The following is a 113,763-nucleotide window of genomic DNA, read 5'->3' as shown; positions in this document are numbered from 1 at the left end:
GAGGCGCGGCGTCAGCGCTGCGGTCCTGACGGGACTTGAACCCGCGACCTCCGCCTTGACAGGGCGGCGAGCACTCCAACTGCTCCACAGGACCTAGCTTGTATTGCTCCGGCTTGCGCCGGTCGTGCCTTGCTCCGGCTTGCGCCGGTCGTGCCTTGCTCCGGCTTGCGCCGGTCGTGCCCCCAACGGGATTCGAACCCGTGCTACCGCCTTGAAAGGGCGGCGTCCTGGGCCGCTAGACGATGAGGGCGGCCCCGCCATCATTGCACATTCGCAACTTCAAGCGGACTTGCTCCCATCCGGCCCCGCCGGAGGCTTGGAAAGCATACGTGATGCTCCGCCGGTCGACAAAATCGGTATGGGCAAGGGTTTGGGACGGGTCATAACCGCAGGTCAGAGCGGTTCTAGCGGAGTCGGGTGATGCCGAAGCGCTGCTTCAGGTCGGCGATCAACTTCGGGCATGCGGCGAGTGTCGCGGCCCGATTACCGCCTCCGTCGTGCAGGAGAACGATCGCACCGGGCCGGGTGGCGGCGTGGACGCGCTTGCCGATCGTGGCCGCGGTCGGCTTGTCCCAGTCCTGCGGGTCGACCGACCAGTGCAGCGGACGCATGCCGAGGTCCTTGGCCACTCCGAGCACCTCCGACGTCCACCGGCCGCCCGGCTGCCGGTAGAACGACACCTTCGCGCCGGGAGCGGCCTTCCGGATGGCTTTGTTGGTGCGGTCCAGGTCGGCCCGGATCTCGCCGACAGGTCGACGGGCAAGATCGAGGTCGTGGCGCCAGCTGTGGTTGCAGAGCTGATGTCCTTCCCGGACGATCCGACGGACCAACTCCGGGTGACGCTGCACCTCGCGACCGACGACGCAGAAGGTCGCTGTCACCTTGGCGGCCTTCAGCTGGTCGAGCACCTTGGGTGTCCAGGCCGGGCTGGGCCCGTCGTCGAACGTCAGGGCCACCGGGCGTACGCCGGTGTTGCGCCCCAGGCCGGAGGGGAGCTTGGCCGGCAGCGGCCGCAGTGGCGGCTTGGCCGGCTTGGTGACGCTGGGGTGCGGTGTCGGGGTGGGCGGCGTGGTCGATTCCACCGGCCGTGGAGCGCCGGCAGGTGCGATGGTGCGTTCCGGCTGGGCACAGCCGGAAAGGACCAGCGCCACGGCGAGGACGGACGCCAGGATGGCGCGGGCTTGCATCTGCTCGCTCCCGGAGGGTCGGGGTAGGCGGACCCGCCCGACGGTAGTTCACGCCGCGATCCGGCGACAGTGCGATCAATCACGCCTCGACTGGTCCAGGGAGTCGCGGACGGCGGCGGAGAGCGAGACCGCCTCGGCCAGGTCGACCGGCCGCACCACCCCGGCGGGCAGCGTGTCGGCTCGCCAGCCGGGGCCGGCGGCGAGCACCAGCAACGGGCGTCGGGGGGCGGCGAGCAGCGCGCCGAGTTGGGTCGGGTCGGCGGTGGCCCGGGTGTGCGACCAGAGCACCACGGCGGCCGGTCCGGTCCGGTTGACAGCCTCGACGAGAGCGGCCACCGGCACCCGGGCGCCGAGCATCCGGTAGCTGACACCGGCCTCCGCGAGAGCTGCCGCCAACGCCTCCAGCGGCAGGGTGTGCTGTTCCTCGTCGGCGCAGGAGAGCAGGATCCGGGCCGGCCCGGTGGGGACGTTGGCCCGACTGGCGGCCGCGAGCGCCTCCGAGACGCAGCGGGACATAAGGTGTTCCACCTCGATCAGGCCGGCGGTGGCGGCGTGGCGTTCGCCGATGCCGGCGAGCACCGGGCGTAGCAGGCCCTCCCAGGTGGCGACGACCCCGCCGGCGGCCAGGGCGTGCGCGATCGTCTCGCTGATCGCCGCCGCGTCCAGTCGCATGGCGGCCCGGGCCAGCCCGCGGGCCGCCGGGCCGGCGCGGCCGACCGGGATGGAGCCGCCGCCGTCACGGCCGGTCGGGTGGATCCGGGCGGGGGCGACGGTGCCGTTGGGCGTCGGGTCCGGTGACTGGCGGGCCCACCGTGCCGCCTCGGCGGGGCTCACCCCCTCGGCGGTGAGTCGTCGCATGATCTCGAGGCGGGCCAGGTCGGTGGGTGTGTACCGGCGGTGGTGACCGGGGATGTGTTCGCTGGGCCCGAGCCCGTAGCGCTGGTGCCAGGTGCGGAGGGTGGTCACCGCGACCCCCAACCGACGTGCGACAGCGCCCGCGCTCAGCGCCTCATCGACCACCCGACCGCTCCGCCGTGTCATCCGCCGACGATCCTGGCGGCGTCATGGCCGGGCTGGTTGCGCCTGACCGGGATTCCGAGGGGCGTAGCAGCTGGTTCACCACCCCGCCCAGCCAGGGCGCGTACGACCGGGGGTCGATCTTCAACTCGGCCTCCAGCGCGGTGGGGTCGGCCCACCGCAGTTCGGCCACCTCGTCCGGGTCGGGCAGTAGCGGAGCGCTGGGCAGGAACTCGCCTCGCAGTACGTGGTCGTACTCGAACTCGACCCGACCGGTCGCCGGGTCCTCGGCGTAGTAGACGTAGACGCCGACCTCGGTCAACTCAACCGGGCCCGCGCCCAACTCCTCGCCCAACCGTCGGTTGGCCGCCTCGGCGAGCGACTCCCCAGGCTGGGGGTGACCGCAGCACGAGTTGGCCCAGCGCAGCGGGAACCGGGTCTTCACGGCGGCTCGGCGCTGGAGCAGCACCTGACCGTCCGGGTTCACCAGCAACACCGAGAAGGCCCGGTGCAGCTGCCCCGGTGGTTGGTGCGCGGCCGCCACTGTCGTCTCGCCGTGGGCCGTGCCGGTCTCGTCGACCAGTTCGACGAGGTGCTTCTCACGGCTGGTCATCGACCTTCTCCGGTGATCCGGCCGGCGGCGAGCTTGCCGGAGATGAGCACCATCGGCACGCCGACGCCGGGTTGGGTCCCGGAGCCGACGAAGACCACGTTCGACAGGTCGCGGTGCAGGTTGGACGGGCGGAACGGGCCGGTCTGGAAGAGCGTGTGCGCGGCGGCGAACGGGGTGCCGGCGGCCATCCCCTGCTCCTCCCACTCGGCGGGGGTGATCGCCCGGATCACCTCCACCCCGGCGCCGAAGCCGACGTAGCCGCGCTCCTCCAGGGTGCCGATCAGCTGGTCGGTGTAGCGCTGGGTCAGGTCGCCGCGCCACTCGAACGGCGCCCGGTGCAGGTTGGGCACCGGAGCGAGCACGTAGTAGGTGTGTCGGTCCGGCGGGGCCACCGCGGAGTCGGTCCGGCTCGGGTTGGTCACCAGCAGCGACGGATCGGTCATCAGCTCACCCCGTCGGATGACCTCATCGAAGGTGCCCTTCCACGCGCGTCCGAAATGGATGTTGTGATGGGCGATCTTCGCATAGGCCTGTCGGGAGCCGACGTGCAGAACGACGCAGGAGGGCGAGTAGGTGAGCCGGCGCTGCGGCGCGGCGGGGAGCAGGTCCCGGTAGGCGACCGGCAGGTCGGGGTTGAGCACCACCACGTCCGCCGGCACCAGGTCGCCGTCGGCGGTGAGCACGCCGGTGGCGCGGCCGTTAACGGTCTCCACCCGGGTCACTGTGGTGTCGTACCGGATCTGCACTCCGTGCTTCTCGGCAGCGCCGGCCATCGCCCTGGAGACCGCGTGGATGCCACCGCGCGGGAAGTAGACCCCGGCCACCGAGTCGAGGTACGCGATGACCGCGTAGATGGCCAGCGCGTCGTGCGGCGCGAGGCCGGCGTACATCGCCTGGAAGGAGAAGATGCGCTGGGTACGCGGGTCCCGGAAGAACTGGTTGATCTTCGTCTGGAGGCGCCGGAAGGCCCCGCCGCTGAGCAGCTTGAGCAGGTTGCCGGTGATCAGGTCGGTCGGCGCGTCCAGGTTGCGCTCGATGAAGTCGGTGCGCTCCAGCCGCCACAGCTCCCGCGCGTACTCGACGAACCGCAGGTAGCCGTCGGCCTCCCGGGGCCCGCAGACCCGGGAGATCTCGGCCGCCATCCGGGTGGTGTCGGTGAGCACGTCGAGGGTCGAGCCGTCCGGGTAGTACGCCCGGTAGGCGGGATCGAGCGGGGTCAGGTCCAGCCAGTCGTGCAGCTCCTCGCCGACCGCGCCGAGCGCCTCGGCGATCAGGTCGGGCATGGTGAGCACTGTCGGGCCGGTGTCGAACTCGTAGCCGTCCACGCCGAGGCGTCCGGCCCGCCCGCCGGGCACCGGCTCGCGCTCCAGCACTGTCACCTGTCGACCGCTGCCGGCCAGGTGCAGCGCGCAGGCGAGCCCGCCCAGCCCGGCCCCGACGACCACCACCCGGTCCGTCCGTCCTGTCACCGTCCGCACGTGACCACCTCCTCGCTCAAGTCGCTCATCAGGCCCGCCGGTTGGCAGCGGCGGTGGCCAGCCCGGTCAGCGCGGTCCGCGCCGTCTGGTCCACGGGTGCGGCGTCGAGCGCGGCCAGCGCGTCGCTGACCCGCTCGGCGATCATCTGTTCCACTCGGGTCACCGCACCGGTCTCGGCGACCAGCGCGGCGAGCGTGTCGACCGATCCGTCGGCGGCTCGCTCCAACGCCGTGAGCTGGGCCGGTGTGGCCAGCTCACGGGCCAGCATGAGCAGCGTGGTCGGCTTGCCGGTGCGGAGGTCGTCCCCGGCCGGCTTGCCGGTGGCCGCCGGGTCGCCGTAGACGCCGAGCAGGTCGTCGCGGAGCTGGAACGCTTCGCCGACAGCCAGGCCATAGCGGGTGTACGCGGTGACCAGCGGGTCGTCGGCAGGCACCCCGGCCAGGCAGGCACCGAAGAGCAGTGGTCGCTGGACGGTGTAGCTGGCGGTCTTGTAGCGGGCCACCCGTAGTGCCCGGTCGACCGACCAACTGCCCGGGTCGTTCTCGCCGAGCACGTCGAGATATTGCCCGGCGACCGTCTCGACCCGCATCTGGTCGTAGCAGCGACGCACCTCGAAGAGTCGCGTCGACGGCACCGAGGCGTGGGCCAGCAACTGGTCGGCCCAGACCATGCAGAGGTCGCCGATGAGCACGGCGACGGCCTCACCGAACCGGCCGGGATCACCTCGGTGGCCGGCGGCGATGTGCTGTTCGGCGAGCGCGACGTGCGCGGTGGGCCGGCCGCGACGGGTGGTGGACGCATCCATCACGTCGTCGTGCACCAGCGCGAAGGTGTGCAGCAGCTCCAGCGCGGCCAGCGCGGGCAGCACGGGTGGCAGCGCCGCGGTGCCACCGACGGCCCCGCGCCATCCCCAGTAGGCGAACGTGGAGCGGATCCGCTTGCCGCCGGTCAGGACGGCCTCCCGCGCGGTGGCGGCGAAGCTGCCCATCGACGCGTCGATGTCCCTGAGGGTGTCGACCTCGGCGGTGAGGAAGGTGTCCAGGGTCTCGTCGACTGCAGTGACCAGATCGTGGGTATAAGCGGCCAGAACGGCGCGGACTGGATCGTCCCCGTCCCCCGGCCCTGTCGGCGCCACGCGGGTCACGTTGCCCGCAACTGCGTCGTTGGCCATGCGGCTGAGCGTACCCTAGGCTACGAGTTGCGTCGATTGGTGCGTCGATAATGGAGGAGGGCCGGTGGAAACTGATCTCACCGCTGCCTATGACCGGTGCCGTGAGCTGCACAAACGCCACGGCCGCACCTACTATCTCGCCACCCGCCTGCTCCCCGCTTGGAAACGACGACATGTGCACGCCCTCTACGGGTTCACCCGGTACGCGGACGAGATCGTCGATCGCACCGAGGACCTGCCGCCGGCCGAGCGGGCCGCCCTGCTGGACCACTGGGCCAGCCAGTTCGTGGCAGGTCTGCACGGTGCGCCGGTCGACGACCCGCTGTTGCCGGCAGTGCTGCACACGATCGCCGTCTTCGATCTCGACCGGGACGACTTTGCGTCGTTTCTGAAGAGCATGGCGATGGATCTGACCGTCACCGCGTACCCGACCTACGACCACCTGCTCGACTACATGGAGGGCTCGGCGGCGGTCATCGGCACCATGATGCTGCCGATCCTGGGCAGCTCCGACCCGGTGACGGCCCGGGAGCCGGCCCGTCAGCTCGGCTTCGCCTTCCAGCTCACCAACTTCATCCGGGACGTCGCCGAGGACCTCGACCGGGGCCGCACCTACCTGCCGGACGAGGACATGGCGAAGTTCGGGGTCACCCGCGAGGAGTTGGCCGAGGCCCGCGCCCGGGGCCGCGTCACCCCCCGGATCCGCGAGCTGATCGAGTACGAGGTGACCCGCGCCCAGGCGCACTACGCCGCCGCCGCACCGGGCATCACCATGCTGGCGCCCGCCTCGCAGGCCTGCATGCGCACCGCGTACGCGCTCTACGGCGGCATCCTCGACGAGGTGGCCGCGCAGGACTACGACGTCTTCGTTCGGCGGGCCCTGGTGCCGCAGCGGCGACGGATGGCGGTGGCCGCACGGGCCCTGCTCAGCTCGACCGGTACCCCGGTCGTCATCCCCGGGCCGACGATCCATCCGGAGAGCCGGTGACAGCGAGCACGGCGATCGTGCTGTTCACCCGCGACCTGCGGGTGCACGACCACCCGGCGCTGGCCACCACCTGTGCGGCCTTCGACCAGGTGGTGCCGCTGTACGTGCTCGACCCGGCGCTGACCGACCTCTCCGCCAACCGCACCCGCTTCCTGCACCAGGCCCTCGCCGACCTGCGCGACCAACTGCGCGAGCGTGACAGCGACCTGGTGGTCAGGCACGGCGACCCGGTGGCCGAGACGATCCGGCTGGCCGACGAGGTCGGGGCCACCGCCGTCGCGCTCTCGGCCGATGTCAGCCACTACGCCGTCCGCCGGGAGCGGCGACTACGCGCCGAGTGCGAGCGGCACCGGCTGCACCTGCGACTGTTTCCCGGGCTGACGGTGGTCGAGCCGGGCGCGTTGCGGCCCGGTGGCGGCGGTGACCACTACCGGGTGTTCAGCCCGTACCACAGGGCCTGGGCGGCCAACCGGTGGCGCGAGGAGTTGGCCGCGCCGCGGCGGACCGCGCTGCCCGACCGGGTACGCGTGGGCCGGCTGCCGGCGCTGCCGGCCGGCGACTCGCCCGACGCGGCCAGCGGCGGTGAGCGGATCGCCCGGCAGCGGCTCACCGACTGGCTGCCCGACCTGCCGAGCTACGGCGATCAGCACGACGACATGGCCGGCGACGACACCTCCCGGCTCAGCCCGTACCTGCGCTTCGGCTGCGTGTCGCCGCTGGCGGTGGCGAACCGCGCCGGGGACCGGTCCGGCCCGTTCGTCCGGCAGCTGTGCTGGCGGGACTTCTACTACCAGGTCACCGCCGCCTTTCCGGAGATCTCGACAGCGGCTTACCGGCGGGGTGCCACCGAGCAGTGGCGCTACGACGACGATGCGTTGGCGGCCTGGGCCGAGGGACGCACCGGGATGCCGATCGTCGACGCCGGGATGCGGCAGCTGCGGGCCCTCGGCTGGATGCACAACCGGGCCCGGCTGATCACCGCCGGCTACCTGACCAAGCACCTCGGGCAGGACTGGCGTTCCGGGGTGGCGGTCTTCTTCCGCTGGCTGCTCGACGGGGACGTGGCGAACAACTCCGGCAACTGGCAGTGGGTGGCCGGCACCGGCAACGACACGAAGCCCTACCGGGGGTTCAACCCGGTCCGGCAGGCCGAACGGTACGACCCGGACGGCGACTACGTGCGCCGGTGGGTGCCGGAGCTGGCCGGGGTGCAGGGCAAGGCCATCCACCAACCGTGGAAGCTGCCGGAGGCCCTGCGCCAGACGCTCGACTACCCACCGCCCCTCTCGGTACCGGGCACCGACCCCGTCTGGCTGCGCTGATCAGAGCACCGAGTGCAACGCCTCGACCAGCTCGTCCACCCGGTCGTGCTCGGCGAGGTGCGCCGTGGCGTACGCGAAGGTGTAGCCGCGCTCGGGGTCGGCCCACGCGCTGCTGCCACCGATGCCGCCCATGCCCCAGCTGCCGTCCGGCTCCCACTGCATGCCCAGGGTCCAGTGGGCGTCGCGGTCCAACACCAGGTCCGGCCCGTCGTACTGGACCCTGGTCGTTTCCGCCACCAGCTCCGGGCTGAACAGCCGAACCCCGTCCAGGACACCACCGGCCAGCAGACCGGCGTAGAGCCGGGCCAGGCTGGGCGCTGTGGCGTGCAGGTTGACGGCGGGCATCTCGGCGCCCCGCCACAGCTGGCTGTTCAGCACGGCCAGGTCCAGCCCGCCCGCCGGGTTGCCCATCGCCCGCGCCCGCAGCGAGCCCGCCTCACCGAGCGCCCGGGTCGGCCACCCCGGGTCGCCGTACCGCAGGTCCGCGCAGCGCAGCTGGTCCGCCTCACTCAGCCCGAAGCCGAGGTCGAGCTGCCACCGGTCGGCGATCTCCTCGGCCAGGAACCTGCCCACCGACCGTCCGTCGACGCGGCGGACCAGCTCGCCCACCAGATGCCCGTACGTCCAGGCGTGTTCCCCGGCGACCGAGCCCGGCGACCACTCGGGGTCGGCGGCGGCCAGGTCGCCGGTGAGCAGCGCCCAGTCGGCGACCGCGGTGGCCGGTCGGGGCACCGGAAAGGCCGGCAACCCGGCGGTGTGCGACAACACCTGACGCACCGTGGCGGGTGTGCGGAACTCCGGCCAGTACCGGTTAACTGGTGCGTCGAGATCGACGGTGCCCCGGTCGACGAGCAGCAGCAGGCAGAGTGCGGCCACCGGCTTGCCGACCGAGTAGACGTTCACCAGGGTGTCCGGCAGCCACGGCTCGCCGCCCGGCCCGTGGCCGCTGCGGGAGCCGCCGACCAGGTCCACGACAGGTCGCCCGTCGTACCAGATGGTCAGGGCCGCGCCGGTTTCCCGGCCCGAGGCGAACAGGTCGTGGAAGCAGTCCCGGACCGGAGCGAAGCGTGCGTGCATCCGGCCACGGTAGGCGTCCGGGCCGGTGCGCGTGCCGACTTTTCCGCCGACCCCGGTGGTTGGGGTGGTGTCGCTGGGGGATGCTGTTCGGTGTGGCGGAGCCGGAGCTGGTGGATGTGGTCGTGGTCGGGCTCGGGGTCGGCGGCGAGGAGGTGGCCGAGCGACTTGCCGAGGCCGGCCTGAACGTCGTCGGCGTCGAACGGGATCTCGTCGGCGGGGAGTGCCCGTACTGGGGCTGCATCCCGAGCAAGATGATGATCAGAGCCGCCAACGCGCTCGCCGAGGCTCGCCGGGTCGACGGGCTCGCCGGGACGGCGCAGGTCCAGCCGGACTGGGCGCCGGTGGCGAAGCGGATCCGCGAGGAAGCCACCGACACCTGGGACGACACTGTCGCGGCGGAACGGTTCGTCGGCAAGGGCGGCCGGCTCGTGCGAGGCAGCGGCCGGCTCGACGGTCCGCGCCGGGTTCGCGTCGGTGACCAGGTGTTCGAGGCCCGGCACGGGGTGGTGCTGGGCACCGGTACCCGTCCGTCGGTGCCGCCCATCGACGGCCTGGCCGACACGCCGTACTGGACCAACCACCAGGCGATCGAGGTCGAGGAGCTGCCGGAGTCGCTGCTCGTGCTCGGCGGCGGCGCGATCGGCCTGGAGTTGGCGCAGGTCTTCGCCCGCTTCGGGGTCCGGGTCACCGTGGTCGAGGCGCTCGACCGGGTGCTGGCCATCGAGGAACCCGAGGCGTCCGAGGTCGCCGCAGCGGCGCTGCGCGCCGACGGCGTCGAGATCCACACGGGGGTACGCGCCGAACGGGTCGAGCACGACGGGACCAGGTTCACACTGCGCGGCGGCGGCGGAGCGGAGTTCACCGCCGACCGGCTGCTGGTGGTGACCGGGCGCAAGGCCCACCTCGCCGAACTGGGCCTGGACACCATCGGCCTGGACGCCAACCAGCGTTACCTCCCGGTCGACGACCGTCTGCACGTCACCGACCACGTCTGGGCGGTCGGCGACATCACCGGTGAGGGTGCCTTCACCCACATCGCCATGTACCAGGCGGGGATCGTGATCGCCGACATCCTGGCCCGCGCCCGGCAGGCGAAGGCGGGGGCGGACGCCAGCGGCACCTCCAGCGTGGTCGGCGGAGCGATGGGCGCGTCCAGTTCGCTGGCCGCCAGCGGATCGAGCGGGTCGGCCGGCACCGTCCCGCGTGCCGACTATCGCGCGCTGCCCCGGGTGACCTTCACCGATCCCGAGATCGGCGCGGTCGGGCTCACCGAGCAGCAGGCCCGCGAGCGCGGCATCAACGTGCAGGTCGGTTTCACCAAACTCGGCAGCTCGACCCGAGGCTGGATCCACCAGGTCGGCGACGACGGTTTCATCAAGCTCGTGGCGGACGCCGACCAGGGCGTGCTGATCGGCGCGACCTCGGCTGGCCCCGCCGGAGGCGAGGTGCTGTCCGCGCTGGTGGTGGCGGTGCACGCGGCGGTGCCGCTGAGTCAGCTCCGGCACATGATCTACGCGTACCCGACCTTCCACCGGGCCATCGAAACCGCCCTCCGCGACCTGTCCTGACCCCCGGTCCTGCCCGAGACCACAGCGCCCCCGCGAGGCACCGCAATATCAAGGATTCCGAGTCGATCAAGACCACCTGGGGCGGGGTCGGAATGGTCGGTGTGGGAAGAATGCGACAGGCGGCCAGCAAACGACGGGCAGATTGCTGTTCATTTCTTTCATCCAGGTGACGTACGATTGCGACCGTGACCAAGCGGTTGACTGAAGTTGCCAAGAAGGCGGGCGTCAGCGAGGCCACCGTCAGCCGAGTGCTCAACGGCCGCGACGGGGTCTCCGAGGCGACCCGCACCGCAGTGCTGACGGCGCTGGACGTGCTCGGTTACGAGCGGCCGACCAAGCTGCGCGGCGAACGTGCCCGGCTGGTCGGGCTGGTGCTGCCCGAGTTGCAGAACCCGATCTTCCCGGCGTTGGCCGAGGTGGTCACCGGCACTCTCGCCCAGCGCGGCTACACCCCGGCGCTCTGTGCCCGGACCATCGGCGGCGTTTCCGAGATGGACTACGTGGAGATGCTCCTCGACCACCAGGTCTCCGGGGTGATCTTCGCCGGTGGCTCGTACGCGCTCGCCGACGCCAAACACGACCACTACCGGCGGCTGACCGACCGGGGGCTTCCGGTCGTGCTGGTCAACGCTGGTGTGGACGAGCTGGGTTTCCCACGGGTCTCCACTGACGACGCGGTGGCGGTGGAGCAGGCGTACGGGCACCTGCGCTCGCTCGGGCACGAACGGATCGGCATGGTGCTCGGCCCGGAGGGGCATGTGCCGTCGCGGCGCAAGCTCGACGCGATGATGAAGGCCGCGGGCTGGGACGAGGGCGACGCCGAGTGCGTCGAGCGCTCCAGCTTCTCGATGGAGGGTGCGCGGGTCGCCGCGACGAAGTTGGTCGAGCGGGGCGTGACCGGCATCATCTGCGCCAGCGACGTGCTCGCGCTGGGCACGATCCGGGCGGCCCGGCGGCTGGGCCGTTCGGTGCCGGCCGACGTGTCGGTGGTGGGTTTCGACGACTCCGCGTTCATGACGTGCACCGACCCGCCGTTGACCACTGTGCGGCAGCCGATCGAGACGATGGGGCAGGCCGCCGTGGATCTGCTGGTCACCCAGATCGAGGGTGCCGGCGTCCTTCAGGACGAGCTGCTGTTCGAGCCGGAGTTGGTGGTGCGGGGTTCCACCGCTCCCGCCCCCGGCCGCTAGGCACCACACCGAACGACGCTTCGGCCGTCGACCGCCTCTCGCGGTCGGCGGCCGTTTTCGTCGTTGCCCGCCACGGTCGCCATCGACCAAGCCGAATGATCGGCCATAAGGCATCAATAGTCCGCAAACCGGTCTGCTTTCAGAGGCTTGCCAACATCTGTCGTGATCGCGTCGTGTCCTTTCGGAACAGGGTCGATACCTTGCCGAAATGAGTCGGCCTCGCTACAGTGACTCCACTCACACCTGGCTCCGACGCAGCTACTGGGCGTCAGGTCGTATCACCGCAGATCAGCGAAGGTCATTGGAGACACCCGTTCCCGAAGGGATGGACAGATGTCCGTACCGCAATACCGAAAGGCTGCGGCGGTTGCGCTCGTGGCCGGCCTGGGGCTCAGCCTCACGGCATGCTCCACGAAGAGCGACGACAAGGGCTCGACCGCCGGCGGCAAGGTCACCATCACTGTCGACTGCCAGCCGGTCGGCGCCCAGAAAGAGCTGTTGAAGAACTGGAACGACGACGTCGCCGAGTTCCAGAAGCAGAACCCGGACATCACCATCAAGAGCGTCAGCGTCGGCGAGCAGTGCAACAACCCGCCGGACTTCACCGCCCGCCTCGCCGGCGGCACCGTGACCGACGTCTTCTACGGCTACATGACCGATCTCCAGCAGGTGCTCGACTCCGGTCAGGCGATGGACATCAGTCAGCAGGTCAACAAGGACGCGATCGCGACCTGGGACAGCGTCGACCCGGCGCTCAAGGAGGTCTTCACCGACGGCGGCAAGCTCTACGCCGTCCCGGTGAAGAACTACTCGATGGGCCTGGTCTACAACAAGGCCCTGTTCCAGCAGGCTGGGCTGGACGTGAACAACCCGCCCAAGACCTGGGCCGAGGTCCGGGCCGCCGCCAAGAAGATCTCCGCTCTCGGCAACGGCATCGCCGGCTACTCGGAGTACAGCGCCGGCAACACCGGTGGCTGGCACTTCACCTCCCTGCTCTACTCGCAGGGCGGCAAGGTGCTGACCGAGGACGGCAAGAAGGCCGACTTCAACAACGCCCAGGGTAAGCAGGTCCTGCAGAACCTCAAGGACATGCGGTACGGCGACAACAGCATGGGCGCCCGTCAGCTGCTCCAGTGGGGCGACCTGCTGACGAACGCCGGCGCGGGCAAGGTCGGCATGTTCATCGGCGCGCCGGACGCCACCCAGGCGATCGTCAGCCAGTTCCAGGGCAAGTTCCAGGACTGGGCGATGGCTCCGCTGCCCGGCCAGGACGGCGCGGCCAAGGGGACGCTCGGTGGTGGCGAGGGCTACTTCTTCAAGAAGGACCTCACTCCCGAGCAGGTCAAGGCCGGTCTGAAGTGGATCGCGTACCAGAAGCTCACCCCGGGCAAGGGCCAGTTCGACTACGCCCGGGCCAAGCCGCAGAACTACCCGGTGGGTCTGCCCCAGCCGCTGCTCTTCGCCAACGGCAGTGACGCGCAGAAGCAGGAACTGGAGCTGCGTAAGGCGAACGCGAACGTCGACACGGCGAACTTCGCGCTCTTCGAGGCGACCCCGGTTCCGATCAAGGGTGAGCCGCGCAACGCCCAGGCCGTCTACGCGGTGCTCGACGCCGCGATGTCGGGTGTGCTGACCAACCCGAACTCGAACATCGACGCACTGCTCAAGACCGCCGAGGAGAAGGTCAACCAGCTCCTCGCCGCCGAGAGCTGACCGATCGTGTGGGGGTCGGGACGCCGACCCGACCCCCACGCCAATCGCATCACATCTCGACGTGACCGACTCACCCAGGAGTTGCCTTGGCGATCACCACCGTCCCGGAGACCCCCAGGAAACCGGGCCGCCCGCCGTCGCCGTACTCGGCGAGGCCGCAGCGCACGAGTCTCGGCCGCAAGGTACGGGACAACCTCAGCGGTCACGCGTTCCTGATCGGGGCGGTGCTCTGCTTCGTCGTCTTCTCCTGGTACCCGATGGTCCGCGGCATCATCATGAGCTTCCAGCGGACCCGGCGCGGCGAGACCACCTGGGTGGGCTGGGACAACTACTCCCGCATCATCGCCGACCCCAGCTTCTGGACGGCCTGGCAGAACACGTTCTACTTCACGGTCCTGGCGCTGGCCCTCGGGTACGTGGTGCCGTTCTTCGTGGCGATCCTGCTCAACGAGTTCCGCCACGCCAAGGGGTACCTGCGGATCCTGGTCTACCTGCCGGTGATGCTGCCGCCGGCCTCGGCGTTGTTCCTCTTCAAGTTCTACGCGTACGACCCCAGCGAGGCCGGGCTCTTCAACGCGATCCTCAAGGCACTGCACCTGCCCACCTCGCAGTGGATGCAGTCGCCCGAGATGACGATGCCGGCGATGGTGCTCGCGTCGACCTGGATGAACATGGGCGGCGCGGTACTGATCTACCTGGCGTCGTTGCAGAACATCCCCGGTGAGCTCTACGAGGCGGCGGAGCTCGACGGCGCCGGGATCTGGCGCCGGATCGTCCACGTGACGATCCCGCAGACCCGGTTGATCCTCGCGCTCCTGGCGATGTTGCAGATCGTCGCCACCATGCAGCTCTTCATCGAGCCACTGATCCTCGCCAACGGTGCGGGCGCGGAAGACTCGGCGACCTCGGTGGCGTACCTCATCTACCAGCACGGGTTCTTCCAGAACGACCTCAATGGCGCCGCCGCCCTGGGCGTGATCATGCTCGTGGTGCTGGCCGGCTTCTCCGCCGTGTACGTGCGGCTGACTGCGAAACAGGACTAGGACGGCGAGGAATGGCACAGGATTCCGGAACCCGGACCCTCATCTCCCAATCCCAGCTCAGCCGGGGGCGCGGCCGGGTCATCTACTGGACGCTGCTGGTAGTGGTCGTGACAGGGTTCACGCTCGTCTTCCTCGGGCCGCTCTACTGGATGGTCACCGGCGCGCTCAAGTCCGGCCAGGAGATCGCGCAGACCCCGCCGTCGCTGTGGCCGAAGGATCCGCAGCCGCAGAACTACATCGACGCGTGGAACAACCTGGCCCTCGCCAAGCTGCTGTTCAACACCTTCTACTACGCGATCGGTGCGGTGCTGTTCCAGCTGGTCTTCGACACCGCCGCCGCGTACTCGCTGTCCAAGCTTCGACCGATCTTCGGCAACGTGATCCTCGCCCTGATGCTGGGGACGCTGATGATCCCGGCGATGGTCCTCATCGTTCCGCAGTACGTGACGGTGATCGACCTGCCGATCGTGCACATCAACCTGCTGGACTCACCGTTCGCGATCTGGCTGCCCCTGGTCGCGAACGCGTTCAACATCTTCCTGTTGAAGCGGTTCTTCGACTCGATCCCCGAGGAACTGATGGCGGCGGCACTGATGGACGGGGCGACCTCGCTGCGCACGCTCTGGTCGATCATCCTGCCGTTGTCGCGACCCATCCTCGGCGTCGTCTCGATCTTCGCCGTGACGGCGGTCTGGAAGGACTTCCTCTGGCCGAAGCTGGTCATGCCGTCGCCCGAGACCCGGACGGTCAGCGTCGGCATCTACGCCTTCGCGGGCGGCACACCGATGAACGTGGTGATCGCCGCGTCGGTCATCGCCGCGATCCCGACTGTCATCATCTTCCTGATCTTCCAGCGAAACATCATGTCCGGTCTGACCACGGGCAGCATCAAGGGATAGCGACCACCGGTCCTCCCGCGCGGCGAACAACGACCGTTCGCCCGACACATAACCAGGTCCGGCGAACCCGCCGACGTACTGACGCAGAAAGCAGGTGCTCGTGTCCACAGCTGACAGAAGTCCGTGGTGGCGTGGAGCCGTGATCTACCAGGTGTATCCCCGCAGCTTCGCCGACGGTAACGGCGACGGCATCGGTGACATCGCCGGCATCCGGTCCCGGCTGAACCACCTGTCCGCGCTCGGCGTCGACGCGATCTGGTTCAGCCCCTGGTACCCGTCCCCGATGGCCGACGCAGGCTACGACGTCTCCGACTACCGCGACATCGACCCGGTCTTCGGCACCCTGACCGAGGTCGAGGCGCTGATTGCTGAGGCGCACGCGCTGGGCATCCGGACCATCGTCGACGTGGTGCCCAACCACTGCTCCGACGCGCACCCCTGGTTCCAGGCCGCGCTCGCCGGCGGCCCCGGCGCGCCCGAACGGGACCTGTTCTGGTTCCGACCCGGCCGGGGGCCCAACGGCGACGAACGACCCACCGACTGGATCGGCGAGTTCGGCGGCGAGACCTGGACCCGCACCACCAACCCGGACGGCACCCCCGGCGACTGGTACCTGCACCTGTTCGCCCCCCAGCAGCCGGACTTCAACTGGGACCACCCCCGGGTGCGGGAGGAGTTCGAGGACGTCCTGCGGTTCTGGTTCGACAGGGGCGTGGACGGCATCCGGATCGACTCGGCCGGGCTCCTGGTCAAGGACGGGACGCTGCCCGAGGTCCGCGAGGACGAGCCGCACCCGTTCCACGACCTCGACGGGGTGCACGACATCTACCGGGGCTGGCGTCGGGTCGCCGACGAGTACGTCGACCGGGCGCTGATCGGTGAGGTGTGGCTGCCGGACCGGCAGCGGTTCGCCAACTACCTGCGCCCGGACGAGCTGCACGCCGCGTTCAACTTCGACTTCCTCGGCTGCGCCTGGGACGCCGCGGCGCTGCGGGAGAGCATCGACGGGACGCTGAGCGCGCACGCGCCGGTCAACGCGCCGGCCACCTGGGTGCTCTCGAACCACGACGTCACCCGGCACGTCACCCGCTACGGTCGCGCGGACACCCGGTTCAGCTTCGCCGCCAAACGCGAGGGCACCCCGACCGATCTGGAGCTGGGCACCCGCCGGGCCCGCGCCGCAGCGCTGCTCTCGCTGTCGCTGCCCGGTGCCGCCTACGTCTACCAGGGCGAGGAGCTGGGCCTCTACGAGGTCGAGGACATTCCGTACGCGATGCGGCAGGACCCGATGTGGGAGCGGTCCGGCCGGATCGACCCCGGTCGGGACGGCTGCCGCGTACCGCTGCCGTGGGCCGGGGACGAGCCGCCGTTCGCGTTCAGCCCCGCTGGTGCCGCGGCGCCGTGGCTGCCGCAGCCGGCCGACTGGAAGGACCGGACGGCCAGCGCGCAGACCGGCGACTCGGCTTCGATGCTGGAGCTGTACCGGGCGGCGATCCAGGCTCGGAAGGCCGACCCGGCGCTCGGTGACGGCGAGCTGACCTGGTTGCCCGCCCCGGACGGGGTGCTGGCGTTCCACCGTGGCGGAGGCTTCACCTGCCTGGTCAACCTCTCCACCGCGCCGGTGCCGATGCCAGCTCAGGGGGAGTTGCTGCTGGCCAGCGGGCCGCTCGACGACGGGTTGCTGCCGACCGACACGGCTGTCTGGCTGCGTACCGCCGAATCCACCGACGGGCCGCGCGGGGCGGACGGCCCGGCCTGACCTGACTCTGCTCGCCGTGGTGCCGGCGGCCCGTCCCGGCCGCCGGCACCACACCACCAGGAAGGGAGAACCGAGGGGGAACGCGCGACACCGCACCGACACGGGGGGATCTGGCCTGCCTGACGAAAGGGAGAGCGCAGCTCATGGCCAACCACACCACCGGCACCCCGCACCACCTCCGACACCCGACCCGGGCACTGTTGGCCGCCATCGGCGCCACCCTGCTCGCCGCCACATCAGTCACCGTCCTCGCGGTGACCGGCACCGCGACCCCGGCCTCGGCGGCGGGGTTGTCCCCCTTCGACATCCCCAACCGGGGCGCCACGGTTCCGTTCGTCGAGCAGGAGGCGGAGGAGACCGCCCACAACGGCACGAAGATCGGCCCGGACCGGCGTTACGGCACGCTGCCGTCCGAGGCGTCCGGCCGGGAGGCGGTCACCCTCGACGCCGTCGGCGAATACGTCGAATTCACCCTCACCGCCCCGGCCAACGCTGTCACCTTCCGCTACAGCCTGCCGGACAGCCCGGCCGGCACCGGCCGCGACGCCGCCATCGACCTACGGGCCAACGGGTCGCTGCTGAAGTCGGTCCCGGTGACGTCGAAGTACGGCTGGTACTACGGCGGATACCCGTTCAACAACAACCCGGGCGACACCAACCCGCACCACTTCTACGACGAGACCCGGGCGCTGTTCGGCAGCACCCAGCCGGCCGGCACGAAGATCCGGCTACAGGTCTCCTCGACCGCGCAGTCGCCCACGTTCACCATCGACCTTGCCGACTTCGAGCTGGTCGCCCCGGCGATCACGAAGCCCTCCGGTGTGCTCGACGTGGTCACCGACTTCGGTGCCGACCCGAGCGGCGCGACCGACTCGACAGCGAAGTTCCAGGCGGCGGTCGACGCCGGCAAGGCCCAGGGCCGGGCGGTCTGGATCCCGACCGGCACCTTCACCCTCTGGGACCACGTGGTGGTCGACGGGGTGACACTGCGCGGCGCCGGCCCTTGGTACTCGGTGCTCGGCGGCCGGCACCCCACCGAGCGGAACAGGTCCGTCGGCATCTACGGCAAGTACGTTCCCGGTGGCGGCTACACCGGCCCGGTTCGCGCACACGAGGCGAACGGGCCCAGCCGCAACGTCACGCTGCGGGACTTCGCCATCATCGGCGACATCCGCGAGCGGGTGGACGATGACCAGGTCAACGCCCTGGGCGGGGCGATGACCAACTCGGTGGTCGACAACCTCTGGCTGGAGAACACCAAGGTCGGGGCGTGGATGGACGGCCCGATGGACAACTTCACCATCCGCAACAGCCGGATCCTGGACCAGACCGCGGACGGGGTGAACTTCCACACCGGGGTGACCAACTCGACGGTGACGAACACGTTCGTCCGCAACACCGGCGACGACGCGTTGGCGATGTGGGCGCAGAGCGTGCCGAACGTCAACAACTCCTTCACCCGCAACACCATCGGGGTGACCCTGCTGGCCAACCACCTGGTCAGCTACGGCGGTCGGGACATCAAGATCACCGACAACGTGACGGCCGACTCGCTGACCAACGGCGGCGGCATCCACATCGCCAACCGCTACCCCGGCGTGCAGGGCGCCACCGGAGTCCAGGGCACCTGGACGATCGCCCGGAACACGCTGATCCGTAACGGCAACTCGGACTACAACTGGAACTTCGGTGTCGGCGCGATCTGGTTCTCCGCGCTCAACGAGGCGTTCCAGAACCCCACCATCAACATCACCGACACCGACATCCTGGACAGCTCGTACGCGGCGCTGCACTGGATCGAGGGCCAGACCAACGGGATCAACCTCAACAACGTGCGAATCGACGGCGCCGGCACGTACGCGCTGCAGGTGCAGGCGAACAGTCAGGTGTCGTTCACCAACGTGCGGGCCACCAACATCGCGCAGAGCAACCCGATGCACAACTGCGTGGGCGCCGGCTTCCAGATCACCCAAGGCTCCGGCAACTCCGGCTGGTACACCCCGACCCCGTACTGCGGCCCGTGGCCGAACCCCCAGTGGGGCGGCGGGCCCACCTCGCCGCCGCCGACCACCCCGCCGCCCACCACTCCGCCTCCGACCACCCCGCCGCCGACCAGCGGAAACCTGGCGCTGGGCCGGTCCACGACAGCTACCAGCACCAACCAGAGCTACACGGCGGCCAACGTGGTCGACGGCAACGCGTCGACGTACTGGGAGAGCGCCAACAACGCCTTCCCCCAGTCGGTCACCATCGACCTGGGCGCGTCCCGATCGGTCGACCGGGTGGCGCTCAAGCTGCCCAGCGGTTGGGAGCAACGCACCCAGACCCTGTCGGTGCTCGGCTCCACCGACGGCTCGTCGTACACCACACTGGCGTCGTCCGCCGGTCGGGTCTTCGCCCCCGGCGCGGGCAACACCGTGTCGATCGGGCTGCCCTCCGGTGACCGCCGCTACATCCGGGTCACCGTCACCGGCAACACCGGCTGGCCGGCCGCGCAACTCTCCGAGGTCGAGGTGTACGGCGGCACCCAGACCACCCCACCGCCGACCACCCCACCGCCGACCACGCCGCCGCCCACCACCCCGCCCCCGACCACGCCGCCGCCCAGCGGCAACCTGGCGGCCGGGCGGTCGATCACCGAGACCAGCCACTCCGACGTGTACGCCGCCCCCAACGCGGTGGACGGCAACGCGAACACCTACTGGGAGAGCGCCAACAGCGCGTTCCCGCAGTCGTTGACCGTGGACCTGGGGGCCAACCGGTCGGTGTCCCGGGTCGTGCTGAAGCTCCCACCGTCATCGGCCTGGCAGACGCGTACGCAGACGCTGGCGGTGCTCGGCTCCACGAACGGCTCGACGTTCAGCACGCTGAAGGCGTCCGCCGGCTACAGCTTCAACCCGGCCAGCGGCAACACGGTCACAGTGACCTTCACGGCGACCACCCAGCGGTACCTGCGGCTGACCGTCACCGGCAACAGCGGCTGGCCAGCCGGCCAGCTCAGCGAGTTCGAGGTCTACTCCAGCTAGGTCGGTTGCCCCCGCCCGGAGCGGGCGGGGGCAACCGGTCCGGGCGCCCCGGCGCAACGCCGCGCCGGCCGCCCGACCCCGTCCCCAACCCGCTCCTTCCCCCACCTGTCGCGGTACGACGGGCGTACCCCTGCACCCGTCGCCGGGCAACGCACCCACACCCACCCCCGAAAGAGGTGTAGCGACCCCATGTCCAGGACTGGCACGAGACGAGGCACGCCGCCAACCGGCGCGCCCACCACCGTCCCCCGTACCGCCCGCACGGGCCGCCGTCGGATGCTCGCCGGCGCGCTCGCCGGGATGCTCCTCGCCACCGCCCCGGTCGTCACCCCCATGGCGAGCGCGGCACCGGCGGCCGACCCGTCCGCGGCCTCCGCCCGTGTGGCCATGCTCGCCGGGCTCTCCGCGACAATGACCGCCAGCAGCTACAACCAGAACTACGTGGCGGGCAACGCCAACGACGGCAACGCGTCGACCTACTGGGAGAGCGCCAACAACGCGTTCCCGCAGTGGATCCAGGCGGACCTGGGCGCCACTGTCAGCGTGGACCGGGTGGTGCTCAAGCTGCCGCCCGCCTCGGACTGGCAGACCCGCACCCAGACGCTGTCGGTGCTCGGCTCGACCAACGGCTCGTCCTTCACCACCCTGAAGGCGTCCGCCGGCTACACGTTCAACCCGAGCAGCGGCAACACCGCGACGGTCAGCTTCACCGCCGCCAGCACCCGCTACGTACGCGTGCAGGTCACCGGCAACACCGGCTGGGCGGCCGCCCAGCTGTCCGAGGTCGAGGTCTACGGCGCCACCGGCAGCACCGACACCCAGGCGCCCAGCGTCCCGGGCAACCTGGCCTACACCCAGCCGGCCAGCGGGCAGATCCGGCTCGCCTGGTCGGCGTCGACCGACAACGTCGGAGTGACCGGGTACGACGTCTACGCCAACGGCGCGCTGCGCGGCAGCGTCAGCGGCTCGACGCTCACCTACACCGACAGCCAGCCGACCAGTGCCACTGTCTCGTACTACGTGCGGGCCAAGGACGCGGCCGGCAACCAGTCGGCCAACAGCAACACGGTGACCCGGACCGGCACCGGCAACCCGCCAACCGGTTCGAACCTGGCGATCGGCAAGCCGATCACCGCCTCCGGGTTCGTGCACACGTTCGTGGCCACCAACGCCAACGACAACAACGTGGCCACCTACTGGGAGGGCAACGGCAACCCGAGCACACTGACGGTGCAGCTCGGCGCCAACGCGAGCCTCAGCCAGGTCGTCGTGAAGCTCAACCCGGACTCGGCGTGGGGCGCGCGTACCCAGAACATCACGGTGCTCGGCCGGGACCAGGGCTCGTCGTCCTTCACCACGCTGGTGGGCGCGGCGAACTACTCCTTCAACCCGGGTAGCGGCAACACGGTGACCATCCCGGTCTCCGGCGCCGCGGCCGACGTACGGCTCTCGATCGCCTCGAACACCGGCGCTCCGGCCGGTCAGGTGGCCGAGTTCCAGGTCTTCGGCACCCCGGCGCCGAACCCGGACCTGACCGTGACCGGCATGTCGTTCACCCCGTCCGCACCGGTGGAGACCAGCACCATCACGCTCTCCGCGACGGTGCGTAACGCGGGCTCGGCGGCCTCCGGCGCGACAAACGTCAACTTCTACCTGGGCTCCACCCGGGTGGGCACGGCATCGGTCGGCGGTCTCGCGGCCGGCGCCTCGACAACTGTCAGCGCCAGCATCGGCACCCGGGACTCGGGCAGCTACCCGCTCAGCGCCAAGGTCGACGAGTCGAACACAGTCGTCGAGCAGGACGACACCAACAACAGCTACACCAACCCCACCCCGTTGGTCGTCGCCGCGGTCGCCAGCTCCGACCTGGTCGCCTCGGCGGTCGCCTGGTCGCCGGGCAACCCGTCGGCGGGCAACACGGTGACCTTCTCCGTGTCCATCCGCAACGCCGGCAACCAGGCCTCCGCGTCCGGTGCGCACGGCATCACCCTGACCGTGCTCAACGAGTCCGGCTCCGTGATCCGTACCCTGACCGGCTCGTACTCCGGCGTGATCAACGCTGGCGCGACGGTCGGCCCGATCAGCCTGGGCACCTGGACCGCCGCGAACGGCAAGTACACAGTCCGGGTGGTGCTCGCCGTCGACGGCAACGAGCTGCCGGTGAAGCAGGCCAACAACACCAGTGACCGTCCGCTCTTCGTCGGTCGCGGCGCCAACATGCCGTACGACATGTACGAGGCCGAGGACGGTGCGATCGGCGGCGGCGCCGCCGTCGTCGGACCGAACCGGGAGATCGGTGACCTGGCCGGCGAGGCGTCCGGTCGGCGGGCGGTGACCCTCAACTCGACCGGCAGCTACGTCGAGTTCACCACCCGGGGCAGCACCAACACGCTGGTCACGCGCTTCTCCATCCCGGACGCACCGGGCGGCGGCGGGATCAACTCGACGCTGAACGTCTACGTCAACGGCACGTTCCACAAGGCCATCGACCTGACGTCCCGGTACGCCTGGCTCTACGGCAGCGAGGCCAGCCCGGGCAACTCGCCGAGCGCGGGCGGACCGCGGCACATCTACGACGAAGCCAACGTCATGCTCAACTCCACAGTCCCGGCCGGCAGCAAGATCCGCCTCCAGAAGGACCCGGCCAACACCACCACGTACGCGATCGACTTCATCAACACCGAGCAGGTGGCGCCGATCGCCAACCCGGACCCGACCCGCTACACCACGCCGACCGGCTTCACCCACCAGGACGTGCAGAACGCCCTGGACCGGGTGCGGATGGACACCACCGGCAACCTGGTCGGGGTGTACCTGCCGACCGGTAACTACTCCACCTCGTCGAAGTTCCAGGTGTACGGCAAGGCGGTCCAGGTGACCGGCGCCGGCCCCTGGTACACCCGGTTCAACGCGCCGTCCGGCCAGGACAACACCGACATCGGCTTCCGGGCCGAGAACTCGGCGGCCAACTCGTCGTTCAAGAACTTCGCCTACTTCGGCAACTACACCTCGCGGATCGACGGTCCGGGCAAGGTGTTCGACTTCGCCAACGTGTCGAACATCGTGATCGACAACATCTGGAACGAGCACATGGTGTGCCTCTACTGGGGCGCGAACACCGACTACATGACGATCAAGAACTCCCGGATCCGGAACATGTTCGCCGACGGCATCAACATGACCAACGGCAGCACCAACAACCTGGTCAGCAACAACGACGCCCGGGCCACCGGCGACGACAGCTTCGCGCTGTTCTCGGCGATCGATGCGGGCGGCGCCGACATGAAGGACAACATCTACGAGAACCTGACCTCGACCCTGACCTGGCGGGCCGCCGGTGTCGCCGTGTACGGCGGCTACGGCAACACGTTCCGCAACATCTACATCGCGGACACCCTGGTCTACTCGGGCATCACCATCAGTTCGCTCGACTTCGGCTACCCGATGAACGGCTTCGGTGCCAACCCGCCGACCCGCTTCGAGAACATCTCGATCGTGCGGGCCGGTGGGCACTTCTGGGGTGGGCAGACGTTCCCGGCGATCTGGGTCTTCTCCGCCTCGAAGGTGTTCCAGGGCATCCGGGTCAGCGATGTCGACATCATCGATCCGACCTACAGCGGCATCATGTTCCAGACCAACTACGTCGGTGGGCAGCCGCAGAACCCGATCACCGACACGGTCTTCACGAACGTCTCCATCAGCGGTGCCCGGAAGAGCGGGGACGCCTACGACGCGAAGTCCGGCTTCGCCATCTGGGCGAACCCGATGCCGGAGGCCGGGCAGGGGCCGGCCGTCGGCTCGGTCACCTTCAACAACCTCCGCTTGAGCAACAACGCGGTGGACATCCAGAACCCCACGACAACCTTCACCATCAACCGCAACTGAGCTAACCGGTAGCCGACGCCGCCGGGGGGTGTACCCCTCCCGGCGGCATCGCGCCGTGTCGGCCCTCGCCAGCGGTGAACCGGGCCGCGCCGGCCGCCGCGTCCGTGGCCAGCGAGTCCATCCCGTACGCCAACTCGGTCGCCAGCGCCTCCGGCTCTCGTCGCCCCGCGCCGGCCAGCAGCGCCGCCCGGTCGTTGCGCAGGCAGGTCTGCGGATGCCGGGCGATCGCCGCCGCCAACTCCTCGGCCGCAGCCCGCGCCTGGCCGGGTGGCACCAACCGATTGACCAACCCCATCGTGTACGCCTCGTCGGCCGGCACCGGGCGGCCGGTGAGGATCAGGTCCATGGCCCGACTCTCGCCGATCAGCCGGGGCAGCCGAACGGTGCCGCCGTCGATCAGCGGCACTCCCCAGCGGCGGCAGAACACGCCGAGTGTCGCGTCGGACTCGGCGACCCGCAGGTCACACCAGAGCGCCAGCTCGAGCCCGCCCGCCACCGCGTACCCGGAGATCGCCGCGATCACCGGTTTGCTGAGCGTCATCCGGGTCGGACCCATCGGGCCGTCCCCCTCCGGCTCGACCCGGTTACCGCTCGGTGTGCCGATCGCCTTGAGGTCGGCACCGGCGCAGAACGTGCCACCGGCACCCCAGAGCACGGCCACCGCCGCGTCGGGGTCGGCGTCGAAGGCCCGAAACGCGTCGGCCAGCGCCCGAGCCGTAGGACCGTCCACGGCGTTCCGAGCTGCCGGTCGATCCAGCACAACTGTGCTGACCGCCCCGACCCGCTCCACCCACACACCCATCCCGCCAGCATGCCCGGCTCGCCCGACCCCCACAATCCCCGTCGATCTTGCACTTCCGGTTGCCGGTTCGCGGCTTGTGCCCCGATTCATCGGAGCAGAAACTGCAAGATCGGCGGTGTGGGGCGTGGGGTCAGGTTTGTCGTTGCCGACCGGTTTGCGACGGCGATCGCCGGGAAGTCGGTACTCGTGCGAGCACTTTTGACGAAAGTTGAGCAGGACTCCCGGCTGGACCGCGCGGGTGACCGGTTGCAGAAGGTCGTCCTGGGGACACTGCGTCCACGCCGGCTGCGCGACCTGCTGCACGGGGTGACCCTCGGGCACCCGCTGCACCCGGCGATGGTGCAGGTGCCGGTCGGCGCGTGGATCAGCGCCGCGGTGCTGGACCTCATGCCCGGGCAGCGCCGGCCAGCCACCGTGCTGGTCGGTCTGGGCACCGTCAGCGCGCTGCCAGCGGCGGTCGCCGGTCTGAACGACTGGGCGGCACTCGCCCGGGACCAGCGCCGGGTCGGCCTGGTGCACGCCGCCGCCAACACCGTCGGCATGACGCTCTACGCCGGCTCGTTGGCCGCCCGACTGTCCGGCCGTCACGGCATGGGTCGCGCCCTCGGCTTCCTCGGGCTCTCCACAGTGAGCCTCGGCGCCTACATCGGGGGTCACCTGGCGTACAAGCAGGGGGCGCAGGTCAACCAGAGCGTCTCCGAGCTGCACCGGATGACCGATGGCTGGCACTCGTTGGCCGACATGGCGACGTTGCCGCAACGCACCCTGATCACCCGGGAGGTGGACGACGACATCTCGGTCATCCTCTACCGGCACGGTGACGAGGTGACGGTGATGTTGGAGCGCTGCCCGCACCAGAGCGGGCCGCTCGGCGAGGGTGAAGTGCAGGAGATCGACGGCCACGCCTGCGTGGTCTGCCCGTGGCACGGCAGCGCCTTCCGGCTCAACGGCGGTGAGGTCGTGCAGGGGCCGTCCGGCAACGACCAGCAGATCCTGCCCACCCGGATCCAGGACGGCGTGCTCCAGACCCGCCTGCCCTGACCCGTTCGCGCTGGCCCGCCCGCGCCGTGGCGCTGGTCCGCGCGCCTCCGGCGTCGGGATGCCTTACCTCACGCAGATGCTCCGCGCCCCAAGGCAGGAACTCCTTCGACGCTGACGTCTGTGAGTCATCTTGATGACCCAGAGGCATATCGCTCTCCGAGACGTCGCCCCGGCCGCCCCCGCCAGGGCGGCGTGACGTGCGGGCCGCTCAGATGCGTCGGTGTCGGCCCACCGGCGGACCGTCCGGCACGGAGTCCAGGCCGTGCCCGCCGTCGAACAGCCCGCCCTCGCCGCCAGCACCGGCCCAGCCCTCGTCACCATCCCAGCCATCAGGGCCGGCGGCCGTCATTCCGCCGCCGTAGGGTGCCGTGCCGCCGGAGAGAGCCATCCCGCTGCCCGGAAACGCCGTGCTGCCGGGGAAAGCCATTCCGCTGCCGGCGGGTGCCACCTCGCTGCCGGCGGGCATCACCCCACTTCCGGTAGGTGCGACAGCACTGCCGGCAGGCTTCTCTCCGCCACCGCGAGGTGCGACCCCGCTCCCGCTCGGTGCCGCGCCGCCGTGCGGTGCCGCCGGGCCTTCGATGGCCGCCGCCGCCCGGCTGGCAGCCCACGCGGCACCGCTCCCGGCCGCCCCACCACCGCCACGCCGGCCTGCACCACTGCCGCTCTGGCCCGCGCCACCGCTTCGTCGGCCTGCGCCGCTTCGGGAGGTGCGGGAGGACGCGGCCAGTCGGGGAGCTGCCCCGGCGGTGGCTGGACGGCGACGCAGCCCCAGGACTGCGCCGATCTGGGCGCCGACGATGCTCGCCACCGCCAGTACGGCGGAGACCGCCAGCGGACGGTTCACCCGATCGGCGGCACCGGCTCGGGCCGCACCGACAGTCATCGCTGGTGGTTGGCCCGCTGACTCCGTACCGCTGGGCGGTGCCGGGGCCACCCGCGGCGGTGCGGCCCGCTCGGGCGCCGGCCGGGGCGCGGGCGGTTTCGGCGCCGCGGGCCGGTCGACGAGCCGGCCGGTGGCGTGCTGCCGGGCCCCCTGGTCGGCGGCCTCAGTGGGCAGCCGGAGCAGTTGGCCGGGGCGGATCCGGTCCGGGTCGTCGAGCTTGTTCAGCTTGGCGAGCTGTCGGTAGTCACCGAACTCGTCCAGGTACCGCTCGGCCACCTCACCGAGGTAGTCGCCCCGCGCCACCCGGTACACCGGCGCGGCCTCGTCGTTCGCCGTCGACGCGGCGCGAGTCGGCGCGGCCACTGTGGTGACGGCCGGCGCACTCGGACTGGCGTACACCGGAGTTCCGTAGATTGCCGCGGCGCTCGCGGCGGCCGGGCTGGCGACCAGGATCAGCGCGACCGAGCCGACCAGCGCGGCGGCGGCCTTCTGCTGGCGGCCCATCCCGGGCAGCTTCGGCGCCGGCCGGCGCAGGGTCTGCGCGCCCAGCTCGACGAGGACGGAGAAGGCGAACGTGGCCCAGCCGAACCAACCGGCCACTGCGAGAGCCCGCAGGAAGAGCTGACCGTCGTCCCGGCTGGTCAGCGCGGTGCCCACCTCGCTGATCGTGGGAAGGTGATCGGGCAGCGGGTTACCGGCGAAGGCGAGCAGCGCGATCGGCGCGCCGACCAGTAGCACCAGGAGCACGGCCAGCGCGCCGATGCCGGTGAGGATCCGTCCGGTCCGCCGTACGACGGACCCACCCGATACGGGCATGACTGCCTTCCTTCCTACTGTGTTGCGGTGATGGCACGCGCGGTCGCCTCGCCGGTGACGGTGACCGTCTTCTCTTGAATGAACGGTCCGATCATCGAGCGGTGGTAGGTGATGGAGACGGTCACCCGGATCAGGGTTTCCCCATCGGCCTGGGGAAAGTTCACGGAGTGGCCAGAGGTTTTCACCGCCGCCAGGTAGTTGGCGACCGCATCGCGCGCCTCCGGCTCGTTGATCCGCGTCGGCCCGCCCTCGATGGCGGTGGCCCGGTCGATGGCCTGACCGCCGGCCCGGGCCGCCTCGGCGGCCAGGTTCTGGGCGCGTTGCAGGGTGCGGAGCTGTCCGGCGCCGTCGAAGGAGAGGCCGATGATGGCCAGTACACCGACCATCGTCACCGCGAGGAAGATGCTCACCCGGCCGTGCTCACCGGCCCGCGAGGGCCTGGCAGCCGATGTCGTGGCCGTCATTGCCGACTCCGGTAACGGTCGAGGGGGGAGGTGAACTCCGCGGAGATCAGCCGTTCACTCTCCATCCCGGGCAGGATGTCGAGGGTGATGTCCTTGAAGGACACGCGGCAGCTGATCTTCACCGTCACCGTGGCGTTCGTACCGACCGTGCTGCTGAAGGCCTTGTCGAAGCTGGACCCGTTGCCGGGCGACTTGCCGCTGAATTCCGGGTCCAGGCCGTTGGCGCAGGCCAGGCCGTGCCAGTCCAGCTGTTTCTGGGCAGCCTCCCGCGCCTCTTCCTTGGCGACGTCGGAGTTCCGGGAGATCGACGCCGCCCGGGCGGCGTCGTGCGCGGCCGCTTCGAGCGCCTCCGCGGCCACCGCGCTGCGCCCGACCACACCGGCCAGCACCATCAGCGCGATGAACGCGGGCGCGAGCACCGCCACCTCGATGGAGACCGAGCCCCGCTCGGCGGTACGGGTCATGGCGGGGTCACCCTCTCCACCGTTCCGTGGGCGGTCTGCCGAATCGCGAAGTCCACGCCCGGCACCACCGACAGGGACCGGCCACTCACCGTGCAGGTCACCTCGGTCGGGGTGGTCACGCAGGTCGGGCCGGACCTGTCCCAGCCCACCAGCCAACCGCCGGCGGCCCGCAGGAAGCGGGAGGCGCTGTCCACCCCGGCGCCGCTGCGCGCCTGGTACGTCCGCTGCGCGTTGACACCGCTCTGCGCGGCGTTCAAGGCTGTGGAGCGGGCGAGGAAGACGGCCGCGACCTGGATCGAGGCGAAGAGCAGCACCAGGATCAGCGGCATCATCACGGCGAGTTCCACCGGGTTGGCACCCCGCTCGCGGTCGCCGGCCGCGAGGCGGCGCCGGGCGGCGGTGACCGCCCGGCTCCATCTCGGGTACGCAGCTGCACGCACGCCAGCTACTACGGCTTCGTGTAATTCGGGATACCGGTCATCCAGCTGTTGGCCTTGGTCAGGGCCAGGGCGGTGACGGCCATGGCGACGGCGACCAGGCCGGCGATGATCACCGCGGTGGGCACCGGGCTGTCGCCGCGCTCACTGTCACGGCGTAGCTCGGCCAGGCGCGTCGTCACCACGACGTGCAGATAGCTGAGGATGGACATGGCGTTCTCCTTCAAGGGGGAGGGGTCAGACACGGGCGATGAACGGATAGAGGACGAACCCGAGCAGCACGAAGACGAGCAGCGCGCCCGGGATGTCGAGCTTGCTGGTGATCCCCTCGGCACGAGCCAGGTTGTCGGTGCGGATCTGGTCGCGCAGCGAGTCGGCCCGGCTGCGCAGGGTCTCGTGCACCTGCGCGCCCTCGCTGCCGGAGGAGCGCATGATCGCGCCGACGTCGCCCAACTCGGGAATGCCGATCTTGTCGGCGAGGTCGCGCAACTCGTCCCAGGGCGCGTGCATCTGCATCTGGGCGATCCGCAGCGACTCCTGGAGTCGGTCGAACACCCAACCGTCGCAGACCGCCGCCGCCCGCTCCAGCGACTGCACCGGCCCGTGCGCGGCCGAGAGCTGCAACGCCACCAGGTCGAGGTAGGTGCAGACCGCCTGGCGGAACTCTTCGCGGGCGGCGTTGGCCTTGGTCAGCACGGAGCGGTGTGCCAGCAGACCGGCCAGCAGCGCCAAACCGAGGCTGCCCAGCACCGGCACCACCAGTGGGAACGGGATGCCGAGCAGCCACATCACCACCCCGAGCACAGTCGGTGTGGCCAACCCGATCAGCGCGGAGAGCAACACCGACAGCGCGTACTGCTCGGAGGTCTGACCGATCAGGGCGAGCTGCATCTGCGGCGGCCGCAACCAGCGCGACATCCCGGTCAGCCAGTCGAGTCGCCGGGACGCGGGCGTGGCCACCCGACCGGTGCCCGGCGGCTGATGCAGTCGGCGCAGCGCAGGCCCGAGCGCCGGAGTCGCCGGCACCAACTCCCGGACCACCAGGAACACACCCAGACCGATCCCGGCGCCACCGCAGACCGCGAGAACAAACTGCCAGTTCACGATCATGCGAGCCGCCTTGTGTTCGCGACTGCGGGGCTCCGCTGCGCTGCACTCCTCGCGCTCACCGGGGCTGGCCTTTCGTTCGCGACTGCGGGGCTCCGCTGCGCTGCACTCCTCGCGCTCACGCGATCACCTCGGCCGGGTTGGGCGCCGGCAGGAACCGCGCCGGCCGTTGCGGCTGGCTCATCGACCGCACCCAGGCCAGCAGGCCGATGAAGGCGGCGCCGAGGGCGGCCATCACCAGCTGACCCACAGGTGTGCCGTACGGCTTGATGTACTCGGTGTTGATCAGCCCGTACGCCAAGGTTGCCAGCGTCATCCCGGTGAGGAAGCGGACCGCGAACCGGGGCTGGGTGCGTTTGGCCTCGATCTCCCGACGGGTTGCCACCTCCGCGGACGCCGCGCCGGCGATCGAACCGAGCACGTCACCAAGCCGCTCACCCCGGTCCGACAGGTGCAGGATCAGCGCAGCGACCACCTGGTCGCAGACCGGGTCGGCGATCTCGTCGGCGAACGCCAGCAGCGCGGAGCGGGCCATCCAGCCGGCCTGGAGACGGGCGGCGAGCAGCCGTACCTCGTCCTCGACGCCGGGCGGCACGCTGCCGATCGTGCCGATGATCGACTGTTGGAGGCCCTGCCCGGTGCCGGAGACGTCCTTGAGTCGGCGGGTCCACTCGCCGACGGCCTCGATGCGGGCGATCGCCCGCTGCTCGGCCTTGCCCACTCCGAACAGCCACGGCGTGCCGGGCACCGCGACCGCCACCAGCAGGCCCACCACCGGCAGCCCGGTCAGCAGGAACGCCAACGCGCCGGCGACCAGCGCGGCGACCAGCAGCGCCTGATAGGCCCGCCGCTCGGCCGGAGTGCTGCCCGGCCCGCGCCACAGTCGGCTCAGCCCCGGCCCACTGCCCGGCCGCGGCCCGGGGGGTCGACGGGTGCCGACCAGGGCGACCACTGCCAGCAGCAGCCCGGCCACACAGGCGGCGCCGGAGACCACCGCGATCAACTCCAGGCTGTCGACCATCAGGACCGCCGGGCCAGTCGGGTCTGCCGAGGCCGCCGCCAGGCACCGGCACCGGCCTCGACCCACCGGGTCAGCAGCCGCGCGTCGTAACCCACCCGCAGCAACTGGTCGCGGACCCGCTCCGGCAGGTGCCGGGGAACCGCACGACCGTCCGGGCCCGGCCCGAAGACAGTTGTGGTGGTGATCCGACCGGCTTCGCCGGCCCCGATCACCTCCTCCACATGCGAGACGAACCGGTGCTTCCGCCCGCCGATCGCGGTCTCGTCCTCGATGGTGACGTAGACGATCAGGTCGAGCGCGTTGCCGGCCATCCGGCGGGCCTGGTCGACTGTCATCTCGCGGCCGTGTGCCAGGGCCAGCTCGACGATCCGTTCACCCACACCGGAGGCGGTACGGGCGTGGATGGTGCACATCGACCCCCGGCTGGTGGTCATCGCCTGGAGCATCGGCACGATCTCCCGGGACCGCACCTCGCCCACGATGATCCGCAGGACCCCCATCCGCAGCGACAGCGGGATCAGGTCGGCGATGGTCACCTCACCGGCTGGGCGGCCGTCGAAGCCGCGCTCGCCGTGCCCCTCCCGGGCCTCGAAGCTCATCACCGCCCGGTGCCGCTCCCGGCGGCGGGCCGGAAGCAGCTCCCGACTCTCCTCCAGCAGCACGTACGGCTCGTCCTGCGGGATCTCGTTCATCAGCGCCCGGATGACAGTGGTCTTCCCGGCACCGGCCAACCCGGCGACCATGATGTTCAGACCGGCACGCATCGCCGCGCGGAGGAAGTCGCGCAGCAGCGGATCGATCATCTCGTCCAGGTCACCTCGGGCGCCCGCGAGGTCGTCGAGGCTCACGTCCAGGGTGTTGTGCTTGCGGATCACCGCGTACGGGCGGTGGCTGACCAGGAACACCGCGGCCAACCGGCTGCCGTCGGGCAGCTGCAGGTCGAGGGTGGGCTTCACAGTGGAGAGGGACCGCTCGGTCGCGCCCGCCCGACGGGCCGCCGCCTGGAGGATCTCCACCAGCTCGGCGTCGCTGTCGGCGATCGGCTCCGCCCAGTCCACCCCACCGCCGTGCCGGGTGATGCGCACCTGGTCGCAGCCGAGGATGTGCACCTCCTCGATGGTGTCGTCGACAAGCAGCGTCTGTAGCCGGCCGAGCCCGACCAGCTCGGCGGTCACCTGGTCGAGCAGCAGGCGTTCATCGCCGGCGGCCATCGGCGTGCCGGCCCGGCGTACCGAGTCCGCGTACGCGGAGACCACGGCGACGGCGAGTCGGGCCCGCTCGGTGTCCTCCTCGTCGACTGTGAACTCCCGGCCGCGCTGCCAGAGGGTGAGCCGTTCGGTGAGTTCCCGGCGCAGCTCCCGGACCACCTGGAAATCCATCCGGGCCCGGGGCGGTGCCTCCGCCGGCGGGGTGGCCGCCGGCGCCGGCTGCGGCTGCGGCTGCGGCCCGGACTGGTGGTGCCGGCCGTTCGGCACGGCCAGGGGCGGCGCGGTGGAGGTCACTGCCGGTGGCTGTTGGCGCGGATCGGTGGAGACCGGCTCAAACCGCATCCGGCACCCCCTGCTGCACGGGCCACGCCAACCGGGCCCGTCGCCGTTCCAGGAGCGCCCCGATCGGGACCTCCAGCGCGGCCGCCGCGCGCATCAGCGGCCGACCGGCCCGCACTGTCCCGCCCAGGGCGAGCACCCCGGCGGTACGCGGATCGTGCGGCAGCCGCGCGATGACCGGCAGTTTCAGGGCGCGGCTGATCTCGGCCCGCCCGTGCCCGTCGCCGACCAGCAGCAGCCGCAGGGTGCCCGGGGGTACCCGGTGCTCGGCGAAGTCCCGTTCCATCGCGGTGACCACCGCGCGGGTGCCGGAGAGGTCCGGCAGGTGTGCCCGGGTCACCAACAGCACCACCGAGGCGGCCCGCAGCACCGGCCACGGTGGCCCGGTCACGTGCAGCCGGCCGCAGTCGACCAGGACGTCGTAGCCGGGGGTGCCGCGGTCGAGGGCGTCGAAGTAGTCGGCGAAGCGCTGCCAGAGCGGGGTGACGCTGCCGCTCTGGGTCGGGTCGACGAGGCCGGGTAGCAGCAGCCGTTCCCGGCGGGGTGCGTCCAGGTCGACCAGTTGGGACCAGAACGCGGTCTCCAGGTTGCCGTCGCGCAACTCCCCGACGGCCAGCTCTCCGATGCCGCGCGGGCCGTCCAGTTGGCCGCCGAGGTATCCGGCGAGGATCGAGCCGCCGGCCGGGTCACATTCGGCGATCACCAGCCGCCGGTGCCAGGCCAGCGCGCAGGCCAGCGCCGAGGTGGTGACGCCCGGCGAACCCTTCGCGGACACCAGCGCGATGATCGCCATGCTCAGGCCGCCTCGGTCAGCACTACCGCGAGCCGTTCCTGTGCGGCGAGCGCCACCACCGCGGGCACGTCACGGGTGAGCAACGCCAGGTACACGACCCTGTCGTCGTTGGCCGGGCTGACCATGTCGATGACGGTGGCCGCGAAGCGGGTGCCAGCGGCGGCCGTGTCCCCGTCGGCATCGTTGTCCGGAGTGCTGACCAGCAGGACCTTGTCTCCGGGGTGCAGTTCGCGGGCCGGCACCTGGGCGGTCTTCAGGCCGAGCGCGATCTGCTGCTGGCCGGGGCCGAGCAGCGGGTCGTCGGTGACCTGTCCCAGGGTGAGCAGCGTGCCCGGAAGCAGCGCGACGGCGGCCCGTTTTCCGACCACCTCGTCGAGCCGTGCGGCAGGCACCGGGCGCAACCCCTGACCGCCGGCGACCTGCACGGTGACCAGGTCGGCTGCGCTGATCTCCCGACCCACCTCCACCGGTCGGGCCACCGCCAGATAGCTGCCGGTGGCCCGTACCGAGGTGACCGCGAAGGCCGCGCCCAGCCCGCCCAGGGCGATCAGGAGGACGGCGAGACCGAGCAGCCCGGGACGGACCCGTCGCTGGCGGACCACTGTGGGCGGGTTGACGGGTGCGTCCACCGACGGGGTTCCGTTGCGCGTCGCGAGGCTCATCTGGTGACCACCTGGAGTTCGTTGATCCTGATCTGCACGATGCCGCTTCTCCGGGTCTGCGGGATCACCCGCCTCGTGGCGTCGCTGTTGGTCCACCAGTTCACCGTCCAGTGCGTGGTGGCGGTGACCTTGTAGGTGGCGGGTTTCGAGTAGCCGTCGTCGTAGCCGCAGTCCGGGGAGGTGGCACCCGCCCGCGCGCCATCGGCCTTGTACTCGGTGCCGGCGCCGTAGCAGGTGACTTTCTTGCCGTCGCCCATCTCCCAGACGATCCGGTCGACCTTCGCCTCGATGTAGACGGTCAGACCCCGGTCGGACTCGTCGGCGTACAGCGGGCCGAAGTAGTTCTTCCCCGCGGTTGCCCACATCCACACGGGCAGGCCGACCAGGCCCGGACCGATGTCCTTACGGGGGGCGACCTTCAGCCGCGCCGGCAGCAGCTTGATCGACGCCAGTGCGCGACGGGCCAACTCCTCGGGGTCCGGCGGCGCGCCGAAACCGGCCGGCGGATCGGCCAGCGACACCACCTCCTGGGCACCCAGGGAGCCGCCGTTGCAGGTTTGCAGGTACCACTGGTGACCCTCGGGCGCCTCGACCGGCCCCTCGGTCAGCTTGTAGTAGCACCCGTTGCCGTTGTTGAACCAGCCCAGGTCCTCGTCGTAGCAGGGGATGGTCCGCCCGTTCCACTGGCAGACGCCGCCACCGCCACCGCCACCGTCGTCCCCGCCCCCACCGTTGTCCCCGCCGCCCCCGGGATCACCGGGATTGCCTGGCTCGTCGTCCCAGACGCTGCAGTCGGGTTGGTCGGGCGGGCAGCCCGCTCCCGGGTCGGCCCGTAGGGCGGCGACGGCCGGCGGTGTCGCACCGATCACCAGCAGGAGCGTGAGGCCGATTCCGGTGAGCGCCCGTCGGGTTGTCGCGGCCCCGCTCAGCACGGCTGGTCCCGGTGCGTCGTGCCGTAGTTGATCAGCCAGCGGCCGTCGGGATAGCGGGTCGCGGTAGCGGTGGAGAGGTGTCTGCCGCCACCGCTGCCCGGGACCGAGCGCTTGTCCTTGGCGTAGACCAGCCGGTAGCCGGTCGTGTCCAGGCAGTCCTGGATCTCCACTGTGGCCGGCTTCGCGTCCAGGCTGACGGCGGTCACGGTCGGGTCGGACTTGAACGTCCCGGTACGCATCGCGCCGTGCTCCTTAGCCTCGCGAATGGAAACCCGGACCCGGGTCAAAAGTGGATCACCGAGGAACCGGGACAGTTCCGGCAAACGTGGATCACTGCGCAGGCCCGCAGTGCGCGAGGCCGCGAGATACCCGGAGTACGCGTCAAGTGCCGCCTTTTCGGCGGCGCGTCGTTCGACGTCGGAATCGGTCCGGGGCCCGTTGTCGCGAACTTCCGTCGGCCGTTCGACCGTTTCCCGTCCGCTGGCGCAGGCGGTGATCGGCATCGCCGCCACGCCCACCAGCAGGCAGATTGCCGCTCTTCTGAGCTGCCTTCCGCGCACCGTCGAGCCTCCTCGTGGTCGCCCGGGTCGGTGACGGTTCACCGCCGCCGGGCATACGGAAGCGCGCCCGGATCAGCACATCCGGAGCCGTTCATTGCGCTTCTGCATTCACCGTTACGGATCTTTTACAAATTCGGGGTCCTGTGTCGTCCGATGGTGAAGGTGAGGCTTGCGTCACACCCAAGGGGCGAGCATAGGCTGACGCTCGCCGATGCAACAGAGGCAATTCAAGCGAACACTCAGCGTGATGACAGGTGGTGGTGGCGGGTGTCCACACTGCGCCCCGGGCGGTGGGCGAGCGAACTGCCGTTATTGATGCGGCGTCGCCGGGCCGGATGGGTTCACCGGAGTTGCGTCACCGGTCGCGGGAGTGGGACATCGTGGTCTCATCCCGGCATTCGACCGACGTCGGCACCCTGTCGGCGGGCCGCCTCGTCCATCGCCACGCCTGACCCGGAAGCTGTCGAAAGCACCCGTGCGGGCCCCGGTCGGCAGGTCGCTTTCTGCGCCATCCGCTACACCGCAGCGATTGTTCAATCACGATCCGTGTTCGCCATCGCGGGCGAGCGTCTGGCCGCAATGGAGGCGACATGGCGCTGACCGGCCCCCCGGCCGCCATCCCCGGTCGGGAAGACCCACCCGATCGGCGCCCGGCACCCCCGCCGTCCGGTGATGCGACGGAACCGCAGGCAACGCCCTCTCCGCTGCGTGAACGACCGGCGGGCCACGTGCCGGCGGTGGGACGCACCCGATTCCCGGCAGTGTTCGCGATCCTCGCGATCAGCCCGCTGATGCGGTTGGCAGCGCTGCGCTACGCCGTACCCCCGGGTCTGCCCAGCCGGGCCGGCTGCGACGCCTGCGACGCGCCGGTCGGCCTGACCCGCCCCTGGCCGGCGCTGGGCCCGGCAGCCCGGTGTGGTCGGTGCCGCGCCCGGGTCGGCCCACCGCCGGCCACCGTCGAGCTGGCGGTGCTCGCGGCGGCGGTGCTGCTGACGTTCGCCGGTCCGCCGGGCGGGGCACTGCCGGCGCTGATCTGGTGGCTGGGCTGGACCATCCCGGCGATCCTCGTCGACCTGGCCGTGCACCGGTTGCCGGATCGGCTCACACTGCCCGCGGCGGCCGGCACCTGGCTGCTGCTCGGCGTGGCCGCGCTCGACGCCGACCCGGGGCACTGGCTGCGGGCCGTCCTCGGCGGCACCGGCCTGGCGCTGTTCTTCGCCAGCACCGCGGTGCTGCTCGGCCGCCGCGGCTTCGGGCTGGGCGACGCCAAGCTGGCGCTCAGCGTCGGTGCGCTGCTCGGCTGGTACGGCTGGCCGGTGCTGCTGTTCGGGCTGGTGCTCACGTTCGGGCTCTCCGCCCTGGTGAGTCTGGGCCTGCTGGCCACCCGCCGCGCCAACTGGAACACCCACCTGCCGTTCGGCCCGTTCCTGCTGCTCGGCACCACGGCCGCCCTCCTACTGGCGACCTGACCAGCCGCCTCGCCGCCTCGCCGGCCCCCGCCCGCCGCCCGCCAACCCCTTCGCCCCCGCCGGCCCGCCGCCGCCACCAAGATCGCGCTCGATCCAGGATCTAGTGGTGTCGGTCGCCATGGAGGCCACTACAACCAGGATCGAGCGCGATCTTGTCGGCGGGGCGAGCGACAGCCAGCAGCTGTGGGCGGGCGCCGCGGCGGGCGGCGAGGGGCGAGGGGGCGGCGGTGGTCAGGGGCGGGAGCGGCTGGCCAGTTTCGGGACCGGGCTGTCGGGGCGGTTGGCCCGGCGGCGGAGCACCTCGCCGGTCGGGCGGGCCAGCAACGGGGTGACCACCACGGCGACCAGGGCGCCGAACAGCACACCCGCGATCACGTCGTGCGGGTAGTGCACGCCCACGAAGACCCGGGAGAAGGCACCGAGCGCGGCCAGGGGCAGCGCGACCAGGCCGAGCCGGCGGGAGAGCAGCAACGTGGTGACCGCCAGCGCGCCAGCGATGGTGGCGTGGTTGCTGGGGAACGACCAGTCGCCCGGGGGTGGGCAGGCGCCCGCGATGATTTCCCGACCGATCGTGCGGCAGGGGCGATCCTGGTCCACCACGGTCTTGAGGAACTCGCTGCCCACGTACGCCAGGAGGGCCGGCACCGGCGCGATCAGGGCGAGTGCCCGGTCGTGCGGGCCGCCGGACCGGCGGCTCAGCGCGGCCATCACCAGCAGCGCGCCGAGTAGCAGAATCACCCCCTCGGTGGCGTGTCCGACGAACCACTGCACCGGCTCTGGGCTGCCGGCGGCGGCGTCGACGACGTCGCTGTACCACTCGGCGCTGATCTCCGGAACGTCAATGCTGCCGTTGTCGACCATGCATCACCTCACTTCACGTTCATACCCTGTTCACCTGGGGGACACCCTAGGAACGCGGCAGAGGGCACCGCTGCCGTCGAAGGTCGGGCGGCCCACCCGACCTTCGTCCAGGAACCGCACAGCCGGCTCTGGTTGGCTCTTGCAGAACGTCGACATCGACAGGAGGCTTCGTGCAGACCGGTTCGGCCACCGATCAACAGCAGTCCACCGCCGCTACGGCGGACGACGAAACCTGGCGGATGCGGCGCACGACGGCGGACCTGGACCGGCTCGGCGAGACCGAGTCGATCTTCGCGTTGAGCAACGGGTGGATCGGCTGGCGCGGGGTGCTCGACGAGGGTGCCCCGTGCGGGATGCCGGGCAGTTACGTCAGTGGCTTCCACGAGCGGCGCGAGCTGAGCTATCCCGAGGAGGGGTACGCGTTTCCGCCGGCCAGCGACACCGTCATCAGCGCACCGAACGCCGCGCTGATCCGGCTCTGGGTCGACGACGAGCCGTTGGATCTCCGGACCGGGACGCTGCGCAGCCACGAACGGGTGCTCGACCTGCGTACCGGCGTGCTGCGCCGGGAGACCGAGTGGATTTCACCGGCCGGGCGGGGCGTACGCATCCGCAGCACCCGGTTGGTGTCCCTGCCGCGTCGCCCGGTGGCCGCCGTCCGGTACGAGGTCGAGCCGTTGGACGCCGCCGTCGAGCTACGGGTCTGCTCGGATCTGCTGGCCAACGAGAAGGTGCCGGAGCGTTCGGACGACCCTCGGGCCGCCTCGGTTCCCACCGACCCGCTGACCGCCGAGACGTACCGTGCGACCGGCCTCGACGGCGTGCTGGTGCACCAAACCGAGCGCAGCGGCCAGCGTGTCGCGGTCGCGGTCAGTCACCTGGTGGAGGGGCCGGGCACGGTGACCACCACCGGTGACTGCACCCCGGACCGGGTGCGGCTGACCGCGACGGGTCGCCTGCGCCGGGGGGAGCAGTTGCGGCTGACGAAGTTCGCCGCCTACGAGTGGGCGGCGATCGACGCGACGCCCGCCGACGAGTTGGCCACCCTGGTCGCCGCCGAGGCGGACGCGGCGCGCGCGGACGGGTTCGACGCCCTGCTCACCGACCAGCGCGCCGCCCTGGACGCGGCCTGGCAGGTCGCCGACGTGCAGCTCGACGGCGACCCGGAGCTTCAGCAGGCCGTTCGGTTCGCGATGTTCCACCTGATCCAGGCCGGTCGCCCGGACTCCGACCGGACCATCTCGGCCAAGGGGTTGACCGGCAACGGCTACGACGGGCACGTCCTCTGGGACACCGAGAGTTACGTCCTGCCGGTGCTCACCTACCTGGCCCCGGCGGTGGCGCGCTCGGCGTTGAGGTGGCGGCACGCCCACCTGCCCGAGGCGCGGGAGCGGGCCGCCGAGCTGCGGTTGACCGGCGCGACCTTCCCGTGGCGCACCATCGGTGGCCGGGAAAGCTCCGGCTACTGGCCGGCGGGCACCGCCGCGCTGCACGTCAACGCCGACATCGCCGACGCGGTGCTGCGCTACCTGGCTGCTACCGACGACCAGGGGTTCCTGGCCGAGGCGGGGCTGGAACTGCTGGTGGAGACCGCCCGGCTCTGGCACGGCTTCGGCCACTGGTCGGGCGAGGGCGACTTCCACCTGCACGGGGTGACCGGCCCGGACGAGTACGCGGCGCTGGTCGACGACAACGTCTTCACCAACCTGATGGCGAAGCGCAACCTGCGCGGCGCCGCGGACGCCGCCGAGGGGCATCCCGAGTTGGCGGACCGGCTCGGCGTGGACCGCGACGAGGTGGCCGGCTGGCGGGCCGCCGCCGACGCGATGGCCGTCCCGTACGACAGCGAGCGTGGGGTGCACCAGCAGGCCGCCGGGTTCACCGAACAGCCCGAGTGGGACTTCGAGAACACCGGCGACGACGACTACCCCCTGCTGCTGCACTTCCCGTACCTGGAGCTGTACCGCAAGCAGGTGGTGAAGCAGGCCGATCTGGTGCTGGCCATGCAGCTCTGCCCCGGTGAGTTCACCGCCGACGAGAAGGCTCGCAACCTGGCCTACTACCAGGCCCGCACGGTCCGCGACTCGTCACTGTCGGCGGCCCCGCAGGCCGTGCTGGCCGCCGAGGTCGGGTACCTGGATCTGGCGTACGACCTGTTCGCCGAGTCGGTCCTCCAGGACCTGGCCGACCTGGGCGACAAGACCGCCGACGGGCTGCACCTGGCCTCGCTGGCCGGCGCGTGGCTGGCGCTGGTGCAGGGCTTCGGTGGGCTGCGCGACGACCGGCGGGTGCTCTCCTTCGACCCCCGGCTGCCACGCCGGATCGACCGGCTGGCGTTCAGCCTGCGCTGGCGCGGCCACCGGCTGCGGGTCACATTGACCCCGGCCGAGGCCCGCTACGAACTGCCCGACGCCGCCGCAGATGCCGAGGTCGAGCTGTGGCACCACGGCGAGTCGCTGCGGGTCACCGGCGCCGAACCGGCCGCCCGGCCGATGCCGCCGGTGCCCGATCCCGGTCCGGAACCGCCCTCCCCGCCCGGCCGCCGTCCCACCCGCCGCTCAGCCGACTGAGCCCGCTGCCGCCTCAGGTCGGTGCAAGACCGCCGGCCATCCGCTCGCGGATCGCCTCCAGTTCCTCGAAGGCGTACGCCCAGTTGTGGCACTTGAAGCTGCGCAGACCGTCGATCGCTGTGTGACAGTCGGAGCAGCGCACCCCGGCGATGGCATCCGGGATCTCGGTGTTGACGTACTTGCGCTCGCCCAGGATGACCGTGGCGATCATGGCCTTGTCGTGCAGGCCGGAGAGCGCCGACGAGACGATGTCGTACCAGGTGACCCGCCGGCGGCACTTCGGGCAGTCGGGTTCGTCGCCGCTGACCCAGAGCGGGGCGCCGATGCTGCGCGCCGGCATGCCCAACAGTTTCTCCAGCCGCCGGACGTCCGACTCGGGGGTGGTCCAGCGGTGCCGGCCGGGCAGTGATGCGGGCGAGTCGTACACGGCGCGGAACAGGTCATGATCGACCTGCACGGTCTCGCGCTGAGCGGTCATCGGCGTCCCTCCTCGTTGAGTCGGTGCCCCCACCGTGGTCAGCGGTGACCATGGGCGCAGCCGGATCAACGACACGAGGGGTCAGCGGGTCGTCGCCGCGGGTGCTAGACATCGAGTTTCGCTCCCGCCGCTGACCCCGCTTTCGCCTCCGGTGGCCGGCCTCGGGTGGTACGACGGACGCAGGGCGTGCGCCGGCGGGAGGAGCGCCGATGGCGAGCAGACCCGAACGGCTGCTGCGGGGCGACGACTCGCCGCTGAGCGCCTCGTTCCTGGAGCTGTTCTTCGACCTGGCGTTCGTGCTCGCCCTCAGTCAGCTGGCCGCCCACCTGCTGCACGACCTCAGTCTGGGCGGCGCGCTGCACACCGCTCTGCTGTTGACCGGGGTCTGGTGGATCTGGGTGACCACCACCTGGTTCGCCGACTGGTACGACCCGGAGAGCCCGGCGGTGCGCTGGCTGCTGGTCGGTTCCGCGCTCGGCAGCCTGCTGGCCGGGGTGGCGATCCCGCGGGCGTTGGACGGGCGGGGCCTGCTCTTCGCCGGCGCGTACGCCTCGGTGCACATCGCCCGGGGCGTGGTCACCGCCCTGGCGCTACGCGGCCACCCGCGGCAGAGCCGGGCGCTGCGCATCCTCTGCTGGTTCAGCGTCTCGGCGGTACCGTGGTTGGCCGGTGGGTTCCTGCCGGAGTGGCGGGTGCCGCTCTGGCTGCTCGCCCTCGCCATCGATCTCACCGGCCCACGACTCGGCTGGCCCACTCCACTGATGGGTCGGACCGGGCCGCAGGAGCTGCATCTTGCCGGTGAGCACTTCGCCGAGCGGTACCAACAAATCATGATCATTGCGCTCGGCGAACTCGTCCTGGTGGCCGGCCTCTCGTACGCCGAAAGCGACCTCGCCCTCCCGCAGACCGCCGCGTTCCTGCTGGTCTTCGCCGCCGCGGTGCTGATCGGTCTGCTCTACGTCACGCCCGCCGGCCAGCGGCTCGGCCCGGCCATCGAGCACGCCGACCCGTCCCGACTCGGGGTCATCACCGGATACCTGCACCTGGTGATGATCGCCGGGTTGGTGGTCACCGCCGTCGGCGCCGAACTGAGCATCGCCCACCCGCTGCAGACTGGTGACCGCACTGCGGTCCTGGTCATCCTGAGCGGCCCGTTGCTGTTCCTCGTCGGGCGGATCCTCTTCTCGGCGGCGATCCACCGACGACTCTCCTGGCCCCGGGTCGCCGCCCTGGTGGTGCTGATCGGTGCGGCGGTGGTCGTGCGGCTGCCGCTGTTGGCGGTCAGCGCGGTCGCCACGGGGGTGGTGCTCGCGGTGGTCGTCCTGGACCACGCCGGCATCCGGTCCTACCGCCACCGATCTGGCGCATAGTCAAGAAGCCTGACTAAAGTCAGGTATATGGAATCGGCTCTCATCGCCGCTGTGCGGCGGTTCAACCGGACGGTCACCCAACGGGTGGGCGCGCTCGACGACGAGTACATGGCCCAGGGGCGCCCGCTGGGGCAGGCGCGGCTGCTCTGGGAGATCGGCCCCGCCGGTGCCGAGGTCGCCGCGCTACGGGCCCGGCTCGGCCTGGACTCCGGACACCTCAGCCGACTCCTGCGCACCCTGGAGAACGACGGCCTCATCGCCGTCGGGCCAGCCGACCAGACCGGCGCCGACGGCCGGGTACGCGTCGCCACGCTCACCGACGCCGGCCGGGCCCAGTGGGCCGACCTCGACCAGCGGTCGGACGATCTCGCCGCCTCGATCCTCGAACCGCTGACCGATCACCGCCGCGAACGACTCGTCGCCGCCATGGCCGAGGTCGAACGGCTGCTCATGGGCTCGATGGTCGTCATCGAGCCGTGCCCGCCGAGCGACCCGCGAGCCCGCGCGTGCCTGCGGGCCTACGTCCGCGACATCGCACGACGGTTCGACGGCGGGTTCGACCCCGCACTGAGCAAACCGCTCCCCGACGAAGCCCTCGTCCCGCCCAACGGGGTGCTTCTGCTCGCCACCCTCAACAGCGAACCGATCGGCTGCGGCGCCGTCAAACTCCACAGCGACGCGCCCGCCGAGATCAAACGCGTGTGGGTGGCCGACACCGTACGCGGGCTCGGCGTCGGGCGGCGGCTGCTGGGCGAGCTGGAACGGTACGCCGCCGAGCGCGGTGCGACAGCGGTCCGGCTGGACACCAACCGCAACCTCACCGAGGCGATCGCCCTGTACCGGGCGACCGGTTACCGGGAGATCGAGGCATACAACACCGAGCACTACGCCCACCACTGGTTCGAGAAACAGCTGCGACGGTGACGAAATCTGGTCCGACGTGGTCCTGTCCGGCTATCCAGGCGGCGACGGTGGCTCAGGTGGGCGGCCCCGCGTGCGGGCGGCGTCCGAGATGGCGACCCCGGCCAGGACCGCGGCGGCGGCGAGGGCGGCCACGATCGGCGGCACGAGGAGCATCAACGGCGTCAAGGCGGCCAGGGCGAGCAGCCCGATCGGCCGGTCCCGGGAGACCCGGCTGAAGACCACGTACTCGAAGCGGGAGCGCCCGGCCAGGAACAGCGCCGGCCCGCCGAGGATGATCGCGATCCAGGCCGGTTCAGGATGTCCGGACGGATGGGCGATGACGAGTTCGGCGCCGACCGCCGCGACGACGACACCGGCCACCATGACCAGATGGGCGTAGAACGCCGACAGTCCGAGGCGGGCCGGATCGCGGGAGTTGGCGATGGCTGACGCCGACAACTCCCCGGCACGGTAGATGTAGATGCGCCAGAGCAGCACAGTGGCGGCGATCGACACCAGAAACGCCGTGGTCCGGTCGGGTGCGAAGCCGCTGCCGCCAAGGGTCGACGCGGAGACCAGGATCATCTCGCCCAGCGCGATGATGAAGAACTGTCGGTGACGCTCGGCCAGGTGTTCGGCGGCGCTCGGCAACTCTGAGGGCGGTGAGCGGCCCAGGCCGGGTGTCAGGTAGCGGAGTTTTCCCGCCAGATAGTCGATGGCCACCGCCAGCACCCACAGCGCCTCCCGGGCGGTGCCGTGCGCCAGTGCCCCCGCGATCCACGGCACAGCGGACGCGCAGAACCAGACGACCACCCGCAGGGCGCCGCGCTGCAATTCGTGGCCCCGCAGGGCGATGAGAAGGCCGATGCTGCGGCCGACCTGGACGACGACGTACGCGCCCGCGAAGACCAGGCCCTGCACTCCGAATGCCTCCGGTAGCGCGACGGCCATCAGCAGACTGCCTACCAGAGTCGCGATCACCAGCAGTTGGATCGTCGGCCGCTGCGGGTCGAAGCGGTCCGGGACCGTCGCCGTGCTGCACCAGACCCACCACACCGCCAGGAGCAGCACCAGCGTGTGGAAGGTGCCACGCCAGGTGAGGTCCTGGCTGAGCACCCGCCCGAGTTGGGTGAGCACGTAGACGAACGCCAGGTCGAAGAAGAGCTCCAGGAAGGTGGCCCGTTGCGGATCCCCGGGCTTCCGCAGCAGCTTGCCCGCACCACTCGTCGTCATCGGCTCGCCCGTCCTGTGGGTTATGCGCGCTCTGCGGCATTCGTACCACGTGGCAGGGGTGAGTCAGCCGGGCTACTCGATGGAGCTGAGGTGGTGAGCGGCGCTGGCGAACGACCGGATGAGTTCCGTCTCGCTGCCGGTCCGCCAGATCAGCCCCCACCGGCCCGGCGGGGCGTCGTGGATGGGCACGTAGGCGATGTCCGGCCGCGCGTAGTAGCGGGCCGCCTGGGCGTGCACCGGCGAGACGGCTTCGCCAGTGACGAGGATCGGGATCATCTCCTGGAAGTTGGAGACCGACGGGCCGATCGGGATCAACCGTCCGCTGGGCGTGCGTACGGGCACCAGGATCTCCCGCCAGTAGTCCGGCCGGGCCCCGCCCATGACCGTCTCGTCCGCCAGGTCCTCGTAGGAGACCGACTCCCGGCCGGCCAGCCGGTGGGTCGCCCCGACGGCCAGCACGATGGGTTCGGTGTAGATCACCGGGCCGACGGTGAGGTCCGGCTCCTTGACGGGCAGCCACACGATCTGCACGTCGATGTCGCCGGCGCGCAGTTGACCGAAGGGGTCGCCGAAGTCGACATGCCGCAGCTGCACCTCGCACTCGGGGTGATCCTTCGCGAACCCGTCGAACAACTCGCGGAAGTCGTGGAGGTTGACGGCGATCGACCCGACCCGCAGCACCCCGGTCTTGCCGCGGGCGGCGAGCCTGGCCCGGTCCATTCCCTCGTGCAGACCGCGGTACATGGGCTGAATGTCGTCGAAGAGCCGTTGGCCGATCGGTGTGAGTGCCACCTGCCTGTTGTTCCGCTCGAACAGCGCGGCGCCGATCCGACGTTCCTGCTTCTTGATCGCCTGGCTGACCCGGGCCTGGGTCACGTGCAGCCGCTCGGCGGTGCGGGTGAAGTGCAGTTCCTCCGCCAGGGTCAGAAAGATCTCGATGTCGCGGAGTTCCATGTGCTGTTCCCGATCCACGCATTAGCGAAGGGTTATGGCACGTTACCAGTTGTGATCTTGTAGCCCGGTGCCGCGCCCGGCAGGCTGACGGACGTCGCCGCTGAACAGCATCCGGCACCCTGAACGAGGAGATCGTCGTGCGCAAGCTCGTGTATTACATCGCCGCCACCCTGGACGGCTTCATCGCCGGTCCCGACGGCGCCGACCCCACCGGCCCCGACGGCTTCTGGCCCATCCCGGACGACTACCTGCACCACCTCGTCAGCGAATATCCGGAGACCCTCCCCGGTCCGGCCCGGCAGGCGTTCGGCATCACCGACCAGGGCAGCCGGTTCGACACCGTGCTGGAAGGGCGCCACTCCTACGAGGTGGGCCTGAAGGCCGGCGTGACCGACGCCTACCCGCACCTGCGCCACCTGGTGTTCTCCCGCACGCTGGGCAGCAGCCCGGACCCGGCCGTCGAGGTCATCGGCCAAGACCCCATTGCCACGGTACGAGAGCTGAAGCGCCACGACGGCAGGGACGTCTGGGTGATCGGCGGCGGCGCGCTGGCCGGTGCCCTCTATCCCGAGATCGACCAGCTGATCATCAAGCTCGCCCCGTTGACCATTGGTGCCGGCATCCCCCTCTTCGGCCGCGACGCCGTCTTCGCACCACGCACCTGGCGCCTGACCGACCACACCGTCCTGGACAGTGGCGCTCTCTTCCTCACCTACACCCGCCCACAGGCCGGAAACGAGTCCGCATGAGCACGTCCCAGAACGACGTCACGATCCGTCCCATCACCGGGCCGGACGAGATCGCCCTGTTCAACCGCCTGCCGTACACCATCAACCACGAGCTCGACGACGACCTTGCCGACAAGCGCCGCCGACCGGAGTGGATGTGGGTGGCAGTGCGCGGCGACCGCCTGCTGGCCAGGGTCGCCTGGTGGGGCCGTGGCGACGACGCCGCTCCGCTGCTGCTGGACATCCTCGACGTCGACGACACCGCCGAGGACCTGACCGAGATGGCGCAGGCGTTGTACGAGACCGCCGCGAAGCAGGTCCTGGCACCCGGCGCGGTCCCTCCCGAATACGGCCGCTTCATCCCGGCGGACTGGCGCGACAACCCGGACACGTACCGGGCGGTGCGTACCAGGATGGGCGTCCTCGAGAGCACCGGCGCCCGCCTGACTGTCGAACGCCTACGCCTGGAGTGGCGCCCCGCGGCCGGCCTGCCCATGCCGGACCAGCGACTGGCCTTCCGCCCGGCCCTGGACACCGACGAGTTGGTCGCGCTGATGACCCGCGCACTGGACGGGACCCTGGACGCGCACAGCCGTACCGACCTGGCGCAGATGTCGCCCCACGAGGCCGCGCTCAAGCACTACGAGCAGGAACTCGCCACCTACTCCAGCCCTCGCGAGTGGTGGCGCATCGGCACACTGGGCGAGAACGGCGAGCCCGTCGGGTTCGTCGTCCCGGCCCGTAACTCCTACCACCCGGTGATCGCCTACCTCGGCGTCGTCCCCGAACACCGGGGCCACGGGTACGTCGACGGCCTCCTCGCCGAAGGCACCCGAACCCTGGCCGCCGAGGACGTCCCACGCATCCGCGCGGCCACCGACCTGGGCAACGTACCCATGGCAAAGGCCTTCGCCCGCGCCGGTTACGTCAACTTCGAGCGGGCCATCAACATGGCCTGGCGCTGAGGGGCGGCGTGCCGTAGGGGAGCGTTTCGTGCGGGGCCGCTGGTGCCCGATCGGCACCAGCGGCCCGTCCGGTTCACCTCACGAACTCAGCCCTTGACCGCGCCCGCTGTGAGCCCTTCGGTCAGGAAGCGCTGCCCGAGGGCGTACATGATCACCACAGGGATGCTCACGAGCAGCGATGCCGCGGCGAGCTGCCCTTGCGGCACGACGTCTCCGGCGATCATCGATTGCATCCCCACCGGGAGCGTCTTGTACTCGTCCTTCGTGATGAATACGAAGGCGAAGAGGAACTCGTTCCAGGCGTTCGTCAGGGTGAAGAGCGCGACCGCCAGCAGACCTGGCTTGGCGAGGGGCAGCACCACCCGGCCGAACGCCTGGATGCGGCTGCAACCGTCGACCAGCGCGGCCTCCTCCAACTCGATGGGGATCGACGAGAAGTACCCCACCAACAGCCAGGTGGCGAACGGCAGCGTGAAGGTCGGGTACGTCACCACCAGGGACCACAACGAGTCGGTGAGCCGGGCGCCGATGAGCATCTGGTACAGCGGGATGAACAGCAGCGCACCCGGCATCACGTAGGTGAGCAGCACCGTGACGGTGAAGCCCTGCGCCCCGCGGAACCGCAGCCGGGCCAGCGCGTACCCCGCCAGGGCGGCGCAGACCAGTGCCACAGCTGTCGACGCCGCGGACACCAGCAGGGTGTTGAGGTACCAGCGGCCGAACGGCTGGTTGTCGAACAGGGCGCCGAACTGCTCAAGCGTCCACGGCGTCGGCCACAGGTCGTCGGTACGCATGACGACCTGGCCCTCGGACTTGAAGGCCGTGACGGCGATCCAGTACAACGGGCCCAGCACGAAGAACAGCAAGCCGGCCAGCGCGGCCCAGGAACCCAGGCCCGACACTACCGACGACGAACGGCGACCCCCTCGGGACTGAAGCGTCGAGACCACCCGGCCGACCCCCGCCGCGATCAGCAGGATCACACCGAGGACCACCGCCGCCTTCCAGAAGATCTGCGGTGATGCCCAGGCCAGCAGACCGGTGACCAGCGCGGCGACGACCCACGGCAGGGCCTTCCGCGCCGTTCCGGCCCACCGTTGTGTCCCGATCCACCGCGCTCTCCGGCGTGGCCGGGGCAGTTTGATGTTGGTGTCCTGGCGCAACAACCGGACCAGGACGAACACCAGCCCGCCGATGATCGGCAGCATGACGAGCGTGACCGCCGCGCCCGCGCCGTACTGGAGTTGCAGGATCGCCTTCGAGTAGGCGATGAGCACGTACGGCGCTGTCACGTCGCCCGGGCCGCCCTGCGTCAGCAACCAGACGAGGTCGAAGTTGTTGAACGTCCAGATCGACGACAGGGTCACCGTCACGGTGATCACGTGGCGCAGTCCGGGCAGCGTCACGTTCCTGAACCGCTGCCACGCCGAGGCGCCGTCGATGGTCGCCGCCTCGTAGAGGTCCGCCGGGATGGCCTTCAGTCCCGCCAGGAAACAGACGGTGAAGAACGGCACCCCCTTCCAGACGTTGACGAGGATCACCGACGGCATGGCCAGCGACGGGTCGGACAGCCAGCCCGCCGGCCAGCTGTCGACCAGGTGCGCGCTGGCCAGCAGCGGCCCGATCCCGGTAGCGGTGAGCAGCGTGTTGACACTGCCGAAGATCGGGTCGAGCAGCGCGCGCCAGCTGAACGCCGTCACCACCGTCGGCACCACCCACGGCACCAGGAGCAGCCCGGCGAGCACGGCCCGCCCGCGGCGTCGATGGTGCAGCAGCAGGGCCGCGGCCAACCCCAGCACGACCTTGAAGATCTCGGCGTACGCGGTGAAGACGAACGAGTTCACCACGCCCGTGTGGAACTGATCGTCGCTGACGAGCGCGAGATAGTTGTCCAGGCCGACGAACACGCTGTCCTGCCCGTGCCGTTCCGTGGTGCTGGTGATGATCGAACGGGCGATCGGCACGAGAACGAGCCCGCCGACCAGCACTGCCATCGGTGCCAGGAACAGTGCCGCCAGCCGCCAGTCACGACCCAGCCGCCGCTGGACCGCCGTGAGGGAGCCGGGTCCCGACGGCGGGGATTTCCTCGCCGCCGGGACCCGCGCAGGACGGACCGACCTCACTGTGGCAGCCCCTGCTGGTTGAAGATCTGCACCATCTTCGCGTGGGCTGCCGTCACGGCCTGCGCCGGCGCCGCTCCCTGCACGACCTGCTGCATCATGTCGGTCAGGACGTAGGCCGATCCCACCGCCTGCTGGCCCGCGCTGGCCTTCTGCGGGAAGGCCAGGCCGTTCTTCGTGTTCAGCGGCAGCTTCAGTTCAGTGATTCTGCGCAGCATGGGGAACGCCGCGTCACCGCTGGTGAAGAACGGGTCGGCGTCCCAGACCTTCTCCCAGGCGGGCATCACCAGACCGGGCGCCTCCTTCGCCACCCCGAGCAGCGCGGGCGCGCTGACCAGGTACTGCGCCAGGAGCTTGGCGAGCGCCGGGTTCTTGGCCCCCTTGAAGATGACGAAGCCCTGCGACTGGCCGAGCAGCAGCGGGTTGTCGGTCGCCGGCCCGATGCAGTCGGAGAACACGTGGGTGTTCGCGTGCACCGGGTTCTTCTTGGTCCGCGAGTCGGCGTAGACGCTGAACTGGTTGCGGGTGTAGCCGAGGATTCCGGCGAGCCAGTTCTCGTTGTTGCTGGTGTCGGTCCAGCTCGCGATCCCCGGCGGCAACATCGGCTTGTACTTGGAGTTGGTGTAGATGTCGCCGAGGAAGGCCACCGCCTGCACCGTCTCCGGGGAGTTGAACGTGACCTTCCGGCCATCGTTGGAGGCGATCGACCCGCCGTAGGCGTTGATCAGCGCCTCGATCATTCCGTTGCCGTCACCGGACCGGTTAACAGTCATGCCCCAGCCGAACCGGCGCTTGGCCGGATCGGAGATCTCCAGGCACAGGTCCCGCAGCTCCTCCCAGCTGTAGATGTCCTTGGGGGAGATGCCCTTGTCCTGCATCCAGTCCTTGCGCAGGAACGACCCGATCCCGATGAAGTGGTACGGGATGGCGAACCACTTGCCGTCGAAGACGCAGAAGTTCTTGGCCTCGGCGCAGGGTTCGCCGTACTTGGCGGTCAGCGCCTGGACGACGTCGGTCACGTCCTCCAGGTCGCCCAACGCCTGGAACTGCGCGACGAACCGCGAGTCGGTCATGAACGCCAGGTCACGGGCCACCCCGCCCTTGACCTCGGCGTCGATCTTGGCCACCACGTCACCGGCGTCGGCCTGGACCAGACTGTTCTCGATCTTCGTCCCGGTGCTGTCGGCGAACTTCTTGATCGAGCCGTCCAGGGCCTCGTTCGCCGCCGTCGAGTAGAGCTTCTGCGACAGCATGCCCATTGAGGAGCCCTTCATCGCCGCCGCGGCGTCGATCAGCTCCTGCGGAACCTCCGGCTGCACTTTGCTGGGCGATTCGGAGCTGTCCCCGCACGCGGCCAGACCGGCCGCGCCGAGCACCCCCACTCCCGCTCCCAGAAAGCCGCGCCGTGACCACACCGACTTGTCCTCCATGGACACCCGCCTCCTTCTTGTCCCGCGCACGGCTGCACGCCGAAGGTCCAGCTGGCGAACACCGCGATGGTTGTGTTGCAGTTGGTTTCTGCCGGCGACCACCGAGGGACGCCCGTCGAGATCAGTTCGTTCGTGGCTTCCTACGGTGGTGAGCGGGCCCGCCCGTCACCGTGGGACGTCCGCTCACGCGCGCTTCGTCGGAGCCACCCGAGGCATGTCGGGTGGCGCTTCCCGGGTGGCGCGACGAGGTTGAGGCGATCGGCGACCGGGCCGAGGTGGTAGCGCTGACGTTCCAGTTCGGTCGGGTCACCTGACCACCGCCGTTCGAGATTTCGAACTAGGTTCGATATACCGTATCGAGTGGTCGCGACGCTAGGGCAGCGCGATGAGCAATGTCAATGTTTCGATGTTGTTTCGAACCGAAAGCGGGAGGTTGCCTACCGAGGTTGCGCTCGGTAGCCCATGCGAGCCGACAACACGGCCGCGCCCTCGCGAACCAGCCCGGTCCACTCCACCTGCACCTGAGGCGTCCAGCGGATGATCGGCGCGGACAGACTCATTCCAGCGATGATGGCGCCGGTATGGTCCCGGATCCCCGCGGCGACACAGCGCATCGCGGTGTCCGACTCCCCGATGTCGACAGCGACACCCTCCGCCCGGACACGGTTCAGATGATCACGAAGAAGGTCCGGGTCGGTGATGCTGTCCGGCGTCATGCCCGGCAGGGGGTCCTTGAGCAGGACGACGTCCAGGTCCGCCTGATCGAGAGCCGACAGCAGTACCTTGCCGACTGCCGTGCAGTGCGCGGGCAGCCGCAGCCCGACCCCGGAAACCATCCGAACAGGGTGGGTGCTGTCGAACTTGACGAGATAGATGACATCGGCACCGTCGAGCACCGCCACATGAACCGCCTCGTCACACGCGGCGGCCACATCCCGCGCGACGCCCTGCGCCTCGCGTACCAGATCAAGCCGGCCCGCGAACGCCGCGCCCAGCTGGAACAGCGGCATGCCGAGCCGATACTGCACCGGCTGCCCCGGTACGGAGATCAGGTACGCGCGAGCCTCAAGCGTCACGAGCAACTCGTGGACAGTCGTGCGGGGCAGATCGAGTCGCTCCATCACCTGGCGGGCCGACAGCTGGGGGCAGTCCAGAAACAGTTCGAGGACGTCGAGTGCGCGGATGACCGCCGGTACCACACGGGGCATGTCGAGAGTCCCTTCGCAGCGCCGGACCCATGTCAACGATCTCCACACGGGCCAGCACCTGAAGAGGATATCTACGTCAGCTTCCGGCGCCAGGGTTCGGACTCGTCGTCGACTGGAGCCATCTCGACGCGGTCAGATCGTGCCGCGTCCATCGGCACGTTGGACAGCATCAGACCGACCAGGCGCTGACGATGTCGTCCGGTCCCCAGATGAGATCCGCAGCCCCGGCCGGGAGGTCGGCTCCGGATCGGCTGACGACGACCAGGCCGCTGGTCCCGGGCTGAAAACCCGGGATCGTCGGGGCGTGGCGCCGCAATTCGTCGAGATGGTGCCTGTCGAACGGGCCGTCCTGCCACTTGATCGAGCCGGCGAACGCGATGTGGGAGGCGATCGGGGCGCGGTCGGCTCCGACAAGATCGATCTCTGGGTTGGATTGTCGGTTCCACCAGCCGCCGACCTCCCACGTGTCGGTCCAGGGCAAGCCTCCAGCGCCGGCGGCGATAGCGAGCGCATCGCGGATGATCGGCTCGACGGCGTTGCCCCGCCAGGTGGACCACCGACTGTCGAAGATGGCGCGTGCTGCCGCCGTTCGATCGCGCAGAACCAGTTGATGCACATCGCGCAGAACGGCCAGGTGCAGGCGCAGGTTGCTGTCAGCGATCCGGTATTGGGCCAATTTGCTGGGCTTGGTGGACAGCGGCTTGTCGACAGCAAGGACCTGCTTCTCCTCGACGAGCCGGTGGAGCAGCGGGGACAGGGTGCCGGAGCTGACTGGGCCGCCGCGGTCGCCAGCGGCAGCGGCGATGTTGCTGAACGTGCGGCTACCTGTCCCGCCGACCGCTTCCAAGATGCGCCGGGCAGTGTCCGGAGCGGGAAACTCCGACGCCAGAGACTGTTCAGGGACGGTGAACAATGCTGAGGTCTTGTTGGAGACCTCCTGACTGAGGAAATCGGCGGGTGGCGTTCGCGGGGACCACTCCAGGGCGATACCGGGCAGCCCGCCGGTGATCAAGTGGGCATCGATCGCATCCGCGCCACTCAACCCGGTCACGGCCGCGGTTTCGGCAGGATTGAACGGGCCGAGAACCATGTTCGTGGCCCTGCCGTAGAAGGGTCGGTCGTATTCGGTGAACCGCTGCATCATGTGTAGATCACTGCCGAGCAGCAGCAGTAGCACTGGCTTGCTGGAGATGAGCCGGTCCCAGGCGACCTGGAGGTGCCCGTCGAACGTCGTGTCCTGCTCGGAGATCCAGGGCAGTTCGTCGAGGACGACCACACTCGGCGTATCGGGCAGCACACCCGCCAGGACCCGCAACATGTCCCCCCAGCCACCCGTCGGCGGCTGGGACGGCAGAAGGTCACGACCGCCGGGTGTCAGCAGCGACGAGTCGCGTAAGGCGCCAAGAAAGTAGCCGACCGCTTCGATGCTCGATGCGCCCTTGACCGCTGTGTAGAAGCAGTACGGCAGATCGACGCGGTCGCACAACTCCTGCACCAGCCGCGACTTGCCAACCTGTCGCCGTCCGCGGATAGCGACAGAGCGGCCCTCGCCGGTGCGACTCACATGATCAAGCTGTTTGGTGAGTAGGTCGAGTTCCGTGCGCCGACCGATGAACATCGACCCTCCGAAGCTAGATCGAGTCTTACTTCGAACCAGTCTACCTAATGCGGGGGTCGCTGCTGGCGCGCATCACCGCTCGCCATCGGGCTGACGTAAAAAGTGCCCAGGGTACGACAATCACCACGAAACTCTCTGCCGTCGCGGCCTCGGCTTGTCGATCGCTGGAACTGGCTCGTATTGACCGCCTACACCCTGCTACGCCTCGCTCGAGGCGCCGTCCGCCGACCTGCGCCGCCCCCGGGGGCGCCCAACGCCTCCCAGCCAGGACCGAGTCGACCACCCGGACTACGCAACCGCCACCCGGCAGCGCGCCACGACGGACGCATCGTCACCGCACACCGCCAGTGCAAAACCGAAAGGCAGCACGAAGAAAAACGAAGACTTCGAATAATCCGAGGCCAACGCCCGCGCGGCCTGACCGGCACCTCCTGCGGCAGGCAGACGGCAAGACCATGAATGAGTTGTGCGCTGGTTGGGCCCGATGATCTTCGGGCGACGTCTCTGCAGCTCAAGTGCGCTGTTGAGTGGGCCGCCAGGGACTCGAACCCTGAACCTATGGATTAAAAGTCCACAGCTCTGCCATTGAGCTAGCGGCCCGCGCGCTCAGGTTACCCGACCGTCCGCGCCCCGGCTGATGTCCGCCCCCCGGTCCGGAGGAGCGATGTCGATCTACGCCATGACGGTGTGGGCGAAACTTTCCGCACCGCTTTGTCACCGGTATAGCTTCATCACCGATATATTGAGGTCATGGCCACACCCACGCCGCTGCGGGAACCCACCTTCTTGATCCTCACCGCCCTGGCGCGGGAGTCCATGCACGGCTACGGCATCGTCAGCGACGTCGCGGCCCTCTCCGGTGGGCGGCTGGCGCTGCGGCCCGGCACCCTCTACGGCGCACTGGACCGCCTCACCGACGAGGGACTGGTCGAACGGGACCGCGAGGAGGTGGTCGAGGGGCGGCTGCGCCGCTACTACCGGCTCACCGAAGCCGGCCGGTCGGTGCTCACCGCCGAGACCGAACGACTGCGCCGCAACGTTGAGGCCGCCACGCAGCGGCTACGTGCTCGGCCTGCGGGCACCCGCACCGCCGACGGCACCTCACGCGGCCCTCTCACCATCCCCGGAACCGCCGCCCGCCCCATCCTTCGACCGACCGGAGGCCCGGCATGAACCAGCCCAACCCCGCGCCGGAACACACCGGGTCGCCGCTGGAGTCCCGCTACCGGCGGCTGCTGTGGGCCTACCCGGGTGACTACCAGGCTGAGCGGGGCGACGAGATCGTCGGGACGTACCTCGACACCGTCGATCCGGGGCGGCGCTGGCCATCCCCACACGACGCCGTCGATCTGCTCGGCGCCGGGCTGCGGGAGCGACTGCGCGGGTACGGCGCTCTCGGGCTGCTTGCGGCTCTTCCGCTGGCCGCGACCGCGGCGCTGAACACTCTGGTCGCGGTCTCCGCCTTCCTGCTCCTGCAGGTCGAGTTCGAAGATCCGCGTTTCGCTCGGCTGGACCCGGTTGGTCCGTTCCAGACCCTCGGCGCCCTGATCTGGTTGGGTTGGCTGCTCGTCGGCCTCACCGCCACGGCGCTGCCCGGGGCCTGGGCTCGCACCGCTGCCGCCGGTGGTCTCCTACTGACCGTCGCCGTGCCGCTCGTGGCCGCCGTCACCGGACAACCTGGGCCGCCGCTGTTCGTGCTGGCCCCCGCCGTGGCGCTCGGCCTGGCCGCGCTCGCGCTGCCCTCCCATCCCGGCTGGGTCGCGCGTAGCCTGCCGCCGCTCACGGCCGGTTGTGTGACGGCCGCATCGGTGGCATTCAGCGCCGCCGAGAACGGGGGGAACATGTTCACCTCGTACGGCTCGACCCCCGAAATGCTGGCGATGGCCGGGGGGTTGATGTTCGCACTGGTCCTGCTCGTCGGCCTCGGTCGCGCCCTGCGAGCCGATGACGCCGGCCTCTGGGCGACCCTGCTGCTCGTCACCCCGGCCGGCCTCTTCGGCGCTGACCAACTCGGCCAGGCGATCTGGGGTACCAGCGGCGGCGGACCCGCCCCGACGACCTTTGCCGTCACCGCCGGGTCGATCCTTCTCGTCGGCGCGGCGCTGCTGGCAGCAGCCCTCGCCGGCCAGGCCGCCCGACACCAGACCGTACGTCGACGAGTGCTCGACGACGCCTGCCCGACCTGCGGACACCGCCCGACCGCGATGACAGGGACCTGACCTCGGCGGGATCAGCGCTGTGGCGGGGGTCGGGTCGGTGATGTGGAGTGAATCGAGCGACCTCGCCCGATGCCGCATGGGTGCGCATCGGTGGGGAACCAGGACGGGCATGGGATCGACCCGATTGCCGGCCGTGGCGGCCTCCGGGGAGGAGGTCGGGCGCGATGGCGCGCGCCAGCCGGGTGGCGAGGTGCACGCTTGGCTGCCCGGCCAGAACCAGACGGTCTGCGGCCTGGCGCTGAGCCGGACCCGGCTGCGCCGCTTCCCGCACGTGCGCTTCGACTACTCGGGTACCGATGTGCTCACCGAGGCGGACGCGGTGGGCTGGATCTGCCCACGCTGCCTGGCCGCCACCGCCGGTAGGCGGGGCAAGGAGAAGCACGGCTGGATACGGGAGTCACCTCGCCCTTGATCGACTCGGGATCCCGGAAGCCGGGCTGTCCTGGGCGCTCGGATACCGCGACTTTCAGGAAGTCGAGTGGATCAAGCCGGGCGCGCCGCCGGCTGGTGGGTGGTTGAGCTGCTGCTGGGCGGGTACGGGGTCGGGCATGCGGATCGTGGTGGTGGGGGCGAGCGGCAACGTCGGTACGGCGGTGCTGCGGCGGCTGCGCCGGGAGCGGGGCGTGGAGTTGGCCGGTGTCGTTCGGCGGTTGCCCGGCCCGGATGCCGGCGAGCCGTACGACCAGGTGGAGTGGCACTCCTGCGACATTGGCGCGCCGGGCGCGGTCGGGCAGCTCGCCGAGGTGTTCGCGGGTGCGGACGCTGTCGTGCACCTGGCCTGGCAGATCCAGCCCAGCCACGACCAGCGGGTGCTGCGCCGGACCAACGTCGAGGGCAGCCGGGCGGTGATCAACGCGGTGGTCCAGGCCGGTGTGCCGGCCGTGGTGTACGCCTCGTCGGTCGGCGCCTACGCGCCCGGCCCGAAGGACCATCCGATCAGCGAGCGGTGGCCGGCCACCGGTGTGCCCGGTTCGTCGTACAGCGAGCACAAGGCGGAGGTGGAGGCGCTGCTGGACGGGCTCGAACAGGATCACCCGACGCTGCGGGTGGTGCGGATGCGCCCCGGGTTGATCTTCCAACGGGCCGCTGGTGCGGAGATCACGCGTTACTTCCTCGGCCCGTTGGCGCCGGTGCGGCTGCTGCGCTTCGGCCGGATCCCGCTGGTGCCGACGAACCGCCGGTTGCGGATGCAGGCGGTGCACGCCGATGACGTGGCTGACGCGTACGCCAGGGCGGTATTGGGTGATGCGCGCGGCGCCTTCAATGTCGCCGCGGACCCGGTGCTCACTCCGGAGCTGGTGGCCCGGCACTTCCATGGTTGGACGGTGCCGGTCGCCGCGCCGGTGCTGCGGGCGGCGGCGGCGCTGACCTGGCGGGCGCGGCTGCAACCGGTCGACGCGGGCTGGGTGGAGCTGGGTCTGAACGCCCCGCTGATGTCCAGCGAGCGCGCGGAGACCGAGCTGGGTTGGCAGCCCAAGATCAGTGCGCTGACGGCGCTCAAGGAACTCTTCGCCGGAATGGCCGAGGGCGATCACACGGCAAGCCCGCCGATGTCCGGCGCGCGGGACCTGCCCGGCCGCCCCGCCGCCCTCCTCCACGCTCGCCCCCCAGGCGAAGGAAACCCGTACTGAGCCCACCCGGCTTGTTGATCAAGAGCTTTCGGTCAGGAAACGCCGCCCCGATGACCGAAACCTCTTGATCACCGGCGTGGGCACGCGGGGGCGGGCGCCGGTGTGCGGCAGGGCGCGGGCGTTAGGAGAGCTTGGAGTTGGTGACCGTGGGGTTGCGGGCGCCCAGGAAGAAGATGCCGGGGAAGCCGCGGGTCTCGAACTTGGCGCTGGGGTTGCGGCGCAGGGTCGAGTTTTCGATCTTCATCGTGCCGGTGCGGTTGTTGCTCACGAAGAAGACCGCGCCGCCGCCCTCGTTGGCAGTGTTGTTCTCGATGATCGTGCCGGCGATCCGTACTGTGAACTCGTTGCCGTCGCAGTAGATCGCGCCGCCGCTGCCGCCGCCGGGCGTGCCGGACTTGGCCGGGTTGGCGCCGCTGCCGATCGCCTCGTTGTTCCTGAGCAGGCTGTTCAGCACCACCCACGACACGCCGATGCTGCTCAGTGCCCCTCCGTTGGAGCAGGAACCGCCGTCGAAGGTGCTGCCCACCACGTACACCGGCTTGTTCTCGTACTGGCTCAGCACCCGGACGGCCGCGCCACCCAGGTCGGGGCCGGTGCGGTCGCAGCGGTTGCGGACGAAGCGCGAGTTGACCACCTTCAGCCGCCCGCCGCGGACGAAGATCGCCCCACCGCCGCCGCCCTCGGCCTTCTCGCCGGTGGAGTTGCCGTCGGCGAAGGTGAGGTTCTGCACTGTGAGCTGCGGGTGATCCTGGTTCTGGCAGTGCGAGGTGGTGAAGCCCTGGGCCTCGTCGCAGGTGTTCATGTAGAGGATGCGGCGCTGCCCCTGGCCACTCAGCGTGACAGTGCCGCCGCCGTCCAGCACGATCTTCGGCCCGTTGGCGTTGCGCACCTTCGCGGTGGCGGCCATCTTGATCGTCACCGGGGCCGGTCCACAGTTGAACGTGATGACACCGCCGGCCGCGACGGCCTTCACGACCGCCGCGGAGGTGCAGCTCGCCGGGGTGCCGGTGCCGATGGTCCGGGTCGGCTTCGAGGTGTCCACCGCCCGCGCCTCGGCCGGCACTGTGGCTCTGCCGTTCGGGTTGCCGGCGGCGAGCACCTTGTTGGCGGGCTTCGGGCTCGCGCTGGCCCCGGGGCCGCCGAGGCCGTCGCGAGCCCCCGGCGCGTCGCCCTGACCGCCGGTCGGCAGCGCCGTCGGCGTGGCGGTCGAGCCGGCCTCGAAGGTGGGGGTTGGGTCGTTGGGCGCGCAGGCGGGCAGGGCCGCGGTGGCGACACCGAGGACGAGGAGAGCGGCAAGCGACGTCATGCGCACCCCGTGATGCTAGTGGGAGAGGGCGAACGCGGTCAGGAAGCCGGCCACCGTGATCAGACCGACCAGTAGGTGTGCGTTCTCGAACGCCTCCGGGACCATGGTGTCGGTGATCATGGCGAGGATCGCCCCGGCGGCCAACGCGGTGATGGCGGCCAGCACCTCCGGCGGCGCGCCACCCAGCAGCGTGTTGCCGACCAGCGCGGCGACGCCACTGATCAGCGCGATCCCGGCCCAGAGCAGGAACACGTACCGTCGGGTGCGGCCGGCCTGGCGCATACCGGCCGCGCTGGACAGCCCCTCCGGCACGTTGCTGAGGAACACCGCCGCCACCGTGACCAGGCTGACCGCGCCGCCGCTGAGCAGGCTGGCGCCGATCACTACCGATTCGGGTATGCCGTCGAGCAGCGCGCCGACGGCGAGCGCCGACCCGGAGCCGGGCTGTTCGCCCTCGGAGGGCTGCTGATCGCCGGACCGCTTCCGGTGCCGGGCGCCGTGCCGGGCGAGAACCAGGTTGGCGAGGGTGTAGACCAGCGCACCGACGGCGGCACCGAGAACGGTGGGCAGCAGCCCGCCCTGCGCGTGCGCCTCGGCGATCAACTCGAACGACACGGCGGAGAGCAGAACCCCCGCGCCGAACGCCATGATCGACGCGATGACGCGCTGCGGTACCCGGGCGAACCAGCCGACCGCCGCCCCGACCAGCAGAGCCGATCCCGCCAGCAGCCCCCATCCACCCGCCTGTAACCATTCCGGCATTCGCGGGACCGTACCCACTGCCGCCGAGGCGACAAACCCGATTGTGAGGAGGGCTCAGAAGTCGGCGAAGAGGTACGGCACCCGGCGGGGGAAGAGGCCGCGCAGTTCCGTGGCGGCGTCCACCGACACCTCGCCCAGACCGCGTAGCGGCAGCTCGGCCGGGTCCAGAACCCCGTACGCGAGAGCGGAGAGCCCGGCGGCGGTGAGCGTGGCGGTCGGCGCGCGGCCGGTGGTGTCGTCGACAAGTTCCAGCACGCCGGTCGTGCCGTCGAGCAGGTGGGTTCCGGCCAGCCAGCGGTCCCCGGTCAGCTCGATCCGCACCCGTCCCGGGCCGGCGGGCAGCCCGCTCAACGCGTCCAGCGACAGCAGCCGGGCCATCGGCGCGGACGAACCCGGCACGGCCGTGCGGGCCTCGACGTGCACGTCCAGGTCGGTCAGCCACAGCTCGGGCAACTCGTCGGGTGGAACCTGGACGGTGATCCGCTCGATCTGGTCGACGTGCCGGGCGAAGAACTGCAACAGCAGCGCCCGTGCGAGCGGGTCGGTGGCCAGCAGTTCGTTGCCGTGCAGCGTGCCGCCGTGTTCGTCGATCCGGTACGTCACCGCGCCGGTGACCTCCCCGCCGACCCGGGCGGTGAGCAGCCAGTACTCGTCACGGTCGCGCATCCCGACCGCCCGGTGGTCCGGGAAGATCGCGAAGCCGTGTCGTTCCTGAAGGTTGCGTTCGGTGAACGCCCGCCACGCCGGGTAGCCGGCGGCGACGCGTTCCCAGCCGACCTCGCCGGGCAGGTCCACCCGGAGCAGCGCGGCCAGGTTGGCCGGAGCGAAGGTGACCCGGCGCGGCTTGGGCAGGCCGGCGTAGCCGAACCGGGCGTAGAAGCTGGGCCGGAACGGATAGAGCGCGCTGAGTGGATGGCCCTCGTCGCGCATCTCGTCGAGGAGTTGGTGCAGCAGCGTCCGGACGTGCCCCTGCCGGCGGGCCAGCGGATGGGTCGCCACCCCGGCGACACCTGCCATCGGCAGCACCACCCCGCGCAGGTTCTGTCGCATCGGGATGGCCGAGACGGCGGCCAACGTGGTGCCGTCCTCCTCGGCGATCAGCGTCCGGTTGCCCTGGTTGTAGGGCAGGTAGTCGCGGAACTCGGCGGTGCGGGCAGCACTGAGCGGCGAGGACTCGAAGGCGTACGCGGCCAGCGGGAAACTGGTGGTGAGACGGTCGTCGTCGGTCACCCGGCGGATCATCATTCGCCTATCTCAACCCGCCGCGCGGGTCGCAGCAACCGGATTGGCCCGATCCGCTTCCGGTGCGGCGGTCAGCCGACCGGTAGGTGCCGCAGGTGACGACGGCGGCGCAGGCGGACGCTGGCCACCGCGGCCACGCCCAGGGCGAGCAGTGCGGTGACGACGAGCCCGTGCAGCAGACCACGGGAGAGGTAGCCCTGGTCGGTGTTGTCGACAGTCCAGGTGGCGATCTCCCGGCTCGACCAGAACGGCGTCAACCTCGCCCCGGAACCGGCCGGGTCGATCAGCATCTGCACCGTCACCACTGTGAGAAGCAGCAGTGTGCCCTCCAACTCGCGGGGCAGCAGCGCACCGATCAGCATCCCGAACGGCGCCGCCACCGCGACGGAACAGAGCAGCGCCGCCGCCAGGCCGCCGTACCGCAGGTCCGCGCCGTCGATCATCGGGAGCAGGAAGAAGGGTACGGAGATGACCAGCCCCACCGTCCACAGGCCGAGCATCCGACCGAGATAGAGGTGGTGTGGGCGGTAGCCGGCCAGCCGCAGCCTCGGCTCCAACTCGCGGGCCGCGGTCGTGGCGAACAGCGCGGCGGTGCTCACCGCCCAGCCCACGCCGAGCAGCAGCGAACGGACTGACTGCCCGAGGTAGGCGTCCCGCCGGATCAGGTAGAAGGTCAACGGCATCAACAACAACAGCAGGAGTACGCCCCGACGCCGCAGCAGTTCCCGCAGGGTCATCTCGGCGACGGTGACGAGCCGGTTCACGGGCGGCCTCCCTGGACGCCGGGCGCGTGCCGCCCGGTCTCGTGTGCCGGGGTCAGGTCGAGCACGATGTCCACCCGGTCGAGTTGGTTGAGCAGGTGGGTCACCACGACTATGGCCGTGCCGGCGTCGCGCATCCTGCTGAGCTGGTCCCAGAAGTTGACGTAGGTGCCCTGGTCGAAGCCCTGGTACGGCTCGTCGAGCAGCAGCACGTCGGGGGCGCTGAGCGTGGACATGGTCAGGTTGAGCTTCTGTCGGGTGCCGCCGGACAGTTGGCGGGCCTGCACGTCGCCGCCCGCTTCCCAACCGAGCTGCCGGGCCGCCGCCCGACCGGCGCGGCGGGCCGGGCCCCGGGCCACGCCCTGACCGGCCCCGACCAGCACGAAGTGCTCGTCGGCGAGCAGGAAGTCGGCGGTGCCGCCGGACTGCGGGCAGTAGCCGAGCCGCCCGGAGACCGTCACCTCGCCGGCGTCCGGTGACATGAGCCCGGCGCAGATCCGGAGGAAGGTGCTCTTGCCGCAGCCGTTCGCGCCGACGACGGCGGCGATCTGTCCGGCCCGGACGGTCAGCGTGGCGTCGCGCAGCACTGTTCGCCGCCCGTACCTCTTGGTGATGCCCGCCGCGTGCAGCCGGACCGGCCCGGGGCGCGGTCCGGGCGCGGTGCCGATGCTCTCCACGACAGCACCCGCGTACTGCTGGGGTGGGCCGAAGACAATCCAGGGGTCGCCGCCGCCCTCGCGCAGGTGGGTGGCGGCCTCGGCGACCACGTGCCGTGCGGCGTCCGCCGCGACCCGGCGCTGGTGCAGCTCGGCTGTGAGCGTCCGCAGCCAATCGTCGGCGTTCACCGGGTGACCCCCTTCGTGACGATGTCGTTCACCGGCCGGACGAAGGTGAGCCAGGCGCTGCCGCCGGTGCGGAGCGCCGCGTGCCCGTCGTCGGTGAGCCGGTAGTACTTGCGGGCCGGCCCAGCGCTGCCCTCCCGCCACTGCGCGGTCACCAGGCCGGTCTTCTGTAGGCGCAGCAGCACGGGATAGAGCGTGCCGCCCTGGATCGGCCCGACGCCTGCCGCGTCGAGCGCCTGGGCGAGCTGGTAGCCGTAGGACTCGCCGTTGGACAGCAGGGCCAGGACGCAGATGTCGAGCACCCCCCGCAGCCACTGCCCGCGCCGGTCGGAATCCACGCGTCGGACAGTAGCGGCGCAAGCTAGATGGCACAACCACCTAGTGGGGCAGCGGCACCCGAACCAGTCGGTCCGGGTGAGCCGCCGAGTGAGCCGTACGGGTCAGCGGGCGACGACGTCGGAGACCACGACTGTGACGTTGTCCGGCGCGCCGGCGTGGTGGGCCAGCTTCACCAACTGCTCACCGCACTGCTGACGGTCCGCGTACATGCCCAGGGCCGTGGCGATGGCCTCGTCCTCGACGTAGTCGGAGAGCCCGTCGCTGCACAGCAGCAGCCGGTCACCGGGGGTCACTGTGAGCACCCCGACCGCGGGTGGGGTGTCGGCGCCCTGCACGGCCCGGGTCACCAGGGACCGCTGCGGGTGGTGGCGGGCCTGTTCGGGAGAGAGGGTGCCCTGATCGACAAGCGCCTGCACGAACGTGTCGTCCCGGGTGAGCTGGGTCAGCTCCCCCTCGCGCAGCAGGTAGCAGCGGGAGTCGCCCACCTGGGCCAGCACCAGCGTCTCCCCGGCCAGCAGCGCTGCGGTGAGCGTCGTACCCATGCCGTCCCGGCTCGGGTCGACGGTGATCGCGGCGTGGATGCGCTGGTTGGCGGTGCTGACCACGGCACGCAGGGCGTCGGCGGCGCCGTCGGGGTCGGTGGGGGGAGCCAGTTCGTCCAGGATCCGGATCACGATTTCGCTCGCCACCTCGCCCGCAGGCAGCCCACCCATGCCGTCGGCGACGGCGATCAGGCGGTCACCGGCGAGGGCGGAGTCCTCGTTGTTGGTGCGCACCAAGCCGATGTCGTTGAGGATGACCGAGCGGAGGATCAGCGTCATGGGGTCAAGCTTGCCAAGAACAACCCGCATTCGTCTCTACGCCTCCTACCTAGGTCGAGAAATGATTGCAATTTTCGTCGACGGGGCCGACGGTCCGTGACCGATCGGCGGGGTCTCAGCGGCGCGGATAGCGCAGGAGCAGGCTGGCGGCGACCTCCTCGTCACCCACCGCCGCGTAGCTGTGTGGCACGTCCGACACCCAGCGGAGGTGACCGCCGGCCGGGGCGGTCAGTGGCGCGTCGGCCGGTCCGGCGCGCAGCACCCCGGCGAAGACTGTGACGTGCTCGGTGACTCCCGGCGCGTGGGCGGGGGAGAGCTGCGCGACGCCGGGTGCGACCCGCATCCGGTACAGCTCGTAGGTCGCGTCGGTGTCGGTGAAGACCTCCAGCAGGGTCGCGGTGACCGCGGTCCCGTGCACGACGGGCTCGGCGGACGGCTCGGCCAGCAGGGCGGTGAACGGTACGCCGAGCTGCGCGGTGACCGCCCAGAGTGTCTCCAGGGTCGGGTTGCGGGTGCCGTGCTCCAGGCCGGAGAGGGTGGCCTTTCCGACACCGGCGAGTCGGGCGAGTGTGGACAGCGAGATCCCCTGCTCCTCGCGCAGGGCGCGGACCCGGCGCCCGACGACGGCGGGATCCACGTCGAGGCCCGGACGCGGGGCTGGTGGTGGGTGCGGCACCCGGCTATCGTGCTACACGCTTCCGTTCCGTAAACGGAACAGTCGGGAGGATGGGGTGGCCGGACGCGTGCAACCGGTGCTGGCGGGGGTGGTGACCGCACTGGTGGGCTTCGCCAGCTCGTTCACCGTCGTGCTGGCCGGGCTCCGAGCGGCGGGTGCGTCGGACGCGCAGGCCGCCTCCGGCCTGCTCGCTCTCTGCGTGGCGAGCGGGTTCGTCGCCGTCTGGCTGGGCTGGCGGTACCGGATCCCGATGAGCGCGGCCTGGTCCACTCCGGGCGCGGCGCTGCTGGTGGCGACCGGGCCGCCGCCGGGCGGATGGCCGGTGGCGGTGGGCGCCTTCCTCGTCTCCGCCGTGCTGATCGTCGCGGCCGGGTTGTTCCCGCCGCTCGGCCGTGCGGTGGCCGCCATCCCCAAGCCGGTGGCCGGCGCGATGCTCGCCGGGGTGCTGCTGCCGCTGTGCACCGCCCCGGTCCGGGCGCTGGTCGAGCTGCCGGTGGTGGCCGGGCCGGTGGTCGTCGGCTGGCTGCTGCTGCACCGGTTCGCCCGCCGCTGGGCGGTGCCCGGTGCGCTGGTGGTGGCGGTGGCGGCGATCGCACTGACCGCACCGCCGGCCGGCCTGACCGGTGCCGCGCTGATCCCGTCGGTCACGCTGACCGCGCCGGCCTGGAACGCGTCCGCACTGGTCGGGTTGGCCCTGCCGCTGTTCCTGGTCACCATGGCCGCGCAGAACGTACCCGGCATGGCGGTGCTGGTCGGCTACGGCTACCGGCCGCCGTTCGGCGCGGCGCTGCGGACCACCGGTCTGGCCAGTCTGCTGGCCGCCCCGGCCGGCGGGCACGCGGTGAACCTCGCGGCGATCACCGCCGCGCTGGCCGCCGGCCCCGACGCGCACCCCGACCCGGAGCGCCGGTGGATCGCCTCGGTCACCGCCGGCGCTGGGCTGGCAGTGCTCGGCCTGGGTGCCGGTGTGGCCACCACACTGGTGGCGGTCGCCCCGCCGATCCTCATCGAGGCGGTCGCCGGGCTGGCGCTGCTGGGCGCCCTCGCCACAGCGCTCGCCTCGGCGGTGACCGACCCGGCGACCCGCGAGGCCGCAGTTGTCACCTTCGTGGTGACCGCGTCCGGGGTGACGCTGATCGGTGTGGGCGGCGCGTTCTGGGGCCTGGTCGCGGGCTGCCTGATGCTGCTGCTCTTCCACCGCCGCCAACCCGCCCCTCCCGGGCCGGACCAGCCCATCCCCGCCGCGCGGGAAGGGCGGTGGGGTCACTCCTCGGGCGGCAGGTCGGCCACCCCGACGGCCAGCAGAACCCGGCCGTCGGCCACCGACCCGATCCGGTCGGCCGGTACGTAGACCGCGCCGGTGCGGGTCAGATCGGTCGAGACCTTCAGGTAGCCGCTGTGCAGCAGCCGCGCCGCCAGATCGGCCGGAACGTCCGGTTCCTCGACCGCAGTCGCCTCGATCAGCTCGTCCAGGCTGCTGCCCGGGTCGGCTGTCGGTGTCTGGACGGTCACCGCGTTCGGGTCACCCCGCTGGACGAGGTCCACGGTTCCGACCTCGGTGCCGGCTGAGTCGATCACCGGCATCCCGGTGGTGATCCGCGAGATGGTGGCCTGCTGCTCGTCCTGCTGGTCCATCCCGCTGCGGTTCCCAGGGCGGCGCGACGCTAAACGCCGTCGCTTCGCTGGCGCGCGTCGCTTGGCCCGCTCGCCGATGGGGTAGCGGCAGTGGCTCGAGGCGATGGGCCGGAGAGCGTGATGACCGTGTGGCGTCAATATGCCTCAGAGTCATCACCGTAAAGAGCAGTACCGCCACCGGGAGGCGGAGCCACGGTGGCGGACGAAGGGCCCCCGCACTGTCTGCTGCACCCGCCCACTCAGCCGTTCGGGAGGGTCCAGCCGCCGGGCGGGCGGGGGGACAGCTCCCGCCAGGTGTCCGGGCCGTCGAGCAGCGCCCGGACGGTGTCCTCGGCTTCGTCCGCACTGCCGTACTCGTAGAAACGGGAGATGCCCTCGGCGCCGCCGGCCCGCTGCTCGACGTGCCACCGGTCGGCGTCCACCCGCAGGAAGACGTCCCGCCGGGCCAGCCGCCCCCACTTCCCGTTCCACCAGTGCTTTCGCTGCTCCATGGCGGGACTCTATCGAACACACGTACGAGAAGGTGCGGCCCCTGCGGGAATCCCACAGGGGCCGATGTGCATCCGTTCGGGTCAGCGCTGCGTCGGCGGCTCGGGACGGCGGCCCAGCACGTCGTCCAGCGCCCCGCGCTGCTGGCCCGGGGTGGTGTGGCCGGCGGAGACCAGGGCGTCCCGGATCTCGGTGAGCAACTTGACCTCCTCGCTCGGCGCCGAGGGCGGCGGCTCCTCGCCCCGCTTGCGCCGCTCGGCCAACCGGTTCATCGGGTAGACGACCAGGAAGTAGAGCGCCATCGCGGTCAGCAGGAAGGTGATGGCCGCGTTGACGAAAGCCACCCAGTCGAACGGAATCTCCCGGAACTTGGGGGTCGAGCCACTGAGGCCGTCCTTGTTCCCGGTGATCAGCACGATCATCACCCGGACCAGCGGTTCGAGGAACGACTTGGTGAGCTGGGTGACCACGCCCGTGAACGCGGCGCCGATGACGACACCGACCGCCAGGTCGACGACGTTGCCGCGCATGATGAAGTCTTTGAAGCCCTTGAGCATTCGTACTCCCGAGGTGTCCGCTTTTCTGTCGGGCACAACCTATGCCCGTTCGGCGGGTTCCAGAAAAGCGCCGGCTTCGAGCGCCGCCCGGCCGGGATCGCCGGCCCGGATCGCCTCGACCAACCGGGTGTGGTCGACGTAACGCTCGGGGGTGAGCGCCCCACCCATGGCCTGGGCGACGGTGCTGCGCAAAGCGGTGCCCACCGAGGCGTACAGCTCGGCGAGCATGGTGTTGTGCGCGGCGGCGACCACCGCCGTGTGCAGTGCCACGTCGGCCTCGACGAACGCGTCGACCCGGCCGCCGTGCCAGGCGGCCTCGCGCTGGGCGAGCGCGCCATCGAGCGCCGCCAGGTCTTCCGGGGTACGCCTCAGCGCGGCGAGCCGGGCGGCCTCCACCTCGAAGGCGCGGCGTACCTCGATGACCTCGGTCATCCGGTCGTCGCCGAGCCGGCGGGCGACCACCGGTGCCAGTTCGTCGGTGGACACCACGTAGGTGCCGGAGCCCTGCCGGCACTCCAGAACCCCGGCGTGCACCAGGGCGCGGACCGCCTCGCGGACCGTGTTGCGTCCGACGCCCAGCGCGGCGACCAGTTGTGGCTCGGTGGGGATGCGCCCGCCGACTGGCCATTCGCCGCCGAGGATCCGGGCGCGGAGTTGCTCGGTGGTCTGCCGGACCCGGTGGCCGCGGGGCGGCACTGCTGGCTGGCCGCTGGGCGGCAGCGGCGCGGAGGGGAAATCAACCGACGGTGGCACTGGTTACATCACCGGTCCCAAATTCATCCCATGATTGTAGGTTAGAGGTCATGACCCCGCCACCAACCGCCGCTCCGGCGCTGCCCGCCCCCGCCGCCGTCGACCTCCGCCCGACGCGGGACCCCGGTGCCGGCCGGCGGACGCACCCGGCGACCGGTGGCGCGCTTGTGCTGGTCGGAATGCTTCTGGTCGCGCTCAACCTGCGTGCCGTGGTGACGAGCCTCGGCGCACTGCTCGACGAGGTCCGCGACGGGCTGGGCCTCTCCGGCGTCACCGCCGGTCTGGTCACCACCCTGCCGACCATCGCGTTCGCCGGCCTCGGCGCGCTCACCCCGTGGCTGGTCCGCCGGGTGGCACCGGCCCGGGTGCTGGTGGTCGCCATGCTCGCCCTCGCCGTCGGCCAGGTGCTCCGGGTCGTCACCGACTCGGCCTTGATCTTCGTGCTCACCAGCGCGCTGGCGCTGTCCGGCATCGCGGTCGCCAACATCCTGCTGCCGATGCTCGTCAAGCAGCACTTCCCGCACCGCACCGGCCTGGTCACCGGGGCGTACACGATGGCGTTGACAGTGGGCACGACGGTGGCCGCCGCCTCCGCGGTGCCGATCGCGCACGCCTTCGGGTCATGGCGGGCCGGGCTCGGCGTCTGGGCCGCGATGGCCGCGGTGGCCGTACTCCCGTGGGTGCCGCTGGCGCTGCGGACCCGCGCCTCGGCGCGGCGGGCGACCCCGACGGCGGTGGTCGCCACACCGGTGCGGGTCCGGCCGGCGCGGACCCGGCTCGGCTGGGCGATGGCCGTCTACTTCGGGGCGCAGTCGCTCAGTGGGTACGCGATCATGGGCTGGCTGGCCCAGCTGTTCCGCGACGCCGGTTACCAGCCGGAGTCGGCCGGGCTGCTGCTCGCCGGGGTGACCGCGCTCGGCGTGCCGATCGCGCTGCTGATGCCCACCCTGGCCGGTCGACTCGGCAGCCTTCGGCCGCTGGTGCTCGGGCTGACCACCGCGTCGGCCCTGGCCTACCTGGGGCTGGCGCTCGCACCGCACGGTGCCGCGCTGCTCTGGGTCGCCCTGCTGGCGATCGGTCAGGGAGCGTTCCCGATGATCCTGACCGCCATCGGCCTGCGCGCCCGCACCGCCGAGGGCACTGTCGCCCTCTCCGCGTTCGCGCAGAGCACCGGGTACGTGATCGCCGCCCTCGGCCCGCTGATGGTCGGCATCCTCTACGAAGCCACCGGAGGCTGGACCGCGCCGATCGGGTTCCTGCTGGGCGCCCTGGCCGTGCAGACGACGGCGGGCATGGCGATCGCTCGTCCCCGTTACGTCGAGGACGAGTGACGCACGCTGACGGTCAGGAGGAAGCCGGCGTCGATTCGCCGGCGACTGCCTCATCCACCGTCGGGTAGGTGTGCAGCACCTCGACCAGCCCGCTCACCTCGAGGATGCGCAGCACGCCGCGCTGCGGGGCGGCCAGCCGGACCACGCCGCCAGCCTCGTCGCAGCTGTTCTTGGCGCGGACGAAGACCGACAGACCGGTCGAGTCGCAGAACGAGACGTCCGCCAGGTCGAACACCAGCCGGTTGCGGCCCTTGTCGAGCAGGTCGGTGATCTGGTCCTGTAGCTGCGGTGCAGTGGCCATGTCCAGCTCGCCAGCGACCGCCACGACGACCACGTCGCCGCGTTGTTCCGTGTGCACCGTCAACGACATTCGCCAAGCCTCCTGTTATCGGGGGAACGGTATCCCACGACCACGGTCGGAGGTAGAACGGGAGCCGTGATCCGGTGGCCATCGTCATTCCGTTGCTACGGGGCAAGTAGTTGATCAGGCCCCGGTGATAGAGTCCGCCCGGTCCAGGTCAAGGGGGTTCGAAATGGCGTTGAGCACCGAAGAAAGTGGTCGGCTCGCCGCGCTGCTCAGTGGGCAGAACGAACGGGTCACGACTCGGTGGACCGAGATCGTCACCAGTTCGTTGCGCGGCCGGCTGAGCCAGGCGGAGCTGCGCCGACAGGTCCAGGACCTGCACAGTGCCATCGTCGCCACCGGCGAACAGGGCACCATCGACCTGTCCGCCGACAACGCCGGCGAACTGCGCGCCGCGCTCTCCGAGCTGTCCCGTGGCCGGGCCCGGCAGGGCTTCTCCGCCACCGAGACCACGATCAGCATCTTCGCGCTGAAGGACGTGCTGGCCGAGCTGGTGCAGGAGAGCGGCGGCCCTAACGCGCTGCAGGACTACGTCGCCTTCTCGAAGCTGGTCGACGAGATGGGCCTGTTCACCTTCGAGAGCTTCGTCCGCACCCGCGAGAGCCTGATCGCCGATCAGGCCGAGCAGCTGCTCGAGCTCTCCACGCCGGTCGTCAAGCTCTGGGAGGGCGTCGTCGCCGTGCCGCTGGTCGGCACCCTCGACTCGGCCCGGGCCCAGGTCGTCATGGAGCGGCTGCTCCAGACCCTGGTCGACACCGGCTCGCCGTACGCGATCATCGACATCACCGGCGTACCGGCGGTGGACACCCAGGTCGCCCAGCACATCCTGAAGACAGTGGTGGCCGCCCGGCTGATGGGCGCCGACTGCATCATCTCCGGCATCCGTCCGCAGATCGCGCAGACCATCGTGGCGCTCGGCATCGAGTTCGGCGACATCGCCACCAAGGCGAGCCTCGCCGACGCGCTGCGCCACGTGCTGCGACTCACCGGGGTGGAGACCGCCCGCCGCCCGCCGCGTCGGGCCGTCTGATGGAACGCGTACCGATCCTCAAGATCGGCGACATCCTGCTCGTCTCCATCCAGCTCGACATGTCCGACCAGACGGCGGTCCAGCTCCAGGAGGACCTGGCCGAGCGGATCGTGGACACCGGCTGCCACGGCGTCATCATCGACATCACAGCGCTGGACATCGTCGACTCCTTCGTCGGACGGATGCTCTCCACCATCGCGTCGATCTCCAAGGTGCTGGACGCGGAAACTGTGGTGGTCGGCATGCGTCCGGCCGTCGCCATCACCCTTGTCGAACTCGGGCTGTCGCTGAACGGCATTCGTACCGCCCTGAACGTGGAGCGCGGCATGGAACTGATCGCGGCGGCCCACGCCGACGAGCTCGACTACCAGCTCGACGACGATTCGGACGCCGAGACGGCCACGCCGTGACCGCGGGCATCGACCTGGGCCAGCCACAGGCGCAGTCGGTCCGCAGCGACGAGGACGTGGTGCGCGTCCGGCAGCTGGTCCGCGCCGTGGCGGTGGCCAGCAAGCTGTCCCTCGTCGACCAGACCAAGGTGGTCACCGCGGCGAGCGAGTTGGCCCGCAACACCCTGGTGTACGGCGGCGGCGGTTCGGTCGAGGTGACGGTCGTGGACAACGGCCGACGCAACGGCGTGCAGATCGTGTTCGCCGACTCCGGGCCGGGCATCGCCGACCTCGACCTCGCCATGACCGACGGCTACACCAGCGGCGGCGGCCTCGGCCTCGGGCTCAGTGGGTCGCGACGTCTGGTCGACGAGTTCCAGATCGAGACGTCAGCGGAAACCGGCACGCGGATCACGGTCACCAAGTGGTCCAGGTGAACGCCGACGCGGTCACCGACAGTGGCATCTGGTTCCGGGTGGAGGCCAGCAGCGCCGCGAGCGCCGTCCGGCGCGCCGCCGAACGCCTCGGCGCACAGGTGGAGATGGGTGCGGCGCGCATCGCCGACCTGGCCATCGTCGCCGCCGAGCTGACCAGCAACCTGGTCAAGCACGCCGACGACGGTGTCCTGCTGCTCCGACCGGTACGCCGCGCCGGGCAGGCCGGGGTGGAGTTGGTGGCCATCGACTCCGGGCCCGGCATGGCCGACCTGACCGTCTCGTCCCAGGACGGGCACTCCACCACCGGCACACTCGGCATCGGTCTGGGTGCCATCGTCCGACAGGCCAGCTGGTTCGACGGATACTCACTTCCCGGCAAGGGCACCGTCCTCGCCGTGCAGGTCTGGCCGGCCGAGGCGGCTCAGCCGTCCTGGGCCGGCGCTCTGACCCGACCGCTGACCGGCGAGACGATCAGCGGCGACGGCTATGCCGTACGGGTCATCGACGGGCGGCACCAGGTGCTGGTCAGCGACGGGTTGGGGCACGGCCCGCTCGCCGGGGCCGCCACCGACGCCGCCTTGGCCGCGTTCCGCGACGCCCCGGCCGGCCCACCGGCGATGGTGGTCGGTCACCTGCACCGGAGCATGTCGCACACCCGGGGCGCCGCGCTCGCCGTCGGCGAGCTGATGCCGGAGGCCGGCGTGCTGCACTACGCCGGCCTGGGCAACATCTCCGGCGTGGTCGTCGAGGGTGACGGCCGCCGTCGAGGGCTGGTGTCACTGCCCGGCATCGCCGGCCACCAACGGCCGGCGATCCGCGAGTACGACTACCCGTTCGGTCCCGGTGCCCGGCTGGTGATGCACAGCGACGGGGTGGTCGACCGGTGGCGGATGACCGACTACCCGGGCCTGGCCGAGCGATCCCCGCTGGTCATGGCGGCGACCCTGCTCCGCGACGCCGGTGTGCGACGTGACGACGCCTGCGTACTGGTTGCGAGGTCGTGGGCGTGAGCGGGGAGCCGGCAGCGCTGCCGCTGCTTCAGATGGCGCTGCGGGTCGAGCAGGACATCTTCGTGATCCGTCAGCGCGGGCGCGAGGTGGCCGCGGTCGTCGGCCTCGAACACCAGGACCAGGTGCGGATCGCCACAGCGCTCAGCGAGGTGGCCCGGGATCTGCTGCGGACGACCGGCGGAGCGGACGTCTCCTTCCACGTCGACGCGGGCGCCGACGGCCGGTTCCACCTGCGCGCCGACCTGGCCCCGGTGTCCCCGCTGCCGGACGGCCGCTACCAACCGCAGTCCGGCGCGGTGTCCCGACTGGTCGACACACTGAGCGCGTCGACCGTCGAGGGGGTTACGGTCGTACGGATGTCCCGACGAGTCCCGGCCAACGCGCCGACGCCGACCCCGGAGCGGCTCGCCGAGTTCCGTACCGAACTCGGCCGCACCGCGCCGGCCAGTGCGCTGGACGAGTTGACAGTGCAGAACGGGCAGCTCATCGCCGCACTGGACGAGGTGCGTAGTCAGCGCGACGAGTTGGCCGTGCTCAACGAGGAGCTGGCCGAGACCAACCGCGGCGTGCTGGCGCTCTACAACCAGCTCACCGAGGAGTTGGAGGAGACCAACCGGGGCGTCGTCGCCCTCTACGCCGAGTTGGACGAGAAGTCGGCCCAGCTCCGTGCGGCCAGTGAGTCGAAGAGCCGGTTCCTGGCCAACGTCAGCCACGAGCTGCGCGCCCCGGTCACCGCGATCATCGGTCTGGGGCGGCTGCTCACCGACTCCGCCTCGGACCCCCTCACCGACGAGCAGGGCCGCCAGATCGATCTGATCCGTTCCTCGGCGGCGGACCTGCTCAACCTTGTCAACGAACTCCTCGACCTGGCCAAGGCGGAGTCCGGGCGGATCGAGCCGGAGCTGGCCGAGGTCGACCTGCGGCCGGTCTTCGGTCAACTGCGCGGCACCCTACGCGCGCTGGCCACCCGACCGGGCGTGGAGCTGGTCGTGGAGGAGCTCAGCGGGCCGGCCCTGCTGCGCACCGACGAGGTGCTGCTCGGCCAGGTGTTGCGCAACCTGCTGCACAACGGGTTGAAGTTCACCGAGCGCGGCGAGGTGCGGCTGCGGGCCAGCCAGCACGGCGACCGTTGGCAGTTCGAGGTCAGCGACACCGGGCCGGGCATCGCTCCCGAGCTGCACGACCGGATCTTCGAGGAGTTCTACCAGATCCCCGGCGCCACCCGGGTCGGCGGCACCGGCCTCGGTCTGCCGTACGCCCGGCGGTTGGTGACGCTGCTCGGCGGAACGCTGGAGCTGGCCAGCGCGCCGGGCGAAGGCAGCACGTTCACCGTCTCCCTGCCCACAGGCGGGGCGTGACGGCGTGGACGGCGTGCCGACAACCATCCTGGTGGTCGACGACAGTCGTACCAAGCGTTACCTGCTGGTCAGCTGGCTGACCCGGGCCGGGTTCACAGTGCTGGAGGCCGAGAACGGCGCGGAGGCGTTGGCCCGGGTCGAGGTGGACCGGATCGACCTGGTGGTCCTCGACGTCCGGCTGCCGGACCTGAGCGGCTACGAGGTCTGCGAACAGATCAAGGCGCGGCACCCGGCGATGCCGGTCATCCACGTGTCGGCGCACGCAGTGGACGTGGCCGACCGCGCCCAGGGGCTGACCCGGGGCGCTGACGCGTACCTGACCGAGCCGATCGAGCCCGAGGAGCTGATCGCCACCACCCGGGCGGTGTTGCGCTACTACCAGGCCCGGCAGCGCGCCGAACTGCTCGCCGAGCGGCTGCTCGGATTGGCCGACACGACCGTCGCTGTGCACGCGGCGCCGACCTTCGCGCGTCTGCTGGAGGCCGCAGCCGAGGGAGCCGCACAGATCTTCAAGAGCCCGGCGGCGGTGATCGCCGAAACCTTCGACGGTGACTGCCTCGCCGGCGTCTGCGCCGGTCCCGGCGAGGTGGCCGCCGTGGTGCCGTGGGTAGTCGACGACACCGGAGTGCCCACCGGCGCCACGGTCCGGGTGGAACCCTCGGCGAACTGGGCGCTCGTCGAGTGGCCGGCGAACGACACGTTGACCATCGCCGCCGCCAAGCTGCGCGAGGATCGCGCCCCGCTGTACGTGGTGGTCCCGACCGCCACCCAGACCGCGCGGACCCCCGTGCTCAAGCAGCTGGCCCAGGCGGTGGCGGCGGCCGTCGAGGGGCAACGCTCGTTCGACGAGGAGCACCGGATCGCTGTCACCCTCCAACGCAGCCTGCTGCCGCGGGGGCTGCCCACAGTGGCCGGGCTGGACCTCGCGGTGCGCTACGAGCCGGCCAGCGCGCAGACCGAGGTGGGCGGCGACTTCTACGAGCTGGTGATGCTCGACGGGCACCTGCTGCTGGCGATCGGCGACGTCGCCGGCCACTCGCTGCACGCGGCGACAGTGATGGCCGAGCTGCGGCACGCGGTGCGGGCGTACGCGGTCGAGGGCCACCAGCCCGGCGAGATCCTGCACCGGGTCAACGAGCTGATGCGGACCCTGCTGCCGAACGAGGTGGCGACCCTCTGCGTACTGCTGATGCACCCGCCGACCGGGCGGGTTCGGCTGGCCAGCGCCGGGCACCTTCCACCGCTGCTGATCATGGACGGCAAGGTCGAGTTCGTGCAGCACTCCGCGCCGCTGCTCGGCATCCGCGCCCCGCGCCCGGCCGACCTGGAGTTCGTGGTGCCGGCCGGGGCCACGCTGGTCTTCTACACCGACGGGCTGATCGAGCGACGGGACGCCACCATCGACGAGGGACTGGCCGCGCTGTCCCGGGTCGCTGCGACCGTCGACGGTGACCTGGACCAGTTCTGTGCCCGACTGCTGGTGGAACTGGCCCCGCCGGAGATCCAGGACGACGTCGCCGTGGTCGTCCTGCGGCGCCGCTGATCTGTCGGCTCTGTCGGCTTCCTCAGCGCACCGAACGGGCGTACGCGGCGGGGGACACCCCGGCCACCGAGGTGAAGTCACGGACCAGGTGGGCCTGGTCGCTGTAACCGAGGTCGGCGGCGAGGTCGGCCCAGCTCAGCGGGCCACCGGCGGCCTGTTCGACAGCCTCCTGGAGTCGGTAGCGGCGGATCACCCACTTCGGCCCGACCCCCACGTACTCCATGAAGAGCCGCTGCAACCGGCGGACCGGAACATCGTGCCGCGCGGCGAAGTCGTCGACGCGCAGCACCGTCCGGTCGGTACGGATCGCCTCGGCCAGGCAGACGGCCTCCTCGGCCATCGGGTCCGGCTCCGGCTGCCAGGCGGTGAGGAGGGTGTCCAGCGCCCGGCAGCGCTCGTCGTCGTTGGCCGAGGAGGTGGGTGCTACCGGTGATGCGCCCGCGCCCACCGGGACGTCCGCGTGGGTCAGCCGGCCGGCGGGCAGCGGCACCCTGCGGCCGGTCAGCTCACTGACCGCGCGCCGCCAGAAAGGGTGGAAGCCACCGGGGCGGAACTGCACCCCGGACACCCGGCCGGTGCCGTTGAGCGTGATCCGGAACAGGTCGCGGCCCACCCCGGCCACCTCGCCGGACTCGGGCCCGTTGTCGTCTCGTCGGAACACCACGTTCACCGCCGGGTGCGGCACGACCCGCTGCTCGAACGGCGCACTCAACACCCAGTCGATCAACCAGTAGTGCTCGACCCACTGGCGCAGCGACTCCGTCGGCAGGTGTCGACGGAAGCGCACCTCGCGCAGCAGGCGCCCGGGGTCGAGAATCCCCCGGCTGTCGCCACGCGGTCGCTGTCGCATTTGTTCAAGACCACCCTCATACGCTGGCCCTATGCCCACTCAGACTAGCGAGCTGCTGGCGGCCGCCGCGCCGCGAACCGTCGATGTCGTGCGGGGTATCTCCGACGACCAACTGGACCTGCCCACACCGTGCCAGGACTACCTGGTCCGTGACCTGCTCAATCACCTCTTCCAGGTGGTGGTCAACTTTCAGGACCTGGCCGAGAAGCGACAGGTGGAGTGGGCCGAGAAGCCCGACCACCTGGGCGACGGCTGGCGAGACCGCTTCGAGGCGGAGACCGGCCGGTTGGTCGCCGCCTGGTCGGATCCGTCCACCCTGGAGGGCGTGTCGCCGGGCATGGGCATGCCGCAGCCGGTCATCGGTGGCATGGCCCTGCTGGACCTGACAGTGCACGGCTGGGACCTCGCGGTCGCCACCGGTCAGCCGTACCACCCGGCTCCGGAGGCGGTGGCCGAGCTGCACGGGCTGGTGGAGCAGTTGGGCCCCACCGCCCGCAAGATGGGCGTCTTTGCCGACCCCCTACCCACCCCGACCTTCGACCTGGCGCCCGACCTGGCCCACCTCCTGACCCAGACCGGCCGCACCCCCACCTGGCCCCAAACCCCCTAACCCCACCCCACCCCACCCCACCCCCCGCCCTCGGTGATCAAGAGGATTGCGTCAGATTTCGGTGCGCCGGTGACGCAAACTTCTTGATCACCGAGGCGGGGTGGGGTGCGGGTGCGGGTGGGGTGGGGTGGGTTGTTGACTTGGGTATTCACTGGGTGAATAGTGGGCGGCGTGTCCACGCCGCATGTTCTGCTCGGGTTGCTCGCTGGGGGCAGTCGGCACGGGTATGAGCTGAAGCGGGCGCACGACGAGCGACTGCCCCGGGCTCGGCCGCTGGCCTTCGGGCAGGTCTACGCCACTCTCGGTCGTCTCGAACGCGACGGGCTGGTGGCTGCCGCCGGGCAGGATCGGGCGGGCGGGCCGGATCGCACGGCGTACGCGCTGACCGACCAGGGGCGGGACACGCTGGACCAGTGGTTGTCCACTGTGGAAGCCCCCATGCCGTACGTGGCCAGCACGCTCTTCACCAAGGTGGTGGTGGCGCTGCTGGTCGCCGACGTCGATCGGGCCCGGTCGTACCTGATCGCCCAGCGCGCCGCGCACACCGCACGGCTGCGTGAGCTGACGGCGGTCAAGGCCGACTCGGGCGCCACCCTCAGCGACGTGGTCGCTGCCGATTTCGCGATCGCCCACCTCGACGCGGATCTGCGGTGGCTGCACGCCACCCTGGGCCGGGTCGCCGACTGGCACCGGGAGGTGCATCCGTGACGCAACTTCAAGCTCGCGGCGTGGTTCGGGCGTACGGCCCGACGCCCGCGCTGCGCGGCGTGACGCTCGAGGTGGCCGAGGGCGAGATCGTCGCCGTCACCGGGCCGAGCGGCTGCGGCAAGTCGACACTGCTGCACTGCCTGGCCGGGATCCTCCGGCCGGACGCCGGCGAGGTCACCTGGCGCGGGCACCGCATCGACACCTGGTCGGAGGCGGCCCGGTCGCGGCTGCGGCGCACCGAGTTCGGGGTGCTGTTCCAGTTCGGTCAGCTGGTGGCCGAGTTGACAGCTGCCGAGAACGTCGCCCTGCCCCTGCTCCTCGCCGGCACGGGGCGGCGAGAGGCACGGACGGCGGCGCTCACCTGGCTGGAGCGGTTCGGGGTGGCCGAGGTGGCCGACGTGCGGCCGGGTGAGATGTCCGGGGGTCAGCAGCAACGCTGCGCCACTGCGCGGGCGCTGGTGACCGAGCCTCGGGTGCTCTTCGCCGACGAGCCGACCGGCGCACTGGACACGCTCACCGGCGAGCAGGTCCTCACCCAGTTGGTCCGGCTCGCCCGCGAGCAGCGCACCGCCGTCGTGCTGGTCACCCACGAGCCGCGGATCGCCGCGTACGCCGATCGGGAGATCGTGCTGCGGGACGGCCTGGTGGACCACACCGGCCTGGGGCTCGACGTGCCGCTGGCCGGCGGCGCCCGGTGAGACCGACGACGCTGCTCCGCCTCGCGCTCGCCGGCACCCGCACCGACACCGCCCGGGTGGTGCTGACCGCGCTCAGCGCCCTGCTGGCGACACTGGCCGGGCTCGCGGCGTTCACCGTGTGGGCCATCCCGACCCCCGCGGCGACGGCTGAGAACCAGAACAGGTGGTCGGAGCAGTACCACAACGCACTGTTGGTGCAGCCCGGGTTGCGGGGTGGCACGGCGTTGGCGCTGCTGATGCTGATGATCCCGGTGCTGGCGCTGGCCGGTCAGTGTGCCCGGCTCGGCGCGCCGGCACGGGACCGCCGGTTGGCGGCGCTCCGGTTGGCCGGCGCAACTCCCGGGCAGGTCACCCGGCTGGTGGTGCTGGAGACCGGCGTGGCCGCTCTGCTCGGCACGCTGGTCGGGCTTGGTGTCTATCTGGTCGGCCGTGATCTGCTGCACCGCCCGGACGCGCAAGGCCAACTGGCCCTGCCCACCGACGTGCTGCCGTCGACCGGCGCGCTGGCCGGCGTGGTGCTCGGTCTGCCGGTCGTGGCGGCGCTGGCCACCGCCCTGATGCTGCGTACGGTCACCACCAGCCCGCTCGGGGTGAGCCGCAAGGCCGCCCGCGAGCGTGGTCCGGGTCCGTGGGCGGGGCTTCTGATCGGGTTCGGCGTGGCCTCGTTCGCGGTGATCCGCCCGGTGGTCTACCGGTTCGCCGACGACGTGGAGTTGATGGCCTGGCTGGTGCCGGCGTTGTTCGCTGTGGGCGCGCTCGCGGCGATGATCGGGGTGGTGATCGGCACCGGCTGGCTGTCGTACCACTGCGGGCGGTTGCTTCGTCGGCACGCCCGCGGCCCGGCTGCCCTGCTCGCGGCGGGCCGGCTGATGGCCGACCCGTGGGCGGGTAGCCGCACCTTCGCGGCGCTGCTCGCGGCCCTGATCTTCGGCGGGGGCGCGGCCGCCCAGCGGGCCTACTTCGGGACCAAGGACCAGCTTGAGCAGGAGCAGAGCCGGTTCGCCGGGTTGGATGGTGGCACCGACCCCTTCTATCTGTCCACCATGAACTATGTCGATGCCGCGATTGCCGTTGCCATCCTGATCGCGACGGGTGGGCTGATCGTCGCGCTGGTCGAGGGGATCGTCGCCCGTCGACGGGCCTACGCCGCGTTGGTCGCCACCGGGGTGCCCCGCGCCACGCTGAGCCGTTCGGTGGCCTGGCAGGCGTTGGCACCGGCCGTGCCGGCGATCCTGCTCGCGCTCACAGTTGGCACGCTGCTCGGCCGAGGGCTTGCCGAGTCGGAGGTGTCAGGGGGCGGCGGGGCGGCGACGATCTGCGAGGCCACTGTGGCGCTCTGTGAGGACCCTGCCACCAGCGCGCAGTACAACCGGATCGTGCAGATTCCCGAGGTGCAGCGAGCCGTCCCCGTACCTCTGGAGCACCTGGCGTGGCTCGGCGCCGGCGCGTTGGCGGCGGTGCTGGTGACGATCGGTGTCGGCCTGCTCTTCCTGCGCGCCAGCACCGCGCTGGACGAGCTGCGGACGACCTGAGTCGGCCGGATCAGGCGGCGAGCAGGCCGGAGGAGAGTGCGATCAGGGTGCCGACCACAGCCGAACAACAGCAGACCAGCAGACCGGCGACCACCGCGAGGATCAGCCAGACCCGGCGGTCCCGCGCCACCGTCGCCACGCTCGGTCGGCGCACCTCCTCGGCGGCGTCGCCGTCACTATCGGTAGCCCCGGTCACCCCGGAAGTCTAGGCCGCGACATCCGGCGCGACCCCGAAAGGCCCGCGCACACGCGACCGGACGCATGATCGCGCCCGATCATGGAAGTAGTGGTCTACCCACCATCGAGCGCGATCATGACGACCGACGGGTCAGGCGCGGCCGATGCGGTCCAGGATCCAGGCGTTGATGAACGCCTCCTCGCGCCAGGAGTCGTAGCGACCACTCGGGCCGCCGTGCCCGGCACCCATCTCGGTCTTCAGCAGGTAGTCGCCGCTCGGGGCAACCGCCCGCAGCCGGGCGATCCACTTCGCCGGCTCCGAGTAGAGCACCCGGGTGTCGTTGAGGCTGGTCACCGCGAGGATCGCCGGATAGTCCACGGCGGCAACGTTCTCGTACGGCGTGTAGGACTTCATGTACGCGTACACCTCGGGGTCGTCGAGGGGGTTGCCCCACTCCTCCCACTCCGTGACGGTCAGCGGCAGTGACGGGTCGAGGATCGACGTGAGCGCGTCCACGAACGGCACCTGCGCCACGATCCCGGTGAAGGCGTCCGGCGCGAGGTTGGCCACCGCACCCATCAGCAGGCCACCGGCCGAGGCGCCCCGGGCGACCAGTCGGTCGCTGGCTGTCCAGCCGGCCTTGACGAGGTGCCGGGCGCACGCCACGAAGTCGGTGAAGGTGTTCTTCTTGGCCAGCAGCTTGCCCTGGTCGTACCACCGTCGGCCCAGCTCACCGCCGCCCCGGATGTGCGCCACCGCGAAGACCACGCCCCGGTCCAGCAGGGACAGCCGGGCCACCGAGAACCACGGGTCCATGCTGGCCTCGTACGAGCCGTAGCCGTACAGCTCGCAGGGTGCCGAGCCGTCCCTCGGGGTGCCCACGCGGCAGACCAGTGAGATCGGCACCCGGGTGCCGTCGTCGGCGAGCGCCCAGTCGCGGTGCTGCTCGTACTCGGCCGGGTCGTACGGTCGCCCGTCCGGCCCGGGCAGCACCGGCTTCTGCTTGAGCAGCACCATCTGCCGGGTGACCAGGTCGTAGTCGTACACCGAGTCGGGGGTGATCAGTGACGAGTAGCGCAGCCGGACCTGGCCGGTGCGGTACTCCGGGTTGGCGTCCAACCCGACGCTGTACAGCGGCTCGGGGAAGTCGATGTCGTACCCGTCGTCACTGCCCACCGGCAGCACCCGCAGCCCGGTGAGCCCGTCGGTACGCAGCGACACCACCAGGTGGTTGGCGAAGGCGTCGACTGCCTCCAGCCGGGTGCCGGGGGTGTGCTCGATCAGCGGCACCCAGTCGCCCGGTACGTCCGCCGAGGTGAACGCCAGCGCGAAGTCCTCCGCGCCGTCGTTGTGCAGGATCAGGAAACGGTGGCCGTGGTGCTCCACCGTGTATTCGACGCCCTGTCGGCGGGGAGCGATCACGGCCGGCGCGCCGGTCGGGTTGCTGGCGGGGATCACCAGCACCTCACTGGTCACCTTGCTGTGCACGTCGATGAGGATGAACTTCTCCGACCGGGTCAGCTCCACCCCCACCCAGAACCGCTCGTCGTCCTCCTGGTGGACCACCGCGTCGTCGGCGGCGGCGGAGCCGATGGTGTGCCGCCAGACCCGGTTCGGCCGCCAGGCGTCGTCCACCGTCACGTAGAACAGCACCGAGGCGTCGGCCGACCAGGCGGTGCCGTAGAACGTGTCCGGCACCTCGTCCGGCAGCAGCTCGCCGGTGGTCAGGTCCTTCACCCGCAGGGTGAACCGCTCGTCACCGGAGAAGTCGGTGGAGTAGGCAAGCCAGCGACCGTCCGGGCTGACGTCGAACGCGCCGAGCGAGAAGAAGTCGTGCCCCTCGGCCAGCAGATTGCCGTCGAGCAGCACCTCCTCGCCGTCGAGCGGGGCGCCGTCCGCGCTGACCGGTGGGTCGGTCTCACCGTCGCGGACCGCCCGGCGGCACTGCACTCCGTACTGTTGCCCCTCGACCGTCCGGGTGTAGTACCAGTGCCCGCCCTTGCGGGTCGGCACGGACAGGTCGGTCTCCTGGGTGCGTCGGCGAGTCTCCTCGAACAGGTCGGCGCGCAGGTCGGCCAGGTGTGCCGTACGCGCGTCGGTGTACTCGTTCTCGGCGGTCAGGTAGGCGATCGTCTCCGGGTCGTCCTTGGCGGCGAGCCAGGCGTACTCGTCGACGACGGTGTCGCCGTGGTGGGTGCGCTCGCTGGGCACCCGCTTCGCCGCGGGCGGGGCAGTCTCGGTGGTCACGGCGGCCACGTTACCGGCCAGCAGCCGCAGCGTGCCGGACCAGCGGCATCCCGATACTCGTCACCACGGCTTTCGAACACATGTACGATGTCCGGCATGGCGGCAGCAGCGAGTTCCCTCGGCCGGTCCGGAGCCCTCGAGATCACCCGGCGGTTGGCGGCGATCTGCGGTCCACCGTTCTCCCGGCTGGCCGGGCCCGCCGACGAGGTCGCGGGGCGACCGGCGCGCTGGGTGGCAGTTCCCGGCGGCCCGCACGCCGCCGCCGAGGTGCTGCGACTGGCCGCCGTGCACGACCTGGCGGTGGTGCCCCGAGGCGCGGGCACGAAGATCGACTGGGGTGCCGCCCCCGTTCAGGTCGACATCCTGCTCGACACCGGCCGGCTGGCCGGCATCGGCCACGAGCCGGTCGACTCGCTGGTGACCGACGTGGGGGCCGGCACTCCACTGCGGGCGGTGCAGGCCACCCTGGAGCGCACCGGGCAGCGGCTCGCGATGGACGCCCCCTCACCCGGCGCGACAGTGGGCGGCGTGCTCGCCGCCGGCGAGGCCGGCCCGCTACGTCACCGCCACGGCAGCCCCTGCGACCAACTGCTGGGCGTGCGTTACCTCGCCGCCGACGGCGAGCTGATCAGCGTCGGCGGTGGCGCGCCCGGGCTCGACCTGGCCCGCCTGCTCTGCGGCTCCCAGGGCGCACTCGGCGTGCTGGTGTCGGCGAGCATGCGGGTGCAGCCGGTGCCGGCGAGCAGGCTCTGGGTGTCCCGCCCGGTGTGGACGCCGTTGGAGGTGCACGACCTGGTCCGGACGATCCTCGCCGCTCGGCTGGAGCCGTCGGCCATCGAGCTGGACCTGCCCGGAGGCACCCCCCGCCCACGTACGGCGTACCCGCCCGGTCACCCGGCGGCCACCGCCCGGGAGCGTCACCCGTCGATGTCCGGTCGGGCCGGCGCCCCGTCCCGGGCCGGCAGCCTGGTGGTGCTGCTGGAGGGCGGTCCCGCCGACGTCACCGAACGTGCCGAGCGGATGGTCGGCCTGCTGCACGGGGAGGCGACGATCGCCCACTCCGCGCCGACGTGGTGGCGCCGCTACCCGTTCGCGCCCGGTGACACGGCGCTGCGCCTGGAAGTGCCGATCGGCGACCTGCACGCCGCCGTCTACGCGCTCCGCGACGCGGCGGGAGCGCCGGTGCCGGTGCGCGGGTCCGCCGGGCTGGGCGTGGTGCACGCGGCGCTGCCCGGGGCACTGGCAGCCGATCGGGTCGCGTCCATTCTGGCCGCTGTCCGAGGGGTGCTGCTGGCCCGGCAGGGCCGCTGCGTGGTGGTCTCCGCTCCGGCGGCGGTCCGCCAGGCGGTCGACCTCTGGGGCGAGCTGGCCGGCCTGGCCCAGTTGCGGGCCGCGAAGCGGCACCTGGATCCGGAGCACCGGCTTGCGCCCGGGCGGCTCCCCGGCGGCCTGTGAGGCCGGCCTGGCCGTGTGAGCCCGCCGGGGTCAGTCCATCCACCACCGGTGCATGTCCAGCAGCGGCGGGGTGAGACGGGCCACCAGCACCAGCAGGCTGCCGACCGCGCCGGCCAGCAGCAGTGACCGGGTCGCACGGGGCAGGGCCTCGCGCTCCCGGGCGACCACCACCCCCGCGACGATCGCCAACGGCAGCCCGAGCACCGCACCGGTCAGGTAGAGCACCGCCACCACGGGGTGGAGCGCCCCAAAGAAGGCCACGTCCTTCGGGTCGTACGCGCCGGTCAGCATCTCGGCCGGGCCGACGCCGGCGCTCGTCATCTGACCGACGTAGAGCAGCAGCACGGCGAGGAACCCGCCGATGGTCGCGAACTGCGCGACGATGAGGGCCCGGGCCGCCGGCCGGGAGTACGACGTGACCTGCGCGACGCTCGTCATGACAGTCAATCTACCGAGCGGACCCGATATCCGGGGGGCCGCGCGGCGGTCAGGTCGCGTCGTTGCGGAGCACCAGAACGGCGATGTCGTCCCGGGGCGGCTCGACCGAGAAGTTGATCGCCGCGGCGCGCAGCCGGGCGGCCACCACGTCGGCCGAATAGCCGGCCAGGGGCGCGGCGGCATCCCGCAGCCGGTCGGTGCCGAACAGCTCCCGGCCGCGCCGCCGCTCGGTGACGCCATCGGTGTAGAAGATCAGCGAATCGCCCGGCGCGAGCGTGATCTGCGCCGTCGGCGAGGTGATCGTGTCGAGCAGGCCGAGCGCGGTGCCGCCGGTGCCGACGAACTCGGCGCCGCCCGCACCGGCCAGCAGCACCGGCCGGTCGTGCCCGGCGAGGTGCAGCGACACGTCCAACTGGTCGCCCTCGCCCGGCCCGACCGCTGCCAGCGCCAGCGTGCAGTAGCGACCGCCCCCGCGCTCGACAAGTGTCTCGTTGAGCCGCGCCAGCGCCTCCGGCAACGGCTTGCCGTCGCCGACCAGCACCCGGATGACGTCCCGGACCAGCCCGGTCACCGCGGCGGCCTGGACACCCTTGCCGGAGACGTCACCGATGACCACCAGCCAACGCCCGTCGGGCAACGGCACCACGTCGTAGAAGTCGCCGCCCACCTCGGCGTCGTCGCCGGTCGGGACGTACTCGGCGGCGAAACCGATCCCGTCCACCAGCGGCAGCACCGGCGGCAGCAGTGACTGCTGGAGCGTCTGCGCCACCCGACGGCGTTCGGCGTGGATCCGGGCGTTCTCGATGGCCAGCGCGGCCCGCCGGGCCACGTCCTCCAACACGGCCACCTCGTCCGGGTCGTGCCGGTGCCGCTGGTGCCGCCCCACCGCCAGGGTCCCGAGCCGCTGCCCGCGGGCGATCAACGGGACCGCGAAGCCCTCCATCGGCCCGCCCAGGGGGATCTGCGCCGCGCTGCGGGACGCCTCACGCAGGCGGGCCTGGATCGAGTCGGGCCCGGTCTCCGCCAGCACCTTGTGCAACTGCGGAAGCATCGACTCGTCGGCGTGGCTGGCCGCCGCCAGCCGGAGCCGGCCCCACTCGTCGGTGGTGTGCACAGCGCACCACTGACCGAGTCGCGGCACCACCAACTGCGGCACCAGCGCCATCGTCAGGTCGACGTCCAGCGACTGGGCCAGTAGTTCGCTCGCCTCGGCCAGGAACGTCAGCCACGCCTGCCGGCGGACGTCGGCCCGGCGCAGCCGGTCGTTCTCCAGGTGCAGCGACAGCCGCTCGGCGGTGAGCACCGCCAACGGTTGGGCGTACGCCGACGGCGCGGCGTCCAACTCCAGCTCACCGGCGTACGGGCGGTGCACGGTCAGTGGCACCCGGAGCAGTTCGCTGCCGGGGCGGGGCGGCCGACCGAAGCGGGCCAGCACCTGGCGGCCCTGCCCGTCGCCCCGGTCCAGACGGATCGTGCCGCCGGCCGCGCCCACCATCTCGGCGACCCGGCTGAGCAGGCTGGTGGCGAAGTCGGGCAACGGGTCGTCCCCGTACAGGTCGGGGGCGGTCTGCATGAGCTCGCTCATCGCGCTGGCGCTCGGCGCGGACCCGTCGGCGCTCGTCCGGGGGCCGGCGTTGGCCGGTGTCGACTCGCCGATGGCGCGCCCGGAGGGTGGGTCGGCACCGGGGCGGTCCAGCCGGAACCAGACGCCCTTCCCGGTGGGCAGGTACGTGGTGCCCCAGCGGCTGGCGAAGTGGTCGACCAGCAGCAGGCCCCGGCCCCGCACGGAGACCTCGTTGATCTCGGTGGAGTCGTTGCGGTCGCCGACGGTCAGCTCGTCGCCGGAACCGGGAGCGAAGTCGGAGACGGTGACGGTCAGCCCGATCTCGTCCGCGACGACCTCGATGTCCAGCTCGGTACGGGCGTGCTCGACGGCGTTGGTGGTCAGCTCGGTGGTGAGCAGCAGCGCCTCGTTGGCCAGCTCGTCCAGGTGTGACTCGGTCAACACCGAGCGGACCACGGCGCGGGCGGCGGCCGGCGTGCGGCGGTCGGCGGGCAGCCGGACACGCCGGACGGCCCCGTCCCGGGCCCCGGCCATCGCGGGCCCCGCCTCGTCTGGCACCCCCGTATCCTCCACCGTCGCCCTGCCGGGTGCCAAGCCGATCACCGATCGCGGGCCTGTCGCGTCGGTCAGCGGCACCGGTGGCAGCGCGCGTGTTGACGTGTCGAAACGACAGGTCCGAGAGCCGGGCGAGGTTTGCGGCGCGCCGTGTCGACTCGACGCCGATCGGGCGGGTCGACCGGGCGATCGATGCCATCCGGCGGGTCGCGCACCCTGGCACCACGGCGCGCGCGGGCACAATATGGGGTGCCGGTGTGTCCGCACGGACCGGCGACCCCCGAGTTGAGCGAGGAATGATGACCACGTCGAAGCAGTCGGTGGCGGATCCGTCCGCGCCCGACCACGAGGCGCTCCTCGGTGAGTTGGCCGAGGCACTGCGACGGATCGGGCGCGGCGACCTGAAGGTCCGGCTTCCCCGCCGGGCCGGCGCGGCCGGCGAGGTGGCGGACGCGTTCAACGAGGTCGTCTCGCTCCAGGAGCGGCAGTACCTGGACCTGCGGCGGATCAGTCGGATCGTCGGTCGCGACGGCCGGCTCACCGAGCGGCTCGACGACGAGGGGCTGGACGGCTCCTGGGCGGAGGGGCAGCGGGCGATCAACTCGCTGATCGACGACCTGGGTCGGCCGACCACCGAGATCGCCCGGGTGATCGTGGCGGTCGCCGACGGTGACCTGTCCCAGCACATGGCGTTGGAGATCGACGGTCGGCCGCTGCGCGGTGAGTACCTGCGCATCGGGCGGACCGTGAACACGATGGTGGACCAGCTGTCGTCGTTCTCCAACGAGGTGACCCGGGTGGCCCGCGAGGTGGGCACCGAGGGCAAGTTGGGTGGCCAGGCCGACGTGCGGGGCGTCGCCGGCACCTGGAAGGACCTCACCGACTCGGTCAACACCATGGCGTCGAACCTGACCGGCCAGGTGCGGTCGATCTCGCAGGTCGCGACGGCGGTGGCCAAGGGCGACCTGTCGCAGAAGATCACGGTCGGCGCGCGTGGTGAGGTGGCCGAGTTGGCCGCCACGATGAACTACCTCACCGACACGCTGCGGCTCTTCGCCGAGCAGGTGACCCGGGTGGCCCGCGAGGTGGGCACCGAGGGCAAGTTGGGCGGCCAGGCCGAGGTGCCGAACGTGGCCGGCACCTGGAAGGACCTGACCGACAGCGTCAACTCGATGGCGTCGAACCTGACCGCCCAGGTCCGTAACATCGCGCAGGTCTCCACCGCGGTGGCGCGCGGCGACCTGTCGCAGAAGATCACGGTGGCGGCGCAGGGCGAGATCCTGGAGCTGAAGGACACTGTCAACACGATGGTGGACCAGTTGTCGTCGTTCGCCGACGAGGTGACCCGGGTGGCCCGCGAGGTCGGCATCGAGGGCAAGTTGGGCGGTCAGGCCCAGGTGCGCGGCGTCTCCGGCACCTGGCGGGACCTCACCGAGAACGTGAACCAGTTGGCCGGCAACCTGACCAGCCAGGTCCGCAACATCTCCCAGGTCTCCACCGCCGTGGCGAAGGGTGACCTGTCGCAGAAGATCACTGTGGACGCCCAGGGCGAGATCCTGGAACTGAAGAACACCGTCAACACGATGGTCGACCAGTTGTCGTCGTTCGCCGACGAGGTGACCCGGGTGGCCCGTGAGGTGGGCACCGAGGGCAACCTGGGCGGTCAGGCGCAGGTGAAGGGCGTTTCCGGCACCTGGCGGGACCTGACCGACAACGTGAACTCGATGGCGTCGAACCTGACCAGCCAGGTCCGCAACATCGCCTCGGTGACCACCGCCGTGGCGAAGGGTGACCTGTCGCAGAAGATCACTGTGGACGCGCGGGGCGAGATCCTGGAGCTGAAGTCGACTGTCAACACGATGGTGGACCAGTTGTCGTCGTTCGCCGACGAGGTGACCCGGGTGGCCCGTGAGGTGGGCACCGAGGGCAAGTTGGGCGGTCAGGCCCAGGTGCGCGGTGTCGCCGGCACCTGGCGGGACCTGACCGACAACGTGAACTCGATGGCGTCGAACCTGACCGCCCAGGTCCGCAACATCGCGCAGGTCTCCACTGCTGTGGCGAAGGGTGACCTGTCGCAGAAGATCACAGTGGACGCGCGGGGCGAGATCCTGGAGCTGAAGTCGACTGTCAACACGATGGTCGACCAGTTGTCGTCGTTCGCCGACGAGGTGACCCGGGTCGCGCGTGAGGTGGGCACCGAGGGCAAGCTCGGTGGTCAGGCGCAGGTGAAGGGCGTTTCCGGCACTTGGCGCGACCTGACCGACAACGTGAACTCGATGGCGTCGAACCTGACCAGCCAGGTCCGCAACATCGCCTCGGTGACCACTGCGGTGGCGAAGGGTGACCTGTCGCAGAAGATCACCGTGGACGCCCAGGGCGAGATCCTGGAGCTGAAGTCGACTGTCAACACGATGGTCGACCAGTTGTCGTCGTTCGCCGACGAGGTGACCCGAGTCGCGCGTGAGGTCGGTATCGAGGGCAAGCTCGGTGGTCAGGCGCAGGTGAAGGGCGTCTCCGGCACCTGGCGCGACCTCACCGAGAACGTCAACCAGCTCGCCTCGACGCTGACCACGCAGTTGCGGGCCATCGCCCAGGTGTCCACCTCGGTGACCCGGGGCGACCTGACCCAGCGGATCGCCGTCAAGGCGCAGGGCGAGGTCGCCGAGCTGAAGGACAACATCAACCAGATGATCGTCACCCTCCGGGAGACGACGAAGAAGAACGCCGAACAGGGCTGGTTGGACTCCAACCTCGCCCGGATCGGCGGCCTGTTGCAGGGCCAGCGCGACCTCGGCGAGGTCTGCCGCATGATCATGACGGAGGTGACTCCGCTGGTCGACGCCCAGCTCGGCGCCTTCTTCCTGGCCGACGACGCCGACGGCAGCATGCGGCTGCGGCTGACCTCCTCGTACGGGTACGTGGCACGGGGGCACGACGTCACCTTCGGGCCGGGTGAGGGGCTGGTCGGGCAGACCGCGCTCTCCCGTCGCACGATCCGGGTCAGCGCCTCCCCGAACAGCCGACTCACACTGCGCTCCGGCCTGGCCGAGACACCCCCGTCCGACCTGGTGGTGCTCCCCGTCCTGTTCGAGGGCGAACTGCTCGGGGTGATCGAGTTCGCCAGCGTGTCGGCCTTCTCCGAGCTGCACCTGTCGTTCCTGGAGCGGCTGGTGCTCACGATCGGCATCGCTGTCAACACCATCCAGGCCAACCGGCGTACGGAGGAGTTGCTGGCCCAGTCGCAGCGGCTGGCGCACGAGATGCAGGAGCAGTCGGCGGAGTTGCAGCGCACCAACGCCGAGCTGGAGGAGAAGGCCACGCTGCTGTCCGAGCAGAAGGGCAACATCGAGACGAAGAACCGGGAGATCGAGCTGGCGCGGCTCGGCCTGGAGGAGAAGGCGCAGCAGCTGACCCGGGCGTCGGCGTACAAGTCGGAGTTCCTGGCCAACATGAGCCACGAGCTGCGGACCCCGCTGAACTCGTTGTTGCTGCTGGCCCGTCTGCTGGCCGAGAACTCGGAGCAGAACCTCAGCCCGAAGCAGATCGAGTTCGCCCGGACCATCCACGGGTCCGGCTCCGACCTGCTGCGACTGATCGACGACATCCTCGACCTGTCCAAGATCGAGGCGGGTCGGATGGACGTCGAGCCGACCGAGATCCGCTTCACCGAGCTGCGCGGCTACGTCGAGCAGGCGTTCGCGCCGCAGGCCGAGGAGAAGAACCTGGACTTCCAGGTACGGGTGAGCAAGGATCTGCCGCCGGCGTTGGTGACCGACGCGCAGCGGTTGCAGCAGATCCTGCGCAACCTGCTCTCCAACGCTGTGAAGTTCACCGACAACGGTGCCGTGACGTTGCGGATCGCTCCGGCCGCGGAGAACGCTGTCTTCGACGTCCCGGCGCTGACGAACGCCCAGCAGGTGATCGCCTTCACCGTGATCGACACTGGGATCGGCATCTCCGACGACAAGCTGTCGATCATCTTCGAGGCGTTCCAGCAGGCCGACGGCACTACCAGTCGCCGGTACGGCGGCACCGGCCTGGGCCTGTCGATCAGCCGCGATCTGGCCCGACTGATCGGCGGCACCATCACCGTCTCGTCCGCGCCCGGTCAGGGCTCGACCTTCACCCTGTTCGTACCGCAGGTGCTGGCCCCGGACGCCGTGGTCGCGCCCCAGGCTCCGTCTCCGCAGCGCGCCGGGCTGCCGTCGTCGCTGCTGATGCCGCCGCTGGAACTGCTGCAGGAACGGCCGGAGGCACCGGTCACCCGTCAGCTGGACGGCGCCACAGTGCTGATCGTGGACGACGACGTTCGCAACGTCTTCGCCTTGACCAGCGCGTTGGAGCTGCACGGGATGACCGTGCTGTACTCGGACAACGGGGCGGACGGTGTTCGTCTGCTGGCCGAGCATCCGGAGGTGGACATCGTGCTGATGGACGCCATGATGCCCGACCAGGACGGTTACGAGACGACCCGTCAGATTCGCCGCAACCACCGGTTCGCCGACCTTCCGGTGGTCTTCCTGACCGCGAAGGCGATGCCGGGTGACCGTGAGTCGGCGCTCGCTGCCGGGGGCAGCGACTACATCACCAAGCCGGTCGACCTGGACGACCTGATCGAACTGATGTCGTCCTGGATCAACGGCAGCCGGACCGAGGAGACTTCGTGACCCAGATGGCCAAGGCCCTGCTCGTGGACGACCGGCGGCAGAATCTGACGGCCCTGGAGGCGATCCTCCAGGGCCTGCCGGTCCAGTCCGTGGCGGTGGAGAGCGGCGAGGCGGCGCTCAAGCAGCTGCTGGTGGACGACTTCGCGGTGATCCTGTTGGACGCGCAGATGCCGGACATGGACGGCTTCGAGACGGCGAGCCACATCAAGCGCCGCGAACGGACCCGGCACGTTCCGATCATCTTCCTCACCGCCGCCGACCGGGACGCCCAGCTCGCTCTCCGGGGCTACCAGGTGGGGGCTGTGGACTACCTCACCAAGCCGTTCGACCCGTGGGTGCTCCGGGCCAAGGTGTCGGTCTTCGTCGAGCTGTGGGTGAAGACCCGCCAACTGGCCACCCAGTCGGATCTGGTCCGGGAGCGCGACACGCAGTGGCGGCGGCTCACCGACGCTGTCGACGAGGCGACCACGCTGCTCCGCTCGGACGACCCGGAGGTCCGCGACCGGGCGGTACGGATGCTTGAACAGGCCCGCTGGGGCAACACCGCCTGACGCGGCGGGGCGGCTCAGCCGGTGGGCTGGTCGTTGCGGATCATCAGGGCGCTGCGCAGGCCGGTGATGTCCAGAACGCGGATCAGGAAGTCGCCCACGTGCGTCAGCATCAGCAGGCTCTGCGCGTGGCTGGCCTTGCGGCTGAGCACGACAAGGGTGCCCAGGCCCTGCGAGTCGCAGAAGGTGACGCCGCCGAGGTCGAGCACGATCCGCGGGGGTGGGTCGGCCAGCACCTCGTTGACGACGGTGGAGAGCTGGGCCGCCGTGAGCATGTCGATCTCACCGGCCAGGCGCAAGACTGCTTCGTCGCCCGTCCGGTGTAGCGTGATGGACAGTTCGGCACGATCCACCCGGTCAGCCTAGCGCGATCCGACCGACCTGGCCTGTCGAGGCCGCGAGCCGTCCCCGTCCAGGCCGCGAGGCCCCCCGTGTCGGTGCCGCTGAGCGGCGCAGGTCATGGGTGAGCCGGGTAACCCCACAACGGGGTGGCTGCTGGTTGACGGCCCGGCGCTGTCACAATGGCGGCATCGTGACCGACATCTTTCCCGCCGGGTCCGGCCGCTATCCAGCCGACGCGCCGGCCTCCGAGGCCCTGTTCGACCGCGCCCGCGCCATCGTGCCGGGCGGGGTGAACTCCCCTGTGCGTGCCTTCCAGGCGGTCGGCGGCACCCCGCGTTTCATGGTCCGTGGTGAGGGCCCGTGGCTGTACGACGCCGACGGCCGCCGCTACGTCGACCTGGTCTGCTCCTGGGGTCCGCTGATCCTCGGGCACGCCCACCCGGAGGTGGTGGAGGCCGTCCAGGTCGCCGCCGCCCGGGGCACCAGTTTCGGCACGCCCACCCCCGGTGAGGTGGAGTTGGCCGCCGAGCTGGTCGACCGGACCCCGATGGAGCAGGTCCGCCTGGTCAACTCGGGCACCGAGGCGACCATGTCGGCGATCCGGCTGGCCCGCGGCTTCACCGGCCGCTCGAAGATCGTCAAGTTCGCCGGCTGCTACCACGGCCACGTCGACGCGCTGCTCGCCGCCGCCGGCTCCGGCGTGGCCACCCTGGGCCTGCCCGACTCGCCCGGCGTGACCGGTGCGGCGGCCAGCGAGACGATAGTGCTTCCGTACAACGACATCCGGGCCGTCGAGGAGGCGTTCGCCGCCGAGGGCGAGCACATCGCCGCGGTGATCACCGAGGCCGCCGCCGGCAACATGGGCGTGGTGGCCCCCCGCGACGGCTTCAACCAGCAGCTCGCCCGGATCGCGCACGCCCACGGCGCCCTGCTCGTGGTGGACGAGGTGATGACCGGGTTCCGGGTCTCCCGCGCCGGGTGGCACGGCCTCGACGCCTCCGACGCCGACCTGTGGACGTACGGCAAGGTCATGGGTGGTGGCCTGCCCGCCGCGGCGTTCGGCGGGCGCGCGGACATCATGGCGCGGCTCGCGCCGGCCGGGCCGGTCTACCAGGCCGGCACCCTCTCCGGTAACCCGCTGGCCTGCGCCGCCGGCCTGGCGACCCTGCGGCTCGCCGACGACGCGCTGTACCAGCGCCTCGACGAGACGGCCGCCGTCGTGGGCAAGCTGGCGTCCGACGCGTTGGCCGCCGCCGGGGTCCCGCACCGGCTGTCGTACGCGGGCAGCATGTTCTCGGTCTTCTTCACCGACGCCGACGTGGTCGACTACGACAGTGCGCGCACCCAGCAGGTGCCGGCGTTCAAGGCGTTCTTCCACGCGATGCTCGCCGCCGGCGTCTACCTGCCGCCGAGCGCGTTCGAATCGTGGTTCGTGTCGGCGGCGCTGGACGACGCCGCTCTGGAACACATCGCCGACGCGCTGCCCACGGCGGCGAACGCGGCGGCAGCGGCCGGTCACGGGGGGTAGAAAAACCTTGAGCAAGACGGTGGTGCACGTGCTTCGGCACGGCGAGGTGTACAACCCCGACCAGATCCTCTACGGCCGGCTGCCCGGTTTCCGCCTCTCCGAGCTGGGCGTGCAGATGGCCAAGGCCGCCGCGCAGGGCCTGGCGGAGCGGGAGATCGTGCACGTGGTGGCCAGCCCGCTGGAGCGCGCCCAGCAGACCGCCGAGCCGATCGCCGCCCAGTTCGGGCTGCCGGTCGGGGTGGACGAGCGGTTGATCGAGAGCGCCAACTGGTTCGAGGGCAAGAAGGTCTCCCCGGGTGACGGGTCGTTCCGCGACCCGCGTAACTGGTGGGTGCTGCGCGACCCGGTGACCCCGTCCTGGGGCGAGGCGTACCGGGTGATCGCCGAGCGGATGTTCGCCGCCGTGCAGGCCGCCCGGGTCGCCGCCGAGGGCCGCGAGGCGGTGCTGGTGTCGCACCAGCTCCCGATCTGGACGTTGCGCCGTCACGTCGAGCGCAAGCGGCTCTGGCACGACCCGCGCAAGCGGCAGTGCGGGCTGGCGAGCCTCACCTCGTTCCACTTCGACGACGCGAAGGTGGTGGGCATCGGCTACAGCGAGCCGGCCGCGCACCTGATCGCTCTCTCCGCGACAGCCCGGACGGCCAAGGGGGCCTGATGAACGCCCGGAGGTGGACCGCCGGTCTGCTCGCCACCGTCGCCGCGGTGGCGCTGGTCGGCTGCACGTCGTCGAAGGCGCAGGAGAAGACCTGCACGACCACCACCGACGGGATCTTCGAGTGCGCACCGGACCAGCGCTCCGCACCTCCGAAGGTCGCCGGTGAGCTGCTGCTCGGCGGCAGCTACGACGTCAGCGAGGCGCGCGGTCAGGTCGTGGTGGTCAACTTCTGGGGTTCCTGGTGCGCGCCGTGCCGCGCCGAGGCGGACGACCTGGAAGCCGTCTACCAGGCCACCAAGGGTTCCGGGGTGAACTTCCTCGGCATCAACGTCCAGGATTCGCGGGACAAGGCCAAGGCGTTCGAGAAGGGCCGGGTCACCTATCCGAGCCTGTTCGACCCGTCGAGCAAGACGGCACTCGCCCTGGACATCCCGCCGAACAGCGTGCCGGCGACTGTGGTGCTCGACCGGGACGGCCGGATCGCGGCGGTGATCCGGGCCGCCGTCAAGCAGGAGGGCCTGCAACCGATCGTCGAACGGATCGCCGCCGAGAAGTCAGCGCCGAACTGATGGGCGATACCTTCCGGGAGTTGGCCCTCAGCGGGCCGCTGCTGCTCGCCATCGGCGCGGCGGCGCTCGCCGGCCTGGTCAGCTTCCTCTCCCCGTGCGTGCTTCCGCTCGTCCCCGGTTACCTGTCGTACGTGACCGGCCTGGCCGGCGCCGACCTGGAGGGCCGCCGGCCCGCGGCGGATCCCGCGCCGGGCAGTGGGGGTGTCGCGGTCAAGGAGCGGGTGGCGCGAGTCGGCGCGGTTAAGGGGCGGGTGCTCGCCGGGACGCTGCTCTTCATCGGCGGCTTCACGGTCGTCTTCGTGGCCACCGCGATCCTCTTCGCCAGCATCGGCCGGGTGTTCTTCGACTACAAGCGCGAGTTGCAGATCGGCGTCGGCGTGCTGGTCATCGTGGCGGGGCTGAGCTACCTCGGGATGATCCCGGCCCTGCAACGGGAGTTCCGGATCTCCCGGTTGCCGTCGGCCGGGCTGCTCGGCGCACCGGTCTTCGGGGCTGTCTTCGCGCTCAGTTGGGTGCCCTGCACCGGCCCCACGCTCGGCGCGGTGATGGGCATGGCCACCGCCAGCGGCCAGAGCGACCGCGCTGTGGTGCTCGCCGTGGCGTACTGCCTCGGGTTGGGGATACCGTTCATCGTCTTCGGGCTGGGCTTCGAACGCCTGCTCGGGGTCTTCCGCGCCGTCCGGCGCAACAGCCGCTGGGTCACCCGGGTCGGCGGCGCTCTGCTCATCCTGATCGGCCTGGCCCTGGTCACCGGCGGTTGGCAGAGCTTCGTGATCTGGTTGCAGACCACCGTCGGGGTGGGCGAGGTGAGCATCTGATGACGGTCGTCGACGACCGACCGGAGACCGTGGCGCCCGCGCCACGCCGCCGGCCGAACCGGCTGCTGGCCCTGCTGCGCAACTCGTGGCGGCAGCTCACCAGCATGCGTACGGCGCTGATCCTGCTCTTCCTGCTCGCGATCGCCGCCATCCCCGGCTCGGTGCTGCCGCAGCGCGGGATCAGCCCGGAGAAGGTCAACGAGTACTTCGTCGACCACCCGGACTGGGCCCCCCGACTGGACCGGATCGGCGCGTTCGAGGTCTTCGGGTCGGTCTGGTTCTCCGCGATCTACCTGCTGCTGTTCACCTCCCTGATCGGCTGCATCACGCCCCGGCTCCGCGACCACGTCCGCACGCTGCGGTCCCGGCCGCCGGCCGCGCCGAAGCGGATGGCCCGGCTGCCCCAGCACACAGTGATGCCGGCCCCGCCCGGCGGTGCGGCGGCGATCGCCGCCGCGCTGCGCAAGCGCCGCTGGCGCGTGGAGGTGCGCGGCGACGAGGTCTCCGCCGAGAAGGGCTACCTCAAGGAGACCGGCAACCTGCTGTTCCACACCTCGCTGATCGCTGTGCTGATCGGCGTGGCGCTCGGCTCCTGGTACGGCTGGAGCGGCAACCGGCTGCTGGTGGCCGGCGCGGACAACGCGTTCTGCAACACCCGCCAGCAGTACGCCGAGGCGAAGCTCGGCCCCCGCGTGAACAGCGCCGACCTGCCCCGCTTCTGCCTGCGGCTGGACGACTTCGAGGCCCGGTTCCTGGCGTCCGGTCAGCCGGAGTTCTTCAACGCCACTGTCACCGTCGACGGCCCGGACGAGCCGACCCGCAGTGCCGACTTCTCGGTGAACTCGCCGCTGCGCCTGAACGACGCGAGCGTCTACCTGCTCGGCCACGGGTACGCCCCGGTGATCCGCTACACCGACCGGTTCGGCAACAGCCAGATCAGTGACGAACCGTTCCTGACCACCGGCGACATGGGTCTGACCAGCGAGGGGCTGGCGGCCTTCCCGGACGCGAACGTCGACCCGGCGACCGGCCAGCGTGCACCGGATCAGCAGATGGCGTTCACCGGCATCTACCTGCCCACGGCGCCCGAGCAGGCGCCGTTCGTCCGCTCGCAGTACCCGACCGAGCGCAACCCGGCGCTGAACCTGGTCGCCTACCGGGGCAACCTCGGCCTGGACGCCGGCATCCCCGGCTCGGTCTACCAACTCGACCAGCGGCAGGTGCGGGCCGGCAAGGTCAAGGAGGTCGGCACCAAGCTGCTCCGCAAGGGCGAGACCTGGAAGCTCGACGACGGCACGACGGTCGAGTTCCTGGGCACCGAGCGGTACGTCACCCTTTCCATCCGACACGATCCGGGCTCGACGATGCTGCTGGTCAGCTGCGGCGTGCTGCTGGTCGGGCTGATGGGTTCGCTGTTCGGAAAGCGCCGCCGGGTGTTCTTCCGGGTGGTGCCGGCCGACCCCGGGGAAGGATCTCCGACGAGCGGTAGTAGCTTGATGGAGGTCGGTGGGTTGCCGCGTACCGACTATCCAGGGTTCGCCGACGAGTTCACCCAGCTGGTCGCCGCCGTCAGCGGTGCCGAACGGGCTGGTGCTGGCGCTGACTCCGCTGACCGGGCCGGCGTGCGAGAAGGAGCCGAGTGATGTCCGCACTCTCCGACAATCTGGTGACCTTCGCGATCCTGGTGTACCTGGTCGCGATGATCGGCCACGCCGTCGAGTACGCGCTGGGCAACGTGCGTACCCGGGTTGCCACGGCGGCTCCGGCGCGCGAGTTGGTCGGCGCCGGCGGCGGTGTCGTCCCGACGCCGCCCGCGCCGGTTCCGTCGCCGCCCACTGTCGACCGTTCCGCAGGGCGGGCCCGGCTCGCGGGCCTGATCGGGGTCGGGGCCACAGCGGTCGCCGCAGCGCTGCACCTGGCGGCGCTGGTGACCCGTGGGCTCGCCGCGGACCGGATGCCCTGGGGCAACATGTACGAGTTCGTGCTCACTGTGACGTTCATCGGGGTGGCCGCCTGGCTGGTGGTGCTCTGGAAGCGACAGTCGCTGCGCAAGCTCGGGCTCTTCCTCACCCTGGTGATGGTGCTGCTGGTCGCCACCGCCGAGCTGGTGCTGTACGTGCCGATCGTGCCTCTGGTGCCGGCGTTGAACTCGTACTGGTTCGTCATCCACGTCTCGACGATCGTCTTCGCGTCCGGCATCTTCCTGTTCGGCGTGGTGCCGGCGGTCGGCTTCCTGATGCGCAACGGGTACGAGCAGGGCAAGCGGAGTTTCCCGTACACCCTGGCCAAGCGCCTGCCCGGCGCGGTCGGCCTGGAGCGGCTGACCTTCGCGCTGCACGCCTTCGCGTTCCCGATCTTCACCTTCGCGGTGATCGCCGGTGCCATCTGGGCCGAGGCGGCCTGGGGTCGGCCGTGGGGCTGGGACCCGAAGGAGACCTGGGCGTTCATCTCCTGGGTGGTGTACGCCGGCTACCTGCACGCGCGCGCGACGCCCAGCGTGAAGCGCAACGTGGCCACCTGGATCGCGGTGCTCGGCTTCCTCACCATGCTGATGAACCTGTTCGGCGTGAACATCTTCTTCACCGGCCTGCACTCCTACGGCGGGCTGGACTGACAGTGGCAACGCGGTGCGGGCCGGTCACGGATTCGTCCGTGACCGGCCCGCGTCTACCGGGTGGCCCGCCAGGCCCGCAACGCCCGCTCGACCTGGATGGTGACCTGGTAGGACACCTCCGGTAGATCGGCCAGCTCGATCCGCTCACCGCGCATCGCCAGTTGGGCGTGCAGCTCCCGGGCGACGGCGTCGCGAAGCTCGACCAGCAGGGGCGACAACCCGTCCGGGTTGCCGACGACGTACGCGTCCGACATGAACCCACTTTGCTCCCGCGTCCCGCCGTTCGGCCAGGCACGGTGAGATGTGCCCGCCGGGCTTGTCCCGGTCCTGATCGGCAATGTGGCGGTGTCCCGCGCCCGGTCGGCCGTTGATCCACTCGGCTTCCAGGAAGTCGGGGGGTCTTGCAGCCCGGGACACCGCGACTTCGCGAAACCCGAGTGGATCATGTGTTTGCCGGCCGCCCCCCGGGTCGGGTCACAGGTCGCGTTACCCCGATATGCGCGTCACGGGGTGACGCAGCGTTGACTGCTCGCTACCGTGCGGCAGATGGGGTTGCACGACCCCGACAATCGCGGCGGAAGGTGGGGTGCGGTGACCACAGTGGTGTCCACGGCGGCGCTGATCCGGGAGCAGCTCCGGCGGTCGCGGCTCGCGGCCGGGCTGACTCAGGAGGAGTACGGCAAGAGGGCGCACTACTCGCCGTCCATGGTGTCGGCCGTCGAGCTGGGGCAGACGGCGCCCAACGAGGCGTACCTGAAACGGGCCGACGAGGTGCTCGACACCGGTGGGTTGCTGACCTCGCTGCGCGACCTGGGTCGGCGCGACGGTGAGCCGGTCTGGTTCCGCCCCTGGCTGGAGGTCGAGCGGGTCGCCACCCAACTGCGCTGCTTCGGCGCGACGATGATTCCCGGGTTGTTGCAGACCGCCGACTACGCGCGGGCGGTGTTCCGGCTCGACCTGGGGCTGACCGCCGACCGGGTGGAGGAGTTGGTGGCGGCTCGGCTGGAGCGGCAGACGATCCTCGACCGGGAGCACCCGCCGCAGCTCACCGCCGTGATCGACGAGGCCGCGTTGCAGCGCTTCGCGGAGGGCTGCGCCGGGGTGCTGGCCGAGCAGCTCCGGCATCTGGTGGCGTGCGCCCGCCGCCCGCACATCAGGGTGCACGTGCTGCCGCAGGGCGTGGGCCTGCACGCCGGCCTCTTCGGGCCGTTCATCCTCGGCCGCACCGCCGACGGCAGTTGGCTCGGCTTCCTCGACAACCAGACCGGCGGCACCGCCGTGGACGACATCAACGAGCTGGCGACCCTGCTTGGAAGGTGGGAGAGTCTGCGCAGTGACGCGCTGCCCCGGCAGCAGTCGATCGACCTGCTCGAGGAGATCGTGAAGCCATGGATCTGACCGGAGCCCACTGGCGCAAGTCCACCCGGAGCGGCAACGACGCTGGTGCGTGCGTCGAGGTCGCCGACAACCTGGCCGGCCGGGTGCACGTCCGTGATTCCAAGGACCGCGACGGCGGCCTGCTGACCTTCACCCCGGCCGCGTGGCGGGCCTTCGTCGAGTTGGCCCGCACCCACTGACCGTCCACTGAGCCGCGCAGCCGCAGGCGTCCCCGCACCCCCTCCGGGCCACCCAGCAGGATGGCCCGGAGGTCTCGCTCGCCGCCCGCTCCCGCGATCAGCCGCCGAACCAGCCGGGCACGTCGAGCCGGAACCAGTTGGCCGAGGCCATCGTGCGCAGGTCGTCCTCCAGGGCGGTGACCCGCTCCGGGCCGAGGGTGTCGGCCCACTGTGCGCGCAACCGGTCGAAGATCTCGGCCGAGCGGCGTAGCCCTTCGGCACCGCGTGGGGTCACCCGGACCAGCCGGCGTCGGGCGTCCGAGGGGTCGTCGACCCGTTCCAGGTAGCCGACGGCAACCAACCGGTCGACGGTCTTGCCCGCTGCCTGCTTGGAGATGCCCAGCCGCTGGCCCAGCTCGGTGGCGGTGGTGCCGCCCGCCCCGACGGCCTGGAGCACGAACCCGTGCAGCGGTCGCAGCTCTGGATGCCCCTCCCGGGCCAGCTCGGTGTGCAGGTCGTCGATCAGCGTCCGGAAGCCGGCAAGCAGCAGCAGCGGTAGCTGGAAGCCGGGCCGGGTGGGATCAGCGGTTGCCATGTTCGACAACCACGTTTACTATTTCGTCAACCACGTTGACTATCGTAGCGTCCCCCGAACCAGGCTCCGGAAAGCAGGTAACCATGTCCGTCTTCACCGCCCACACCGCTGAGACCGCACCCGCCGCCGCCCGTCGGTCCATCGAGGGAGTGCGCGGCCGGTTCGGCTGGCTGCCCACCCCGGTGGCCCTGATGGCCGATTCGCCGCAGTTGCTGACCGGCTTCCTCGCCGCCAGCACAGGCTTCGAGCAGACCGACCTCGCCCCGCTGGACCGGGAGGTGGTCATCCTGACGGTCTCCACCAGTCATGAATGCCATTTCTGCGTCGCCCTGCACACCGGCAAGCTCACCGGACTCGGCGCGACCCCCGAGCTGATCACAGCGCTGCGGGCCGGCTCGGTGCTGCCCGAGCCGCGCCTGGAGGCGCTGCGCCGCTTCACGCTGGCCGTGCTCGACCACCGGGGCGCGGTGCCCGACGACGAGATGGACGACTTCCTGGCCGCCGGCTACCAGCCCCGGCACGCGCTCGACGTGGTGCTCGGCGTCGGCGCGTACACCATGTCCACCTTCGCCAACCGGCTCACCCGGGCGCCGCTCGACCCGCCACTGGCCGCCCACGCCTGGTCGCCCGCCGCCTGACCGAGGACACCCGCGGCCCCCTGCTCAGTCCGCCTCAAGGAAGTCCCGCAGCAGGGCGAGCATCTCGTCCGGGCGCTCCTCGTACAGCCAGTGCCCGCAGTCCTCGATCACCTCGCCGCGCACCGTGTCGGCGTACCGGCGAACCTGCTCGGCAATCTGCCCACCGAGGCTGGCCGCCGCCCCGACGGCCAGCACCGGCATGGTCAGCTTCGTGCCCCGGTACGCGGCGTTGTCGGCGATGTCCTGCTCGAACGCCCGGAAGTAGGCGAAGCTGGCCCGCAGATGCGCCGGGTCGCGCAGATGGCTGGCGAACTCCTCGATGTCGGGCGCGGCGATGCTGCCCTTGCGCACCATCAGCGCGTCGGTGAACTTGTCCACCCAGAGCGACTCCCGCCCGTCGACCAACGCCTCCGGGAGCCCGTTGCCGAGGGAGAAGTAGCCGAAGTTCCACACCCCGGGCCCCGCCGAGGTGAGCGCGGGGAACGTGTAGATGCTCTCGTCGGGGATCGGCGCCTCGGTGAGCGCCAGCCGACTCACCCGCTGCGGATGGGCGGCGGCGTACGCGTACGCCACCATGGTCCCCAGGTCGTGCCCGACCAGCCGGAGGTCTCCGTCCAGGCCGAGCTGGTCGAGCAGTCCGTGCAGGTCGGCGGCGACGGTCTTCTTGTCGTACCCGCCGTCCGGGGCGTCGCTGCCCCCGAAGCCGCGCAGGTCGGGCGCGACCACCTCAAAAGAGCGCCCCAACTCGGGCAGCAGGTGCCGCCACATGTACCAGCACTGCGGATATCCGTGCAGCAACACCAGTGGCGGGCCGGCACCCCCACGGACGTAGTTCATGGTGATCTGGCCGACCCGCGCCCGTTGCTCAGTGAACCCCGCCGGAACCCGCTCCCCGCCCATGGCCGCCTCCGTCCGCCCCCGCATGCCCGCTGCCGCTTGCCCGCCGCCTGCCCGGCTACCCGCTCAAAGGCCCGCCATGCCCGCCAGGTTCGCTGATCCACTCGCCTTCCTTGAAGTCGCGGTGTCCGGCGGCCTGGGACACCGCGCTTTCCTGAAAGCCGAGTCGATCTACGCCCGGCTGCAGTTGACGTCGGGGGGATCGCGAGCGTCACAGCACCCGGCTTGGGCCGTGCGGGAGCCGGTGCGGGAGACTGGGCGACATGGCGGCTCGTGGCTTCCCGTACACCGATCTCAAGGACTTCATCGCGGCGCTGGAGCGCGCGGGGGAGTTGCGCCGGATCGACGTCCCGGTCGATCCGACCCTGGAGATCAGCGAGGTGGTCACCCGCACGGTGCGGGCCGGCGGCCCGGCGCTGCTCTTCGAGCGTCCGACCCGGGGCGAGATGCCGGTGGCGATCAACCTGTTCGGCACCGAGAAGCGGATGGCGATGGCCCTCGGCGTCGACTCGCTGGACGAGGTCGGTGCCCGGATCGGCGCGATGATCAAGCCGGAGCTGCCGGTCGGCTGGTCGGGCATCCGGGAGGGCCTCGGCAAGGTCATGCAGCTCAAGTCGGTGCCGCCGCGCAAGGTGAAGACCGCACCCTGCCAGGAGGTCGTCTACCGGGGTGAGGACGTCGACCTCAACCGGCTGCCGGGGTTGCAGGTCTGGCCCGACGACGGCGGGATCTTCCACAACTACGGGCTGACCCACACCAAGCACCCGGAGACCGGCAAGCGCAACCTCGGCCTGTACCGACTCCAGCAGCACGGCCGCAACACACTGGGCATGCACTGGCAGATCCACAAGGACTCGACGGCGCACCACGCGGTCGCCGAGCGGCTCGGGCAGCGCCTGCCGGTCGCGATCGCGATCGGCTGCGACCCGGTCGTCTCGTACGCGGCCAGCGCGCCGCTGCCCAGCGACATCGACGAGTACCTGTTCGCGGGGTTCCTGCGCGGCGAGCGGGTGGAGATGGTCGACTGCCTCACAGTGCCGTTGCAGGTGCCGGCGCACGCGCAGATCGTGCTGGAGGGCTACCTGGAGCCGGGTGAGCGGCTGCCCGAGGGGCCGTTCGGCGACCACACCGGCTTCTACACGCCGGTCGAGCCGTTCCCCGTGCTGCACATCGAGGCGATGACCATGCAGCGCAAGCCGGTCTACCACTCGATCATCACCTCGAAGCCGCCGCAGGAGGACCACGGCCTCGGCAAGGCCACCGAGCGGATCTTCCAGCCGCTGCTCAAGCTGATGATCCCGGACATCGTCGACTACGACCTGCCGGCCGCCGGCGTCTTCCACAACTGCGCGATCGTCTCGATCCGCAAGCGCTACCCGAAGCACGCGCAGAAGGTGATGAACGCGATCTGGGGCGCGCACCTGATGTCACTGACCAAGCTGATCGTGATCGTCGACGAGGACTGCGACGTGCACGACTACAACGAGGTCGCCTTCCGGGCCTTCGGCAACGTCGACTACGCCCGGGACCTGCTGCTCACCGAGGGCCCGGTGGACCACCTCGACCACTCGTCGTACCAGCAGTTCTGGGGAGGTAAGGCTGGCGTCGACGCGACCCGCAAGCTGCCCACCGAGGGCTACACCCGCGGCTGGCCGGAGGAGATGACCATGGCCCCCGAGGTCACCGCCCTGGTCGACAAGCGCTGGAAGGAGTACGGCATCTGATGGCCGTCATCGACGCACCGAGGGTGAAGCCGGGCCGGACGAAGTCCTTCCTGAAGCTGGTCGCCGTCGAGCACTCCGTCTTCGCGCTGCCGTTCGCGTTCCTCTCGGCGCTGGCCGCCATGCAGAGTTTCGGCGGGCACGTACGGTGGCTCGACCTGCTGCTGATCACCGTGGCGATGGTCGGGGCGCGGACGTTCGCGATGGCCGCCAACCGGATCCTCGACCGCAAGATCGATGCGCGGAACCCGCGTACCGCCGGCCGGGAACTGGTCACCGGAGCGGTGAGCGTGCGGACGGCCTGGACCGGCGCGGCCGTCGCACTCGTGGTCTTCCTCGGCGCCGCCGCCCTGCTCAACCCGCTCTGCCTGGTGCTCGCGCCGCTCGCCGTGGTGCCGCTGGTCGTCTACCCCTACGCCAAGCGGTTCACCAACTGGCCGCACGCCATCCTCGGGATCGCCCAGGCGGTCGGCCCGGTCGGCGCCTGGCTGGCGGTCACCGGCACCCTGGACGGCTCCGGGCCGGCCTGGCTGCTCGGCGCGGCAGTGGGGCTGTGGATCGGCGGCTTCGACCTGATCTACGCCTGCCAGGACTCCGAGATCGACAGGGAGATCGGCGTGCACAGCGTGCCCGCCCGGTACGGTCGGCGCTTCGCGCTGCACGCCTCGACCGTCGCACACGTGGTGACCTTCGCGCTGTTCATCTGGTTCGGCGCGTTGATCGGTCTCGGTTGGCTCTGGTGGATCGGGCTGGCGCTGACCGCCGTGGCGTTCGGCTACCAGCACCTGGTGGTCACCCCGACCGACCTCAGCAAGGTCAACCGGGCGTTCTTCACCGCCAACGGGTTCGTCGGCATCGCGCTGTTCCTCTTCGCCCTGCTCGACCTGGTGATCCGGCTCGGCCTGCGGCAGTGAGGCTGGGTGGGTCCGGCTCGGCCTACGGCCCTACGACGGGCGGGGTGGCGCTGACGGGGTAGCGGGCGCTCTCGAAGGTCCAGTCGATGGTCCCGCGCACGGCGTTCGCGATCCCGTCGAGATGGTCGGCGACCGCGTCGTCCAAGGCCGGGCCGAACGACGGCACCGCGGCTCGCAACGCGACGAAGCGCCGCATCGCCTCCCTCCAGTGCTCGGCCGCCCGCTCGACCGCCTCCGACTCCGGCACGCCCAGTTCGGCCTCGATGGCGAGGACCAGGTTGTGCCCGCCCGCGGTCACCCGGTCCCCATCCAGCGAGGCCATGTCGTTGTACCAGGAGAGCAGGTCGTTGCCGGTACGGGCGATCTGACGCAGCAGCGGGTGATGGTAGACCGGGTCGGGCAACGGCCGGCCGCTGACGAACTCCACCAGCGGGTACGACACCTCCGCCGCCGAGGTCGACCGACGTAGCGCGACGAACTCGTCCACGCTGGGACGGTGGCCGACCTCCTTGTTGACGGCCTCCTGCCAGGTGCCGTCGAGGTGTCGGGCCACCGCGTCGGCGAAACGCTGCCGCCACCGGGCCGGCATCCGGCGGCGCGGATCCCGCCAGGCCAGCACCAGCAGTCGCCGCAGCGGGCCGGTCAGCCCGGTCTGCCGCAGCCGGGTGCCGTCGTGCAGCAGCGCCAGTGTGCCGTTGCGCAGCGCCCGGATCTGCTCCGGCGTCAACCGGTGCGGCCCGTCGCAGGCGTCATCGACCAGGAAGAACCAGGTGAACAGCGCGGTCAGCACCCGCAGGTCGGCTTCGGTCGCCGCCGGGTAGAGCCGCCCGGCGTACCGGGCGAAGGCACCCCGGGACAGCCGGTGCAGCGCGGCGTCGTCCAGTGAGTGGCCAAGCTCGGGCAGCAGACCGAGCAGCCAGGCCTGCACACGATCGGCGTGTGGTGGTGGAGGCTGGGACGGGATCGGACATTCGGCACGCAGCGCCCGGAGGATCTCGCCGGTCGTCACCGATGCCTCCTCTTCGAGATGGTTCCGGTGCGAATCGCCAGCGGCAGCATGTCAGGTCGACGGGATGCGCAGGTACCCCGTCGGACATGTCGGGCCGGACCAACTCCGGGGGTGCCCACCAGCGGGCCAGCCAGACCAGGCAGGCTGGGGGTATGCGGGAACCATGGGTGGTCGGGGTCTCCGGTGCCTCCGGTACGCCGTACGCGGCAGCCGTCATCGGCGGCCTGCTCGACGCGGGCGAGCCGGTGGACCTGATCGTGTCCCGGGCGGCACGACTCACAGTCCTCGACGAGACCGGCCGACCCTTCCGGGACGGGCACTGGGCCGAGGACCTCGCCGCCTGGCTCGACCGGGACCTGACCACCGCGGACGTGCGGCACTGGCCGGCCGGCGACCTGGCGGCCGGGCCGAGCAGCGGCTCCTACCGGGTACGCGGGATGGCAGTGGTCCCGGCCAGCACGGCCGCCTGCGCCGGCATCGCGATCGGGCTCTCCAAGGACCTGTTGCAGCGCGCCGCCGAGGTCAACCTCAAGGAACGCCGTCCGGTGGTGCTGGTTCCCCGGGAGACACCGGTGACCCGCAGCCACCTGGAGCACCTCATCGCCCTGCACGACGCGGGCGCTGTGGTGCTGCCGGCCAGCCCCGGCTTCTACGGCGCCGGCGCGGCGGCCAGCGCGCAGCAGTTGGTCGACTTCGTGGCTGGCAAGGTGCTGGACGCGCTCGGCGTCCCGCACACCCTGTTCCGGCGGTGGTCAGGCCAGCTCGGCGCAGCCCGAAGCTGAGCCGTCCCGCTCGTGCAGAGCCGTCCGCTCGTGCTGGGCGCGGTTGTGCCGCTCAGCACGAGCGGTGCTGCCGCCCGGCGGTCGGCCGAAGCGGGACGCGGACCGGACTGGTGTCCGGTCCGCGTGGCGTTGTCCGCACCAGTTCAGTACATGCCAGCGTTGGCCGGACCCGGCCCCGTGGATGCCGCCGGCCCCACATTGCGTGGCTTACCGACCTCATCCACCTCGTCCAGCATGCCCTCCCCCTCAAGCAGGGCTCGCACCTCGGATTCCCGAAACCGGCGATGCCCGCCTGGAGTCCGGATGCTTCCTATCCGGCCGGCCGCCGCCCATCTCGTCACAGTTTTCGGGTCTACCCGAAACAGCGCGGCGACCTCACCCGGTGTCAGCAGGCGATCTCCAGTGTCCACAGCCCCCTCCTCGCGTCGACGAAGCCCCCGGCTGAACACACTGCCCCCGGCTGGTGCGTAGCCCAGAGCCGTCATGAGGGACGTATGGCAATTACAGCACCAGGGACATGGCCTGTCCGCCCAAACGCGAAAAATGCACTGAGTGGGGAGTTAGTAATGTTACTGGTGCTACCTCTGCCCTGACCGGCGGTTTATGAACAGTGACTCACCGCTCAGTCCAACGGGTGCCGAAGGCCGCACGTTACGTGTCAGCGGTTAAGGTCACTCTCTGTGGATGCCATCGACCTGAGCCTCGTCGACCTACTGCGCGGCAACGCCCGCCTCTCGTACGCCGAGTTGGCTCGACAGGTGGGCCTCTCGGCCCCGGCCGTGCACGAGCGGGTAGGCAAGCTGGAGAGCAGCGGCGTGGTCCGGGGCTACCGAGCGGACGTGGCCCCGGAGTCGATCGGGCTGGGTGTCACAGCGCTGATCGGCATCGTCGAGGACTCCGGCGCGGACACCGACGACATGCTCGAGTCGCTGCGGGTGCTACCCGAGATCGAATCCTGCTACTTCATGGCCGGCGTGGAGTCGTTCCTGCTCAAGGCGCGGGTCGGCACGATCGCCGAGCTGGAGCAGCTGATCGTGCGGTTGAACCGGACACCGGGGGTGGCCTCCACCCGTACCGCCATCGCGCTCTCCACGAAATGGGAGAACCGCCCCCAGCCGGTCGGCTCGCCCGCGGCCTGACCGCCGCGTACCCCTGGTGTCGCCCGGGCGGCCGGCGGTAGCGTGCGCCGATGACTCCGCCGGCGCGTCCCGTGGCCGTGGTGACCGGTGCTGCCGGCGGTCTGGGGCAGGCCATCGCCACCGCGCTGCACACCGACGGTTGGTCGGTGCTGCTCACCGACCTCGACCCGGCGGCGGCGCAGAGCGCCGCGGCGCCGCTCGGCGGTTGGTCGGCCGCCCTGGACGTCCGGGACGAGGACGCCTGCGCCGCCACCGCCGCGAACGCGGCAAGCCGGGGCGACCTCGCCCTCTGGGTCAACAACGCCGGCATCCTGGTAACCGGGGCGTCGTGGGAGCACGACGCCGCGACCCGCCGTCGGCTGCTCGACGTCAACACCCACGGCGCCATGAACGGCACCCTCGCCGCGCTGTCCGTGATGCGTGGGCAGGGCCACGGCCACGTGCTCAACGTCGTCTCGCTGGCCGGGCTGGTCGCCGCGCCCGGCGAGACGGTGTACGCGGCCAGCAAGCACGCCCTGCTGGCGTTCAGCCTCGGCACCCTGTCCGACCTGCGGATGGCCGGGTACCGGCGGGTGCACGTCTCCTGCCTCTGCCCGGACGGCATCTGGACCCCGATGCTGCACGACCGGCTGGACGACCCGGGGGCGGTGGCCTCGTTCACCGGATCGATGCTGACCGCGCAGCAGGTGGCGGCCCGGGCGGTTCGGCTGGCCCGCCGGCCACGTCCGGTGGTCAGCCTGCCCCGCTGGCGGGGAGCGCAGGTGCGCCTGTTGGACGCACTGCCCAGGCTGGCCGTCGCACTGACCCCGCTCGTCCGGGCCGCCGGCCGCGCCGGTCAGCGACGCCAACGCCGCAGGTCAACGCCACCGGACCGGCGCTGACCTCAGCTGGCCCGCTTGCTAGGTTTCCGAGCGTGACTCATCTCGACCGGTGCGACGAATCCAGCCGAACCTGGGTGACCGAGGCGATCGCCGCCGTCGAGGCAGACGCGAACCGGTCCGCCGACACCCACCTGCTGCCGTTTCCGCTGCCCCGGGAATGGGGGATCGACCTCTACCTCAAGGACGAGTCGTCACACCCCACCGGCTCGCTGAAGCACCGGCTGGCCCGCTCGCTGTTCCTCTACGGGCTCTGCAACGGCTGGATCGGCCCGCGCACCACGATCGTCGAGGCGTCGTCGGGTTCCACGGCGGTCTCCGAGGCGTACTTCGCCCGGATGCTGGGCCTGCCGTTCATCGCTGTGATGCCCGCCTCCACCTCGCCGGAGAAGATCACGCAGATCGAGTTCCAGGGCGGTCGGTGCCACCTGGTGGACGACCCGGCGGGCGTGGTGGTCGAGGCCCGGTGGCTCGCCGAGGACTCCGGCGGGCACTTCATGGACCAGTTCACCTACGCCGAGCGGGCGACCGACTGGCGGGGCAACAACAACATCGCCGAGTCGATCTACGCACAGTTGGAGCTGGAGCGGCACCCGATCCCCGCCTGGGTAGTGGTGGGCGCCGGCACCGGGGGCACCAGCGCGACCATCGGCCGCTACGCCCGGTACCGCCGGCTCGCCACCAAGCTCTGCGTGGTCGACCCGGAGAACTCGGCGTTCTACCCGGCCTGGCTGGCCGCCGACTGGTCGGTACGGACCGGGCAGGGCTCCCGCATCGAGGGGATCGGCCGGCCCACAGTGGAGGCGTCGTTCCTGCCCTCGGTGGTTGACCGGATGGTCCAGGTGCCGGACGCGGCGTCACTGGCCGCCATGCGCGCCGGGTCGGCGCTGCTCGGCCGCCGGGTGGGTGGGTCCACCGGCACCAACCTGTGGGGCGCGTTCGGCCTGATCGCCGCGATGCTCGCCGAGCGTCGGACGGGCTCGGTGGTCACCCTGATCTGCGACCCGGGCGACCGGTACGCCGACACGTACTACGCCGACGACTGGGTGGCCGCCCAGGGCCTCGACCTGACCCCGCACCTGGCCACCATCGACCGCTTTCTGGCCAGCGGAGCCTGGCCCGCCTGAACCGCCCAGCGGGTCTGGCCCGCCTGAACCGCCCAGCGGGTCTGGCCCGCCTGAACCGCCCAGCGGGTCTGGCCCGCCTGAACCGCCCAGCGGGTCTGGCCCGCCTGAACCGCCCAGCGGGTCTGGCCCGCCTGAACCGCCCAGCGGAGCCGGGCCCGCCCGGGGCCTCGCCCACCGGGGCGCCGATCAGCGCGGGTCGATCCGCTCGGCCAGCCCGGGGTAGCGCACCACGTAGCCGCTGTCGTCCAGATCGATGTCGGCCGTGAAGGTGCCGCTGGCGAAGCGCACCCGACCCGGCCCGAGCCCGGTGTAGATCTGCTCGGCCGGCACCACCTCAAGGCCGGGCAGCAGCACCCAGGCAACTGTGATCCGGTGTGCCACATCGGCTGGCTCGGCTGCCATCCGAAGCCGGTGGACCGGCAGGGTGTTGAACAGCGGCGAACCGCTCAGGTCGACGTCGAGCGCGTCGGCCAGCCGGTCCGGGTCGTCGGTGCCCGGCAGGCCGGCCCGGCGATGACCGGCCGCGACCAGGGCCGCGTCCAGGTCGCCCTGCTCGGCGGTGGTCACCCGCCAGCGACCCGCGGCCCGCTCCAGCTTCACTCGGCGCAGCCAGCCGAGACCCTCGGCCTCGACCTCGACCCGGGTGGTGGCCCAGTCCGGCGTGGTGGTCAGCTGGTAGCGGGCGGTCCACGGGATCGGATCCACGGCGAGCAGAGTGCCTCGGGCCGCCAACCCGTGGCCGTCGTCGAGCAGGACCTGCTCGCTGCCGGCGGTGTCCGTCCGGGACCAGAAGATTGACTTCGGCATGGTCGGCATGAGCCGGACGTTACGCGACCCGACCGACATCGGCAGGGCATGCGCGAACGCCGCCGCGAAGCCTGGGCTTCACGACGGCGTTCGGTGGATCAATCAGTGGGTACGCGCCGCCGGTCGCCCGCCGAAACCGCGCCGATCGTCACGCGGGCGGTCCTCGCGGGGCCGGTCCTCGCGGGGCCGGTCGTCACGGGGCCGGTCGTCCCGGACCCGGCTCTCCGGGCGGAAACCACCCCGAGTGTCCCGGTCGCCGAAGCGCCGCTCACCCTGCGGACGGTCACCGAAGCGCCGCTCGCCGGTCGGTCGATCGCCCCGACCGTCCCGGTCACCGAACTGCGGCCGGTCGCCGAACCGACGCTCGCCCTGCGGCCGGTCGCCGTACCCCCGGGTGTCCCGATCGGCGTAACGCCGCTCGCCCGTCGGCCGGTCGCCGTACCCCCGGTCGCCCTGCGGGCGGTCGCTCTGCTGCCGGTCGCCGTAGCGGCGCTCACCCTGCGGGCGGTCGCCGTAGCCCCGCTCGCCCTGCGGGCGGTCGCCGAAGCGGCGCTCGCCGGTGGGCCGGTCGCCGTAGCGACGCTCGCCGGTGGGCCGGTCGCCGTAGCCCCGCTCGCCCTGCGGGCGGTCGCCGTAGCCCCGCTCGCCCTGCGGGCGGTCGCCGTAGCCCCGGTCGCCCTGCGGGCGGTCGCCGAAGCGGCGCTCGCCGGTGGGCCGGTCGCCGAAGCGCCGGTCGCCCTGCGGACGGTCGCCGTAGCGGCGCTCGCCGCCTGTGCGGTCACCGAACCGGCGCGGGCCGCCGGAGCGGTCGCCGTAGCCCCGGGGCTCGGCCTCGACGCGGACCGGGACGCCACTGGGCTCGCGGGCACCGACCAGCTCGGCCAGCGCCGCGTCCCCGACGCGGACCCGGGTCTCGGCCGGCGCGACGCCGGCCTTCTCCATCATCGCCAGGGTGGTACGGCGCTGCTTGGGCAGCACCAGCGTGGCGACAGCGCCCGACTCGCCGGCCCGAGCGGTACGCCCCGCGCGGTGCAGGTAGTCCTTGGGGTCCTTCGGCGGGTCGACGTGCAGCACCAGGGTGACCCCGTCGACGTGGATGCCCCGGGCCGCCACATCCGTGGCGACCAGCACGTTCATCCGGCCCTCACGGAACTCGGCGAGCGTCTTGGTGCGCATCCGCTGGGTCTTGCCGCCGTGCAGCCCACCGGCGCGTACGCCGACGGCCGCGAGCTGCTCGACCAGCCGGTCCACCCCGAGCTGGGTACGGGCGAAGACCATGGTCCGGCCATCCCGGGCGGCGATCGAGGCCGCCACCGGGAACTTCTCGTGCGGCGGGATCAACAGCATGTGGTGGTCCATGGTGGACACCGAGGCGGTGGACGGCGCCGTGGAGTGGGTGACCGGATCGGTCATGAACCGCCTGACCAACGCGTCGACGTCACCGTCCAGGGTGGCCGAGAAGAGCAGCCGCTGACTGTTCGCGGGCGTCTTCGCCAGCAGATCGGTCACCTCGGGCAGGAAGCCCATGTCGGCCATCTGGTCGGCCTCGTCGAGCACTGTGACCTCGACGTCGTCGAGCTGGCAGATGCCCCGCTCGATGAGGTCGCCGAGCCGGCCCGGGGTAGCCACGATGATCTCCACGCCGCGGCGCAGCGCGTCGATCTGACGGTCGTACGGAACGCCGCCGACGGCGGTCTTGAGGAAGATCCCGACGGACTTGCCCAGCGGCACCAGGGCGTCGTTGACCTGCATGGCCAGCTCGCGGGTGGGCACCAGGACCAGACCGCGCGGACGCATCGGCCGGGCCCGGTTGCGGTTGGCCAGCCGGGCGATCATCGGCAGCCCGAAGGCGAGCGTCTTGCCCGAACCGGTCTGCCCGCGGCCCAGCACGTCGCGGCCGGCGAGCGCGTCCGGAACTGTGGCCCGCTGGATCTCGAACGGGCTGGTGATGCCCTGCTGAGCCAGCGCGCGGACCAGTTGCTCGGGCAGGCCGAGGTCGGCGAAGCTGATCGGTTCGACGGTCTCGGTCGGCTCGGCCTGCGCGGTCGCCACCGGCGCGGTGCCGGCCTCGCTCAGGGGGACGTCGAGCTGCTCCCGGGCGGCGTCGGCCGCCGGGACTGAGTTGAAAACGGACGTAACGGTGCTGGGGTCAGCAGAGGTGGTCAACAAAAACCTTTCGAGCGGGGCGCATCTTCGCGATGGCCTGCCGCGGCTGTACCGCCGGATCGCCCGCAAGATCGCCCAGGGGCGCACACCACGCGCGCCGGGTCAGTGATCTCAGCCAGTGTACGGCGGTCTGGCGAAGCCGCCAGCCGGTTGACCGACCGTAGTGGGCGGACTCACCATCGCTGGCGCTCGCTGGCTCACCCGTTGAGCACGCTGCCCACCAGACCGTCCAAGGCGTCGCCGGCGAGCAGGACGACCATGACACTGATCGCCACCAGCAGCCCCAGAGCAGCGGCCAGGACGATCATCACCCGGGTGTTACTGGACCGCTCGGCCGGCGTGTCGGACCAACCCTGGGCCAGGATGTGCCCGGTCAGCGAGCCGGAGGTCTCCACAGCGTTGGCGGGTATCGCGACAGTGGTGAAGCCGGCCCCCTCGCCGTTGCCGTAGACGGTGCCGGCCAGGTCGGTGCGACTGTCGTGCCGCCCACCAAGGGCGCCGGCCGCGTCCCGTCCGGCCGAACCAGCCGGTGGGCCGCTCGGCTGCGCCGTCACGCGGGAGTTTCCGCTGCTGTGGCTGGTCGAGGAAGGGGCCCCGGCGGTGGACGGTGGCCAGCTCGGCAGCGCTGGTGCGGGCACCACCGGCGGCGCGGAGGCGGGTGCCCCGGCCCATCCGGCACCGGACGTCGGGCGCGTCGCCCCACCGGTGGACGGCCACCCGGCCGGCGGTGCGGAGACCGAGGCGCTGGCCCGTGCGCCGGGCGTGTCGGTCATCGCCGGCGGCGGCGGAAACGGCGGTGCCGGCATCGGGCCGGGCGGGGCCGGGGGTGCCGGCACCGGCGGACCGGGTGGCGGCAGCGGCGGGCTCGGGACGGGCGGCGTCGGCGGGCCGGGGATGGGCGGCACCGGCGAGGGCGGTGGGATGGGCGGGCCCGGAACGGGAGGAACCGGACCGGGCGGCGGCGTGGGTGGAGGACCCGGCGTCGGCACCGGACCGGGCGGGTACGGACCCGGGGCCGGCGCGGGCTCCGGTTCCGGTGGCGACGGCTGGGTCGGCCCCGGGCCGGGTGGCGTGGGTTCCGGCTCCGGTTCCGGAGTCGACGGCGTCGGGGGCTGGGCCGGCTCGGCACCGACCGGCGCGGCTCGATAGACGCCGGGCGCGCTCTCGCGGCGGTCCGGGGCGCCCAGGGCGCTGGCAGTGCCCCGGCTGCTGCTCGGAACCGTGGCGCTGGCCCGGGCCGACGCGGGGGAGTCGCTCCGCTGCCCCGGCAACGACACGTCGGCCGGGCTGGCCGAGCCGGTCGCACGGTAGGTGGTCGCGGTGACCGGAGCGCTGGCCGGCAGGTCACTGCGGAGAGCGCCGGCAGTCACGACGCTGGCGCGTGCGCGTACCGGTGCGGCGTCGCTGTCAGCGGGGCCGGCGTCCGCCGAGCTGGTCTCGCTGCCCGTCGAGCTGGTGGCAGCCGGGCTGGCGTCGCTGGCGGCCACCGGGTCGGCGGTGCCCGGCCCTGGTGGGCCGGCCTGGTCGACCACGGGGTCGACAGTCTCCGCCGGATCTCTCTGCTCGGCCATTTCCGCCCTCCGCGCCATGCTCGCACCCGGACCCGTGACGTCGAGCCGGATGTGCCTGGTTGTCACGGTGCCACAGATCTTGCCGAGCGGACAGCCGGAGCGGGTCGTGGCGGATCAGCCCGTGGCGCTGGGGCTGCCCGTCGCGCTGCCACTGCCCGTCGCGCTCGTGCTGGCCTTCGGCGTGGTCGCCGGAGACGAGCTGGTCGGCGCGTTGGTCGGTGCCGAGGGCCGGGCCGTCGGAGTGTTGCTCGGGGTCTTCGACGGCGTCGGCGTGGTGCTGCCGGTCGGGGTGGGCGTCGGGGTGGTCGTCAGAGTCGGCGTCGGCGTCGGCGTCGTGGGCGTCGGCGTGGGCGTCGGCTTGGTGGTCTTGGGGGGCGAGGGCGTGTGCTGCGGCTTTGTGGGCGTCGTGGGCGGCGAGGTGGGCGGCGGGGTCGGAGGAGGGACGGGTGGTGACGGGATGGTGAGGGCCGGTGCGGGGCCAGGGCTGAGACGCCTGGGGTCGGCGTCGAGCATGGCG

At 71.1% G+C, this 113,763-nt stretch carries 106 protein-coding genes, 3 tRNA genes and 1 pseudogene; 52 read left to right on the top strand and 58 right to left on the bottom strand.

The genetic code is table 11. The annotated features are described in order from the left end of the window. Positions 1–20: 20 nt before the first annotated feature. From NIE79_RS12700 to NIE79_RS12670, 7 genes are all read right to left on the bottom strand, one after another. Positions 21–94 (bottom strand) — tRNA-Asp (locus tag NIE79_RS12700). 83 nt (positions 95–177) lie between these two features. Continuing rightward, positions 178–250: transfer RNA gene (locus NIE79_RS12695), tRNA-Glu, on the bottom strand. 154 nt (positions 251–404) lie between these two features. Beyond that, positions 405–1,187: a polysaccharide deacetylase family protein gene (locus NIE79_RS12690; protein ID WP_238678735.1), complete on the bottom strand. Its 783-nt coding sequence runs from the start codon at positions 1,185–1,187 to the stop codon at positions 405–407. A gap of 75 nt (positions 1,188–1,262) precedes the next feature. Beyond that, the gene (locus NIE79_RS12685) at positions 1,263–2,207 is read right to left on the bottom strand and encodes a MerR family transcriptional regulator (RefSeq protein ID WP_238678787.1); all 945 of its coding nucleotides are present in this window, start codon (positions 2,205–2,207) and stop codon (positions 1,263–1,265) included. Further along, positions 2,197–2,817 (bottom strand): isopentenyl-diphosphate Delta-isomerase, encoded by a 621-nt coding sequence (idi, locus tag NIE79_RS12680; protein WP_238678734.1) that lies wholly within the window; start codon positions 2,815–2,817, stop codon positions 2,197–2,199. The genes NIE79_RS12685 and idi overlap by 11 nt, the downstream gene beginning before the upstream one ends. Next, positions 2,814–4,295, bottom strand: a complete 1,482-nt coding sequence (crtI, locus tag NIE79_RS12675; protein WP_238678733.1) for a phytoene desaturase family protein — start codon at positions 4,293–4,295, stop codon at positions 2,814–2,816. Before crtI ends, idi begins: the two co-directional genes overlap by 4 nt. A 28-nt stretch (positions 4,296–4,323) precedes the next feature. Continuing rightward, entirely contained in the window at positions 4,324–5,466 is a 1,143-nt protein-coding gene (locus NIE79_RS12670) for a polyprenyl synthetase family protein (protein ID WP_238678732.1), read from the bottom strand. Positions 5,467–5,530: 64 nt separating this feature from the next. On the opposite strand from NIE79_RS12670, the gene NIE79_RS12665 reads away from it, so the two are divergent. Next, positions 5,531–6,454, top strand: a complete 924-nt coding sequence (locus NIE79_RS12665) for a phytoene/squalene synthase family protein (RefSeq protein WP_238678731.1) — start codon at positions 5,531–5,533, stop codon at positions 6,452–6,454. Continuing rightward, on the top strand, positions 6,451–7,776 hold the full coding sequence (locus tag NIE79_RS12660; RefSeq protein WP_238678730.1) for a cryptochrome/photolyase family protein: 1,326 nt from the start codon (positions 6,451–6,453) through the stop codon (positions 7,774–7,776). The genes NIE79_RS12665 and NIE79_RS12660 overlap by 4 nt, the downstream gene beginning before the upstream one ends. On the opposite strand, the gene NIE79_RS12655 is transcribed toward NIE79_RS12660, so the two are convergent. Then, a complete protein-coding gene (locus tag NIE79_RS12655) occupies positions 7,777–8,853 on the bottom strand; it encodes a serine hydrolase domain-containing protein (protein ID WP_238678729.1) in 1,077 nt (358 codons plus the stop codon). Positions 8,854–8,945: 92 nt separating this feature from the next. Between NIE79_RS12655 and NIE79_RS12650 the strand changes: the two genes are divergently transcribed. The 8 genes from NIE79_RS12650 to NIE79_RS12615 all read left to right on the top strand — a co-directional run bounded on the left by NIE79_RS12650 (position 8,946) and on the right by NIE79_RS12615 (position 23,936). Beyond that, positions 8,946–10,421: a dihydrolipoyl dehydrogenase family protein gene (locus NIE79_RS12650; protein WP_238678728.1), complete on the top strand. Its 1,476-nt coding sequence runs from the start codon at positions 8,946–8,948 to the stop codon at positions 10,419–10,421. A gap of 185 nt (positions 10,422–10,606) precedes the next feature. Continuing rightward, on the top strand, positions 10,607–11,611 hold the full coding sequence (locus NIE79_RS12645) for a LacI family DNA-binding transcriptional regulator (protein ID WP_112586239.1): 1,005 nt from the start codon (positions 10,607–10,609) through the stop codon (positions 11,609–11,611). A 333-nt stretch (positions 11,612–11,944) separates the two neighbouring features. Continuing rightward, positions 11,945–13,324: an ABC transporter substrate-binding protein gene (locus NIE79_RS12640; protein WP_238678727.1), complete on the top strand. Its 1,380-nt coding sequence runs from the start codon at positions 11,945–11,947 to the stop codon at positions 13,322–13,324. Positions 13,325–13,410: 86 nt separating this feature from the next. Further along, on the top strand, positions 13,411–14,367 hold the full coding sequence (locus tag NIE79_RS12635) for a carbohydrate ABC transporter permease (RefSeq protein ID WP_238678726.1): 957 nt from the start codon (positions 13,411–13,413) through the stop codon (positions 14,365–14,367). Between the two features lie 11 nt (positions 14,368–14,378). Beyond that, positions 14,379–15,266: a carbohydrate ABC transporter permease gene (locus NIE79_RS12630; protein WP_238678725.1), complete on the top strand. Its 888-nt coding sequence runs from the start codon at positions 14,379–14,381 to the stop codon at positions 15,264–15,266. A 139-nt stretch (positions 15,267–15,405) separates the two neighbouring features. Then, entirely contained in the window at positions 15,406–17,025 is a 1,620-nt protein-coding gene (locus NIE79_RS12625) for a glycoside hydrolase family 13 protein (protein WP_238678724.1), read from the top strand. Positions 17,026–17,168: 143 nt separating this feature from the next. Then, positions 17,169–20,051: a galactose-binding domain-containing protein gene (locus tag NIE79_RS12620; protein ID WP_238678723.1), complete on the top strand. Its 2,883-nt coding sequence runs from the start codon at positions 17,169–17,171 to the stop codon at positions 20,049–20,051. A gap of 189 nt (positions 20,052–20,240) precedes the next feature. Beyond that, positions 20,241–23,936 carry a discoidin domain-containing protein gene (locus NIE79_RS12615; protein ID WP_238678722.1) on the top strand — a complete coding sequence of 1,232 codons (3,696 nt, stop codon included), beginning with the start codon at positions 20,241–20,243 and terminating at the stop codon, positions 23,934–23,936. Position 23,937: 1 nt separating this feature from the next. Here NIE79_RS12615 and NIE79_RS12610 read toward each other — a convergent pair whose 3' ends face one another. Then, positions 23,938–24,738: a crotonase/enoyl-CoA hydratase family protein gene (locus NIE79_RS12610; protein ID WP_238678721.1), complete on the bottom strand. Its 801-nt coding sequence runs from the start codon at positions 24,736–24,738 to the stop codon at positions 23,938–23,940. 186 nt (positions 24,739–24,924) lie between these two features. On the opposite strand from NIE79_RS12610, the gene NIE79_RS12605 reads away from it, so the two are divergent. Further along, complete coding sequence (locus NIE79_RS12605) at positions 24,925–25,779, top strand: Rieske (2Fe-2S) protein (RefSeq protein ID WP_238678720.1); 855 nt, start codon at positions 24,925–24,927, stop codon at positions 25,777–25,779. A 208-nt stretch (positions 25,780–25,987) separates the two neighbouring features. Here NIE79_RS12605 and NIE79_RS34205 read toward each other — a convergent pair whose 3' ends face one another. From NIE79_RS34205 to NIE79_RS12545, 13 genes and pseudogenes are all read right to left on the bottom strand, one after another. Further along, a complete protein-coding gene (locus NIE79_RS34205; RefSeq protein ID WP_372471485.1) occupies positions 25,988–26,128 on the bottom strand; it encodes a hypothetical protein in 141 nt (46 codons plus the stop codon). 289 nt (positions 26,129–26,417) lie between these two features. Beyond that, positions 26,418–27,481 (bottom strand): annotated as a pseudogene (locus NIE79_RS12600) (LysM peptidoglycan-binding domain-containing protein); the annotation flags it as partial. A gap of 14 nt (positions 27,482–27,495) precedes the next feature. Beyond that, positions 27,496–27,945, bottom strand: coding sequence for a pilus assembly protein TadG-related protein (locus NIE79_RS12595; protein ID WP_238678719.1), 450 nt, complete (start codon positions 27,943–27,945; stop codon positions 27,496–27,498). Continuing rightward, complete coding sequence (locus NIE79_RS12590) at positions 27,942–28,409, bottom strand: TadE/TadG family type IV pilus assembly protein (RefSeq protein WP_238678718.1); 468 nt, start codon at positions 28,407–28,409, stop codon at positions 27,942–27,944. The genes NIE79_RS12595 and NIE79_RS12590 overlap by 4 nt, the downstream gene beginning before the upstream one ends. Next, positions 28,406–28,849, bottom strand: coding sequence for a TadE/TadG family type IV pilus assembly protein (locus NIE79_RS12585; protein WP_238678717.1), 444 nt, complete (start codon positions 28,847–28,849; stop codon positions 28,406–28,408). The genes NIE79_RS12590 and NIE79_RS12585 overlap by 4 nt, the downstream gene beginning before the upstream one ends. Positions 28,850–28,857: 8 nt before the next feature. Next, the gene (locus NIE79_RS12580) at positions 28,858–29,058 is read right to left on the bottom strand and encodes a hypothetical protein (protein WP_112677536.1); all 201 of its coding nucleotides are present in this window, start codon (positions 29,056–29,058) and stop codon (positions 28,858–28,860) included. 25 nt (positions 29,059–29,083) lie between these two features. Next, positions 29,084–29,956: a type II secretion system F family protein gene (locus NIE79_RS12575; RefSeq protein ID WP_238678716.1), complete on the bottom strand. Its 873-nt coding sequence runs from the start codon at positions 29,954–29,956 to the stop codon at positions 29,084–29,086. 115 nt (positions 29,957–30,071) lie between these two features. Further along, positions 30,072–31,016 (bottom strand): type II secretion system F family protein, encoded by a 945-nt coding sequence (locus NIE79_RS12570; RefSeq protein ID WP_372471491.1) that lies wholly within the window; start codon positions 31,014–31,016, stop codon positions 30,072–30,074. Continuing rightward, entirely contained in the window at positions 30,974–32,524 is a 1,551-nt protein-coding gene (locus tag NIE79_RS12565) for a TadA family conjugal transfer-associated ATPase (RefSeq protein ID WP_238678714.1), read from the bottom strand. Before NIE79_RS12565 ends, NIE79_RS12570 begins: the two co-directional genes overlap by 43 nt. Further along, complete coding sequence (locus tag NIE79_RS12560) at positions 32,514–33,314, bottom strand: CpaE/TadZ family protein (protein WP_238678713.1); 801 nt, start codon at positions 33,312–33,314, stop codon at positions 32,514–32,516. Before NIE79_RS12560 ends, NIE79_RS12565 begins: the two co-directional genes overlap by 11 nt. A gap of 2 nt (positions 33,315–33,316) precedes the next feature. Beyond that, entirely contained in the window at positions 33,317–33,976 is a 660-nt protein-coding gene (locus NIE79_RS12555; protein ID WP_238678712.1) for an SAF domain-containing protein, read from the bottom strand. Then, the gene (locus NIE79_RS12550) at positions 33,973–34,908 is read right to left on the bottom strand and encodes a hypothetical protein (RefSeq protein WP_238678711.1); all 936 of its coding nucleotides are present in this window, start codon (positions 34,906–34,908) and stop codon (positions 33,973–33,975) included. Before NIE79_RS12550 ends, NIE79_RS12555 begins: the two co-directional genes overlap by 4 nt. Further along, positions 34,902–35,411, bottom strand: coding sequence for a hypothetical protein (locus NIE79_RS12545; RefSeq protein WP_274524011.1), 510 nt, complete (start codon positions 35,409–35,411; stop codon positions 34,902–34,904). Before NIE79_RS12545 ends, NIE79_RS12550 begins: the two co-directional genes overlap by 7 nt. 848 nt (positions 35,412–36,259) lie before the next feature. Here NIE79_RS12545 and NIE79_RS12540 point away from each other — a divergent pair. Then, on the top strand, positions 36,260–36,937 hold the full coding sequence (locus NIE79_RS12540; RefSeq protein WP_238678786.1) for a prepilin peptidase: 678 nt from the start codon (positions 36,260–36,262) through the stop codon (positions 36,935–36,937). Positions 36,938–37,168: 231 nt separating this feature from the next. Here the strand turns inward: NIE79_RS12540 and NIE79_RS12535 are convergent, their stop codons facing one another. Next, positions 37,169–37,798 carry a phosphatase PAP2 family protein gene (locus NIE79_RS12535; protein WP_238678709.1) on the bottom strand — a complete coding sequence of 210 codons (630 nt, stop codon included), beginning with the start codon at positions 37,796–37,798 and terminating at the stop codon, positions 37,169–37,171. A gap of 239 nt (positions 37,799–38,037) precedes the next feature. On the opposite strand from NIE79_RS12535, the gene NIE79_RS12530 reads away from it, so the two are divergent. Then, a complete protein-coding gene (locus NIE79_RS12530; protein WP_238678785.1) occupies positions 38,038–40,368 on the top strand; it encodes a glycoside hydrolase family 65 protein in 2,331 nt (776 codons plus the stop codon). A gap of 13 nt (positions 40,369–40,381) precedes the next feature. Here NIE79_RS12530 and NIE79_RS12525 read toward each other — a convergent pair whose 3' ends face one another. Continuing rightward, complete coding sequence (locus NIE79_RS12525) at positions 40,382–40,846, bottom strand: DUF8243 domain-containing protein (protein WP_238678708.1); 465 nt, start codon at positions 40,844–40,846, stop codon at positions 40,382–40,384. A 209-nt stretch (positions 40,847–41,055) separates the two neighbouring features. Between NIE79_RS12525 and NIE79_RS12520 the strand changes: the two genes are divergently transcribed. Together NIE79_RS12520 and NIE79_RS12515 are read left to right on the top strand one after the other, a co-directional pair. Beyond that, entirely contained in the window at positions 41,056–42,216 is a 1,161-nt protein-coding gene (locus tag NIE79_RS12520) for a low temperature requirement protein A (protein WP_238678707.1), read from the top strand. A gap of 27 nt (positions 42,217–42,243) precedes the next feature. Continuing rightward, positions 42,244–43,140 carry a helix-turn-helix domain-containing GNAT family N-acetyltransferase gene (locus NIE79_RS12515; RefSeq protein WP_238678706.1) on the top strand — a complete coding sequence of 299 codons (897 nt, stop codon included), beginning with the start codon at positions 42,244–42,246 and terminating at the stop codon, positions 43,138–43,140. 30 nt (positions 43,141–43,170) lie between these two features. On the opposite strand, the gene NIE79_RS12510 is transcribed toward NIE79_RS12515, so the two are convergent. Together NIE79_RS12510 and NIE79_RS12505 are read right to left on the bottom strand one after the other, a co-directional pair. Then, on the bottom strand, positions 43,171–44,352 hold the full coding sequence (locus tag NIE79_RS12510; protein ID WP_238678705.1) for a low temperature requirement protein A: 1,182 nt from the start codon (positions 44,350–44,352) through the stop codon (positions 43,171–43,173). A 72-nt stretch (positions 44,353–44,424) separates the two neighbouring features. Beyond that, positions 44,425–45,306 carry a LysR family transcriptional regulator gene (locus NIE79_RS12505; protein WP_238678704.1) on the bottom strand — a complete coding sequence of 294 codons (882 nt, stop codon included), beginning with the start codon at positions 45,304–45,306 and terminating at the stop codon, positions 44,425–44,427. Between the two features lie 137 nt (positions 45,307–45,443). Between NIE79_RS12505 and NIE79_RS12500 the strand changes: the two genes are divergently transcribed. Further along, positions 45,444–46,055 (top strand): dihydrofolate reductase family protein, encoded by a 612-nt coding sequence (locus NIE79_RS12500; RefSeq protein WP_238678703.1) that lies wholly within the window; start codon positions 45,444–45,446, stop codon positions 46,053–46,055. Then, entirely contained in the window at positions 46,052–46,999 is a 948-nt protein-coding gene (locus NIE79_RS12495) for a GNAT family N-acetyltransferase (protein WP_238678702.1), read from the top strand. The genes NIE79_RS12500 and NIE79_RS12495 overlap by 4 nt, the downstream gene beginning before the upstream one ends. An 86-nt stretch (positions 47,000–47,085) precedes the next feature. Here NIE79_RS12495 and NIE79_RS12490 read toward each other — a convergent pair whose 3' ends face one another. From NIE79_RS12490 to NIE79_RS12470, 5 genes are all read right to left on the bottom strand, one after another. After that, complete coding sequence (locus NIE79_RS12490; protein WP_238678701.1) at positions 47,086–48,993, bottom strand: ABC transporter permease; 1,908 nt, start codon at positions 48,991–48,993, stop codon at positions 47,086–47,088. 125 nt (positions 48,994–49,118) lie between these two features. After that, complete coding sequence (locus tag NIE79_RS33685; RefSeq protein WP_274524009.1) at positions 49,119–50,549, bottom strand: ABC transporter substrate-binding protein; 1,431 nt, start codon at positions 50,547–50,549, stop codon at positions 49,119–49,121. 437 nt (positions 50,550–50,986) lie between these two features. Then, entirely contained in the window at positions 50,987–51,757 is a 771-nt protein-coding gene (locus NIE79_RS12480) for an IclR family transcriptional regulator (protein WP_238678784.1), read from the bottom strand. 169 nt (positions 51,758–51,926) lie between these two features. Next, a complete protein-coding gene (locus NIE79_RS12475) occupies positions 51,927–53,375 on the bottom strand; it encodes an AAA family ATPase (RefSeq protein WP_238678700.1) in 1,449 nt (482 codons plus the stop codon). Positions 53,376–53,903: 528 nt separating this feature from the next. Further along, positions 53,904–53,975, bottom strand: a tRNA-Lys gene (locus NIE79_RS12470). 150 nt (positions 53,976–54,125) lie between these two features. Here NIE79_RS12470 and NIE79_RS12465 point away from each other — a divergent pair. The 4 genes from NIE79_RS12465 (at position 54,126) to NIE79_RS12450 (ending at position 57,225) form a co-directional block, all read left to right on the top strand. Beyond that, entirely contained in the window at positions 54,126–54,548 is a 423-nt protein-coding gene (locus tag NIE79_RS12465; RefSeq protein WP_238678699.1) for a PadR family transcriptional regulator, read from the top strand. After that, complete coding sequence (locus tag NIE79_RS12460) at positions 54,545–55,594, top strand: GlsB/YeaQ/YmgE family stress response membrane protein (RefSeq protein WP_238678698.1); 1,050 nt, start codon at positions 54,545–54,547, stop codon at positions 55,592–55,594. Before NIE79_RS12465 ends, NIE79_RS12460 begins: the two co-directional genes overlap by 4 nt. A 109-nt stretch (positions 55,595–55,703) precedes the next feature. Then, positions 55,704–56,006, top strand: a complete 303-nt coding sequence (locus NIE79_RS12455) for a hypothetical protein (RefSeq protein WP_238678697.1) — start codon at positions 55,704–55,706, stop codon at positions 56,004–56,006. Positions 56,007–56,142: 136 nt separating this feature from the next. Next, positions 56,143–57,225, top strand: coding sequence for an NAD-dependent epimerase/dehydratase family protein (locus tag NIE79_RS12450; protein WP_238678696.1), 1,083 nt, complete (start codon positions 56,143–56,145; stop codon positions 57,223–57,225). A 121-nt stretch (positions 57,226–57,346) separates the two neighbouring features. On the opposite strand, the gene NIE79_RS12445 is transcribed toward NIE79_RS12450, so the two are convergent. The 8 genes from NIE79_RS12445 to NIE79_RS12410 all read right to left on the bottom strand — a co-directional run bounded on the left by NIE79_RS12445 (position 57,347) and on the right by NIE79_RS12410 (position 63,974). Continuing rightward, positions 57,347–58,531: a hypothetical protein gene (locus NIE79_RS12445; RefSeq protein WP_238678783.1), complete on the bottom strand. Its 1,185-nt coding sequence runs from the start codon at positions 58,529–58,531 to the stop codon at positions 57,347–57,349. 15 nt (positions 58,532–58,546) lie between these two features. Further along, positions 58,547–59,293, bottom strand: a complete 747-nt coding sequence (locus NIE79_RS12440; protein WP_238678695.1) for a ZIP family metal transporter — start codon at positions 59,291–59,293, stop codon at positions 58,547–58,549. Positions 59,294–59,347: 54 nt separating this feature from the next. Further along, positions 59,348–60,523 (bottom strand): GNAT family N-acetyltransferase, encoded by a 1,176-nt coding sequence (locus NIE79_RS12435; protein WP_238678694.1) that lies wholly within the window; start codon positions 60,521–60,523, stop codon positions 59,348–59,350. An 83-nt stretch (positions 60,524–60,606) separates the two neighbouring features. Next, positions 60,607–61,299 (bottom strand): hypothetical protein, encoded by a 693-nt coding sequence (locus NIE79_RS12430; protein ID WP_112637984.1) that lies wholly within the window; start codon positions 61,297–61,299, stop codon positions 60,607–60,609. Further along, positions 61,296–62,141, bottom strand: coding sequence for an ABC transporter ATP-binding protein (locus NIE79_RS12425; protein ID WP_238678693.1), 846 nt, complete (start codon positions 62,139–62,141; stop codon positions 61,296–61,298). Before NIE79_RS12425 ends, NIE79_RS12430 begins: the two co-directional genes overlap by 4 nt. After that, complete coding sequence (locus NIE79_RS12420; RefSeq protein WP_238678692.1) at positions 62,138–62,476, bottom strand: PadR family transcriptional regulator; 339 nt, start codon at positions 62,474–62,476, stop codon at positions 62,138–62,140. The genes NIE79_RS12425 and NIE79_RS12420 overlap by 4 nt, the downstream gene beginning before the upstream one ends. 102 nt (positions 62,477–62,578) lie before the next feature. Next, the gene (locus NIE79_RS12415; RefSeq protein ID WP_238678691.1) at positions 62,579–63,298 is read right to left on the bottom strand and encodes a PP2C family protein-serine/threonine phosphatase; all 720 of its coding nucleotides are present in this window, start codon (positions 63,296–63,298) and stop codon (positions 62,579–62,581) included. Between the two features lie 115 nt (positions 63,299–63,413). Continuing rightward, a complete protein-coding gene (locus NIE79_RS12410) occupies positions 63,414–63,974 on the bottom strand; it encodes a helix-turn-helix domain-containing protein (protein ID WP_238678690.1) in 561 nt (186 codons plus the stop codon). Between the two features lie 55 nt (positions 63,975–64,029). Between NIE79_RS12410 and NIE79_RS12405 the strand changes: the two genes are divergently transcribed. After that, a complete protein-coding gene (locus NIE79_RS12405) occupies positions 64,030–65,325 on the top strand; it encodes a benzoate/H(+) symporter BenE family transporter (protein WP_238678689.1) in 1,296 nt (431 codons plus the stop codon). Here the strand turns inward: NIE79_RS12405 and NIE79_RS12400 are convergent. From NIE79_RS12400 to NIE79_RS12385, 4 genes are all read right to left on the bottom strand, one after another. Then, the gene (locus NIE79_RS12400; protein WP_091395802.1) at positions 65,238–65,609 is read right to left on the bottom strand and encodes a hypothetical protein; all 372 of its coding nucleotides are present in this window, start codon (positions 65,607–65,609) and stop codon (positions 65,238–65,240) included. The genes NIE79_RS12405 and NIE79_RS12400 overlap by 88 nt on opposite strands. Positions 65,610–65,848: 239 nt before the next feature. After that, positions 65,849–66,100, bottom strand: coding sequence for a hypothetical protein (locus NIE79_RS12395; protein ID WP_238678688.1), 252 nt, complete (start codon positions 66,098–66,100; stop codon positions 65,849–65,851). Between the two features lie 81 nt (positions 66,101–66,181). Beyond that, positions 66,182–66,655 (bottom strand): large conductance mechanosensitive channel protein MscL, encoded by a 474-nt coding sequence (gene mscL / locus NIE79_RS12390; RefSeq protein ID WP_238678687.1) that lies wholly within the window; start codon positions 66,653–66,655, stop codon positions 66,182–66,184. 39 nt (positions 66,656–66,694) lie between these two features. Further along, positions 66,695–67,408: a FadR/GntR family transcriptional regulator gene (locus tag NIE79_RS12385; protein WP_372471481.1), complete on the bottom strand. Its 714-nt coding sequence runs from the start codon at positions 67,406–67,408 to the stop codon at positions 66,695–66,697. Between the two features lie 50 nt (positions 67,409–67,458). Between NIE79_RS12385 and NIE79_RS12380 the strand changes: the two genes are divergently transcribed. After that, positions 67,459–68,739 carry an MFS transporter gene (locus NIE79_RS12380; RefSeq protein ID WP_238678686.1) on the top strand — a complete coding sequence of 427 codons (1,281 nt, stop codon included), beginning with the start codon at positions 67,459–67,461 and terminating at the stop codon, positions 68,737–68,739. A 13-nt stretch (positions 68,740–68,752) separates the two neighbouring features. On the opposite strand, the gene NIE79_RS12375 is transcribed toward NIE79_RS12380, so the two are convergent. After that, positions 68,753–69,109 carry an STAS domain-containing protein gene (locus tag NIE79_RS12375; RefSeq protein ID WP_091395791.1) on the bottom strand — a complete coding sequence of 119 codons (357 nt, stop codon included), beginning with the start codon at positions 69,107–69,109 and terminating at the stop codon, positions 68,753–68,755. Between the two features lie 163 nt (positions 69,110–69,272). On the opposite strand from NIE79_RS12375, the gene NIE79_RS12370 reads away from it, so the two are divergent. From NIE79_RS12370 to NIE79_RS12345, 6 genes are read left to right on the top strand one after another with little or no spacing between them, the layout of a single operon-like run. After that, positions 69,273–70,133, top strand: a complete 861-nt coding sequence (locus NIE79_RS12370; protein WP_238678685.1) for an STAS domain-containing protein — start codon at positions 69,273–69,275, stop codon at positions 70,131–70,133. Next, positions 70,133–70,543 carry an STAS domain-containing protein gene (locus NIE79_RS12365; RefSeq protein WP_238678684.1) on the top strand — a complete coding sequence of 137 codons (411 nt, stop codon included), beginning with the start codon at positions 70,133–70,135 and terminating at the stop codon, positions 70,541–70,543. Before NIE79_RS12370 ends, NIE79_RS12365 begins: the two co-directional genes overlap by 1 nt. Further along, positions 70,540–70,959: an anti-sigma regulatory factor gene (locus NIE79_RS12360; protein ID WP_238678683.1), complete on the top strand. Its 420-nt coding sequence runs from the start codon at positions 70,540–70,542 to the stop codon at positions 70,957–70,959. The genes NIE79_RS12365 and NIE79_RS12360 overlap by 4 nt, the downstream gene beginning before the upstream one ends. Next, the gene (locus tag NIE79_RS12355; protein WP_238678781.1) at positions 70,956–71,969 is read left to right on the top strand and encodes a SpoIIE family protein phosphatase; all 1,014 of its coding nucleotides are present in this window, start codon (positions 70,956–70,958) and stop codon (positions 71,967–71,969) included. Before NIE79_RS12360 ends, NIE79_RS12355 begins: the two co-directional genes overlap by 4 nt. A gap of 32 nt (positions 71,970–72,001) precedes the next feature. Continuing rightward, positions 72,002–73,327, top strand: a complete 1,326-nt coding sequence (locus tag NIE79_RS12350; protein ID WP_238678780.1) for a sensor histidine kinase — start codon at positions 72,002–72,004, stop codon at positions 73,325–73,327. A 4-nt stretch (positions 73,328–73,331) separates the two neighbouring features. Next, entirely contained in the window at positions 73,332–74,870 is a 1,539-nt protein-coding gene (locus NIE79_RS12345; RefSeq protein WP_238678682.1) for a SpoIIE family protein phosphatase, read from the top strand. Positions 74,871–74,892: 22 nt separating this feature from the next. On the opposite strand, the gene NIE79_RS12340 is transcribed toward NIE79_RS12345, so the two are convergent. Continuing rightward, on the bottom strand, positions 74,893–75,720 hold the full coding sequence (locus NIE79_RS12340; RefSeq protein WP_238678681.1) for a helix-turn-helix domain-containing protein: 828 nt from the start codon (positions 75,718–75,720) through the stop codon (positions 74,893–74,895). A gap of 31 nt (positions 75,721–75,751) precedes the next feature. Between NIE79_RS12340 and NIE79_RS12335 the strand changes: the two genes are divergently transcribed. The 4 genes from NIE79_RS12335 (at position 75,752) to NIE79_RS12320 (ending at position 79,268) form a co-directional block, all read left to right on the top strand. Further along, on the top strand, positions 75,752–76,330 hold the full coding sequence (locus tag NIE79_RS12335) for a TIGR03086 family metal-binding protein (protein ID WP_238678680.1): 579 nt from the start codon (positions 75,752–75,754) through the stop codon (positions 76,328–76,330). A 171-nt stretch (positions 76,331–76,501) separates the two neighbouring features. Next, a complete protein-coding gene (locus NIE79_RS12330) occupies positions 76,502–77,038 on the top strand; it encodes a PadR family transcriptional regulator (protein ID WP_238678679.1) in 537 nt (178 codons plus the stop codon). Continuing rightward, complete coding sequence (locus NIE79_RS12325; RefSeq protein WP_238678678.1) at positions 77,035–77,736, top strand: ABC transporter ATP-binding protein; 702 nt, start codon at positions 77,035–77,037, stop codon at positions 77,734–77,736. Before NIE79_RS12330 ends, NIE79_RS12325 begins: the two co-directional genes overlap by 4 nt. Next, positions 77,733–79,268, top strand: coding sequence for an FtsX-like permease family protein (locus NIE79_RS12320; protein ID WP_238678677.1), 1,536 nt, complete (start codon positions 77,733–77,735; stop codon positions 79,266–79,268). The genes NIE79_RS12325 and NIE79_RS12320 overlap by 4 nt, the downstream gene beginning before the upstream one ends. A gap of 10 nt (positions 79,269–79,278) precedes the next feature. Here the strand turns inward: NIE79_RS12320 and NIE79_RS12315 are convergent, their stop codons facing one another. Further along, positions 79,279–79,464 carry a hypothetical protein gene (locus NIE79_RS12315; protein ID WP_238678676.1) on the bottom strand — a complete coding sequence of 62 codons (186 nt, stop codon included), beginning with the start codon at positions 79,462–79,464 and terminating at the stop codon, positions 79,279–79,281. A 132-nt stretch (positions 79,465–79,596) separates the two neighbouring features. Further along, the gene (locus NIE79_RS12310) at positions 79,597–81,693 is read right to left on the bottom strand and encodes a S9 family peptidase (protein WP_238678675.1); all 2,097 of its coding nucleotides are present in this window, start codon (positions 81,691–81,693) and stop codon (positions 79,597–79,599) included. 96 nt (positions 81,694–81,789) lie between these two features. On the opposite strand from NIE79_RS12310, the gene NIE79_RS12305 reads away from it, so the two are divergent. Further along, positions 81,790–83,148 (top strand): FAD-binding oxidoreductase, encoded by a 1,359-nt coding sequence (locus NIE79_RS12305; RefSeq protein WP_238678674.1) that lies wholly within the window; start codon positions 81,790–81,792, stop codon positions 83,146–83,148. A 30-nt stretch (positions 83,149–83,178) separates the two neighbouring features. On the opposite strand, the gene NIE79_RS12300 is transcribed toward NIE79_RS12305, so the two are convergent. Together NIE79_RS12300 and NIE79_RS12295 are read right to left on the bottom strand one after the other, a co-directional pair. Further along, on the bottom strand, positions 83,179–83,586 hold the full coding sequence (locus tag NIE79_RS12300) for a hypothetical protein (RefSeq protein WP_238678673.1): 408 nt from the start codon (positions 83,584–83,586) through the stop codon (positions 83,179–83,181). A gap of 49 nt (positions 83,587–83,635) precedes the next feature. Then, positions 83,636–85,708, bottom strand: a complete 2,073-nt coding sequence (locus NIE79_RS12295; RefSeq protein ID WP_372471477.1) for a SpoIIE family protein phosphatase — start codon at positions 85,706–85,708, stop codon at positions 83,636–83,638. 293 nt (positions 85,709–86,001) lie between these two features. Between NIE79_RS12295 and NIE79_RS12290 the strand changes: the two genes are divergently transcribed. Continuing rightward, positions 86,002–90,372 (top strand): HAMP domain-containing protein, encoded by a 4,371-nt coding sequence (locus NIE79_RS12290; RefSeq protein WP_372471476.1) that lies wholly within the window; start codon positions 86,002–86,004, stop codon positions 90,370–90,372. Beyond that, positions 90,369–90,923 (top strand): response regulator, encoded by a 555-nt coding sequence (locus tag NIE79_RS12285; RefSeq protein ID WP_196920611.1) that lies wholly within the window; start codon positions 90,369–90,371, stop codon positions 90,921–90,923. Before NIE79_RS12290 ends, NIE79_RS12285 begins: the two co-directional genes overlap by 4 nt. Positions 90,924–90,937: 14 nt before the next feature. Here NIE79_RS12285 and NIE79_RS12280 read toward each other — a convergent pair whose 3' ends face one another. Continuing rightward, positions 90,938–91,273, bottom strand: coding sequence for an STAS domain-containing protein (locus NIE79_RS12280; RefSeq protein ID WP_007454492.1), 336 nt, complete (start codon positions 91,271–91,273; stop codon positions 90,938–90,940). Positions 91,274–91,452: 179 nt separating this feature from the next. Here NIE79_RS12280 and hemL point away from each other — a divergent pair, with 179 nt between their 5' ends. From hemL to ccsB, 6 genes are read left to right on the top strand one after another with little or no spacing between them, the layout of a single operon-like run. After that, positions 91,453–92,790, top strand: a complete 1,338-nt coding sequence (hemL, locus tag NIE79_RS12275; RefSeq protein ID WP_238678671.1) for a glutamate-1-semialdehyde 2,1-aminomutase — start codon at positions 91,453–91,455, stop codon at positions 92,788–92,790. 7 nt (positions 92,791–92,797) lie between these two features. Continuing rightward, positions 92,798–93,445: a histidine phosphatase family protein gene (locus NIE79_RS12270; RefSeq protein ID WP_238678670.1), complete on the top strand. Its 648-nt coding sequence runs from the start codon at positions 92,798–92,800 to the stop codon at positions 93,443–93,445. Next, a complete protein-coding gene (locus NIE79_RS12265; RefSeq protein WP_112638736.1) occupies positions 93,445–94,014 on the top strand; it encodes a TlpA family protein disulfide reductase in 570 nt (189 codons plus the stop codon). The genes NIE79_RS12270 and NIE79_RS12265 overlap by 1 nt, the downstream gene beginning before the upstream one ends. After that, entirely contained in the window at positions 94,014–94,832 is an 819-nt protein-coding gene (locus NIE79_RS12260) for a cytochrome c biogenesis CcdA family protein (RefSeq protein ID WP_238678669.1), read from the top strand. The genes NIE79_RS12265 and NIE79_RS12260 overlap by 1 nt, the downstream gene beginning before the upstream one ends. Further along, positions 94,832–96,475: a cytochrome c biogenesis protein ResB gene (gene resB, locus NIE79_RS12255; RefSeq protein ID WP_238678668.1), complete on the top strand. Its 1,644-nt coding sequence runs from the start codon at positions 94,832–94,834 to the stop codon at positions 96,473–96,475. Before NIE79_RS12260 ends, resB begins: the two co-directional genes overlap by 1 nt. After that, a complete protein-coding gene (gene ccsB / locus NIE79_RS12250; RefSeq protein WP_238678667.1) occupies positions 96,475–97,446 on the top strand; it encodes a c-type cytochrome biogenesis protein CcsB in 972 nt (323 codons plus the stop codon). Before resB ends, ccsB begins: the two co-directional genes overlap by 1 nt. Positions 97,447–97,499: 53 nt before the next feature. Here the strand turns inward: ccsB and NIE79_RS12245 are convergent, their stop codons facing one another. Beyond that, positions 97,500–97,700, bottom strand: coding sequence for a hypothetical protein (locus tag NIE79_RS12245; protein ID WP_238678666.1), 201 nt, complete (start codon positions 97,698–97,700; stop codon positions 97,500–97,502). Between the two features lie 292 nt (positions 97,701–97,992). Between NIE79_RS12245 and NIE79_RS12240 the strand changes: the two genes are divergently transcribed. Together NIE79_RS12240 and NIE79_RS12235 are read left to right on the top strand one after the other, a co-directional pair. After that, a complete protein-coding gene (locus NIE79_RS12240) occupies positions 97,993–98,844 on the top strand; it encodes a helix-turn-helix domain-containing protein (RefSeq protein ID WP_238678665.1) in 852 nt (283 codons plus the stop codon). Beyond that, positions 98,835–99,023: a DUF397 domain-containing protein gene (locus tag NIE79_RS12235; protein ID WP_238678664.1), complete on the top strand. Its 189-nt coding sequence runs from the start codon at positions 98,835–98,837 to the stop codon at positions 99,021–99,023. Before NIE79_RS12240 ends, NIE79_RS12235 begins: the two co-directional genes overlap by 10 nt. A gap of 97 nt (positions 99,024–99,120) precedes the next feature. Here NIE79_RS12235 and NIE79_RS12230 read toward each other — a convergent pair whose 3' ends face one another. After that, the gene (locus NIE79_RS12230; RefSeq protein ID WP_238678663.1) at positions 99,121–99,597 is read right to left on the bottom strand and encodes a MarR family winged helix-turn-helix transcriptional regulator; all 477 of its coding nucleotides are present in this window, start codon (positions 99,595–99,597) and stop codon (positions 99,121–99,123) included. A gap of 83 nt (positions 99,598–99,680) precedes the next feature. Here NIE79_RS12230 and NIE79_RS12225 point away from each other — a divergent pair, with 83 nt between their 5' ends. After that, positions 99,681–100,235, top strand: a complete 555-nt coding sequence (locus NIE79_RS12225) for a carboxymuconolactone decarboxylase family protein (protein ID WP_238678662.1) — start codon at positions 99,681–99,683, stop codon at positions 100,233–100,235. A 24-nt stretch (positions 100,236–100,259) separates the two neighbouring features. Here NIE79_RS12225 and NIE79_RS12220 read toward each other — a convergent pair whose 3' ends face one another. After that, on the bottom strand, positions 100,260–101,135 hold the full coding sequence (locus NIE79_RS12220; protein ID WP_238678661.1) for an alpha/beta fold hydrolase: 876 nt from the start codon (positions 101,133–101,135) through the stop codon (positions 100,260–100,262). Positions 101,136–101,395: 260 nt separating this feature from the next. On the opposite strand from NIE79_RS12220, the gene NIE79_RS12215 reads away from it, so the two are divergent. Then, positions 101,396–102,856: a menaquinone biosynthesis decarboxylase gene (locus tag NIE79_RS12215; protein ID WP_238678660.1), complete on the top strand. Its 1,461-nt coding sequence runs from the start codon at positions 101,396–101,398 to the stop codon at positions 102,854–102,856. After that, complete coding sequence (mqnP, locus tag NIE79_RS12210) at positions 102,856–103,767, top strand: menaquinone biosynthesis prenyltransferase MqnP (protein ID WP_238678659.1); 912 nt, start codon at positions 102,856–102,858, stop codon at positions 103,765–103,767. Before NIE79_RS12215 ends, mqnP begins: the two co-directional genes overlap by 1 nt. A 22-nt stretch (positions 103,768–103,789) precedes the next feature. On the opposite strand, the gene NIE79_RS12205 is transcribed toward mqnP, so the two are convergent. Continuing rightward, positions 103,790–104,776 carry a terpene synthase family protein gene (locus NIE79_RS12205; protein WP_238678658.1) on the bottom strand — a complete coding sequence of 329 codons (987 nt, stop codon included), beginning with the start codon at positions 104,774–104,776 and terminating at the stop codon, positions 103,790–103,792. A gap of 152 nt (positions 104,777–104,928) precedes the next feature. Between NIE79_RS12205 and NIE79_RS12200 the strand changes: the two genes are divergently transcribed. Then, positions 104,929–105,558: a UbiX family flavin prenyltransferase gene (locus NIE79_RS12200; protein WP_091395700.1), complete on the top strand. Its 630-nt coding sequence runs from the start codon at positions 104,929–104,931 to the stop codon at positions 105,556–105,558. A 143-nt stretch (positions 105,559–105,701) separates the two neighbouring features. Here NIE79_RS12200 and NIE79_RS12195 read toward each other — a convergent pair whose 3' ends face one another. Continuing rightward, positions 105,702–105,968 carry a BldC family transcriptional regulator gene (locus tag NIE79_RS12195; RefSeq protein WP_007454516.1) on the bottom strand — a complete coding sequence of 89 codons (267 nt, stop codon included), beginning with the start codon at positions 105,966–105,968 and terminating at the stop codon, positions 105,702–105,704. A 270-nt stretch (positions 105,969–106,238) separates the two neighbouring features. Between NIE79_RS12195 and NIE79_RS12190 the strand changes: the two genes are divergently transcribed. The 3 genes from NIE79_RS12190 to cds1 are packed head-to-tail and all read left to right on the top strand — an operon-like array spanning position 106,239 to position 108,702. After that, positions 106,239–106,697: an Lrp/AsnC family transcriptional regulator gene (locus tag NIE79_RS12190; protein ID WP_238668705.1), complete on the top strand. Its 459-nt coding sequence runs from the start codon at positions 106,239–106,241 to the stop codon at positions 106,695–106,697. Positions 106,698–106,747: 50 nt separating this feature from the next. Further along, entirely contained in the window at positions 106,748–107,578 is an 831-nt protein-coding gene (locus NIE79_RS12185; RefSeq protein WP_238678657.1) for an SDR family NAD(P)-dependent oxidoreductase, read from the top strand. Between the two features lie 32 nt (positions 107,579–107,610). After that, positions 107,611–108,702, top strand: a complete 1,092-nt coding sequence (cds1, locus tag NIE79_RS12180) for an L-cysteine desulfhydrase Cds1 (RefSeq protein WP_238678656.1) — start codon at positions 107,611–107,613, stop codon at positions 108,700–108,702. A 186-nt stretch (positions 108,703–108,888) separates the two neighbouring features. Here cds1 and NIE79_RS12175 read toward each other — a convergent pair whose 3' ends face one another. The 3 genes from NIE79_RS12175 to NIE79_RS12165 form a co-directional block, all read right to left on the bottom strand. After that, positions 108,889–109,509, bottom strand: a complete 621-nt coding sequence (locus tag NIE79_RS12175) for a putative glycolipid-binding domain-containing protein (protein WP_372471488.1) — start codon at positions 109,507–109,509, stop codon at positions 108,889–108,891. 102 nt (positions 109,510–109,611) lie between these two features. Next, the gene (locus tag NIE79_RS12170; RefSeq protein WP_274523983.1) at positions 109,612–111,675 is read right to left on the bottom strand and encodes a DEAD/DEAH box helicase; all 2,064 of its coding nucleotides are present in this window, start codon (positions 111,673–111,675) and stop codon (positions 109,612–109,614) included. Between the two features lie 197 nt (positions 111,676–111,872). Beyond that, on the bottom strand, positions 111,873–113,246 hold the full coding sequence (locus NIE79_RS12165; RefSeq protein ID WP_238678654.1) for a hypothetical protein: 1,374 nt from the start codon (positions 113,244–113,246) through the stop codon (positions 111,873–111,875). A gap of 106 nt (positions 113,247–113,352) precedes the next feature. Here NIE79_RS12165 and NIE79_RS12160 point away from each other — a divergent pair. Beyond that, the coding region (locus NIE79_RS12160; protein WP_238678653.1) for a hypothetical protein at positions 113,353–113,763 on the top strand (411 nt) is incomplete at its 3' end.

It is taken from the genome of Micromonospora trifolii (assembly GCF_022229005.1).
GTDB lineage: Bacteria > Actinomycetota > Actinomycetes > Mycobacteriales > Micromonosporaceae > Micromonospora > Micromonospora trifolii.
Note: the sequence above shows the minus strand (reverse complement) of the source record. Positions and strands in the feature narration are given on the sequence as shown.

Excerpts from the sequence above, each read along its gene's own strand:
- NIE79_RS12375 (WP_091395791.1), bottom strand. The coding sequence starts at position 69,109 with ATGTCGTTGACGGTGCACACGGAACAACGCGGCGACGTGGTCGTCGTG.
- NIE79_RS12530 (WP_238678785.1), top strand. The coding sequence starts at position 38,038 with ATGCGGCGCACGACGGCGGACCTGGACCGGCTCGGCGAGACCGAGTCG.
- NIE79_RS12245 (WP_238678666.1), bottom strand. The coding sequence starts at position 97,700 with ATGTCGGACGCGTACGTCGTCGGCAACCCGGACGGGTTGTCGCCCCTG.
- NIE79_RS12290 (WP_372471476.1), top strand. The coding sequence starts at position 86,002 with ATGATGACCACGTCGAAGCAGTCGGTGGCGGATCCGTCCGCGCCCGAC.
- NIE79_RS12490 (WP_238678701.1), bottom strand. The coding sequence starts at position 48,993 with ATGGCAGTGCTGGTCGGCGGGCTCGTTCTCGTGCCGATCGCCCGTTCG.
- NIE79_RS12525 (WP_238678708.1), bottom strand. The coding sequence starts at position 40,846 with ATGACCGCTCAGCGCGAGACCGTGCAGGTCGATCATGACCTGTTCCGC.
- NIE79_RS12175 (WP_372471488.1), bottom strand. The coding sequence starts at position 109,509 with ATGCCGAAGTCAATCTTCTGGTCCCGGACGGACACCGCCGGCAGCGAG.
- NIE79_RS12510 (WP_238678705.1), bottom strand. The coding sequence starts at position 44,352 with ATGACGACGAGTGGTGCGGGCAAGCTGCTGCGGAAGCCCGGGGATCCG.
- idi (WP_238678734.1), bottom strand. The coding sequence starts at position 2,817 with ATGACCAGCCGTGAGAAGCACCTCGTCGAACTGGTCGACGAGACCGGC.
- ccsB (WP_238678667.1), top strand. The coding sequence starts at position 96,475 with ATGTCCGCACTCTCCGACAATCTGGTGACCTTCGCGATCCTGGTGTAC.
- NIE79_RS12545 (WP_274524011.1), bottom strand. The coding sequence starts at position 35,411 with ATGCCGATCACCGCCTGCGCCAGCGGACGGGAAACGGTCGAACGGCCG.
- NIE79_RS12555 (WP_238678712.1), bottom strand. The coding sequence starts at position 33,976 with ATGAGCCTCGCGACGCGCAACGGAACCCCGTCGGTGGACGCACCCGTC.
- NIE79_RS12655 (WP_238678729.1), bottom strand. The coding sequence starts at position 8,853 with ATGCACGCACGCTTCGCTCCGGTCCGGGACTGCTTCCACGACCTGTTC.
- NIE79_RS12200 (WP_091395700.1), top strand. The coding sequence starts at position 104,929 with ATGCGGGAACCATGGGTGGTCGGGGTCTCCGGTGCCTCCGGTACGCCG.
- NIE79_RS12265 (WP_112638736.1), top strand. The coding sequence starts at position 93,445 with ATGAACGCCCGGAGGTGGACCGCCGGTCTGCTCGCCACCGTCGCCGCG.
- NIE79_RS12540 (WP_238678786.1), top strand. The coding sequence starts at position 36,260 with ATGCGGTTGGCAGCGCTGCGCTACGCCGTACCCCCGGGTCTGCCCAGC.
- NIE79_RS12235 (WP_238678664.1), top strand. The coding sequence starts at position 98,835 with ATGGATCTGACCGGAGCCCACTGGCGCAAGTCCACCCGGAGCGGCAAC.
- NIE79_RS12240 (WP_238678665.1), top strand. The coding sequence starts at position 97,993 with ATGGGGTTGCACGACCCCGACAATCGCGGCGGAAGGTGGGGTGCGGTG.
- NIE79_RS12440 (WP_238678695.1), bottom strand. The coding sequence starts at position 59,293 with ATGCCGGAATGGTTACAGGCGGGTGGATGGGGGCTGCTGGCGGGATCG.
- NIE79_RS12580 (WP_112677536.1), bottom strand. The coding sequence starts at position 29,058 with ATGTCCATCCTCAGCTATCTGCACGTCGTGGTGACGACGCGCCTGGCC.
- NIE79_RS12595 (WP_238678719.1), bottom strand. The coding sequence starts at position 27,945 with ATGACGGCCACGACATCGGCTGCCAGGCCCTCGCGGGCCGGTGAGCAC.
- NIE79_RS12450 (WP_238678696.1), top strand. The coding sequence starts at position 56,143 with ATGCGGATCGTGGTGGTGGGGGCGAGCGGCAACGTCGGTACGGCGGTG.
- NIE79_RS12515 (WP_238678706.1), top strand. The coding sequence starts at position 42,244 with ATGGAATCGGCTCTCATCGCCGCTGTGCGGCGGTTCAACCGGACGGTC.
- NIE79_RS12475 (WP_238678700.1), bottom strand. The coding sequence starts at position 53,375 with ATGTTCATCGGTCGGCGCACGGAACTCGACCTACTCACCAAACAGCTT.
- NIE79_RS12305 (WP_238678674.1), top strand. The coding sequence starts at position 81,790 with ATGGCGGCAGCAGCGAGTTCCCTCGGCCGGTCCGGAGCCCTCGAGATC.
- NIE79_RS12380 (WP_238678686.1), top strand. The coding sequence starts at position 67,459 with ATGACCCCGCCACCAACCGCCGCTCCGGCGCTGCCCGCCCCCGCCGCC.
- NIE79_RS12260 (WP_238678669.1), top strand. The coding sequence starts at position 94,014 with ATGGGCGATACCTTCCGGGAGTTGGCCCTCAGCGGGCCGCTGCTGCTC.
- NIE79_RS12670 (WP_238678732.1), bottom strand. The coding sequence starts at position 5,466 with ATGGCCAACGACGCAGTTGCGGGCAACGTGACCCGCGTGGCGCCGACA.
- NIE79_RS12215 (WP_238678660.1), top strand. The coding sequence starts at position 101,396 with ATGGCGGCTCGTGGCTTCCCGTACACCGATCTCAAGGACTTCATCGCG.
- NIE79_RS12165 (WP_238678654.1), bottom strand. The coding sequence starts at position 113,246 with ATGGCCGAGCAGAGAGATCCGGCGGAGACTGTCGACCCCGTGGTCGAC.
- NIE79_RS33685 (WP_274524009.1), bottom strand. The coding sequence starts at position 50,549 with ATGGAGGACAAGTCGGTGTGGTCACGGCGCGGCTTTCTGGGAGCGGGA.
- NIE79_RS34205 (WP_372471485.1), bottom strand. The coding sequence starts at position 26,128 with ATGACGGCCGCCGGCCCTGATGGCTGGGATGGTGACGAGGGCTGGGCC.
- NIE79_RS12340 (WP_238678681.1), bottom strand. The coding sequence starts at position 75,720 with ATGCGACAGCGACCGCGTGGCGACAGCCGGGGGATTCTCGACCCCGGG.
- NIE79_RS12575 (WP_238678716.1), bottom strand. The coding sequence starts at position 29,956 with ATGATCGTGAACTGGCAGTTTGTTCTCGCGGTCTGCGGTGGCGCCGGG.
- NIE79_RS12350 (WP_238678780.1), top strand. The coding sequence starts at position 72,002 with ATGGCGCTGCGGGTCGAGCAGGACATCTTCGTGATCCGTCAGCGCGGG.
- NIE79_RS12520 (WP_238678707.1), top strand. The coding sequence starts at position 41,056 with ATGGCGAGCAGACCCGAACGGCTGCTGCGGGGCGACGACTCGCCGCTG.
- NIE79_RS12465 (WP_238678699.1), top strand. The coding sequence starts at position 54,126 with ATGGCCACACCCACGCCGCTGCGGGAACCCACCTTCTTGATCCTCACC.
- NIE79_RS12445 (WP_238678783.1), bottom strand. The coding sequence starts at position 58,531 with ATGACGTCGCTTGCCGCTCTCCTCGTCCTCGGTGTCGCCACCGCGGCC.
- NIE79_RS12400 (WP_091395802.1), bottom strand. The coding sequence starts at position 65,609 with ATGGACCAGCAGGACGAGCAGCAGGCCACCATCTCGCGGATCACCACC.
- NIE79_RS12590 (WP_238678718.1), bottom strand. The coding sequence starts at position 28,409 with ATGACCCGTACCGCCGAGCGGGGCTCGGTCTCCATCGAGGTGGCGGTG.
- NIE79_RS12455 (WP_238678697.1), top strand. The coding sequence starts at position 55,704 with ATGGGATCGACCCGATTGCCGGCCGTGGCGGCCTCCGGGGAGGAGGTC.
- NIE79_RS12220 (WP_238678661.1), bottom strand. The coding sequence starts at position 101,135 with ATGGGCGGGGAGCGGGTTCCGGCGGGGTTCACTGAGCAACGGGCGCGG.
- NIE79_RS12630 (WP_238678725.1), top strand. The coding sequence starts at position 14,379 with ATGGCACAGGATTCCGGAACCCGGACCCTCATCTCCCAATCCCAGCTC.
- mscL (WP_238678687.1), bottom strand. The coding sequence starts at position 66,655 with ATGCTCAAGGGCTTCAAAGACTTCATCATGCGCGGCAACGTCGTCGAC.
- NIE79_RS12230 (WP_238678663.1), bottom strand. The coding sequence starts at position 99,597 with ATGGCAACCGCTGATCCCACCCGGCCCGGCTTCCAGCTACCGCTGCTG.
- NIE79_RS12415 (WP_238678691.1), bottom strand. The coding sequence starts at position 63,298 with ATGACGCTGATCCTCCGCTCGGTCATCCTCAACGACATCGGCTTGGTG.
- NIE79_RS12640 (WP_238678727.1), top strand. The coding sequence starts at position 11,945 with ATGTCCGTACCGCAATACCGAAAGGCTGCGGCGGTTGCGCTCGTGGCC.
- NIE79_RS12480 (WP_238678784.1), bottom strand. The coding sequence starts at position 51,757 with ATGCCCCGTGTGGTACCGGCGGTCATCCGCGCACTCGACGTCCTCGAA.
- NIE79_RS12460 (WP_238678698.1), top strand. The coding sequence starts at position 54,545 with ATGAACCAGCCCAACCCCGCGCCGGAACACACCGGGTCGCCGCTGGAG.
- NIE79_RS12300 (WP_238678673.1), bottom strand. The coding sequence starts at position 83,586 with ATGACGAGCGTCGCGCAGGTCACGTCGTACTCCCGGCCGGCGGCCCGG.
- NIE79_RS12225 (WP_238678662.1), top strand. The coding sequence starts at position 99,681 with ATGTCCGTCTTCACCGCCCACACCGCTGAGACCGCACCCGCCGCCGCC.
- NIE79_RS12505 (WP_238678704.1), bottom strand. The coding sequence starts at position 45,306 with ATGGAACTCCGCGACATCGAGATCTTTCTGACCCTGGCGGAGGAACTG.
- NIE79_RS12395 (WP_238678688.1), bottom strand. The coding sequence starts at position 66,100 with ATGGAGCAGCGAAAGCACTGGTGGAACGGGAAGTGGGGGCGGCTGGCC.
- NIE79_RS12690 (WP_238678735.1), bottom strand. The coding sequence starts at position 1,187 with ATGCAAGCCCGCGCCATCCTGGCGTCCGTCCTCGCCGTGGCGCTGGTC.
- NIE79_RS12185 (WP_238678657.1), top strand. The coding sequence starts at position 106,748 with ATGACTCCGCCGGCGCGTCCCGTGGCCGTGGTGACCGGTGCTGCCGGC.
- NIE79_RS12365 (WP_238678684.1), top strand. The coding sequence starts at position 70,133 with ATGGAACGCGTACCGATCCTCAAGATCGGCGACATCCTGCTCGTCTCC.
- NIE79_RS12495 (WP_238678702.1), top strand. The coding sequence starts at position 46,052 with ATGAGCACGTCCCAGAACGACGTCACGATCCGTCCCATCACCGGGCCG.
- NIE79_RS12565 (WP_238678714.1), bottom strand. The coding sequence starts at position 32,524 with ATGCGGTTTGAGCCGGTCTCCACCGATCCGCGCCAACAGCCACCGGCA.
- NIE79_RS12560 (WP_238678713.1), bottom strand. The coding sequence starts at position 33,314 with ATGGCGATCATCGCGCTGGTGTCCGCGAAGGGTTCGCCGGGCGTCACC.
- resB (WP_238678668.1), top strand. The coding sequence starts at position 94,832 with ATGACGGTCGTCGACGACCGACCGGAGACCGTGGCGCCCGCGCCACGC.
- NIE79_RS12335 (WP_238678680.1), top strand. The coding sequence starts at position 75,752 with ATGCCCACTCAGACTAGCGAGCTGCTGGCGGCCGCCGCGCCGCGAACC.
- mqnP (WP_238678659.1), top strand. The coding sequence starts at position 102,856 with ATGGCCGTCATCGACGCACCGAGGGTGAAGCCGGGCCGGACGAAGTCC.
- NIE79_RS12620 (WP_238678723.1), top strand. The coding sequence starts at position 17,169 with ATGGCCAACCACACCACCGGCACCCCGCACCACCTCCGACACCCGACC.
- NIE79_RS12610 (WP_238678721.1), bottom strand. The coding sequence starts at position 24,738 with ATGGGTGTGTGGGTGGAGCGGGTCGGGGCGGTCAGCACAGTTGTGCTG.
- NIE79_RS12370 (WP_238678685.1), top strand. The coding sequence starts at position 69,273 with ATGGCGTTGAGCACCGAAGAAAGTGGTCGGCTCGCCGCGCTGCTCAGT.
- NIE79_RS12615 (WP_238678722.1), top strand. The coding sequence starts at position 20,241 with ATGTCCAGGACTGGCACGAGACGAGGCACGCCGCCAACCGGCGCGCCC.
- NIE79_RS12535 (WP_238678709.1), bottom strand. The coding sequence starts at position 37,798 with ATGGTCGACAACGGCAGCATTGACGTTCCGGAGATCAGCGCCGAGTGG.